This is a genomic window from Telluria sp. ZT3P26, from assembly GCF_059686035.1.
This window is the reverse complement of the sequence record NZ_JCASII010000001.1, coordinates 455,083-570,425: the sequence shown is the minus strand read 5'-3', so window position 1 is coordinate 570,425 and position 115,343 is coordinate 455,083. Positions and strand designations below refer to the sequence as shown.

The 115,343-nt window shown below is 64.5% G+C and carries 88 protein-coding genes and 1 tRNA gene (2 of these 89 only partly in view); 53 read left to right on the top strand and 36 right to left on the bottom strand.

Features of this window, described 5'->3' with window-relative positions:
- The 7 genes from AC56LN_RS02525 to AC56LN_RS02495 all read left to right on the top strand — a co-directional run.
- A protein-coding gene (locus tag AC56LN_RS02525) for a M1 family metallopeptidase (RefSeq protein WP_499569791.1) crosses the window boundary here: on the top strand, positions 1-1,912 show its 3' portion. It extends 464 nt beyond the left edge of the window; only the last 1,912 of its 2,376 coding nucleotides appear in the window; its start codon lies off the left edge, out of view; its stop codon occupies positions 1,910-1,912.
- A 160-nt stretch (positions 1,913-2,072) separates the two neighbouring features.
- A complete protein-coding gene (locus tag AC56LN_RS02520; protein WP_499569790.1) occupies positions 2,073-4,448 on the top strand; it encodes a M1 family metallopeptidase in 2,376 nt (791 codons plus the stop codon).
- Positions 4,449-4,450: 2 nt separating this feature from the next.
- Positions 4,451-4,939 carry a DUF6702 family protein gene (locus AC56LN_RS02515; protein WP_499570769.1) on the top strand — a complete coding sequence of 163 codons (489 nt, stop codon included), beginning with the start codon at positions 4,451-4,453 and terminating at the stop codon, positions 4,937-4,939.
- Positions 4,940-4,959: 20 nt separating this feature from the next.
- Positions 4,960-6,987 carry a TonB-dependent receptor gene (locus AC56LN_RS02510; RefSeq protein WP_499569789.1) on the top strand — a complete coding sequence of 676 codons (2,028 nt, stop codon included), beginning with the start codon at positions 4,960-4,962 and terminating at the stop codon, positions 6,985-6,987.
- A 39-nt stretch (positions 6,988-7,026) separates the two neighbouring features.
- Positions 7,027-7,764 (top strand): 2OG-Fe dioxygenase family protein, encoded by a 738-nt coding sequence (locus tag AC56LN_RS02505; protein WP_499569788.1) that lies wholly within the window; start codon positions 7,027-7,029, stop codon positions 7,762-7,764.
- A gap of 296 nt (positions 7,765-8,060) precedes the next feature.
- The gene (locus AC56LN_RS02500; RefSeq protein WP_499569787.1) at positions 8,061-9,215 is read left to right on the top strand and encodes an efflux RND transporter periplasmic adaptor subunit; all 1,155 of its coding nucleotides are present in this window, start codon (positions 8,061-8,063) and stop codon (positions 9,213-9,215) included.
- Positions 9,212-12,331 (top strand): efflux RND transporter permease subunit, encoded by a 3,120-nt coding sequence (locus AC56LN_RS02495; protein ID WP_499569785.1) that lies wholly within the window; start codon positions 9,212-9,214, stop codon positions 12,329-12,331. The genes AC56LN_RS02500 and AC56LN_RS02495 overlap by 4 nt, the downstream gene beginning before the upstream one ends.
- A gap of 10 nt (positions 12,332-12,341) precedes the next feature.
- On the opposite strand, the gene AC56LN_RS02490 is transcribed toward AC56LN_RS02495, so the two are convergent.
- The 7 genes from AC56LN_RS02490 to AC56LN_RS02460 form a co-directional block, all read right to left on the bottom strand.
- Entirely contained in the window at positions 12,342-12,776 is a 435-nt protein-coding gene (locus AC56LN_RS02490) for a hypothetical protein (protein ID WP_499569784.1), read from the bottom strand.
- Positions 12,773-13,504, bottom strand: a complete 732-nt coding sequence (locus AC56LN_RS02485) for a phosphatase PAP2 family protein (RefSeq protein WP_499569783.1) — start codon at positions 13,502-13,504, stop codon at positions 12,773-12,775. Before AC56LN_RS02485 ends, AC56LN_RS02490 begins: the two co-directional genes overlap by 4 nt.
- Positions 13,482-15,122 (bottom strand): phosphoethanolamine transferase, encoded by a 1,641-nt coding sequence (locus AC56LN_RS02480; protein ID WP_499569782.1) that lies wholly within the window; start codon positions 15,120-15,122, stop codon positions 13,482-13,484. Before AC56LN_RS02480 ends, AC56LN_RS02485 begins: the two co-directional genes overlap by 23 nt.
- A gap of 86 nt (positions 15,123-15,208) precedes the next feature.
- The gene (locus AC56LN_RS02475; RefSeq protein WP_499569780.1) at positions 15,209-16,450 is read right to left on the bottom strand and encodes a sensor histidine kinase; all 1,242 of its coding nucleotides are present in this window, start codon (positions 16,448-16,450) and stop codon (positions 15,209-15,211) included.
- Positions 16,437-17,126 (bottom strand): response regulator transcription factor, encoded by a 690-nt coding sequence (locus tag AC56LN_RS02470; protein WP_499569778.1) that lies wholly within the window; start codon positions 17,124-17,126, stop codon positions 16,437-16,439. The genes AC56LN_RS02475 and AC56LN_RS02470 overlap by 14 nt, the downstream gene beginning before the upstream one ends.
- Positions 17,127-17,159: 33 nt before the next feature.
- The gene (locus tag AC56LN_RS02465; RefSeq protein WP_499569777.1) at positions 17,160-19,166 is read right to left on the bottom strand and encodes an LTA synthase family protein; all 2,007 of its coding nucleotides are present in this window, start codon (positions 19,164-19,166) and stop codon (positions 17,160-17,162) included.
- 245 nt (positions 19,167-19,411) lie between these two features.
- Entirely contained in the window at positions 19,412-20,083 is a 672-nt protein-coding gene (locus tag AC56LN_RS02460) for an ElaB/YgaM/YqjD family protein (protein WP_499569776.1), read from the bottom strand.
- A gap of 379 nt (positions 20,084-20,462) precedes the next feature.
- Here AC56LN_RS02460 and AC56LN_RS02455 point away from each other — a divergent pair, with 379 nt between their 5' ends.
- Positions 20,463-21,359, top strand: coding sequence for a cupin-like domain-containing protein (locus AC56LN_RS02455; RefSeq protein ID WP_499569774.1), 897 nt, complete (start codon positions 20,463-20,465; stop codon positions 21,357-21,359).
- On the opposite strand, the gene AC56LN_RS02450 is transcribed toward AC56LN_RS02455, so the two are convergent.
- On the bottom strand, positions 21,356-23,281 hold the full coding sequence (locus AC56LN_RS02450; protein WP_499569773.1) for a metallophosphoesterase family protein: 1,926 nt from the start codon (positions 23,279-23,281) through the stop codon (positions 21,356-21,358). The genes AC56LN_RS02455 and AC56LN_RS02450 overlap by 4 nt on opposite strands.
- 291 nt (positions 23,282-23,572) lie before the next feature.
- Here AC56LN_RS02450 and AC56LN_RS02445 point away from each other — a divergent pair, with 291 nt between their 5' ends.
- The 3 genes from AC56LN_RS02445 to AC56LN_RS02435 all read left to right on the top strand — a co-directional run bounded on the left by AC56LN_RS02445 (position 23,573) and on the right by AC56LN_RS02435 (position 27,074).
- The gene (locus AC56LN_RS02445) at positions 23,573-24,754 is read left to right on the top strand and encodes a DUF2325 domain-containing protein (protein WP_499569772.1); all 1,182 of its coding nucleotides are present in this window, start codon (positions 23,573-23,575) and stop codon (positions 24,752-24,754) included.
- A gap of 570 nt (positions 24,755-25,324) precedes the next feature.
- Positions 25,325-26,290, top strand: a complete 966-nt coding sequence (locus AC56LN_RS02440) for an OmpA family protein (protein ID WP_499569770.1) — start codon at positions 25,325-25,327, stop codon at positions 26,288-26,290.
- Positions 26,244-27,074, top strand: coding sequence for a hypothetical protein (locus AC56LN_RS02435; RefSeq protein ID WP_499569769.1), 831 nt, complete (start codon positions 26,244-26,246; stop codon positions 27,072-27,074). The genes AC56LN_RS02440 and AC56LN_RS02435 overlap by 47 nt, the downstream gene beginning before the upstream one ends.
- Before the next feature lie 256 nt (positions 27,075-27,330).
- On the opposite strand, the gene AC56LN_RS02430 is transcribed toward AC56LN_RS02435, so the two are convergent.
- The 3 genes from AC56LN_RS02430 to pepN form a co-directional block, all read right to left on the bottom strand.
- Positions 27,331-27,406: transfer RNA gene (locus AC56LN_RS02430), tRNA-Thr, on the bottom strand.
- Between the two features lie 149 nt (positions 27,407-27,555).
- A complete protein-coding gene (locus AC56LN_RS02425; protein WP_332533143.1) occupies positions 27,556-28,557 on the bottom strand; it encodes a class 1 fructose-bisphosphatase in 1,002 nt (333 codons plus the stop codon).
- A gap of 27 nt (positions 28,558-28,584) precedes the next feature.
- Positions 28,585-31,242, bottom strand: a complete 2,658-nt coding sequence (gene pepN, locus AC56LN_RS02420; protein WP_499569768.1) for an aminopeptidase N — start codon at positions 31,240-31,242, stop codon at positions 28,585-28,587.
- A 188-nt stretch (positions 31,243-31,430) separates the two neighbouring features.
- On the opposite strand from pepN, the gene AC56LN_RS02415 reads away from it, so the two are divergent.
- Positions 31,431-32,084, top strand: a complete 654-nt coding sequence (locus AC56LN_RS02415; RefSeq protein WP_499569767.1) for a DUF4136 domain-containing protein — start codon at positions 31,431-31,433, stop codon at positions 32,082-32,084.
- Positions 32,085-32,211: 127 nt separating this feature from the next.
- Here AC56LN_RS02415 and AC56LN_RS02410 read toward each other — a convergent pair whose 3' ends face one another.
- A complete protein-coding gene (locus AC56LN_RS02410; RefSeq protein ID WP_499569766.1) occupies positions 32,212-32,364 on the bottom strand; it encodes a hypothetical protein in 153 nt (50 codons plus the stop codon).
- Entirely contained in the window at positions 32,361-33,338 is a 978-nt protein-coding gene (locus AC56LN_RS02405; RefSeq protein WP_499569764.1) for a quinone oxidoreductase family protein, read from the bottom strand. Before AC56LN_RS02405 ends, AC56LN_RS02410 begins: the two co-directional genes overlap by 4 nt.
- A gap of 187 nt (positions 33,339-33,525) precedes the next feature.
- Between AC56LN_RS02405 and AC56LN_RS02400 the strand changes: the two genes are divergently transcribed.
- From AC56LN_RS02400 to AC56LN_RS02340, 13 genes are all read left to right on the top strand, one after another.
- On the top strand, positions 33,526-34,251 hold the full coding sequence (locus AC56LN_RS02400) for a YebC/PmpR family DNA-binding transcriptional regulator (protein WP_332533148.1): 726 nt from the start codon (positions 33,526-33,528) through the stop codon (positions 34,249-34,251).
- 13 nt (positions 34,252-34,264) lie between these two features.
- Positions 34,265-35,530 carry a phosphoribosylamine--glycine ligase gene (gene purD / locus AC56LN_RS02395; RefSeq protein ID WP_332533149.1) on the top strand — a complete coding sequence of 422 codons (1,266 nt, stop codon included), beginning with the start codon at positions 34,265-34,267 and terminating at the stop codon, positions 35,528-35,530.
- 210 nt (positions 35,531-35,740) lie between these two features.
- A complete protein-coding gene (gene hemF, locus AC56LN_RS02390; RefSeq protein ID WP_499569763.1) occupies positions 35,741-36,652 on the top strand; it encodes an oxygen-dependent coproporphyrinogen oxidase in 912 nt (303 codons plus the stop codon).
- On the top strand, positions 36,649-37,314 hold the full coding sequence (locus tag AC56LN_RS02385) for a nicotinate-nucleotide adenylyltransferase (protein WP_499569762.1): 666 nt from the start codon (positions 36,649-36,651) through the stop codon (positions 37,312-37,314). The genes hemF and AC56LN_RS02385 overlap by 4 nt, the downstream gene beginning before the upstream one ends.
- Positions 37,314-38,042 (top strand): ribosome silencing factor, encoded by a 729-nt coding sequence (rsfS, locus tag AC56LN_RS02380; RefSeq protein ID WP_332533152.1) that lies wholly within the window; start codon positions 37,314-37,316, stop codon positions 38,040-38,042. Before AC56LN_RS02385 ends, rsfS begins: the two co-directional genes overlap by 1 nt.
- A 6-nt stretch (positions 38,043-38,048) precedes the next feature.
- Positions 38,049-38,519: a 23S rRNA (pseudouridine(1915)-N(3))-methyltransferase RlmH gene (gene rlmH, locus AC56LN_RS02375; RefSeq protein ID WP_183556438.1), complete on the top strand. Its 471-nt coding sequence runs from the start codon at positions 38,049-38,051 to the stop codon at positions 38,517-38,519.
- Positions 38,520-38,577: 58 nt separating this feature from the next.
- Positions 38,578-39,195, top strand: a complete 618-nt coding sequence (locus AC56LN_RS02370; protein WP_499569761.1) for a Maf family protein — start codon at positions 38,578-38,580, stop codon at positions 39,193-39,195.
- Between the two features lie 78 nt (positions 39,196-39,273).
- On the top strand, positions 39,274-40,737 hold the full coding sequence (gene rng, locus AC56LN_RS02365; RefSeq protein ID WP_332533154.1) for a ribonuclease G: 1,464 nt from the start codon (positions 39,274-39,276) through the stop codon (positions 40,735-40,737).
- Positions 40,738-40,739: 2 nt separating this feature from the next.
- On the top strand, positions 40,740-41,354 hold the full coding sequence (locus AC56LN_RS02360; protein WP_499569760.1) for an HD domain-containing protein: 615 nt from the start codon (positions 40,740-40,742) through the stop codon (positions 41,352-41,354).
- Between the two features lie 274 nt (positions 41,355-41,628).
- A complete protein-coding gene (locus AC56LN_RS02355) occupies positions 41,629-42,528 on the top strand; it encodes a sensor histidine kinase (protein ID WP_499569759.1) in 900 nt (299 codons plus the stop codon).
- A gap of 229 nt (positions 42,529-42,757) precedes the next feature.
- Positions 42,758-45,169, top strand: a complete 2,412-nt coding sequence (locus tag AC56LN_RS02350) for a catalase (protein ID WP_499569758.1) — start codon at positions 42,758-42,760, stop codon at positions 45,167-45,169.
- A 231-nt stretch (positions 45,170-45,400) separates the two neighbouring features.
- Positions 45,401-46,474 carry an acyltransferase family protein gene (locus tag AC56LN_RS02345; RefSeq protein WP_499569757.1) on the top strand — a complete coding sequence of 358 codons (1,074 nt, stop codon included), beginning with the start codon at positions 45,401-45,403 and terminating at the stop codon, positions 46,472-46,474.
- Between the two features lie 107 nt (positions 46,475-46,581).
- Positions 46,582-47,535, top strand: coding sequence for a zinc ribbon domain-containing protein (locus tag AC56LN_RS02340; protein WP_499569756.1), 954 nt, complete (start codon positions 46,582-46,584; stop codon positions 47,533-47,535).
- 12 nt (positions 47,536-47,547) lie between these two features.
- On the opposite strand, the gene AC56LN_RS02335 is transcribed toward AC56LN_RS02340, so the two are convergent.
- Positions 47,548-47,784, bottom strand: a complete 237-nt coding sequence (locus AC56LN_RS02335) for a hypothetical protein (protein ID WP_332533160.1) — start codon at positions 47,782-47,784, stop codon at positions 47,548-47,550.
- A gap of 195 nt (positions 47,785-47,979) precedes the next feature.
- Here AC56LN_RS02335 and AC56LN_RS02330 point away from each other — a divergent pair, with 195 nt between their 5' ends.
- Positions 47,980-50,232: a family 1 glycosylhydrolase gene (locus tag AC56LN_RS02330; RefSeq protein WP_499569755.1), complete on the top strand. Its 2,253-nt coding sequence runs from the start codon at positions 47,980-47,982 to the stop codon at positions 50,230-50,232.
- Positions 50,233-50,420: 188 nt separating this feature from the next.
- Here AC56LN_RS02330 and msbA read toward each other — a convergent pair whose 3' ends face one another.
- Both msbA and AC56LN_RS02320 read right to left on the bottom strand, forming a co-directional pair.
- Positions 50,421-52,154, bottom strand: a complete 1,734-nt coding sequence (gene msbA, locus AC56LN_RS02325; protein WP_499569754.1) for a lipid A export permease/ATP-binding protein MsbA — start codon at positions 52,152-52,154, stop codon at positions 50,421-50,423.
- On the bottom strand, positions 52,144-53,469 hold the full coding sequence (locus AC56LN_RS02320) for an O-antigen ligase family protein (protein WP_499569753.1): 1,326 nt from the start codon (positions 53,467-53,469) through the stop codon (positions 52,144-52,146). The genes msbA and AC56LN_RS02320 overlap by 11 nt, the downstream gene beginning before the upstream one ends.
- Before the next feature lie 53 nt (positions 53,470-53,522).
- On the opposite strand from AC56LN_RS02320, the gene AC56LN_RS02315 reads away from it, so the two are divergent.
- Positions 53,523-54,368, top strand: a complete 846-nt coding sequence (locus tag AC56LN_RS02315; protein WP_499569752.1) for a glycosyltransferase family 2 protein — start codon at positions 53,523-53,525, stop codon at positions 54,366-54,368.
- Between the two features lie 10 nt (positions 54,369-54,378).
- Here AC56LN_RS02315 and AC56LN_RS02310 read toward each other — a convergent pair whose 3' ends face one another.
- Positions 54,379-55,983, bottom strand: coding sequence for an alkaline phosphatase D family protein (locus tag AC56LN_RS02310; RefSeq protein WP_499569751.1), 1,605 nt, complete (start codon positions 55,981-55,983; stop codon positions 54,379-54,381).
- A 346-nt stretch (positions 55,984-56,329) separates the two neighbouring features.
- Here AC56LN_RS02310 and AC56LN_RS02305 point away from each other — a divergent pair, with 346 nt between their 5' ends.
- Positions 56,330-57,664: an NHL repeat-containing protein gene (locus AC56LN_RS02305; RefSeq protein ID WP_499569750.1), complete on the top strand. Its 1,335-nt coding sequence runs from the start codon at positions 56,330-56,332 to the stop codon at positions 57,662-57,664.
- A 15-nt stretch (positions 57,665-57,679) separates the two neighbouring features.
- Here AC56LN_RS02305 and AC56LN_RS02300 read toward each other — a convergent pair whose 3' ends face one another.
- From AC56LN_RS02300 to AC56LN_RS02290, 3 genes are all read right to left on the bottom strand, one after another.
- Positions 57,680-58,735, bottom strand: a complete 1,056-nt coding sequence (locus AC56LN_RS02300; protein WP_499569749.1) for a glycosyltransferase family 9 protein — start codon at positions 58,733-58,735, stop codon at positions 57,680-57,682.
- Entirely contained in the window at positions 58,725-62,219 is a 3,495-nt protein-coding gene (gene dnaE, locus AC56LN_RS02295) for a DNA polymerase III subunit alpha (RefSeq protein WP_499569748.1), read from the bottom strand. The genes AC56LN_RS02300 and dnaE overlap by 11 nt, the downstream gene beginning before the upstream one ends.
- Positions 62,220-62,442: 223 nt before the next feature.
- Positions 62,443-63,126 (bottom strand): PEP-CTERM sorting domain-containing protein, encoded by a 684-nt coding sequence (locus tag AC56LN_RS02290; RefSeq protein ID WP_499569747.1) that lies wholly within the window; start codon positions 63,124-63,126, stop codon positions 62,443-62,445.
- A 230-nt stretch (positions 63,127-63,356) separates the two neighbouring features.
- Here AC56LN_RS02290 and AC56LN_RS02285 point away from each other — a divergent pair, with 230 nt between their 5' ends.
- Positions 63,357-64,253, top strand: coding sequence for a sulfurtransferase (locus tag AC56LN_RS02285; protein ID WP_499569746.1), 897 nt, complete (start codon positions 63,357-63,359; stop codon positions 64,251-64,253).
- On the opposite strand, the gene AC56LN_RS02280 is transcribed toward AC56LN_RS02285, so the two are convergent.
- Together AC56LN_RS02280 and AC56LN_RS02275 are read right to left on the bottom strand one after the other, a co-directional pair.
- On the bottom strand, positions 64,254-64,844 hold the full coding sequence (locus tag AC56LN_RS02280; protein WP_499569745.1) for a DUF4214 domain-containing protein: 591 nt from the start codon (positions 64,842-64,844) through the stop codon (positions 64,254-64,256).
- 78 nt (positions 64,845-64,922) lie between these two features.
- Positions 64,923-66,035, bottom strand: coding sequence for an acyltransferase family protein (locus tag AC56LN_RS02275; protein WP_499569744.1), 1,113 nt, complete (start codon positions 66,033-66,035; stop codon positions 64,923-64,925).
- A gap of 236 nt (positions 66,036-66,271) precedes the next feature.
- Here AC56LN_RS02275 and AC56LN_RS02270 point away from each other — a divergent pair, with 236 nt between their 5' ends.
- The 5 genes from AC56LN_RS02270 to AC56LN_RS02250 are packed head-to-tail and all read left to right on the top strand — an operon-like array spanning position 66,272 to position 71,830.
- Entirely contained in the window at positions 66,272-67,912 is a 1,641-nt protein-coding gene (locus AC56LN_RS02270) for a hypothetical protein (protein ID WP_499569743.1), read from the top strand.
- Positions 67,909-68,724, top strand: coding sequence for a glycosyltransferase family 2 protein (locus AC56LN_RS02265; protein ID WP_499569742.1), 816 nt, complete (start codon positions 67,909-67,911; stop codon positions 68,722-68,724). The genes AC56LN_RS02270 and AC56LN_RS02265 overlap by 4 nt, the downstream gene beginning before the upstream one ends.
- The gene (locus tag AC56LN_RS02260) at positions 68,721-69,593 is read left to right on the top strand and encodes a lysylphosphatidylglycerol synthase domain-containing protein (protein ID WP_499569740.1); all 873 of its coding nucleotides are present in this window, start codon (positions 68,721-68,723) and stop codon (positions 69,591-69,593) included. The genes AC56LN_RS02265 and AC56LN_RS02260 overlap by 4 nt, the downstream gene beginning before the upstream one ends.
- A gap of 1 nt (position 69,594) precedes the next feature.
- A complete protein-coding gene (locus AC56LN_RS02255) occupies positions 69,595-71,067 on the top strand; it encodes a hypothetical protein (protein ID WP_499569738.1) in 1,473 nt (490 codons plus the stop codon).
- Positions 71,051-71,830, top strand: coding sequence for a glycosyltransferase family 2 protein (locus tag AC56LN_RS02250; RefSeq protein ID WP_499569737.1), 780 nt, complete (start codon positions 71,051-71,053; stop codon positions 71,828-71,830). Before AC56LN_RS02255 ends, AC56LN_RS02250 begins: the two co-directional genes overlap by 17 nt.
- Positions 71,831-71,891: 61 nt before the next feature.
- On the opposite strand, the gene AC56LN_RS02245 is transcribed toward AC56LN_RS02250, so the two are convergent.
- From AC56LN_RS02245 to AC56LN_RS02225, 5 genes are all read right to left on the bottom strand, one after another.
- Positions 71,892-73,241 carry a TolC family outer membrane protein gene (locus tag AC56LN_RS02245; protein WP_499569736.1) on the bottom strand — a complete coding sequence of 450 codons (1,350 nt, stop codon included), beginning with the start codon at positions 73,239-73,241 and terminating at the stop codon, positions 71,892-71,894.
- A 3-nt stretch (positions 73,242-73,244) separates the two neighbouring features.
- Positions 73,245-74,597, bottom strand: coding sequence for an HlyD family type I secretion periplasmic adaptor subunit (locus AC56LN_RS02240; protein WP_499569735.1), 1,353 nt, complete (start codon positions 74,595-74,597; stop codon positions 73,245-73,247).
- A 3-nt stretch (positions 74,598-74,600) separates the two neighbouring features.
- Positions 74,601-76,388: a type I secretion system permease/ATPase gene (locus tag AC56LN_RS02235; protein WP_499569734.1), complete on the bottom strand. Its 1,788-nt coding sequence runs from the start codon at positions 76,386-76,388 to the stop codon at positions 74,601-74,603.
- A 232-nt stretch (positions 76,389-76,620) separates the two neighbouring features.
- Positions 76,621-78,579, bottom strand: a complete 1,959-nt coding sequence (locus AC56LN_RS02230; protein ID WP_499569733.1) for a DUF4214 domain-containing protein — start codon at positions 78,577-78,579, stop codon at positions 76,621-76,623.
- A 382-nt stretch (positions 78,580-78,961) separates the two neighbouring features.
- The gene (locus AC56LN_RS02225) at positions 78,962-80,335 is read right to left on the bottom strand and encodes a FecR family protein (RefSeq protein ID WP_499569731.1); all 1,374 of its coding nucleotides are present in this window, start codon (positions 80,333-80,335) and stop codon (positions 78,962-78,964) included.
- A gap of 195 nt (positions 80,336-80,530) precedes the next feature.
- Here AC56LN_RS02225 and AC56LN_RS02220 point away from each other — a divergent pair, with 195 nt between their 5' ends.
- From AC56LN_RS02220 to AC56LN_RS02160, 13 genes are all read left to right on the top strand, one after another.
- Complete coding sequence (locus tag AC56LN_RS02220) at positions 80,531-82,456, top strand: CHASE2 domain-containing protein (RefSeq protein WP_499569730.1); 1,926 nt, start codon at positions 80,531-80,533, stop codon at positions 82,454-82,456.
- Positions 82,453-83,703: a tetratricopeptide repeat protein gene (locus tag AC56LN_RS02215; RefSeq protein WP_499569729.1), complete on the top strand. Its 1,251-nt coding sequence runs from the start codon at positions 82,453-82,455 to the stop codon at positions 83,701-83,703. Before AC56LN_RS02220 ends, AC56LN_RS02215 begins: the two co-directional genes overlap by 4 nt.
- Before the next feature lie 136 nt (positions 83,704-83,839).
- The gene (locus AC56LN_RS02210; protein WP_499569728.1) at positions 83,840-84,106 is read left to right on the top strand and encodes a VanZ family protein; all 267 of its coding nucleotides are present in this window, start codon (positions 83,840-83,842) and stop codon (positions 84,104-84,106) included.
- Positions 84,107-84,139: 33 nt separating this feature from the next.
- Complete coding sequence (locus tag AC56LN_RS02205; protein ID WP_499569727.1) at positions 84,140-84,889, top strand: Crp/Fnr family transcriptional regulator; 750 nt, start codon at positions 84,140-84,142, stop codon at positions 84,887-84,889.
- A gap of 180 nt (positions 84,890-85,069) precedes the next feature.
- Positions 85,070-85,870: an ABC transporter permease gene (locus tag AC56LN_RS02200; protein ID WP_499569726.1), complete on the top strand. Its 801-nt coding sequence runs from the start codon at positions 85,070-85,072 to the stop codon at positions 85,868-85,870.
- Positions 85,870-87,093: an ABC transporter ATP-binding protein gene (locus AC56LN_RS02195; RefSeq protein ID WP_499569725.1), complete on the top strand. Its 1,224-nt coding sequence runs from the start codon at positions 85,870-85,872 to the stop codon at positions 87,091-87,093. Before AC56LN_RS02200 ends, AC56LN_RS02195 begins: the two co-directional genes overlap by 1 nt.
- Positions 87,090-88,421, top strand: coding sequence for an FkbM family methyltransferase (locus tag AC56LN_RS02190; protein WP_499569723.1), 1,332 nt, complete (start codon positions 87,090-87,092; stop codon positions 88,419-88,421). Before AC56LN_RS02195 ends, AC56LN_RS02190 begins: the two co-directional genes overlap by 4 nt.
- Before the next feature lie 3 nt (positions 88,422-88,424).
- A complete protein-coding gene (locus tag AC56LN_RS02185) occupies positions 88,425-91,340 on the top strand; it encodes a glycosyltransferase (RefSeq protein WP_499569722.1) in 2,916 nt (971 codons plus the stop codon).
- On the top strand, positions 91,333-92,769 hold the full coding sequence (locus AC56LN_RS02180; RefSeq protein WP_499569720.1) for a UbiA family prenyltransferase: 1,437 nt from the start codon (positions 91,333-91,335) through the stop codon (positions 92,767-92,769). The genes AC56LN_RS02185 and AC56LN_RS02180 overlap by 8 nt, the downstream gene beginning before the upstream one ends.
- Before the next feature lie 6 nt (positions 92,770-92,775).
- On the top strand, positions 92,776-94,719 hold the full coding sequence (locus tag AC56LN_RS02175) for a glycosyltransferase family protein (protein ID WP_499569719.1): 1,944 nt from the start codon (positions 92,776-92,778) through the stop codon (positions 94,717-94,719).
- Between the two features lie 8 nt (positions 94,720-94,727).
- Entirely contained in the window at positions 94,728-95,750 is a 1,023-nt protein-coding gene (locus AC56LN_RS02170) for a glycosyltransferase family 2 protein (RefSeq protein WP_499569718.1), read from the top strand.
- Between the two features lie 5 nt (positions 95,751-95,755).
- Entirely contained in the window at positions 95,756-96,145 is a 390-nt protein-coding gene (locus tag AC56LN_RS02165; RefSeq protein WP_499569717.1) for a GtrA family protein, read from the top strand.
- The gene (locus AC56LN_RS02160) at positions 96,142-98,226 is read left to right on the top strand and encodes a DUF7024 domain-containing protein (protein ID WP_499569716.1); all 2,085 of its coding nucleotides are present in this window, start codon (positions 96,142-96,144) and stop codon (positions 98,224-98,226) included. Before AC56LN_RS02165 ends, AC56LN_RS02160 begins: the two co-directional genes overlap by 4 nt.
- 52 nt (positions 98,227-98,278) lie before the next feature.
- Here AC56LN_RS02160 and AC56LN_RS02155 read toward each other — a convergent pair whose 3' ends face one another.
- The gene (locus AC56LN_RS02155; RefSeq protein WP_499569715.1) at positions 98,279-100,297 is read right to left on the bottom strand and encodes an acyltransferase family protein; all 2,019 of its coding nucleotides are present in this window, start codon (positions 100,295-100,297) and stop codon (positions 98,279-98,281) included.
- A gap of 216 nt (positions 100,298-100,513) precedes the next feature.
- On the opposite strand from AC56LN_RS02155, the gene AC56LN_RS02150 reads away from it, so the two are divergent.
- Complete coding sequence (locus AC56LN_RS02150; RefSeq protein WP_499569714.1) at positions 100,514-102,214, top strand: response regulator; 1,701 nt, start codon at positions 100,514-100,516, stop codon at positions 102,212-102,214.
- Between the two features lie 129 nt (positions 102,215-102,343).
- Here the strand turns inward: AC56LN_RS02150 and AC56LN_RS02145 are convergent, their stop codons facing one another.
- From AC56LN_RS02145 to AC56LN_RS02130, 4 genes are all read right to left on the bottom strand, one after another.
- Positions 102,344-103,924: a DEAD/DEAH box helicase gene (locus AC56LN_RS02145; RefSeq protein WP_499569713.1), complete on the bottom strand. Its 1,581-nt coding sequence runs from the start codon at positions 103,922-103,924 to the stop codon at positions 102,344-102,346.
- Between the two features lie 280 nt (positions 103,925-104,204).
- Positions 104,205-104,954, bottom strand: coding sequence for a hypothetical protein (locus tag AC56LN_RS02140; RefSeq protein WP_499569712.1), 750 nt, complete (start codon positions 104,952-104,954; stop codon positions 104,205-104,207).
- 23 nt (positions 104,955-104,977) lie between these two features.
- A complete protein-coding gene (locus tag AC56LN_RS02135; RefSeq protein ID WP_499569711.1) occupies positions 104,978-105,598 on the bottom strand; it encodes an LON peptidase substrate-binding domain-containing protein in 621 nt (206 codons plus the stop codon).
- Positions 105,599-105,673: 75 nt separating this feature from the next.
- Complete coding sequence (locus tag AC56LN_RS02130) at positions 105,674-106,117, bottom strand: hypothetical protein (protein ID WP_499569710.1); 444 nt, start codon at positions 106,115-106,117, stop codon at positions 105,674-105,676.
- Positions 106,118-106,318: 201 nt separating this feature from the next.
- Between AC56LN_RS02130 and AC56LN_RS02125 the strand changes: the two genes are divergently transcribed.
- Positions 106,319-108,616, top strand: a complete 2,298-nt coding sequence (locus AC56LN_RS02125) for a CHASE domain-containing protein (protein WP_499569709.1) — start codon at positions 106,319-106,321, stop codon at positions 108,614-108,616.
- A gap of 16 nt (positions 108,617-108,632) precedes the next feature.
- Here the strand turns inward: AC56LN_RS02125 and AC56LN_RS02120 are convergent, their stop codons facing one another.
- Positions 108,633-110,525, bottom strand: coding sequence for a bifunctional diguanylate cyclase/phosphodiesterase (locus AC56LN_RS02120; protein WP_499569707.1), 1,893 nt, complete (start codon positions 110,523-110,525; stop codon positions 108,633-108,635).
- A gap of 266 nt (positions 110,526-110,791) precedes the next feature.
- Here AC56LN_RS02120 and AC56LN_RS02115 point away from each other — a divergent pair, with 266 nt between their 5' ends.
- The 3 genes from AC56LN_RS02115 to AC56LN_RS02105 are packed head-to-tail and all read left to right on the top strand — an operon-like array spanning position 110,792 to position 112,774.
- Positions 110,792-111,244, top strand: a complete 453-nt coding sequence (locus AC56LN_RS02115) for a YbaN family protein (protein ID WP_499569705.1) — start codon at positions 110,792-110,794, stop codon at positions 111,242-111,244.
- Positions 111,245-111,303: 59 nt separating this feature from the next.
- Positions 111,304-111,762: an Rrf2 family transcriptional regulator gene (locus tag AC56LN_RS02110; RefSeq protein ID WP_482900070.1), complete on the top strand. Its 459-nt coding sequence runs from the start codon at positions 111,304-111,306 to the stop codon at positions 111,760-111,762.
- Entirely contained in the window at positions 111,749-112,774 is a 1,026-nt protein-coding gene (locus AC56LN_RS02105) for an NAD(P)/FAD-dependent oxidoreductase (protein ID WP_499569703.1), read from the top strand. Before AC56LN_RS02110 ends, AC56LN_RS02105 begins: the two co-directional genes overlap by 14 nt.
- Before the next feature lie 9 nt (positions 112,775-112,783).
- Here AC56LN_RS02105 and AC56LN_RS02100 read toward each other — a convergent pair whose 3' ends face one another.
- Positions 112,784-113,236, bottom strand: a complete 453-nt coding sequence (locus AC56LN_RS02100; protein ID WP_499569701.1) for a hypothetical protein — start codon at positions 113,234-113,236, stop codon at positions 112,784-112,786.
- Positions 113,237-113,461: 225 nt separating this feature from the next.
- On the opposite strand from AC56LN_RS02100, the gene AC56LN_RS02095 reads away from it, so the two are divergent.
- The gene (locus AC56LN_RS02095; RefSeq protein WP_499569700.1) at positions 113,462-114,436 is read left to right on the top strand and encodes a ribonuclease Z; all 975 of its coding nucleotides are present in this window, start codon (positions 113,462-113,464) and stop codon (positions 114,434-114,436) included.
- Here the strand turns inward: AC56LN_RS02095 and AC56LN_RS02090 are convergent, their stop codons facing one another.
- Positions 114,437-115,039, bottom strand: a complete 603-nt coding sequence (locus tag AC56LN_RS02090) for a hypothetical protein (protein ID WP_499569699.1) — start codon at positions 115,037-115,039, stop codon at positions 114,437-114,439.
- Positions 115,040-115,082: 43 nt separating this feature from the next.
- A protein-coding gene (locus tag AC56LN_RS02085; protein WP_499569697.1) for a cohesin domain-containing protein crosses the window boundary here: on the bottom strand, positions 115,083-115,343 show its final stretch. It continues 327 nt past the right edge of the window; 261 of the gene's 588 nt are visible here — the last part of the coding sequence; the start codon falls outside the window, past its right edge — the gene reads right to left on this strand; the stop codon is at positions 115,083-115,085.

The window sequence follows — 115,343 nt, the reverse complement described above, 5'->3', positions numbered from 1 at the left end:
CCCACTGCCGTACACCATCAACAAGACGATGATGCGGATCGACCTGCCGCAACCGCTCAAGCCTGGCGCGAAGGTGACGTTCGGGATCGACTGGCGCTACAACATCAATGAGCAGAAGGTGCTCGGCGGGCGCGCCGGCTACGAGAAATTCGACGACAAGAACGACCTGTTCGAAATCGCCCAGTGGTTCCCGCGCATGGCGGCCTACTACGACGTGTATGGCTGGCAGCACAAGCAGTTCCTGGGTTCGGGCGAATTCACGCTGGAATTCGGCGACTACGACGTGCGCATCACGGTGCCGGGCGACCACATCGTCGCTTCGACGGGCGAGCTGCAGAATCCGGGCGAAGTCCTGAGCGCTGCCCAGCGCGATCGCCTGCAGCAGGCGAAGACGGCGAAAAAGCCGGTCATCATCGTGACCCAGGCCGAAGCCGAAGCGGCCGAGAAGGTCCGCAGCACGGGGACCAAAACCTGGCACTTCAAGGCGAAGAACGTGCGCGACTTCGCGTTCGCGTCGAGCCGCAAGTTCATCTGGGACGCGCAGGCGATCAAGAGCGGCAAGCAGGACGTGCTGGCGATGTCGTACTACCCAAAGGAAGGCAATCCGCTGTGGGAGAAATACTCGACCCAGGCGATCATCCACACCATCGAGCAGTACAACAAGTACTCGTTCGACTACCCGTACCCGACCGCGATCTCGGTCAACGGTCCGGTGGGCGGCATGGAATACCCGATGATTTCGTTTAACGGTCCGCGTCCGAGCAAGGACAAGAAGACCGGCGAACTGACGTACTCGCAGCGCACCAAGTATGGCCTGATCGGCGTGATCATCCACGAAGTGGGCCACAACTACTTCCCGATGATCGTCAATTCGGACGAGCGCCAGTGGACCTGGATGGATGAAGGCCTGAACTCGTTCGTGCAGTTCCTGGCGCAGGAAGCCTGGGAAGCCAACTGGCCGGGCGGCCGCGGCGACCCGCGCGCCATCACCACCTATATGAAGAGCACCAACCAGGTGCCGATCATGACCAACTCGGAATCGGTCCTGCAGTTCGGTAGCAACGCGTATGCCAAGCCGGCGACCGCGCTGAACGTGCTGCGCGAAACGGTGCTGGGCCGCGAACTGTTCGATTTCGCGTTCAAGGAATACGCCGAACGCTGGAAGTTCAAGCGCCCGACCCCGGCCGACTTCTTCCGCACGATGGAAGACGCCTCGGGCACGGACCTCGACTGGTTCTGGCGCGGCTGGTTCTACACCACCGATGCGGTGGACGTGAGCGTCGACGGCATCACCGAGTACACGGTGTCGTCCAAGGATCCGGAAGTCGAGAAAGCCATGGCGCGCGCACGCCGCGCCGCCGAGCCGGTGTCGATCACGGACCAGCGCAACAAGGGCATGCCACGCCGCGTCGATGCACACCCGGAACTGAAGGACTTCTACAACGAGAACGACGAGTTCACCGTCACCAACAAGGACCGCAACAAGTTCGCGGAAACGACGGCCGACCTGGAAGACTGGGAAAAGGCGCTGCTCAAGGAAGGCAAGCACCTGACGCTGGTCGACTTCTCGAACGTGGGCGGCCTGGTGACGCCACTGATCGTGGAACTGACGCTGAAGAACGGCCAGAAAACCATCGAGCGCATCCCGGCCGAAGTATGGCGTTATTCGCCAACGAAGATCACGAAGCTGTTCGTCACCGATGAACCGATCGTCGGTCTGACGCAGGACCCGAACTGGGAAACGGCCGACGTCGATGTCAGCAACAACAGCTGGCCACGCAAGGCGACGCCGTCGCGTCTCGAACTGTTCAAGACCGAACGCGATCCGAACAACCTGATGCGCGACTTCAACTCGAAGCTCAAGACGAAGGATGCAAAAGATGCGGAAGACGCAGCAACGCCTGCGCAGTGACGTCCATGCGTCATTAAGTTAGCACCAGACCCGTCGTTCCCGCGGAGGCGGGAACCTAAGTTGTTAGCGTCGTCGACACGCTGGCAAACTTGGGTTCCCGCCTCCGCGGGAACGACGTTTTTACGCTGTCGCAGAAAATATATTGTCAGGCTCCACGACCATGAACATCCCTCACCTGCACGCGGCCTTCGCGACCCTCACCCTCGGCGTTGCGATGACCGCCAGCGCGGCCGGCCCGGCCTTCGACGACAAGTTCCGCCAGCTGGACGAGCTGCTGCCGACGCCGGGCGTCACGCGCAACGCGGCCGGCGCGCCGGGCCACGCCTACTGGCAGCAGCGCGCCGACTATAAGCTGCGCGTCACGCTCGATGAAGCCAGGCGCGCGATCAGCGGCGCCGGCACGGTCACGTACCACAACAACTCGCCCGACACGCTGTCGTACCTGTGGGTACAGCTGGACCAGAACATGTTCCGCAGCGACTCGGACAATCGCAAGATCACGACGCTGCCATCGCGCAGCGCGTGGCAGGCCAGGGGCAACGACGGCGTGAAGTTCGACGCGCTGCGCTTCACGCTGGAGGCAGGCAAGTTCGCCGGCGGCATCGACATCCAGAGCGTGACCGGCAGCGACGGCCGCGCGCTGGCGCACACGATCAACAAGACGATGATGCGGATCGACCTGCCGCAGCCATTGAAACCCGGTGCAAAGGTGTCGTTCAACGTGGCCTGGCGCTTCAACATCCCCGAGATGAACGTACTGGGTCGTCGCATGGGCTTCGAGCGCTTCAAGGACGGCAACGACATCTACGAAATCGCGCAGTGGTTCCCGCGCATGGCCGCCTACTACGACGCAGCCGGCTGGCAGAACGCGCAATACCTGGGCGACGGCGAATTCACGTTGGAATTTGGCGACTACGACGTGGCGATCACGGTGCCAGGCGACCATATCGTGGCCGCCACGGGCGAGCTGCAGAACGCGGGCGAGGTGCTCACGAGCACCCAGCGCGAGCGCCTGCAGCAGGCGAAAACCGCCGGCAAGCCGGTGATGATCGTGTCGCAGGCCGAAGCGCAGGCAACCGAAAAGGGCCGCGCCACCAGCAACCGCACCTGGCGCTTCAACGCAAAGAACGTGCGCGACTTCGCGTTCGCGTCTAGCCGCAAGTTCATCTGGGATGCGCAGGGCATCAAGAGTGGCAAGCAGGACGTGATGGCGATGTCGTACTACCCGGCCGAAGCGAACCCGCTGTGGGAAAAATACTCGACGCCGGCCGTGATCCACACGATCGAGCAGTACAACAAGTACTCGTTCGACTACCCGTATCCGGTGGCGATCTCGGTCAATGGTCCGGTGGGCGGCATGGAATACCCGATGCTGTCGTTTAACGGCCGCCGGCCCGTCAAGGACGCCAAGACGGGTGCGCTGACGTACTCGCAGGCCGCCAAGTATGGCCTGATCAGCGTGATCATCCACGAGGTGGGCCACAATTACTTCCCGATGATCGTCAATTCGGACGAGCGCCAGTGGACCTGGATGGACGAGGGGATGAACAGCTTCCTGCAGTTCCTGGCCGAACAGGCGTGGGAAGAGAACTATCCGGCGCGCCGCGGCGAGCCGCGCGACATCGTCAGTTACATGCGCAGCACGAACCAGGCGCCGATCATGACGAATGCCGAGTCGACGCTGCAGCGCGGCGCGAACGCGTATGCCAAGCCGGCCACGGCCTTCAATATCCTACGCGAGACCGTGCTGGGCCGCGAGCTGTTCGACTTCGCGTTCAAGGAATACGCCGAGCGCTGGAAGTTCAAGCGCCCCACTCCGGCCGACTTCTTCCGCACGATGGAAGACGCGTCGGGCACGGACCTCGACTGGTTCTGGCGCGGCTGGTTCTACACGACCGACGCGGTGGACATCAGCGTCGATGGCATCAGCGAGTACACGGTGTCGTCCAAGGACCCGGAAGTCGAAAAAGCCTGGCAGCGCGCGCGCCGCGCGGCCGAGCCGGTGTCGGTGACCGACCAGCGCAACCAGGGTATGCCGCGCCGCGTCGATGCGCACCCGGAACTGAAGGACTTCTACAACGAACACGACGAGTTCACCGTCACCAACAAGGACCGCAACAAGTTTGCGGAAACGACGGCCGAGCTGGAAGACTGGGAAAAGGCGCTGCTCAAGGAAGGCAAGCACCTGACGCTGGTCGACTTTTCCAATCGCGGTGGCCTCGTGATGCCGCTGATCGTCGAGCTGACCTTCAAGAGCGGCCAGAAGACCATCGAACGTATTCCGGCCGAAGTGTGGCGCTATTCGCCCAAAAAGATCACGAAGCTGTTCGTCACCGATGAACCGATCGTCGGCCTGACGCAGGACCCGTACTGGGAAACGGCCGACATCGATGTCAGCAACAATAGCTGGCCACGCAAGGCGACGCCGTCGCGCCTGGAGTTGTTCAAGACCGAGCGCGATCCGAACAACCTGATGCGCGACGCGGCCACGCCATTAAAATCGGCACCAACCGCGGCACCGAAGGCGGCCCAATGAACGTGCGCGGATTGAAGTCCCTGCTCCTGGCGCTGCTGCTGTGCGCCAGCGCTGCCGCCAGCGCGCACCGCTTCCATTTCGGCATGACCGACATCTCGTACAACGCGCGCACCGAGAGCACGGAAATCGTCCACACCTACACGGCGCACGATATCGACGCGCTGCTGCTCAATCTGTACGGGCGCCAGTTCGACCTGAGCGACGCAGAAGACCAGGCGGTGCTGCGCACCTACGTCGAGCGCCACTTCTGGCTCGCCGACAAGAACGGCAAGAAGCTCCCCGTGACCTGGGTCGGCATGACGGCCGATGCGCAAAGCGTCGTGATCTACCAGGAGCTGGCCGCCACGCCGCTGTCGGCAATGGCCGTCATCCACCAGGGCGTCCTGGTCGACTTCATGGCCGAACAGGTCAACACCGTGAACCTCAACGAAGGCGGCGCCGTGCGTTCGCTGACCTTCCTGCGCCAGGTGCTTGAACAGCCTGCGCGCTGACTCCTATTTTGAATTTGCCCATGCTGCTTCGTCCCATCGCCTGCGCGCTCGCCGCGCTGTTCGCCTCATCGACTGTCCAAGCCGATGATTTCCAGCTCCAGCGCGTACTGGTCGAAGGCGCCCGCGCCAGCCAGCTCGGCATCGCCGATTCCGCCGGCGCCGGCAGCGCCGGTGCGAAGGACCTGGCCGGGCGCATTGCGTACCGGCCGGGCGAACTGCTCGAAGTCACGCCCGGCCTGATCGCCAGCCAGCACAGTGGCGAAGGCAAGGCCAACCAGTTTTACCTGCGCGGCTTCAATCTCGACCACGGCACCGACCTGGCCACCTGGGTCGACGGCATGCCCGTCAACCAGCGCAGCCACGCGCACGGCCAGGGCTGGACCGACCTGAATTTCCTGATCCCCGAACTGGTGGGCCGGCTCGATTACCGCAAGGGCCCGTATTCGGCGCGCGAAGGCGATTTCTCGTCGGCCGGCGTGGCCTCGCTCAGTTATGCGAATCGCCTGGTGAAAAGCATCGCATCCGCAACGGTGGGCCAGGACGGCTACGCCCGCACGATGCTGGCCGGTTCGGCCGAAGTTGCCGGCGGCAGCCTGCTGTACGCACTGGAGCTGATGAAGAACGACGGCCCATGGACGCGCCCCGACGGCTACCGCAAGGTCAACGCCGTGCTGCGCTACAGCCAGGGCTACGCCAACAATGGCTGGAACGTCACCGCAATGAGCTACAGCGGCCACTGGAATTCGACCGACCAGATTCCACTGCGGGCCATCGAGGATGGCCGCATCGGGCGCTTTGACCTGATTGACGACAGCGATGGCGGCAAAGCGCGCCGCCAGAGCATCTCGGGCATCTGGCGCAGCACGGACACCGATTCGGCCTCGAAAGTGAGCGCCTACGTGATCCGAAACGAGCTCGAACTGTTCTCGAACTTCACGTACTTTCTGAACGATCCGGTCAACGGCGACCAGTTCGCGCAGCCGGACCGGCGCGTGACGACGGGCCTGGACGCCACCCACACGTGGCACATGCACCGCAGCGACACGCTGTCGTCCGACCTGACGGTGGGTGCGCAGCTCCAGAATGACAATATCTACAACGGCCTGTACGACACCCGCAAGCGCGCACGCATCGCCACCACACGCGAAGACCACATCGTCGAGACGAGCGGCGCGGTCTTCGTCGAGAATGCCACGCGCTGGAGCGATGCGCTGCGCACGGTCGTCGGTGTGCGCGCGAATAACTACCGCTTCCGCGTCGATGGCGACCGGCTTGAAAACGCCGGCAAGGCGCGCGACACGCTGGTCACGCCGACGCTGAACATCGCCTATGGCCCGTGGGCCTCGACCGAGCTGTATGCCAACTACGGCCACGGCTTTCACAGCAACGACGCGCGCGGCACGGTTGCCACGGTCGATCCGAAAACCCTTGATGCGGTCGAGCGCACGCCAGGCCTGGTGCGTTCGCGCGGTGTGGAGTTCGGCCTGCGCACCGAGGCGATTCCGAAGATGCAGATGTCGCTGGCCGTGTACCGCCTCGACTTCGATTCCGAGCTGACCTATATCGGCGACGCCGGCAACACCGAGGCGGGCGATCCGAGCCGCCGCTACGGCATCGAGTTTTCCAATTACTACCGGCCCTACAAATGGCTGTCGGTCGACGTCGACGCAGCCTGGGCGCGCGCCCGCTCGCTGGGCAACCGGATACCGGGCGCCATCGAAGGCGTCGCGCAACTGGGCGTGACGGTCGACCGCAGCGGCCCGTGGTCCGGTTCCCTGCGCCTGCGCTGGTTCGGTCCGCGCCCGCTCATCGAGGACGACAGCGTGCGTTCGAAGGCGAGCGTGACGCTCAACGGGCGCGTGGGCTACCAGCTGGCGAAGGACCTGCAGCTGGAGCTCGAAGCGTTCAACCTGACGAACCGGCGCGCCTCGGCGATCGACTACTTCTACGAGTCGCAACTGGCGGGCGAAACGGCGCCCGTGGCGGACGTGCATTTCCACCCGATCGAACCGCGCTCGCTGCGCCTGACCCTGGTCAAGACCTGGTGAGGTCTGGCCCGGCGCGGGTGAAAGTGCTAGGCTAGCGGGATGACCACTCCGCCCCTGCCCTATCTCGATCCGTCGCACCTGACGGCCGCACTGCGCGACACCGGCTACGCCCTGCTGCGCCCTGACGACGTTGCTCTGCTGGCCGGCTGCAGCCTGCCGGAACTCGCCACGCTCGTACCGAGCTGGGACCGGCTCGAACTCGACGATTACCTGAAGGATGGCGGGCGCTATCGGCGCCGGCGCCACTCGTGCTTCATCGACGACGGCGCCAGCCTCGTGCAGACGCCGCACCGCGCGCACTGGCAGCCGGTCGAGTACAACGCCCTGCACGGCGGCATGCACCGCCTGTTCGCGCCGATGGAAACAGCCACGGTCGCCAACCCGGCCTGGGAACGCCTGCTGCACGCACTCGGCGCAGTCTGTTCGGCGGTGACGCCGGTGCAACCGTGGTTCGTCGAAGCGCACCAGTTCAGGATCGACACGGCGGACGGCATCGGCCGCCCGACCCCCGAAGGCGCACACCGCGACGGCGTGAACTTCGTGGCCGTGATCATGATCGGCCGCCACGGCATCAAGGGCGGCGAGACGCGCGTGTTCGATGCCGACGGCCCCGCCGGCCAGCGCTTCACGATGACCGAACCCTGGACGCTGTTGCTGCTGGACGACGCGGCCGTGATCCACGAATCGACGCCGATCCAGCCGCTGGGCGAGCATGGCTACCGCGATACGCTGGTACTGACCTGGCGCGCCGGGTCATTCCAGGGCGAAAACGCTTAAATAAAGCAAAAAAAACGCCCGCAGAACCTGTTGGTTGGCGGGCGGCAAATCCAATTTTCGGAGAAAAGTGGAGGAGACAGTTCCAATATAATCCTTTTTATTGTGCAGTGCAATACGGTAGATCTACTGTTGTAAATTTGCAGAATACCCTGCCAACAGGCTCATTTTTTCGCACCGCACTATTTGTAACGACACCCGTGCAGCCCTGCCGGGCGCGTCACATTTGCTACACTCAGCTGCTTGCCGGAGCGCCGGACCGCCGGATTGCTGGACCAGGCCGCGATCACCCAGACACCATGAAAACCATTCGACATCCACGTGCCCTTGCCATCGCCCTCGGGGCCGCGTCGCTGTGCGCCGTCGTTGCGCTGGCACCGATCAACCGCGCCGACGCCAAGGAAGAAAAAGCTGCGCCGCGCCCTGCCCTGAGCGTCACCACCACCCGCCCCGCCACCGCCAGCCTGCCGATCAGCCTGACCGCCAACGGCAGCATCGCCGCGTGGCAGGATGCCGTCATCGGCAGCGAATCGAACGGGCTGCGCCTGAACGAAGTGCGCGTCAATGTCGGCGATGTGGTCAAGAAGGGCCAGGTGCTGGCCGTGTTCGCGGATGAAACCGTGCGCGCCGATATCGCGGGTGCGCGCGCCGCGCTGCTCGAAGCGAAGGCCAATGCCCAGGAAGCCAAGGCGAATGCCGACCGTGCCCGCGCCCTGGAAAGCTCCGGGGCTCTGAGCGCCCAGCAGGTCACGCAATACGTGACGGGCGAGCAGACTGGCGCCGCGCGCGTCCAGTCCGCCCAGGCCACGCTGACGCAGCAGCAGCTGCGCCTGAAGTACACGCAGGTGACGGCGCCCGACAGCGGCGTGATCTCGGCGCGCAGCGCCACCGTCGGCGCCGTCGTCGGCGTGGGCACCGAACTGTTTCGCATGATCCGTCAGGGCCGCCTCGAATGGCGCGCCGAAGTGACGGCGCAGGACCTCGGGCGCATCAAGGCGGGTACGCGCGCCACCGTGCGTGGCGCCAGCGGGCTTGAAGTCACGGGCAAGGTGCGCGTCGTGGCGCCGTCGGTCGATCCGCAGACCCGCCTTGCGCTGGTCTATGTCGACCTGCCGCCGGCGCTGTCGGGCGATATGCCACTCAAGGCCGGCATGTTCGCCAGCGGCCGTTTTGAACTGGGCACGTCGAATGCGCTGACCGTGCCGCAGCAGTCGATCGCCGTGCGCGACGGCTTCAGTTATGTGTACCGCCTGAATGCGGACAGCCGCGTGAGCCAGCTGAAAGTCACCACCGGTCGTCGCCTGGGAGACCGGGTCGAGATTGTCGGCGGCCTGGCGGCCGACGCGCCCATCGTCGTCACCGGCGCCGGGTTCCTGAATGACGGCGACCTGGTACGCAATATTGCTACGCCCGCAACCGCGCCAGCTGCAGCACCGGCAAAGGCTGAGCGATGAATTTCTCCGCCCTGTCGATCCGCAATCCGATCCCGGCGATCATGCTGTTCGTCCTGCTCACCGTGGCAGGACTGATGGCCTTCAATGCCAGCAAGGTGCAGGACTTCCCGGACATCGAACTGCCGATCGTCACCGTCACCGCCGTCCTGGACGGCGCCGCCCCGGCGCAGCTCGAAACGGAAGTTGCGCGCAAGATCGAAGACTCGGTCGCCACGCTGCAGGGCATCAAGAACATCTACACGCGCGTACTCGATGGCGTGGCCACCGTCACGGTCGAATTCATCCTCGAGCGCGATTCGGCCGAAGCCGTCAACGACGTGCGCGACGCCGTCTCGCGCGTGCGCGCCGACATGCCGGCCGAGCTGCGCGAACCGACCGTGACCAAGGCGGCCACCGCAGGGCGCGTCGTCTCGACCTTCACGGTCGCCGCCGCCGAAGGCTCGGGCCTGGACGACCAGGACCTGAGCTGGTTCGTCGACAACGACGTCGCCAAGCGCATGCTGGGCGTGCCGGGCCTCGGTGAAATCCGCCGCGTGGGCGGCGTCACGCGCGAGATGCGCGTGGAGCTCGATGACCAGAAGATGGCGGCGCTGCGCGTCTCGGCGCTGGATATCTCGCGCCAGCTGCGCAATGTGCAACGCGAAGCGCCGGGCGGCCGGGGCGATGTCAGCGGTGTCGAGCAATCGGTGCGCACGCTGGCCACCGTCGGCACCGCGCAGGCACTGGCCGCGATGGAGATCCCGCTGCCGGACGGGCGCCATGTGCGCCTGGACCAGGTGGCGCGCGTGCTCGACACCGTGGAAGAACCCCGCGCGCTGGCCGAACAGGATGGCCGCCGCGTCGTCGCCTTCGAAGTGTTCCGCACGCGCGGGGCCGGCGAGATCGATGTCGCCACCGGCGCCCGCGCCGCGATGGAGCAGCTCAAGAAAGAAAACCCGAAGCTGATCGTCAATGAAGTGATCGACAACTCGGTGTCGGTCGACGAAAACTTCGACGCCTCGATGCACATGCTGTACGAAGGTGCGCTGCTGGCGGTGCTGGTCGTCTGGTGGTTCCTGCGCGACTGGCGTGCGACGCTGATTGCCGCTGCCGCCCTGCCCCTGTCGGTGATTCCGGCCTTCCTGGGCCAGTACCTGTTCGGCTACACCCTCAATATGGTCACGCTGCTGTCGCTGGCCCTCGTGATCGGCGTGCTGGTCGACGATGCGATCGTCGAGATCGAAAACATCTCGCGCCACCTCCACATGGGCAAGTCGCCGATGCAGGCGTCGCTCGAAGCGGCCGACGAAATCGGGATGGCGGTGATCGCTACCACGTTCGCGCTCGTGGCCGTGTTTTTGCCGACCGCCTTTATGGGCGGCATCCCCGGCAAATTCTTCAAGCAGTTCGGCTGGACCGCCGTGCTGGCCATCCTGGCCTCGCTGCTGGTGGCGCGCCTGCTCACACCGATGATGTGCGCGTACCTGCTCAAGGCGCCGAAGAACGCCGGCGTGGCCGGCCACGAGCCGCAAGACAGCGCGATCATGCGGCGCTACCTGGCCGTCATGCAGTGGTGCCTGCGCCGCCGTGGCCTGACGATGCTGGGCGCGGCCGTGTTCTTCGCGGGCTCGCTGGCGCTGGTGCCGCTGCTGCCGACCGGCTTCATGCCGCCGGCCGACCGCTCGCAGACCCAGGTCAGCGTCGAATTGGCGCCGGGCGCCACCTTGGCCCAGACCCGCGCCGTGGCCGAACAGGTACGCCTGGCGCTGATGAAGGTAGAGGGCGTCACAAGCGTCTTCAGCTCCATTGGCGGCGGCTCGAGCGGCGACGCATTCTCGCCCGGCGCCGCGGCCGAAGCGCGGCGCGCGGTGCTGACCGTGAAAACGGTGGACCGGGGTGACCGCGACGTGAAGCTGGGCGTGATCGAAAACACGATCCGCGAACGCGTGGCCGCCATTCCCGGGGCGCGCTTCACGGTCGGCATTCCCGACGCCGGCACCAAGATGCAGCTGGTGCTGCGCAGCGAAGACGCCAATGCCCTTGGCATTGCAGCGCGCCAGGCCGAGCGTGAATTGCGCGGCCTGCCCGGTGTCGGCAACGTCAGTTCGAGCGCCTCGCTGGTGCGTCCCGAAATCATCGTGCGTCCCGACTTTGCGCGCGCGGCCGATCAGGGCGTGACGGCAGCGGCGATCGGCGAGACGGTGCGCGTGGCCACCGCTGGCGACTACGAGCAGTCGCTGGCCAAAATGAACCTGGACGAGCGCCAGGTGCCGATCCGCGTGAAATTGCCGGATACCGTGCGGGCCGACCTGGATGCGATCGGGCGCCTGACCGTGCCCGGCAAGAACGGACCGGTGCTGCTCTCGACCGTGGCCGACATCACGATGGAAAGCGGCCCGGCGCAGATCAACCGCCTGAACCGCACCCGCAACGTCACGCTCGACGTCGAGCTCTCGGGCCGCTCGCTCGGTGAAGTCAATGCCGAGGCGCGCGCGCTGCCCGCCTTCCAGTCGCTGCCGTCCTCCGTGACGATCGCGGAACTGGGCGACGCGCAGGAGATGCAGGCGCTGTTTGCCAGCTTCGGCCTGGCGATGCTGATCGGCGTGCTGTGCATCTACGGCGTGCTGGTGCTGCTGTTCTCGGACTTCATGCAGCCGGTCACGATCCTTGCCGCGCTGCCGCTGTCGATCGGCGGCGCCTTCGTGGCGCTGCTCGTCACCAGCAATGCGCTGTCGATGCCGACGATGATTGGCCTGATCATGCTGATGGGGATCGTGACCAAGAACTCGATCCTGCTGGTCGATTACGCGATCCTGGCGCGCCAGGCGGGCATGAACCGCTTCGACGCGCTGGTCGACGCCTGCCACAAGCGCAGCCGCCCGATCGTGATGACCACGATCGCGATGGGCGCCGGCATGCTGCCGCTGGCGCTGGGCTTTTCGGGTGACCCGAGCTTCCGCTCGCCGATGGCGGTGGCCGTGATCGGTGGCCTGATCACGTCGACGTTACTCAGCCTGCTGGTGGTGCCGGCCGTGTTCACGTACGTGGACGACTTCGAGAATTGGCTCAAGCGCACCGGACGCAAGATGCGGCGCCAGCCGGCGCGGGCCGTCGAGGTCGACAACACGCCGGCCTGAGCGCGACGCTTCAGCGGAGTTCTTCGACGCCGGCAGCCTGCAGCTGCTGCCAGAGCGCGAAGAACTTCGCGCCATCGTTCGCCGGGCAGTGCTGCAACAGCCCGGTCTTGCTTTGCTCGGGCAGCGCGTCGATGATCCGCCCGATCAGCGCCGCATCGTCGTCGCTGACAATCGCCAGCGGATGCGCCCAGCGCGGGCGGCCCGGTTCGCGGCCGAACAGCCAGACCGGCAGCACGCCCACCAGCAGCAGCGGGCACACGACGGGAATCAGGTAAGTCCACCAGGGCGACCAGAGCGCACCGACCAGGCCAGTCAGTCCCAGACTGGCCACGATGGCCGCGCCATACAACTGCGCGCCGCACCGCTCGAGCCAGTCCGGCGGATACGCCCTTGCCAGCCGGTTCACCACGCCCTGCAGACGGACACTGTCGCCGCGCATGCTCATGATGGCGTGGCCTGCAAAGTGGCGATCAGCGCCACGACGATCGTGCATGCGATCCAGATCGACCACAGCGTGTGCGTCATGAAATGCGCGCCGCGCAGCTGCTGCAGGTAGCCGACCGTGGCGCCGGCGCCGATGGCCAGCAGCGCGGCCGCGCGCGCCCGCGATGGCCGCGCCGGCAGCCAGCAGACGGCCAGTGCCACCAGCCACAGGGCGCTCGAAGCATGGCCGGCAGGCAGGCACTGGCCCGGCAGCGTACCGGCCGGGAACGCGCCGAACAGGCGCACGTACGGCTGCTCGCCGCCATAGCGCAGCAGGTCCCACGGGCAGTGCGATGCGCTCAAGTGTTTCAGGGTGCTGGTCACGACCGGCACCAGGACGGCGGACAGCGCGACGATACGCAGCTGCAGGCGGCCAAGGGCGCCCAGCGCGGCGCGGGGCCGCCAGGCATCGACCAGCGTGTAGCCGACGACCCCCACCGCCAGCACCGTCAGGAGCTGTTTCAACATGACATGGTTGAACGTGACCGTCAGCCACGCATCGCGCCAGGGAAAGACGCGGCGCTGCGCATCGAACATGGCATCGGCCAGCACCAGGTCGAGATCCGTATAACGACCGAGCCACAGGATCGCCAGCGCGCTGGCCACCAGGAGAGCGGCCAGGCGTCGCAGGGCGCGCGCCGACAGCAGCGTGGTAGCGCCGCGCACCTCACGCACCCCGCACGCAGGCATGGAACAGGTCCAGGCGCGGGTTGAGCACAGCCGTGTTCACGTCGAGCATCCCGAGCACGGAATGGAACACATTGTCATGCGACAGCGGTTCATTGCGCCGCGCCGCCAGGCAGCGCCGGTCGATGCGGAAACGATCGCTGAAGCTGTCCGACATCCACAGCATCATCGGCACCTCGGTCTGCTCGCGCGGTGCGAACAGGTACGGCGCGCCGTGCAGGTAGACGTTGTTTTCGCCGAGCGACTCGCCATGGTCCGAGAAGTACAGCATGGCCGTATCGGCGTCCTGTGCGGCCGCGATCGCGCGCAAGCCGTCGATGGTCTTGCTCAGGAAGTAATCGGTGTACAGGATCGTGTTGTCGTAGGCGGCCCGGATCGATTCGCGCGAGCACGTGTCGAAGTCATTGCTCGCGCACACCGGACCGAAGCGGCCAAACCCCTGCGGGTAGCGGCTGGCATACGCGGGGCCGTGGCTGCCCTTCTGGTGCAGTACGACGACCAGGTCCTTGCTGCTGTTGGCGAGCAGGCCCGGCAAGCCATCGAGCAGGCGCTCGTCATAGCATTCGTCGCCGCTGCAGTGCACGTTTTTACCATCGGGCCGCGACAGGTCCTCGTACCCGACGCGGTTGCAGACGCCCTTGCAGCCCGAATTGTTATCGCGCCACAGCACGGAAAAGCCCGCATGCGCCAGCACGTCGAGCAGGCCTTCCTGGCCCGCCCCCTTCGACTGGCTGTAATCGTTGCGGCCGAAGGCGGAAAACACGCACGGCACCGACACCGCGGTCGCGGTGCCGCATGAACTGACATGCGAAAAATTGATCAGGCCAGCTTGCCGGGCCAGCAGCGGATTGGTGTCGCGGGCGTAGCCGTCCAGTGAGAAATTCGCCGCCCGCGCCGTTTCGCCCACGACGATCACGGTCAGGGTCTTGCGGTGATGGCCGGCCCAGGCAGCGCCTTTGACGGCATCGCAGCCCAGCGGCGCGACCACGATCTGGGCTGCCCAGCGGCTGCGCAGATACCCATCCACGGCTTGAATCAAATTGGTGGGCGTGAGCAGGAAGCGCAATTCGCGGTGCTCGTGCAGCGTCGGCGCCAGGCTCTTGAACAGCAGCGCCAGCAGGACTAATGCCAGCAGCAGCGAACCGCCGGCATTGCTGCTGCGCCTGAGCAGCCCTTTCACCCCACTGGGAAACTGGATATTGGCGCGCGCGATCCACAGCGATGGCAGCACGCCCAGCAAGCCGATCCTGGCGGCCATCTGCCAGCTGATCAGTTCGGTCGCTTCGCGGGTGTCGGTCTCGAACACATTCTGGATCATCGCCTTGTCGATGACGATCCCGTAGGCTGCGATGAAATAGCCTGCCGCGGACGCCACCAGCACGAGGGCGATCAGCACCGGCTTGGCCAGGTAACGGAAGCTGGCCAGCGTCAGGCAGGCATTGAAGAACAGCACGACGATCAGGAAGGTGCCGGCCAGCATGGGCAGGCTGGCCAGCGACACGCCCCCGGCGGCACGGGCCAGCACGCTCCAGAAGGTGACGTTGCCCAGGCTTGCCAGCAACAGCGCCACGACCAGCACCAGCAGCGACGCATCGATCCGTCTTGCAAACAGTTTGTCCATCTCACGCCCTTGTCAACATTGCAGCAAACAACGCTGCAGTACTTCAAGGATAGAAAGGATGACTGCAAGCCACCGTCAACGCGGCGTTAGGATGGCGTGAACGACACAGGAAAAATGATCGTGAAGCGGCTGCCGCCGCTTGGCCGGTTCTCGTACACCAGCGACGCGCCCAGGTATTCGCAGATGCGCTTGACCAGCGACAGGCCCAGCCCGGTGCCGGCCGACCCGCTCGACGGGATCGGGCGTGCACCCTCGCCCAGCGTCTGCCGCACCGCATCCGGCAAGCCGCGCCCCGTGTCTTCGACCGTGATGCGGCCGGGTTCGATCACGACCGTCACCTCGCCCTGTTCGGTGTACTGGCAAGCGTTGCGAATCAGGTTGGCAATGGCCGACACGCACAGTTCAGCAGGGGCACAAATGCGGAAGGCCGCATCGCCGACACAGCGCAGCGTCACTGGCCGGCCCGTCACCATGGCCTGGTAGCGCTCGGTTTCACGGCGCGCGATCTCGTTGACCGAGACCGGAGAAAACAGGGCGAGCTGGGGTGCGCGCGCCAGCACCAGCAGCACCGTCACGCACTCCGTCGCTTCCTGCGCCGCCCGGTAAATGCGCTGCGCCGGCGCCTGCACCGCCGGGTTCCTGCCATTTTCGACGAGGATCTCGGCTGCGCCCATGATGACGGTCAGCGGCGTGCGCAGCTCGTGGCTGACGTCGCCGGTGAACAGGCGTTCACGGTCGAGGTAGTCACGTAATTCACGCGTGTGCGCGGCCAGCGCGCGCGCCAGCGTCCCCAGTTCGTCGCCCCGTTCTGTGTGCGGCAAGGCAAATGCGCCCTGCCCCACGGCATCGGCCAGTTCGCGCAGCGGCGTCACGATGCGCCGGCCGACAAAACGCCCCAGAAACAGCGCCAGCGTGACGAAGCCGGCGAAAAAGGCGGCGAACATCGAGTACACCAGGATCTCGATCTCTTCGTAATCGCTTTCATGGTCGACCACCACATACGGCCCCCGTTCGTCGGCGCCGGCCAGCACATGCAGGCCGATGCCATCGACCTCGGCCTCGGACACGCCCGCCGGCAACGCGCGCAGCGACAGCGGGATATCGTCGCCCCGGTGAAAGCGCAGGCCCGCCGGCAGGTCGGCCGGCAGCCCGGCAGCGGCCCTGGGGCGCGCCCATTTCTCGACTTCGGCCAGGCGCTCGTCGACCAGATGCACTTCGATGCCTTCGACTACCAGCGCAGCCAGCACGGCAAAGAACAGCGACAGCACCACACCGAACAGGATGAAGGCGCCGACAATCGGCCGGCTGAGCGAACTAGCCGGGCGCATCGGGCATCGCCAGCTTGTAGCCGACACCGGCAATGGTATGGACCATCGGGCTGGCAAACGGCTTGTCGACCGCCTGGCGCAGTGCGTGGATGTGCGTGCGCAGCGCATCGCTCTCGGGCCGGTCTTCGCCCCACACCGCCTGCTCGAGCGCCTCGCGCGAGACGATGCGCGGGGCCGCCGCCATCAGGCTGCGCAGCAGCACGTAGCCGGTCTTGGTGAGCACGATCTTTGCGCCATCGCGCGACGCCTGCTGCTGGTCGGGATCGAACACGAGCGGACCGAAGCGCAGGACGCGGCTGAACGCATGCTGCCCGCCCGCGCGGCGCGCCAGGGCTTTCAGGCGCACGTCGAGTTCGACCAGGGAAAACGGCTTGATCAGGTAGTCGTCGGCGCCGCTGTCGAAGCCCAGCACCTTGTCCTGCAGGCTGTCGCGCGCCGTCAGCATCAGCACCGGCGTCGCGCTGGAGAGCTCGGTGCGCAGCTTCTGGCACAGCTCCAGGCCACTCAAGCCGGGCAGCATGACGTCGAGGACGATGACGTCGTAGTTGTTTTCAGAGGCCAGCGCCAGCCCGCCATAGCCGTTGCGCGCCGAATCGACGGCGTAGCCCTTCGGCTCCAGGAAGCCGTACAGGTTGGCCAGGATGTCCGGGTTGTCTTCGACGATGAGGATGCGCATGCTGGTCATTGTAAGGCGAATCGGTCGCCGTTTTCAGCGCGGGCGATAGCGCTGCTCGCGGTACAGGATCGACGGAAGGATCACGTGCGCCATCGCCTTGTCGACCTGGGCCTGCGTCGGGCTGCCGCTGCCCGGGCTGAAATGCCCGCTGGCCGCATCGTACTGGCCCGCCAGCGGCGATTGCCCGGGCCGCAGCACGGTGGCCGAGGTGCCTTCGAGGTAGGCAAAATAATCGTTGAACTGGATCAGCGCGCGGCCCGGCGTCGTGCTGTCCTTCGCGAGGTCGCGCCCGATCATCGGGTGCGTGCTCGACACGCCCAGCAGCGACAGCAGCGTTGGCGCCAGGTCGATCTGGCTGGCGATCGTCGTGATGTGCTTCGGTTCGATATCCGCGCCCAGGATCAGGCCCGGGATATGAAATTTCTTGATTGGCACGAGGCTGTCGCCGTACACGCGGTTGTCGTGGTCGGCCACGATCAAAAACACCGTGTCTTTCCAGTAGGCCTGCTGCCGGGCTTCGCGGATGAACTTGCCCAGCGCGTAGTCGGCGTACTTGACGGCGTTGTTGACGGTCTGCTTGTCGGGGTCGTGCAGCCCGATCTTACCGTCCGGGAATTCGAACGGCTCATGGTTCGACGACGTGAAGATCAGGCTGAAGAACGGCTTGTTCGCGGCGTGCAGCGTGTTCAGGCGTTCGAGCGACTTGTCGAACAGGTCTTCATCCGACGCGCCCCAGCTGGCGACGAACTTCGGCTTCATGTCGCCGATATCGACGATCTTCTGGAAGCCGTTACCGGTGAAGAAGCTGCGCATATTGTCGAAGTGCGCTTCGCCGCCGTAGACGAATTCAGTGTGGTAGCCCTGGTCGCCCAGGCCGGCTGCCAGCGTGTAGAAATTCTGCTGCGACAACGACAGCTTGACCGTGCTGCGCGCGGGCGTGGGCGCGTAACCGGCCACCACCGCCTCGATGCCGCGCACCGAGCGGGTGCCGGTCGCGTACAGCTGCTCGAACCACCAGCCTTCGCCTTTGAGCTTTTCCAGCTCCGGCGTGACGGCCAGGCCGCCCAGCGACTCGACGAACGTCGCCCCCAGGCTTTCCTGCAGCACGATGACGAGGTTCAGCGGCCTGGTGCGTGCAACGGCCGCGCCCTGGTAGTGCTGCGTCGGCTGCTCGGGATTCGTGAAGCGGTACTCGCGCAGCCACGGCGCCGCCTTCACTTCGGCAAACACCTTCTCGCGCGGGAAGTCGCCATAGATATCGGACGACTTGGCCTCATTGTCCATCGAGCGCATCGCGTCAAGCACCGACCAGGCCGAATTGATGACCAGCGAATTGACCATCGCATCGCCCGTCAGCGCGAACATGGCCGGATTGGCAGGCCGGTGGCCGGTGGTCGAGCGGATCTGCATGAACACGAGCAGGCACAGGACCGGCCACACCAGCAGCATCTTGCGGCTCGGCCACATCGGCGTGCCGGCGGATGCGCCTTTGAGCAGCCGCACCAGCGCTGCGCCCAGCAGCACGGTCAGCGCACAGCCCAGCAGCACCGCAGTGCGGAAACCGTGCCACAGCGTGGAAAAGACTTCGCGGGGATTGTTCAGGTATTCGATGAACAGGCGGTTCGGGCGCACGTCGTACTGCATGATGAACTGCGGCGACGCGACTTCCATGAACAGGATGAAGATCAGGGCCACCGTCGTCCAGCCCAGCGTACAACGTTGCCACAGGCGCGCCGTGCGGCGGTGTGCCAGCAGCGGCGCCAGCAGCAGTGGAATGGCCAGGAAATAGCCCAGCAGGATCAGGTCGGCGCGTACGCCCTGCAGGAAGATCTCTGGCACGACGCCGGTGGCGTGCACGCGCTCCCATTGCCAGGCGACCATTGCCAGCCGAAAGCCCGACAGCAACACCAGCCCGATGACCAGCATCTGCACCAGCGGCGCAAAGGGGCCGGCCATGCGTGTGCTGCGCGCCAGCCAGGAGGATGCAGGAGGCGTCGGGGCACTGGATGACCCATGCAGGTAGAGCTCGTCAGTATTCATGAATCCGTCGGATTTGTCGGGCCTTACCCTGCCCGGCGATAAATCGATCACGCGGACCTTGATCCAACGCGCCTTCTGATGCGATACGGATGCTAGATTGCCTGCTGTCACCGCGACGTTAATCAGACGTTAAGAAAGCGTTAAGATACAGGACGCAAAAAAGCCTGACCAGCAGATGCTGGTCAGGCTTCGGATCGGCGCATCGATGATGCGCCTGGATCAATCCACGGTATTAAACTGTGAAATTAATCGCGGTACGAGTTGTAGTCTTTGCGGTAGTCGTTGCGATAATCGTCACGATAGTCGCTACGGTCGCTCGAGCCACCCAGCAGCTTGGCTAGGATGAAGCCGACGCCGACTGCAGCCAGCAGTGCGCTGCCTGGGTTGTTCTTGACGTATTCCTTGCCCTGGGCCGACAGGTCCGAGTACTTCTCGGTGATCTGGGTCGAACGGTCGCCGAATTTCTCTTGCGCGGTGCTGATCAGGCCAGTGACCTTTTCGACGCCGGCATGTGCCTTCGATGCGATGTTGTCAACGACTGGCTGAGCGGCTTGCGCTGCCTTGTCGATGGCGCCGTGGGCTTTCTCTGGCGTGATCGACGAGATCGCTGCCTTGATGCCACCTGCGGTGTTTGCTGCGGCGTCGCTGATCGACGAAGCGGCCGACGAAGCGGTCGACGAGGTCGATGGCGTCGATGGGGTCGACGACGAACCGGTGGTCGAGCCCGACATGTTGCCGGCGCCGGTGCTGGCGCTGCTGCCGCTGTTGCCCAGACCGCTGTTGCCGGTCACGCTGCTCGTGCCCAGCGAACCGGTGCCGGTGCTCGACGACGACGCGTTTTGCTGGTTGCCCGAACCTGGGTTCGAAGCGTTGGTTGCGTTGATGCCTTTACCCTCGGTAGACTTTTGATTATCCATGATGTAACCCTCATAAAATAGTGATCAACGCGGAGTAGAACGAAATTCGACTAGCACCACATCTTTGATTGAATAAGTCCGATACAACAAGCGGGAACGATCTTTGACTGCGCTACATCAACATCGATTTGAATCGGCGTCTCTGTACATTTTCTTTGCGTCCCATCCCGGTTGGCCACCTTGCGGCGACTTTCCGAGTCGCAGTATCGGATTCACTGCGTCGCGATACAAAAAATACAATGGCGCCCTTCCCCAGACCGTGCGCTGCCTAACAGAACCGTCACATCGGTTCATAAAGCGGTCATTTTGGGTGATTTAGGCGCACTTTGCTGGCAGCTGGCAGTACCATACGCCCCCATTACAGACAGGAACGAAGCACATGGCAGGAGAGAAGGACCCGGGCGCGGCGCGCCTGCCGCCACTGCGACGCACGGACGCGGCGCAGGCGGAACAGGATGCCGCAGCGCGCGCGCAGCGCGATGCGCAGGTGCGCGGCGTCGACTCGATTCCCGGCATGCGCGAGGCAATCAAGGCCGCGGCGCGGTCACTGCCCCCGTTCACCCACGTGCCGTGCCTTGCGCGGCTCGATGCCGCGGCGTTTCGCGCGCATGCGCTGGCCGGCATGCCATTCCTGGTGACGGACGTGGTCGGGCGCTGGCCGATCGTGCAACTGGACATGACCACCTTGCGCGCGCAGTACGGCCACCTGCCCGTGCGCGCGCGCGTGGGCGACTACGTGCACACCGCATTCGCGCCGGACCGGGCGATGCAGGACATGCTGCTGCGTGACTATCTGGATCTGTCCACGCCTGTGGATTCGGGGCTGCCGCCGTATGTGGGCAACCTGGCGCTGCGTGAACTGAACCGGCTATGCCACTGGCCAGCGTATTTCGACAAGATGGGCCCACCCCGCTTCTGGATCGGCCCGGCGCGCACGATCACACCGCTGCACTGCGACTATGATGACAATATTTTCGCCCAGATCCGCGGCGTGAAGCGGATCTTCCTGGCCCCGCCCCACCACGACGCGTATTTGTATACGCGGGAAGCCAATCCGCTGTTGTTCGGCTCACCAGTGGACCCGGAAGCGCTGGACGACGCGCGCTTTCCGCTGGCGCGCCAGGCGGCGCTGGTGGAAGTGATCGTCCGGCCGGGCGACATGCTGTATGTGCCGGCCGGCTGGTACCACCAGGTGCGGGCGCTGGAATTTTCGCTGTCGTCGAACCGCTGGGCGCGCGGGCTGCCGCTGGCGCTGGCGGACCAGCAGCCCCGCTAGGCGGCCTTCTTCGGCCGTTCGGCCACGCGCTCGGCTGCCTTTTCCTCGCCCAGCTTCAAAAACTGCGTGGAAGGCCGGCCATCGGCGTTGTGCTGCACGATGCGCTCGGGCCGGCCCTTCGCATCGAGCCAGACCTGGCCGATGCCGGAACCGTTCCACAGGCGCTCGCCGTGCTTGCGCTGGTCGGGCAGGTGCGGCGTGATCGACATCGCGCGCCGCTTGGTGAACCAGTTCAGCGGCGAGCGCGGCGAATACAGCCAGCGATTGAGGCGGTCGAGCCAGTTGAGCAGGTCTTCGGGGAATTCGTTCTTGAAACCGCTGCTGGTGATCTGCCAGATGTGCGGCGGCCGCGTGTCGTCGCGCACTTCGACGTCATAGGCGAACGAATAATGCACGTCGCCCGACAGGATCACGTAATTGCCCGGCGTGCGCGAGTGGCGGAAGATATTCAGCAGGCTGCGCGCCGCGCCGCGGTGCGCCATCCAGTTTTCGGCGTCGACCGTCAGGGCCTGGCCCATCAGCGTTGCAATCTTCTGCACCACCTCGATCAGCTTCACGCCAAACATCGGCGCCGCCGATACGATCACCGCCGCCGTCTCATCGATAAGCTCATGCTGGAACTCGGTCAGCGACTCCCAGTCCATCAGGCCGGACGGATGGCTCGGGCGGCGCTGGTTGCGCCAGCGCCGCGTGCGGGTATCGAGCACGATCACGGCCGGCTGCGTGCGCAGCATGTAGTCCCACTGCCGGAAGGTCAGCAGCCGCTCGATCAGCGCGCCATGCGGTTCCGGTTCGAGGCGATTCCGGGAATCCGGCCTGGCGGCCATCGCCGCCATGTCGTCCAGCACCTCGCCGAAGACATCGGGCCGGTTGCCCCAGCCCTGGCACAGCATGTAGGCCACCAGCGCATTGCCCATGATGCGGCGCGAGAACGGGTGGCCGTAGGCGGTCTTTTCCCACTTGTACGACAGGTTCCAGTCATCCGTGACGTCGTGGTCATCGAAGATCATCAAGGTCTGCACGTGCGCCATCAGGCGCGCGGCGCGCGGCAATTCGTCGCAGAAGCCGTGAATAATGCCTGCTTCCTCGTGCCAGCGCTCCTGGTGCTTGGGGTCGAGTGCGGGCATCGCGATCTCGCCAATCACCTGCCATGGCACCGGCGACCAGACCAGCAGGTACATCGCCAGCACTTCGCCCAGCGTCATCAGGTGGTTGTCGGCGTTGGCCGTCGTGAAGATCGGTTTTTCGACGCCGCCGAAGAACTTCTCGCGCAGCGCCTCGCTCGACTTATGGGCCGGCAGCAGGCGCTGGCGGCCATAGTAGCCGTCGGGATGGGCGTACAACTCGTCGCTGTCGGCGACGATGGCGCCTTCGACGCATTCGCCGAACAGGCCCAGGCGCTCGATCAGCGCATGGGTCGCGCCCAGCATCGGCCCGGCCACGTCGTCGGCATACACCTGGTCGCCAGCCAGCAGCAGCATCGACGGGCGCTCGCCGGCCTGGTCCACGTGTCCGGCAATCAGATCGTCGCCCCGCGCCAGACCGTCGCGCGACGGGTGATGCGGCTTGCGGCACGAGCCATACAGGATGTTGTCGGAGCGGCTGCGCAGCACCATGTTCGGCATGGTGGCGCCTTCGTGCACCAGATGAGGCGCCCAGGCAGCGATGCCCTGTTCGGCGCCTTCGACATCCGTCAGCAACAGGTCGTAGTCGATCAGCGTGTCCTGCGGCAGTGGCGCGGGCAGCGTGACGTCGATGAAGTGAATGTGCGCATCGCGCCCGATCGGAATGATGCGGCACGAATCCTCCCCCACCACCAGCCGCTGCGCCTCGCCGCCATGCGGTTCCAGCACCAGGGTGAAGGATAACGGCGTGCTGCCGACCAGCCAAAGGACGAGACGGCCAGGTTCGAGGCGGCGCAACAGAGGACCGACGAGGACGGATGGGAGGCCGTTGGGGGTGTGTAGGTGGATCACGCGGACGACGGCTGGCTGTGAAAAAAGTCGGGTCAGTGTAACAGAGCCATCTGGAAATCAAAGTTGCTCATGCACGCGCGCGGGCACGCAGGATCACGTCAGATGCGTTTTCGGAAATAGTCAGGGAGATGTAAATTCTGCTTGCACGACGCGCAGACTGCGATAGAATAAATGAGAATCATTATCATTTGATGGAGGGCACTGTCCTCCTGCCACTTTCTGTGCCAAGGATCTGCCATGTGCGATAAACATGCTTCGACCGTACCCTGCTCCAACGATGGCGCGCTCAGTTCGCGCCGGCGGCGCGTCTGGGAGTTGTCGCATGCGTCGCATTGTCCGCTGGTGGGCGTGGGCCTGCCGCTCAACGGCTTGCGCAAGCTGGTCGAGAAGGTGACCGGTGGCAAGGTGCTGCATGATGATTACGATATTCACGTTGGCACCGTCAGCGAATGCGCATTGCGCACCCCTGTTGCGGATGCCGTGCAGAAGGAACTCGAACGTCGCTATGCGCAGCATGTCCAGCGCTTCCGCGCGGCCAAGACCACCGAGCAGGTCGAGGCGTTGTGGGCGGCGGCCGTTGCGGCGGGCGACGTAGCGGGCGCGTTCTGGGCTGGCCTGTCGCATCCCCGCTGCACGGTGGCACTCGAAGAAAAGATGTGCCGGGATATTCACATGGTCCAGCACCAGGCCGGCGCCTGCGCCCGCGCCGATCTCAACAAGTTCAATGCGATCGTTGCCGACCATACCCGGCTCGAACGCGACGTCGCCCGCCTGCAGGAACGCTGCAACGCACTGGCGCAGGAAAAAGCGCTGGACGCCGAGCGCCACGAGCAGCTCCTGATGACGGCGCGCGCCGCCACCATTGCCCGCGATGGTGATGTCGCCACCCTGCGCGCCGAGCTGGCGCGCCTGCAAGCCAGCGTCCCCGATCTCGATACGCGCGAACGCATGGCCGAACGCATCGCGCAACTGGAAGCGCGCGAGCAGGGTTTGCGCGCGCAGGTTGCCGAGCTGAAGGCGTCACGTGCCACAGCGCCGGATGCCGACGAAGCGCCCGCGCCGGAACCCGTCGCCGTGCCTGTGGCGATGCCGGTACGGCTGCACAACCGCGCCGTGCTGTGCGTGGGCGGGCGTAGCAGCAGCGTGCCGATCTACCGCACGATGATCGAACGCGTCGGCGCCCAGTTTGCGCACCACGACGGCGGCCTCGAAGACAGCAGCAGCCAGCTCGATGCCAGCCTGGCCGCCGCCGACCTGGTGATCTGCCAGACCGGCTGCATCAGCCACAGCGCCTACTGGCGCGTGAAGGACCATTGCAAGCGCCATGGCAAGCGCTGCGTGTTCGTCGACAATCCGAGCGTATCGAGCCTGGCGCGTGGGCTGCAGGAAGCTGCGACCGAAGAGACCCAGCCCGGTTAAAGCGGCAGGCGCTCACTGCCAGCAAGCGGCTCGTCGCCGCCAGGCAACCCATCTGCGTCGTGTTCGTCAAGGTGACGGTGCGAGGCAAAACCGGGGCCAGCGCGTGCGATGACGTCGCGTTGGTCATTGGCCCTTTCGTCGATTTCAGCCACCCGTCACATCGACGACCAAGACATCGAAGTCATTGTCAACCGCAACGCCGCTGCGCCGAACAGCTGTTGACGCACCAGACCAGGCAGCCAATGACGGCTTGACCTCCCGCCCCCCCACCCTGCCGGCGCCCCGGCGACCCGTGCAGCCCCCGAGCCCATGCTGCGCATCAATCCTGCCCAACAGGACAGGCGCGATCGTGACCGTATTGGTATCCTGCACGAAGAGCTCGCCGCCAAAGCGCAACGATGCTGACGCAATGCAGCGCGCGCAGGATGCCAGCAACAGGACTACCGAGTTATCCGCTGCCGATAGCCAGCGACTTCCCGAGGAGTTGTATGACCATCAAAAAAATATGCAGGCACGATTCGGAACTGCGACGCGCCCGCAGTGTGCAATCAGCTTCATGCAGCCATATGGTTGGGCGCAGCGCTGCTGGCGACGGCCCCTGTGCTGGCCGCCGACAAGACGGCCGTCGACCGCAAGGGTGGCGCCGACAGTCCGCTACTGAGCCGGTACAAGGGGTCGATCCTGTACATGTACGGCGACAGCCGCCTGGAGCAGGCGTCGGTCGTGACTGTGCAGAAAGGCAAACCGGTACTGATCCCGGTCGAGGGCAAGATCAGCAACCGCCTGTATCTTGCGCCCGATGACAGCAGTCCGCTTGAGATCTACCGCAACTACCGCCATGCGCTCGAAGCCGCAGGCTTCCAGACCTTGTATGCCTGCGAAACCGCCGCATGCGAACAAGCCAATGTGCAGCAACTGGTAGAGAATTTTCCGCGTAAGGCGCACTGGAACGGCTACGACAATGCCGTTCTTGGCACGTTCAACAGCGCCAATCAGCCGGGTTTTCATTACTACAGTGGCCAGCGCAAAGGACCTTCCGGCGTCACTTACGTGTCGATCGGGATCGTCTCCGGCTTTCCAAATTCGGGAATCATGAGTCGCAAGCGCCAGTTCGTGCAGATCATCGAACCGGCAGCAACCCGGTTGGGCAACGTCGAGGTCGACGCGGCGGCCATCACGACAGGACTCAAGCGCGACGGCAAGATGACCCTGTACGGTATCGAGTTCGACACCAACAAGGCAGTCCTGCGCAGCGATTCGGCCAGTCAGCTGGCCCAGATGGCGAACGTGCTGAAAGCCACGCCGGCCATGAAAGTATTCATTGTTGGCCATACGGACAACCAGGGCGAGTTTGCCGCCAACAGCACGTTGTCACAAAAACGTGCTGAAGCGGTATGTGCAGCGCTGGCCTCCACGTATGGGATCGCCTCGACAAGACTGGTGGCGCGCGGTGTCGCCAATCTGGCACCGGTGTCGACCAACGAAAGTGATGAAGGACGCGCAAAAAACCGGCGCGTCGAAATGGTCGTCCGCTGAGCCACTTGCCTTACTGCCTGGCTCGATACTGATCTTTCAGGAGATTTATTTGTTCACCACGTCCTTTCCCCCTCGCCTGCCGGCCATGATCGCGGCAATCCTGCTGCCATTCGGCGCAGCTGATGTAAGCGCCGCGACGGCGCCCGCCCTGGTCAATTTGCCACCGCCTGGCCTGTACCGGATCGACGCCGATGCCAATGCCATACAAAGCAATGGCGCTGTGCTGAAGCAGAAAAACGACAGCGCCAGTGGCATGGCCAGTATGCGAGTCCAGGCGCCAGGTGGGGCGGCCGTTGTCGGCGCGCTTCCCAGTCCGGGGCGACTGTGCATTGGCGCCACGGGCAGCGGCCTGTTGCCGCCAGCTGACCAGCAATGCACGAGTTCGGCACCAGTGCACGCAGCCGGCAGCACCACGTTCAGTTCGCGCTGCCCGAGCGCCGATACCACCGTTGCCGTCCGCAAGGTCAATGTCACTACCTGGGAAATGAAAACATCGGTCACCGAACGTATGGGGCAACAAGGCCTGCTCGACTTCGATCAACAGCGCAAGACGTTCGAAAACGCGTTGAAAAATTCCACCAGCGCCGATGAGCGTGAGGATGCGCGCTACGCACTCGAAAACTGGGAGGAACACAAGGCCGACATGCGCGCGATTGCTGCTGAACGCGGCGGCGCGGGCGCTGGCGGTGCCGTCATACGTTCGAGCGTCCTGGTGACGCGCCTGACACGCATCGGCGGCCAATGCAGGAGCGTTGGCGCGTCGGCGACGACAGGGGGACGATGAAGAGCATGTGGACCGTCGCCTGCGCGGCCCTGCCACTGACCGCTGCGCCGTATGTCGAAAGGCTATGTATTCTTTAAACAGCAAAAAAGGTCGATGAAATCTGGGCAGCCCGTGAGTTGCGCTCACGCTATAGGCAAATGCACTCGCCCGCCCATCGTGTCGCTCTGGATTCCTGTACCAAGGACTGGAGCATCGCCAACAAGAAAAAAGGGTTACCGGCCGAAGCCTGTAACCCTTTTTTCTGACTAACTAATTTTGGTGCCGCTGACCGGAATCGAACTGGTGACCTTCGCATTACGAATGCGCTGCTCTACCGACTGAGCTACAGCGGCGAAACCTGTGCTTCGCCTTCCATCATGCCCGACAAACAAGCCGTCGCTCACGAAAGAGCCGTATTCTAGCAAACAAACCGGCAACCTTGCTAGTGTGTATCGCGTCACTTTCGCAAGATTTCCGGTTTGCCTAATTTATCAGCACGTCTTCACGCAGCGTGATAGCCCGTAACGACATCCACTTCTTCCTTCGAACCCAGGAACACCGGCACGCGCTGGTGCAGCTTGGTCGGCTGGATATCGAGGATGCGGCCCTTGCCGTCGGTGGCCGCGCCGCCAGCCTGCTCGACGATCATCGCCATCGGATTGGCTTCATACATCAGGCGCAGCTTGCCTGGCATGCTGGTGTCGCGCAGGTCGGCCGGGTACATGAAGACGCCGCCGCGGGTCAGGATGCGGTGCACGTCGGCCACCATCGAGGCGACCCAGCGCATATTGAAGTCCTTGCCGCGCGGGCCGGTGGAACCCGCCAGCAGCTCGTCAACGTAACGCTGGACTGGCGGATGCCAGTGGCGCTGGTTCGACATATTGATCGCGAATTCCTTGGTTGCTGCCGGAATCTGCATGTCGCTCTGGGTCAGCACCCACGAACCCTGCTCGCGGTCGAGCGTGAAGCAGTGCACGCCGTTGCCGGTCGTGAGCACCAGCATTGTCTGCGGGCCGTACACGGCGTAACCGGCGGCCACCTGGGTGCTGCCGGCCTGCAGGAAGTCCTGCTCGGTCGGGTCCTGCATGCCTTCCGGGGCTTTCAGCACCGAGAAGATCGTGCCGATCGACACGTTGACGTCGATGTTCGACGAGCCATCCAGCGGATCGAACAGCAGCAGGAACTCGCCCTTCGGATAGCGGCTCGGGATCTGGCGGATGGTTTCCATTTCTTCGGACGCCATCGCGGCCAGGTGGCCGCCCCACTCGTTGGCTTCGAGCAGGATCTCGTTGGAGATCACGTCGAGCTTTTTCTGCACTTCGCCCTGGATGTTTTCGGTGTCGGCACTGCCGAGCACTTCGCCCAGCGCGCCCTTGCTCACCGAATAGCTGATGCGCTTGCAGGCGCGAGCCACGACTTCGATCAGCAGGCGCAACTCCGCATTGATGCTCTGGTGCTGGCGTTGCTCTTCCACCAGGTACTGCGTCAGACTTACGCGTTTCATGGGTTCCTCAGGTTGTGTTGAATGTGTTTAGTTGGCCAGCGCCTTGCCGACAATCTCGCGCACGTCGTTCGACAGCTTGACCTGCCCCGCCACCTTCTGCAAGGCTTCGCGCATCTGCCACTGCAGCGACGGCGCATAACGGCGCCAGCGGTCCATCGCGCGCGCCAGGCGGCTGGCCACTTGCGGGTTGAGGGCGTCGAGTGCGATGACCTGCTCGGCCCAGAAGGCGTAGCCGCTGCCGTCCGGCGCGTGGAACTGTACCGGATTGTTCACGCAGAACATCGCCACCAGGCTGCGCGCGCGGTTCGGGTTGCGCAGCGTGAAGGCCGGGTGTGTCATCAGCGCGCGCACGGCCGCCAGGTCGGTGGTCGGGCTTGACGCCTGCATCGCGAACCACTTGTCCACGACCAGCGCCTCGTTCTGGAATTCGTCATAGAACACGGCCAGCGCGTCGGCCGCCTGCGGCACGCGCGCGGCGACCAGGGCGGAGAGCGCCGCGGCGCGGTCGGTCATGTTGTCCGCTTCATCGAACTGGCGCTGCGCCAGCGCGACGCTGGCGTCGTCCGGCGCCGCGTTCAGGTAAGCCAGCGCCAGGTTCTTCAGCGCGCGCTTGCCGGCCGAGGCGGCGTCCGGGCTGTAGGGGCCGGGCGTGGCGTTGGCGTTGTACTGGGCCATGAGCTCGCTGCGCAGGCGCGCACCGAGGTCGGCGCGCACGAACTGGCGCGCGATGTGCACGGCCAGCGGGTCAACGCAGTCGAGCTGCTCGGCGACCATCGATTCGGATGGCAGCGTCAGGCACTGCTCGCGGAAGGCCGGATCGAGCGTATCGTCGACCAGGATCTTGCGCAGCGCCTCGATGAAGGTCTCGTCCAGGTTCAGGCTGGCGGCGGCATCGTCCTTCGCGCCGGCTTCACCGGTCAGCTTGAGCAGACGCTCCATGGCCAGGCGCTGGCCCGCTTCCCAGCGGTTGACCGGGTCGCTGTCGTGGCTGAACAGGTGCAGCAGGTCGGCATCGGTATAGCCGCCCTGCAGGATGACCGGCGCCGAAAAGTCGCGCAGCACCGAGGCCACCGGCTGCCCGGTCACGCCCGTGAAGACGAAGGTCTGCTCGGCTTCGGTCAGCTCGAGCACGGCGGTCGTGCCGCGCTGCTGGCCATCGACGACGAGCTGCATGTCGACGCCGGCAGCATCGAGCAGGCCAACGGCCACCGGGATATGGAACGGCAGTTTCTCGGACTGGCCGGGCGTGGCCGGGCACGACTGGAACAGTGTGAGCGTGTAGGTCTGCGCGGCTTCATCCCAGCGGCCTTCGAAGCGCAGCACCGGCGTGCCGGCCTGGCTGTACCAGCGCTCGAACTGGGCCAGTTCGCGGTCGTTGGCGTCGGCCATCGCGCGGCGGAAGTCGTCGCATTCGACGGCTTGCTCGTCATGGCGCGCGAAGTACAGGTCCATGCCCTTGCGGAAACCGTCGACACCAAACAGCGTCTGGTACATGCGCACGACTTCGGCGCCCTTTTCGTACACGGTCACGGTATAGAAATTGTTGATCTCGACAAACGAGTCGGGCCGCACCGGGTGCGCCATCGGGCCGGCGTCTTCCGGGAACTGCGCCTGGCGCAGCGTGCGCACCTGGTCGATGCGGGTGACGGCGCGCCCGGTGGCGGTGCCGATCATGTCAGCCGTGAATTCCTGGTCGCGGAATACCGTCAGGCCTTCTTTCAGCGACAGCTGGAACCAGTCACGGCACGTCACGCGGTTGCCGGTCCAGTTGTGGAAGTATTCGTGCGCGACCACGGCCTCGATGCCCTGGAAGTCGATGTCGGTGGCCACGCGCGGGTTGGCCAGCACGAACTTGGTGTTGAAGATGTTCAGGCCCTTGTTTTCCATCGCGCCCATGTTGAAGTCGCTGGTGGCGACGATCATGAAGCGGTCCAGGTCGAGTTCGAGCCCGTATTTTTCTTCGTCCCAGCGGATGCTGTGCTTGAGCGACTGCATTGCATAGTCGGTCTTGTCCAGGTTGCCGTCCTCGACCCACACCTGCAGCAGCGCGTCGCGGCCATCGGCCAGGCGGAAGGTTTCTTCCTGGCAGACCAGCTGCGCGGCGACCAGGGCGAACAGGTACGACGGCTTCTTGAACGGGTCTTCCCACAGTGCATAGTGGCGGCCATCGTCCAGGTCGCCTTCTTCGAGCAGGTTGCCGTTGGACAGCAGCACCGGGTAGCGGGCTTTATCGGCGCGCAGCATCACGGTGAACTTGGCCATCACGTCCGGGCGATCCGGGAAGAACGTGATGCGACGGAAGCCTTCGGCCTCGCATTGCGTGAAGAAGTTGCCGTTCGACACATACAAACCGCTCAGCGTCGTGTTCTTGTCGGGCGCGCACAGCGTTTCGATCTCGAGCACCACGTCGTCCGGTGCCGAGCGGATCGTCAGCAGGTTGTTGGCCAACGTGTAGTCGCGCTTGCCCAGCAGCTTGCCATTCAGGCGCAGCGCGACCAGCTCGATGTCTTCGCCGTGCAGCTCGATGCCGCGCGTGGTCGCGGCCGGGTTGCGCCGCAGCGTGAGGCGGCTGGCCACGACGGTACGCGCCGGGTCGAGGTCAAAGCCCATCTCGACGGTATCCACCAGATAGCTGGGCGGGGTATAGTCCTTGCGGAAAATGGTCTGGGGCGTATCGGTGCGCATGGTGGGCTCGGGCTGACACAGTGGATGAGGGGCTTATTTTACCAACAAGCTTTTGGATCGCCGCCGACGAATTGCCATGTATCGCTTTGTAGGCACGGTAACGGGGTGTAAAAGTGGCTCCCCTGAATCTGAACAAAGGGTAATCTTGAAGATCGGGGAAAAACCGACAAGACAAACGGGAGATTTGCATGAAACGCTTCATCACGATCGCTCTGGGTACCGCATTTGCGTTGCTGCTGGGCGGCTGCGCGACGAGCATCCGCAGCGATGTCACGACGTTCCACCAATGGCCGGCGCAGATTGCCGACAAGAGCTATGTGTTTGAAGTGCCGTCGCCGCAGGACGATACCCTCGAGTGGCGCAGTTACCAGGACCTGGTACGTGGCCAGCTGGCACGCCAGGGCTTCCGCGATGCCAACGGCGCCACCCCGGCGCTGACCGTGGCGATGCGCTTCACCACCACTGAGGTGCCGGTGCGCGTGGTCGAACCGCTGATGACGCCGTACTTCTATCCGAGCGCGCGCTTCGGCTACGGCGCTTATCGCAGCGGATTCAACCGCCGCTACTGGGGCGGCTGGTACAGCCCGTTCTACGATCCGTTCTGGGGCCCGTACCCGTCGTACCAGACGTCGATCGAGAACCAGTACCGGCGCGAGCTGCAGGTGGCGATCAAGTCGTCGCGCGACGGCAAGCGCCTGTTCGAAGTGACCGTGCACAACATGAGCCGCACTATGTCGACACCGGAAGTCATGCCGGCGCTGGTGCAAAGCGCGTTCGAGGGCTTCCCTGGCCAGTCGGGCATGGCGCGCCGGGTGGTGGTGACCAAGGAACCGGGCCGCTGAGCACCACCAACGGCGCATACCCCCCCCACGTCATTCCCGCGCAGGCGGGAACCCAAGTACTGTTCGCGTTGTCTTGACGCGGGCACCCTTGGATTCCCGCCTCCGCGGGAATGACGTTGTTGGGCCGTCAGCTGAAATACGCCTCCGACCCGAACGTGATGGCCACGACCAGCAGCAACGCCAGCACCAGCACCATCAGCAGCCGCCCGAACTTCGGCGAACCATCGTTTGCCGGCCGCGACGGCGGTGTGAACGGCGACTCGTCCCGGGTATCCCTCATGGCAGCAGCACCGTCGAGCCGGTGGTGCGGCGCGATTCCAGCGCGCGGTGCGCCTCGGCGGCCTGCGCCAGCGGGAAGGTCTGGTTGACGTTAATGGTCACCTTGCCGCTCGTGACCATCTCGAACAGCTCGGCCGACATCGCCTCGGCGTCCTGCTGGTTGGTCATGTAGTCGAACAGGGTCGGGCGCGTGATGTACAGCGAACCGCGCCGGGACAATTCGCCGGGCGTGAACGGTTCCACGGCACCGGACGCATTGCCGAAGCTGACCATCAGGCCGCGGCGCTGCAGGCAGTCGAGCGACGCGGCAAACGTGTCCTTGCCCACCGAGTCATACACCACCGGCACGCCGGCCCCGCCCGTAATTTCTTTCACACGCGCCACGATGTCTTCGTCGTTGTAGTTGATGACGTGCGCCGCGCCATGCGCCAGCGCCAGTTCGCCTTTCTCTTTCGAGCCGACGGTGCCGATCAGCTGCACGCCAATGGCGCGCGCCCACTGGCAGGCGATCAGGCCCACGCCACCGGCTGCGGCGTGGAACAGGATCGTCTGGCCGGCCTTTAGCGGATAGGTCGATCGAAACAGGTATTGCACGGTCAGGCCCTGCAGCATCATGGCCGCTGCCGTCTCGAACGAAATCGCGTCGGGCAGCTTGACGACGACTGCGGCCGGCAGCACCCGCAGATCGGCGTAGGCGCCGTTGGGCCCGCCGGCGTACGCGACGCGGTCGCCCGGCTGCACATTGGTCACGCCCTCGCCCACCGCCTCGACCACGCCCGCGCCTTCCTTGCCCAGGCCGCCGGGCAGCGGTTGCGGGTACAGGCCGGTGCGAAAGTACACGTCGATGAAGTTTAGGCCGATCGCGTGCTGGCGCAGCAGGATTTCGCCCGGGCCAGGCGCCCCGACGTCAACATCGACATACTCCATCACCTCGGGGCCGCCATTGGCGGCGATGCGGATTGCTTTGGCGTGCATGCGGTTCTCCTTTGTGTGTACCAAGAATACCGTATTCATGCCCGTCGCCGGCGAAAGCGCCGGCGCGCCAGACTGTTGTTTCCATGCCGATTCGCGCCCCTGGCTTGATGGCCCTTGGACGTTTTTGCAAGGGGGCGCTATGCTAGAATGTCGGCCACTCTTGCATACCGTCTAAGGAATTCTCGACATGGCTGGACACAGCAAATGGGCCAATATCAAGCACAAAAAGGCCGCAACTGACGCCAAGCGCGGCAAGATCTGGACGCGCCTGATCAAGGAAATCACCGTCGCCGCGCGCATGGGCGGCAGCGACATCCCGTCCAATCCGCGCCTGCGCCTGGCAGTCGAGAAGGCGGCTGATGCGAATATGCCGAAAGATAACGTCACGCGCGCCATCCAGCGCGGTTCGGGCGAACTCGAAGGCGTCAACTACGAAGAAGTGCGCTACGAAGGCTACGGCATCGGCGGCGCGGCGATCATCGTCGAGTGCCTGACCGACAACCGCGTACGGACCGTCGCCGAAGTGCGCCACGCGTTCAGCAAGAACGGCGGCAATATGGGCACTGAAGGCTCGGTCGCGTTCATGTTCCAGCACACGGGCCAGTTCCTGTTCGCGCCGGGTGTCGACGAAGACAAGCTGATGGAAGCGGCGCTCGAAGCCGGCGCCGACGATGTCGCGGCCGACGACGAAGGCGGCTTCGAAGTGCTGTGCGATCCGCACGCCTTCGCTGCAGTGAAGGAAGCACTCGAAGCGGCCGGCTTCAAGGCCGAAGTGGCCGAAGTCATCATGAAACCCGCGACCGAAACGGTGTTCACGGGTGACGACGCGATCAAGATGCAGAAGCTGCTCGATGCACTGGAAAACCTGGACGACGTCCAGGAAGTGTTCACCAACGCCGTGATCGACGAATAACCTGGTAGGCAATATGAAAATTCTCGTAGTCGGCTCGGGCGGCCGCGAACACGCTCTGGCGTGGAAACTGGCCCAATCGGAACGCGTGCAAACGGTGTTCGTCGCCCCCGGCAACGGTGGCACGGAGCTCGACACGCGCCTGGTGACGGTCGACCTGCACGAGCCGCAGGCGCTGGCCGACTTCGTCGTGGCCGAGCATATCGCGCTGACGCTGGTGGGCCCCGAAGTACCGCTGGCCGCCGGCATCGTCAACCTGTTCCGCTCGCGCGGCCTGAAGATCTTCGGCCCCACCCGCGAAGCAGCCCAGCTCGAGAGCTCGAAGGATTTCGCCAAGTCGTTCATGCAGCGTCACGGCATCCCGACCGCCAAGTACGAAACCTTCTCGGACGCTGCTGCCGCCCACGCCTACATCGACGCCAACGGCGCGCCGATCGTCATCAAGGCCGATGGCCTCGCGGCCGGCAAGGGCGTCGTCGTTGCCATGACGCTGGAAGAAGCGCACGGCGCCGTCGACCACATGCTGGCCGATAACGCCTTTGGCGACGCCGGTGCGCGCATCGTCATCGAAGAATTCCTGGCCGGCGAAGAAGCCAGCTTCATCGTCATGTGCGACGGCAAGAACGTGCTGGCCCTGGCCACGAGCCAGGACCACAAGCGCCTGAAGGACCACGACCAGGGTCCGAACACGGGCGGCATGGGCGCCTACTCGCCGGCGCCGATCGTCACGCCGTCGATGCATGCACGCGTGATGCGCGAAATCATCAACCCGACCATCCAGGGCATGGCGCGTGACGGCATCCCGTTCACGGGCTTCCTGTACGCCGGCCTGATGATCGATGCCGACGGCAATCCGCGCACGCTCGAGTTCAACTGCCGCATGGGCGACCCGGAAACCCAGCCGATCATGGCGCGCCTGAAAAGCGACTTCGCCACCGTGCTCGAACACGCCTGCAACGGCACGCTCGACACGGTCGAACTCGAATGGGACCGCCGCACTGCCGTGGGCGTCGTGATGGCCGCCGCCGGTTATCCAGACAGTCCGCGCAAGGGTGACGTGATCGACGGCATCCCGCCGGAAGTCGCCGAATGCGTCACCTTCCACGCCGGCACGCGCGTCGTGGGCGGCACGCTGCAGGCCAGTGGCGGCCGGGTACTGTGCGTCGTGGGCCTGGGCGACAGCGTCAAGATGGCGCAGAAGCGCGCCTATGAAACGGTCGAGAAGATCCACTTCAATGGCGCGCAGTACCGGCGTGATATCGGCTGGCGCGGGATCAAGTAAGCGGGGGTTGAACTTGGGTTCCCGCCTTCGCGGGAACGACGGACTGACAGCCGCCTTGAATATCACGTCAGCATGTTTGCACGTCGTTCCCGCGCAGGCGGGAACCCAAGTCACACCGAACAGCCTCAGGCACCAACCGCCTTACAACGAACCACCACGTGCACAGGTGTACAATCTGCGCTCTTTTCATTTCCCGACCGCGATCGTTCCATGCCATCCCTTCATAGCGCAGCCATCAAGGCCTGGTTGCTCGACCTCCAGGCGCGTATCGTCCACGACCTCGAACAGGTCGATGGCAAGCCGTTCCTGCGCGATGCATGGGAACGGCCCGAAGGCGGCGGCGGCATTTCGCGCCTGATCGAAGAAGGCAATGTGTTCGAGCGCGGCGGCGTGAACTTTTCGCACGTGATGGGCGCCGCCCTGCCCCCGTCGGCCAGCGCCGTGCGCCCGGAGCTGGCGGGCCGCGCCTGGGAAGCGATGGGCGTGTCGCTGGTGCTGCATCCCCGTAATCCGTATGCGCCGACGGTGCACATGAACGTGCGGTTTTTCGAAGCGACCGCGCCCGGTGAAGAGCCGGTCTGGTGGTTCGGCGGCGGCATGGACCTCACGCCGTATTACGGCGACGAGGCCGATGCGCGCCACTTCCATCAGACCTGCCACGATGCACTGGCGCCGTTTGGCCCGACGCTGCACCCGCGCTTCAAGACTTGGTGCGACGAGTATTTTTATCTGAAACACCGCAAGGAAGCGCGCGGCGTGGGCGGCATCTTTTTCGATGACCTGAACGAACTGGGTTTCGAGCAGTCGTGCGCGCTGATGCAAAGCGTCGGCAACAGCTTCACCACCGCCTACCTGCCGATCCTGGCGCGCCACAAGGACCGCCCGTACGGCGAGCGCGAGCGCGATTTCCAGGCTTACCGGCGCGGCCGCTATGTCGAGTTCAACCTGGTGTGGGACCGCGGCACGCTGTTCGGCCTGCAGTCGGGTGGCCGCACCGAGGCGATCCTGATGTCGATGCCGCCGATCGTGAAATGGCGCTACGACTGGCAGCCCGAGCCGGGCAGCCCGGAAGCGCGCCTGGCGACCGACTTCCTGCCGCACCGGGACTGGCTCGCGCCGTGACGGCCTGCATCGCCGTGCTGGGCGGCAGCTTCGATCCGGTGCACCGCGGCCACGTCGCGCTGGGCCAGCTGTTTTGCGGCTTGCTGCAGGCCGACCAGCTGCGCATCCTGCCTGCCGGCCGCCCGTGGCAAAAGAACGGCATGGAAGCCGGCGACGCGCATCGCATCGCGATGCTCGAACTGGCGTTCGGGCCACTGAACAACGACAAGCTGCAGGTCGTGTTCGACCTGCAGGAAATCGAACGCACGACGCCGACCTATACGGTGGAGACCTTGCGCGCGCTGCGCCGGGAACTCGGCCCGCAGGTCTCGATCGTATTCCTGATGGGCGCCGACCAGCTGCGCAATCTGGATACCTGGAATGAATGGCGCGAACTGTTCGCGCTGGCCAACCTGGGTGTGGCCACGCGCCCGGGGTACGACCTGGCACAAGAAACATTGCCACCACCGGTGGCACAAGAATTGTCGACGCGCCTTGCGACGCCCGACACCGTGCGCGCAAGCAGCCACGGAAAAGTTTGCCTCGCACCGACGCTGGACGTCGACATTTCGTCAAGCCGCATTCGTGCGGCCTTGCACGCGGGCCACGAAGCGGACGCAAACACGCTCGCAATGGCGCAAGTGCTAGACTATATTCAACAACATAACCTGTACAAAAACTAATGGATCTCAAGAAACTGCAAACCCTCGTCGTTGACGCCCTGGAAGATGTCAAGGGCCAGGACATCGTCATGTTCGACACGACGCACCTGACCAGCCTGTTCGACCGCATCGCCGTCGTCTCGGGCACCTCGAACCGCCAGACCAAGTCGCTGGCCGCATCGGTGCGCGACAAGGTCAAGGCTGCCGGCGGCGACGTCATCGGCATGGAAGGCGAGGACACCGGTGAATGGGTGCTGGTCGACCTGGGCGACATCATCGTCCACATCATGCAGCCGGCCATTCGCCAGTACTACCGCCTCGAAGAAATCTGGGGCGAGAAGCCGGTCAAGCTGGGTGCTGCCAAGCGCAAGTCGACCGCCGAAGGCGCTGAAGCCGACGAAGCCAAGCCGAAGTCGAAGCACCTTGCCGCCAATCAGGACAAGGTCGAGGCCAAGCCGGTCAACGAACGCAAGCCTGCCGCCAAGCGCGCTGCCACCGTCGCCAAGACCATCGCTGCCGAAGGTCCTGCCGCCGCCAAGAAGCCGGCTGCCAAGAAGGCCGCTGCCAAGGCTGTCCCAAGCGGCAAGACCGTGAAGGTCGGCCCGAGCAAGACCGAGACCGCCGCTGTCGAAGCAACCAAGGCCAAGCCACCAAAGCGCGCCGTGAAAGCTGCCGCGCCGAAAGAAGCGCCAGCAGTCGAAGCGCCGGCCAAGAAAGTGATCCGTCGTATCAAGAAGGATGCTGAGTAAGCGTCCATGCAATTGATCATTGCCGCGGTCGGTCACAAGATGCCGGCCTGGATCGAGTCGGGTTTCACCGAGTACACGAAGCGCATGCCACCCGAGCTGCGCATCGTGCTCAAGGAAATCAAGCCGGTCGAACGGTCCGGCAGCAAGACCGCTGCCACGGCGATGGCGCTCGAACGCGAGCGCATCGAAGCGGTCCTGCCCAAGGGCGTGCGCATCATCGCGCTCGACGAGCGCGGCCGCGACCTGACCAGCGTCGGCCTGTCACAGCAGCTGGAAACCTGGCAACGTGACGGGCGCGACACGGCCTTCCTGATCGGTGGCGCGGACGGCCTCGATCCCGAGCTCAAGGCGCGAGCCGAGGGCTTGATCCGCATTTCCAGCATGACGCTGCCGCACGGTATGGTGCGGGTCATGCTGGCCGAGCAGCTGTATCGTGCCTGGTCGATCACCCAGAACCATCCTTACCACCGGGTCTGAATTTTGCTTCTGCAGTAATTCTTTACCTGCCTGACTGCTTGCCTGATCGTCCGAATCGATGAGAAATAACCAGAACAAGATCTACCTCGCTTCGAAAAGCCCCCGCCGGCGCGAGTTGCTGCGCCAGATCGGCGTCGACTTCGAACTGATGTTGCTGCGCAGTGATCCGGGCCGCGTGGTGGACGTCAGCGAAGACGTGCTCTCGGACGAAGACGTGCACCACTATGTGGCGCGCGTTGCCAGGGAAAAGGGCGCGTTTGCCTTCAACCTGCTGCTGCAGCGGCGCCAGCCGCTGCGTCCCGTGCTGACGGCCGACACCACCGTCACGATCGATGGCGAGATTCTCGGCAAGCCCGCGGATAACCGAGAAGCGGTCGCCATGCTCGAGCGCCTCTCGGGTCGTACGCACCAGGTGCTGACCTCCGTCGCCGTGCACGCCGAGCGCGTGGCCGAGCAAATCACGCAAGTGTCGAACGTGCGCTTTGCCAAACTCACGCCGGAACAGATCCGCGCCTACTGCGCCACGCCCGAACCGTATGACAAGGCGGGCGGCTATGGCATCCAGGGGCCGGCGGCACTGTTCATCGAGCACATCGAAGGCAGCCACTCGGGCATCATGGGCCTGCCCCTGTTCGAGACCGCCAGTTTGCTGCGCAAGGCGGGCCTGACGGTCTGAATTGATCGCCTTGCCGCCCCGGCGATGCCCCGTGAGCGTGTATCATGATCACCCTGAACAATACGTGCGGCAGGGTCCATGAACGAAGATATTCTCATCAACATCACGCCGCAGGAAACACGCGTCGCGCTGGTCTTGCAAGGCGCGGTGCAGGAACTGCACATCGAGCGCACGCTCACGCGTGGGTTGGCGGGAAATGTCTATCTGGGCAAGGTTGTGCGCGTGCTGCCAGGCATGCAGTCGGCCTTCATTGACATCGGCCTGGAACGCGCCGCATTCCTGCATGTGGCCGACATCTGGGAAGCACGCAGCCACGACGGCGCCAACCTCCCTCCGACCGCGATTGAAAAGCTGCTGTTCGACGGCCAGGTGCTGACCGTCCAGGTCATCAAGGACCCGATCGGCACCAAGGGCGCGCGCCTGTCGACCCAGATTTCCATCGCCGGCCGCATGCTGGTGTACCTGCCGCAAGACCAGCACATCGGCATCTCGCAAAAAATCGAAAAGGAAAGCGAGCGCGAACGCCTGCGCACGCGCCTGCAAGGCATGTTGCCGCCGGACGAAAAAGGCGGGTACATCGTGCGCACGATGGCCGAAGAAGCACCGGACGACGACCTGGCCGCCGACGTCGACTACCTGCGCAAGACCTGGGGCGCCATCGTCCAGGGCGCCCGCACGCGGCCGCCGACCACCCTGCTCTATCAAGACCTGTCGCTGGCCCAGCGCGTGCTGCGCGACTTCGTCCACGACGAAACCGCCACCATCCAGGTCGATTCGCGCGAGAATTACCTGAAACTGGTCGAATTCGCGCAGGTCTACACGCCGAGCGTGCTGTCGCGCATGGCGCACTACACGGGCGAGCGGCCGCTGTTCGACCTGTACGGCGTCGAAGAAGAAATCCTGCGCGCGCTCGGGCGCCGCGTCGACCTGAAGTCCGGCGGCTACCTGATCGTCGACCAGACCGAGGCGATGACGACCATCGACGTCAACACGGGCGGCTACGTGGGCGGACGCAATTTTGCCGACACGATCTTCAAAACGAATCTGGAATCGGCGCACGCCATCGCGCGCCAGCTGCGCCTGCGCAACCTGGGCGGCATCATCATCCTCGACTTCATCGACATGGAGAACAACGAGCACCGCAACCAGGTGCTTGCCGAGCTGAAAAAAACCCTGGCACGCGATCGCACCAAGGTCTCCGTGAGTAATTTCTCGGCGCTGGGCCTGGTGGAAATGACGAGGAAGCGCACGCGCGAATCGCTGGCCCACATCCTGTGCGAACCGTGCCCGGCCTGCTCCGGCAAGGGCCAGGTGAAAACCAGCCGGACGATCTGCTATGAAATCCTGCGCGAACTGCTGCGCGAAGCCAAGCAGTTCAATCCGCGCGAGTTCCGCATCGTCGCCTCGCAGGAAGTCATCGATCTGTTCCTGGAAGAAGAATCGCAGCACCTGGCCATGCTGGGGGACTTCATCGGCAAGCGCATTTCGCTGCAGGTCGAGAAGGGGTATCACCAGGAACAGTACGATGTGATTTTGATGTAACCATGGACTTGCTGCCCGCGCGCTGGCTCGCAACCTGGGCAGCCCTGAACCTGGCCCCGCCCGCAGGCTTGTGCGAGCAATTGCTGCGCGCGTGGGACGAACCCCAGCGCCATTACCACACCCAGCAACACCTCACCGAATGCCTGACGCTGTTCGACACGCTGCGGATGCATGCCGAACAGCCTGCCGACATCGAGCTGGCCCTGTGGTTCCACGACGCCGTCTACGATGTACAAGCCCACGATAACGAAGCACGCTCGGCGCACTGGGCCACCGAAGCATTGGCGGCCGGTGGCGTCGATGCGGCCCGCTGCCAGCGCGTGCATGACCTGATCATGGCCACCTGCCACACCGCCCTGCCCGCCTCGCCGGACCAGGCTTTGCTGGTCGATATCGACCTGGCCATCCTGGGCGCGCCCGCCGCCCGCTTTGCCGACTACACGCGGCAGATCGGCGCCGATTACGTCTGGGTGCCGCCGCAGGTGTACGCCGTCAAGCGCCGCGCCGTGCTGCAAGGCTTTCTCGACCGCGAACAGATTTACACGACGCCAGCCGTCGCGCAACGCCTGGAGCAGCAGGCGCGCGACAACCTGGCAAAGGCCATCTCATTGCTCTGAACAACGATCCATCAACCGGCAGCAAGCTTGATCCAGATCGATTTCAGCCTGCTTGACGAACACGCCTGCAAACCTATCGAGCGCCAGTCCATCCAAGCTGCATGGTGCGCCGTTCCTGCCGCCCGCGATTACGGCTCGCACCCTCCATGCGCGCGTGATTTTGCGTGCGTTCCCATCGGTTTCGCTTGACTTGCGTCAGCAAAATACTTAGCGTCTCACAATAGGTAGCAGGAAAAATCCTCCTTTTTTCGCGCGTGAACCTTCGCTGATTGCCATGGCAACCCGACTCCGCAATCGTCACAGCAAAGCACCTGACCAACCAGGCGATCCGCTGGCGCCATCGCGCTATGCCGATGTGGTTGCCGACGACGGCCTCGAAGCGTCCATGCGGCACCTGACCGAGGGGCACATGCTCATCAACCAGGCGCTGGTCGAAAAGATCATCGCCTGCCAGCATTCCGAAGCCTCGCTACGCGCATCCGAGCAGCAACTGCATTCGTTGCTGGCGCACCAACGCGCCAGCACTGAGGCCGAGCGCAAGCGGATCTCGCGCGAGATCCACGATTGCCTTGGCCAGAACCTGCTGGCCCTGCGGCTCGACATCGTCACACTGCACCAGCAAACGGACGACCGCCATGGCCGCCTGCACGACTGGGTGCGCGCGGCGCTGGGCAATATTGACGAGACGCTGCGCACGGTCAAGCACCTGCTGGGCGAGCTACGGCCTGCCGGCCTTGAGCTGGGCGTCGTGGCCACGCTGGAGATCGAGGCGCGCAAGTTCACGCGTGCAAGCGGCATTGCGTGCGACGTCCAGGCGGACAGGCATCTCGACGATCTGCAGATCGATGAGGACATCCTGCTGAGCCTCTACCGCGTGCTGCGAGAGTCGCTCGACAATGTGTGCCGTCATTCGCTGGCCAGCTGCGTTCAGCTGCACCTGGTCAGCACGGACGGCATGCTCGAACTCAGCATCAGCGACGACGGCGTCGGATTTACTCCTCAGGCGCTACGCAAACCGGGCAGCTTTGGCCTGGCGACGCAGCAGGAGCAAGTTGCCGCGCAGGGCGGCACGCTGGTCATCGACAGTGCCCGTACACAAGGCGCACGCCTTGTCGTGCGCCTGCCATTGGTGTCGATGCAGGCGATCTCGAAGGGCATGGATCGGCTGGCATAGTGGCCTGCTGACACGATTTGTTGCGGTGCCGCACCGAGCGCAAACGCATCAATGCCGCACGAATAGTTTCTTTATTTTGAAGCAAGCCACTGATTGAAAATCCTGATCGGTATCATAGGAATAATTAAATACTGATCTTCCTGTGTGTGTGTGAACTCACAGTGGACGGGCGACGGGCTGGGCTATGTTATCGGGAGTTTAATTATCCCTACAACAGACGAGGAACAGCATGCCAACATCCAAGCACCCCAGCTCCTTCGACGGCGCCGGTTCGGTCCTGAGCACGGTAGCCGGTCCATCCGATGCCAAGCCGCCACAGAGCCTTGGCGTCAGCAACCCGATCGCGGATCGTTTGCTCGATAAAATCCCTGCTGAGCAAGAACTGGCTGCAGCACGTCCATTCAATGCGAACAAGGCCAGCGAGTACGGCGATGCATCGCGTACGCCGGCAGTCGGCGAAACCTTCAAGCCATCGACCCATGCAGCCACCGGCAGCACGACGACCGAAATCATCGCCAATGACAAGGTCGGCGACGGCAATCCGCCAAAAGGCGAAAACGCCACCGTCGATCCGCTCGACCGCGTGCGCGTCGACCCGGCCGACCGTCACCTGACGACCAACCAGGGCGTGCCGGTCTCGGACAACCAGCATTCGCTGAAGGCCGGCCTGCGTGGTCCGACCCTGCTCGAAGACTTCGTGCTGCGCGAAAAGATCAGCCATTTCGACCATGAGCGCATTCCTGAGCGCGTCGTGCACGCACGCGGTTCGGCTGCCCACGGTTATTTCGAGTCCTACGACAACTTCAGCGCACTGACCCGCGCTGTCCCGTTTGCCAAGAAGGGCAAGCGCACGCCAGTGTTCCTGCGATTCTCGACCGTGGCCGGCGAGCGTGGTTCGACCGACACCGCACGTGACGTGCGCGGCTTCGCCGTCAAGTTCTACACCGAAGAAGGCAACTGGGATCTGGTGGGCAATAACATGCCCGTGTTCTTCATCCAGGACGCGATGAAGTTCCCTGACCTGGTGCACGCCGCCAAGCCGGAACCGCATCACGCGATGCCGCAGGCAGCCACCGCCCACGACACGTTCTGGGACTTCGCCTCGCTGTCGCCTGAAATCGCGCACATGCTGATGTGGGCAATGTCCGACCGCGCCATTCCGCGCAGCTACCGCACGATGCAGGGCTTCGGCGTGCACACGTTCCGCCTGATCAATGCACAGGGCGAAGCGCGCTTCGTGAAATTCCACTGGACGCCAATGCAGGGTACGCACTCGCTGGTATGGGACGAAGCCGTGCGCATCTCGGGCGCCGATTCCGATTTCCACCGCCGCGACCTGTGGGAAGCCATCGAAGCCGGCAACTTCCCTGAATGGGAACTGGGTCTGCAGATCTTTACCGAAGAACAGGCTGCCAGCTTCTCCTTCGACGTACTCGATCCGACCAAGCTCATTCCGGAAGAGCTGGTGCCACTGACGCCAGTGGGCAAGATGGTCCTGGACCGCAATCCGGACAACTTCTTTGCCGAAACCGAGCAGGTCGCGTTCTGCACCTCGCACGTCGTGCCGGGCATCGATTTCTCGAATGATCCGCTGCTGCAAGGTCGTAACTTCTCGTACCAGGATACCCAGCTGACCCGTCTGGGCGGCCCGAACTTCCACGAGATCCCGATCAACTCGCCGATCGTCCAGATCCAGAACAACCAGCGCGACGGTTTCCATCGCCAGGCCATCAACCGTGGCCGCGTGAACTACGAACCCAATTCGCTGGGCGGTGGTGTGCCATACCAGGCTGGTCCTGCAGGCTTTACCAGCTTCCCGGAAACGATTGCAGCGGACAAAGTGCGCGGCAATCCGGAACTGTTTGCCGATCACTACTCGCAGGCACGCCTGTTCTGGCAGAGCCAGAGCACGCCCGAGCAGAACCACATCGTCAATGCATTCCGTTTCGAGCTGACCCGCGTGCAGACGCCGGCTGTGCGCGAGCGTGTGCTGGCGCTGCTGGCCAACGTCGATGACGTGCTGGTGTCCCGCGTAGCAGAAGGCCTGGGCATGGATGTGCCGGCACCGCTGCCACTGGCCACCAATGCGCCGATTCCGACCTATCCGCCATCGCCAGGGCTGTCGCTGATGAGCCGTCCGGGCGTCACCGGCATCAAGGGCCGCCGTGTCGCGGTGCTGATCGCCTCGGGTGTCGACGACAAGGCAGTCAAGAGCCAGTACGGCAGCCTGCTCAAGGATGGCGCCGTGCCACGCATGGTCGGCAATATGCTGGGCAAGGTGAAAGCGCAGGACGGTGACCCGATCGACGTCGAGATCTCGGTCGAAGCCGGCCCGTCGGTGATGTATGACGCAGTGATCGTGCCGGACGGCGCGCAAGCCGTAGCGACCCTGGCCAAGAACGCCCAGGTGCTGGAATTCCTGCGCGAGCAATATCGTCACGGCAAGCCGATCCTCGTGTTCGGCGCCGGTTCGGACCTGCTGACCAAGGCCATGATCCCGACCGCGCTGCCGGACGGTTCGGACGATCCGGGCCTGATCATGGGTGACGCTGCCAACGGCGATGCCGCCCTGGCCGCGTTCAAGAAGGCCCTCGCCGGCTTCCGCGTGTTTGCCCGCGAAACCGATCCACCGTCGGTGTAAGTCGATCAGGCTCATCTGCCCTCACGACAGGGGCAGAGAGGCCTGATGACATCGCAGCAAGATAAAAGACACCATTCGGTGTCTTTTTTTTATTAACTTTTCATACATGTTCTGTTTACTGGAACAAATAATTCGCGTAACCTATTGGTTGCTATTTTGCTACCAAGTGGTATGTACACGCCGTGCGCTGCCTTTGGATGACCCACCCGATACCTATCCGAAAGGCTCACGATGACCCTTGGCCATGCAACCGGTGACCGCATCGCATTTTTGCGAATTGTTATGATTTTCGGTGTCATTGTGTTGCACACGCCAGCTTATGTGCCCATGTCGGCCATTGGCGATGGCTGGTTCGACATGATCAAGGCCTTTTTCCAGCTTGCCGTGTTCCGCGCCAGCGTGCCGGTGCTGACCGTGATTTCGGGCTACTTGCTGTTCAAGTCCTGCATCGACCAGGAACCAGTACGTTGCCTGACCAAAAAGGCGCGCACAATCCTGATTCCCTTCCTGTGCTTCAACCTGCCGCTGGCACCCGTGGCGCTGGGCGCAGAAATGTTTGGCGGCATGCAGTTGTCGGCCAACCTGTGGCCGTTCGATGCGGCAGGCTGGCTGAATGCGGCGTTTGGCCTGACGGGCTCGCCCATCAATTACCCGCTGAATTTCCTGCGCGACCTCATCGTGCTGATCCTGCTGGCGCCGCTGTTCGGCTGGTTGATGCGCAAGGCCGCCTGGGCCGGGCTGGTGCTCGTGTCGGTGGTGTTCATGGGTGACTTTGACGGGCATCTGCTGCAACGCAATCTGATGGCCATCCAGTTCTACGTTGGCGGCATGGCGGCAGTGCGGGGGTGGAATTTGCGCTACCTCGATCGCCACGCCGGCATCCTGTTTGCCGCCTTCGTGCTGGCCTGTCTTGCCACCCTGCATTTCCGGATGGAGGACACGACCTGGCTGCGCCTGGCGTCGCCATTCCTGCTCTGGCCGGCAACTGCCTGGGCGGCCAGCACGCGCTTTGGCATGTGGCTCGCAGGCATGAGCAAATACAGTTTTTTCCTGTTCCTCGGCCATGCACCGATTCTGATGCTGACCTGGATCCTGTATGGCCACTATGGCAGCACCATTCCCTATCCCGTCTACTGGGTGCTGGCGCCGATCGTCGTGAGCGCAATCTTGCTGGCGTTATATCAGTTGGCCATCGCAACCATCCCGCGCGTCTTCAAGGCCATGATCGGTGCCAGCAGCAAACCGGCAGCAGCACGGGACCAGCGCCGGGGGAGCCTGTCACAGCCAGCCGCCCTAAAGATCTGATCCGTGGAATTGGGTGACTTTCCTGCAGTGCAACGATCGCTATAATCGTCCTGCAGCATCGGCCTGGCGCCGCGATGCGCCCCTCTCCCAATTTCAGGAAAGCTCTCATGTTCTGTTCTCACTGCGGCGCCCCGATGGCGCCGGATGCTACTGCATGCGCCGTCTGCGGCAAGGCGGCAGCGATCGCTGCAACGTCATCCGTCAATCTCGACAAACCAGCGCCGTACAGCGCCGATGATGGTGGCATTCCCGACGGTGTGAAGGGCTGGAGCTGGGGCGCATTCTTGCTGAACTGGATCTGGGCCATCGGCAACCGCTCGTGGATCGGTCTGCTGGCAGTGATTCCGTACGTGGGCTGGATCATGGCGTTCTGGCTCGGGTTCAAGGGCCGCGAGATGGCCTGGAAAAACAAGCAGTGGGACAGCCTGGAACACTTCAACCGTGTCCAGCGCAGGTGGTCGCAATGGGCCATCGGCATCATGGTCGTCGCAATCATCGTCGGCATCCTCGCGGCCATCGGCGGCCCCGCGTATCAGGACTACACGACACGCGAGCTCGAAGTACAGCGCGCTGCCGACCAGGCCGCGGATGCCGCGCCGCTCGCCGGCGGAAGTCGCCTCGACAGCAATGCCGACAACCTGCCGACCTCGCTGCGCACGGTGGCGGGCCTGCTGGAACGCAAGACCGGCGCCGAAGGCACCGGCGCGCTGCTGCTCGATGGCCAGGCCCTGTTCACGGGCGAAGATGCACGCTGGCAGTTCCCACTGCGCAGCTTCACGCTGTCGGGCGGCAAGGAAGCGATCCTGATCGCCAGCAGCGGCGGGCGCGGCAACAGTTGCGAGACGCTGTTCTACTTCCTGCTCGCCGATGCGGCCGGCGTCACGCCCACGCCGCTGTTCGGCACCTGCGCCGCGCAAGGCAGCATCGCGCAGCGTGGCGATGCCATCACCATCACGCTGCCGGACCTGAACCGCGCGTCGACGATCGTGCTGGAGAACGGCGTCGTGCGCGCCGACGGCCAGGTCGTGAGCCTGACCGGCCTGAACGATCCATCCCGCTAGCGGATCGAAGCGCTAACTGCGCCGCTTCTTCCAGCTGTAATCGGCACCGGTAACGTCCACGCCGGGATGGCCCACCACGTCCGGATGCTCCGAACACATGGTGATGAAGCGGATGCCTTCGCCATCGCGCTGGCGCTTGCGCAGCGCTTCCATGAACCCCATCGCCGGGACCATCTCGGTCGTGTCGAAGCCCTGCGCCTGCGGGTGGGTGGCAGCGCCATCCACGATTGTCCAGTACACCATGTACATTGATTTCTCCTGCATTGTGAGTCAGCACCTTGTCGCCTGAAATAGTTCCCATCGGCAGAACAGGCACGCTACCCAAAAAAACCCCGCCAGAAAGTAGGACTGGTCCGAAAACCGGTCGCTATGTGAACTACTTAACATAGTGAGGACCGCGCGACCGTTAGTCTGTTGTCATGTTCACTATGCAGGTACGCTTTCATGACTCTTCGCACCGATTCCCAGCCCGACCTCGCCCTGTGGGGCGGGCTCGAATGCACGGTTAACCGCGTTCGCGACGACTACTTCAGCCAGATGGACCGCAACGGCCACGCTGGCCGCCTGCAAGATATTGAACGCTTCGCATCGCTTGGCATCCAGGCGATCCGCTATCCGGTGCTGTGGGAGCGCACGGCGCCCGACGGCATTGACAAGGCCGACTGGTCATGGGCCGACGAACGGCTGCCGGCCCTGCGCGACCTGGGAGTCAACCCGATCGTCGGCCTGATCCACCACGGCAGCGGGCCCCGTCACACGAGCCTCGTCGATCCCGCCTTCCCCGACCAGCTGGCCGAATACGCCGGCGCCGTGGCCGCACGCTATCCGTGGGTCGAGCACTACACGCCCGTCAACGAGATCTGCACCACGGCGCGCTTCTCGGGCCTGGCCGGGGTCTGGTACCCGCATGGCGGCGATGAAGCCACGTTCATCCGCGCCCTGCTGATCCAGTGCCGCGCGACGGTGCTGTCGATGCGCGCGATCCGCGCCGTCAACCCGGCCGCCAAACTGGTCCAGACCGACGATCTGTCCAAGACCTACGGCACGCCGGAGATGCAGGACATCGCGAACTACTTCAACGAGCGCCGCTGGCTGGCCTGGGACCTGCTGTGCGGGATGGTCGATACCAATCACAAGCTATGGGACTACCTGCTCGACTCGGGCGCCACGGCCGATGAATTGCGCTGGTTCCGCGAGAACCCGTGCCCGCCCGACGTGATCGGCGTGAACTACTACGTCACGAGCGAGCGCTGGCTCGACCATCGCCCCGAACGTTATCCCGAGAGCCATCGCCACGTGTACCGGGGCGTGGCCCACGCCGACATCGAAGCGCCGCGCGCACTGGCCACGCCCACGCCCGGCATTGCCCCGCTGCTGATGGAAACCTGGGAGCGCTACGGCATCCCGATCGCGATCACCGAAGCGCACATCGACGCCAACCGCGAAGACCAGCTGCGCTGGCTCGTCGAAATCTGGAACGCCGCGCTCAAGGCGCGCCAGCAGGGCGCCGACATCCGCGCCGTCACGGTCTGGGCGCTGCTCGGTTCGTTCGACTGGAACAGCCTGGTGACCGCCTGCCATGGCTACTACGAGCCGGGCCCGTTCGACGTGCGCTCGCCCACGCCCCGTCCCACCGCACTGGCAACGCTGATGCGCGAACTGGCCAGCAAGCGCGCGCTGTCCAATCCCGTGTTGCAGGGCGAAGGCTGGTGGCGCCGGCCGGGCCGCTTCTGGTGCAAACCCGTGGCCACCCGCACCGCGGTGGCCGACATTGCCGTGCGCAGCCAGTTCAAGTCGGCGCCCGTGCAACCGATCCTGATCACCGGTGCGACCGGCACGCTGGGCGCGGCCTTCAAGCGCATCTGCGAAGCGCGCAACCTGGCCTGCCACGCGCTCACGCGGCAAGAGATGGACATCACCGATCCGGCCTCGGTCGACGCGGCGATCGTGCGTTTCAAGCCGTGGGCGATCATCAATGCGGGGGGCTTCGTGCGCGTCGACGAGGCCGAGACCGACAGCGAGCGCTGCATGCGCGAAAACACGCTGGGCCCGACCGTGCTGGCGCTGGCGTGCATGCGCCACGCGCTGCGCTTCATGACGTTCTCGAGCGACCTGGTGTTCGACGGCGCCAAGGGTGCGCCGTATGTCGAATCCGATGCGACCAATCCGCTGGGCGTCTACGGGCGCAGCAAGGTCGACGCCGAAACCCGCGTGCTCGATGCCGATCCGCAGGCACTCGTGATCCGCACCAGCGCGTTCTTCGGGCCATGGGACCGGCACAACTTCGTGACCCAGGCGCTGGGCGCGCTGGCCAATGGCGAGCCGTTCCAGGCTGCGGGCGACATGATCGTCTCGCCGACCTATGTGCCGGACCTGGTGAAGGTGGCGCTCGACCTGATGATCGACCGCGAGCGCGGCATCTGGCACCTGACCAATGGCGACGCGGTGAGCTGGGCCGAGCTGGCGCGGCGCGCCTGTGCGGCGGCGGGCATGTCAGCGGATGGCTTGCAGGAGATCGCGGGCACTGCGGTGGATTATCCGGCGCAGCGCCCGGCGTTCAGTGCGCTGGGCAGCGAACGCGCGCTGCTGCTGCCATCGCTGGACGATGCGCTGCAGCGGTATGCGCATGCGGTGCAGGAAGCTGCCGGCGGCGCGGGGATCCGGCAGGTGGGGGAAGCGGCGCATTACGCGCGCTGAGGATGTCGGCTTGATGCCGCTGCCAACCATCACCGCGTGGACGGCGTAGGGTGGACGGGTCTCCCGTCCACGCGGCGATCGTTACCGGTGCCGCTTTCGTGCCGGATGATCTGGCTGCCAACCATCACCGCGTGGACGGCGTAGCCGTCCACCCTACGGGGAACTCGCCGCACGGACGGCGTAGCAGGCTAGATTGCCTGTTTCTTCTCGGCCGTGAACTGCAGATAGTACAGATTCGCGTACATGCCCTTCATGGCCAGCAGTTCTTCGTGCGTGCCCTGCTCCACGATGCGCCCTGCTTCCATGACCACAATGCGGTCGGCGCGCTCGATCGTCGACAGGCGGTGCGCGATCACGATCGTCGTGCGTCCTGCCATCAGCGTGTCGAGCGCCGACTGCACCGCGCGTTCGCTTTCGTTGTCCAGCGCCGACGTGGCTTCATCCAGGATCAACAGCGGCGCATCCTTGTAGATCGCGCGCGCGATCGCCACGCGCTGGCGCTGGCCGCCCGACAGGCGCGAGCCATTTTCGCCGATGCGCGTGTCGATGCCCTCCGGCAGGCGCGCCACGACGTCCGTCAGGTGCGCCGCGCGGATCGCGCCGGCCAGGCGCTCGTGGTCGATGTGCTCGGCCCCATAAGCGATGTTGGCCGCGAGCGTGTCGTCGAACAGCACGACGTTCTGGCTCACCATCGCCAGCTGGCTGCGCAGCGATGCCAGCTTGATGTCGGTGTACGGAACGCCGTCGAGCAGCACGCGCCCGCCTTGCGGATCATAGAAGCGCGTGACCAGGTTCACGAAGGTCGACTTGCCGCCGCCCGAGACCCCCACCAGCGCCACGGTCTGCCCCGGCAACACCTCGAGCGAGACATTGTCGAGCGCCGGACCAGCCGCATTCGGGTACTGGAACGCGACCTGCTCGAACACCAGATGGCCGTTGGCGCGGCCCAGTTCACGGCTGCCGGTATCGACTTCCGGCTCGGCGTCGATGATGCCGAACACCGTCTCGGCGGCCGACATCCCGCGCTGCATCGGGCCATTCACTTCGGCCAGCGATTTCAGCGGCGTGAGCAGCATCAGCATCATCGTGACGAACTGCGTGAATTCGCCGACCGTCATGTCGGCCTGCATCGCCAGCACGACCACCAGCGACAGCGCCAGCGAGGTCGCGATCTGGGTCACCGGCGTGGTGGCGGCAAACGCCACCGTCATGCGCTGCGAAAAACCGCGCAGCGCGACGCTGCGCTGATGGAAGCGGCGGCGCTCGTAGGCTTCGCCGGCGAACACGCGGATCACCTGGTGGCCGCGCGCGGCTTCCTCGACCACGCCGGTCATCTCGGCGGTGACGCGCTGGCTTTCGCGGTTCAGGTTGCGCAGGCGCTTGGTGGTCGTGCGCACGATGACGGCGGTCAGCGGGATCACGACGATGGCGATCAGCGTGAGCTGCCAGTTCAGGTACAGCAGGCTGCCGAGCAGGCCGATCACGACCAGCACGTCGCGCACGCAGGCGACGAACACCGACTGGATCATGTCGACGACCTGGCGCACGTCGTTGACGACCGTGTTGATGATCTTGCCGGTGCTCTCGTCCTGGTAGCGCGCGACCGGCAGGCGCAGCACGCGCTCGAAGGCCATGGCGCGCATGTCGTTGAGCACGCGCGAGAGCACCCAGTTGTTGAAGTAGGCGGTGCCGAAGGTACCGATCCCGCGCAGCACGAAGATCGACACCAGCACGGCGGGAATCAGCCACAGGCTGAACGAGACGCGTTCTTCGAAGCCGCGATCGAACAGCAGCTGCATCGCCTTGGCCAGCAGCGGCTGCGTCGCGGCGGTGATCGCCATCGACAGCAGCGCCAGCGCGGCGCGCGATCTGTACGGTTTGACGAGCGCCAGCAGGCGCCGCACGATGACCTTAGTTTCCACGTTGTTCTACCTTCTTTTCAAGCTGCATTTCACGCGTTGCGGGCTGCGCCTGGCGCGTCTTCGCGACCAGGCACAGTCCCATCAGCAGGAACACCATCAGCGCATAAAACATGCTGCCCTTGAGCGACCAGAAAATCACCTCGGTCAGGCCGAAGCTGAAATAGCACAGCACCACCAGCATGCCCGCCAGCGCGGGCGCGAACTGCGGCAGGCCGGTGCCGCGCACATGCAGCCGGGCCTGGTCGGCGCGGCCGAGCTGGCGCGCGAAGAACACGAACGGCGCGACGAGGATGCCGGCCCAGGCCAGCAAGCCGAAGATGCCGCCGGTCGCCAGTGCCTGCAACCCATCGTTGTGCAGGTGTTCGAGCGACAGGATCGCCGGATCGAGCTTGCCCTGCTCGACCATGTGGCGCATTTCGCTGCGCAGCGTGTTGCGGTCCAGGCCGAACAGCGGGCGCTCTTCGATCAGGATCGCGGCGCCCTTCCACAATTCGAGCCGGGTGCCGACATTGGTAAAGACGTTGCCGCCATCGACCCAGGTCTGGACATCTTCCACGCCCTGCAGCGCGCGCTCCTGCATGCCGGTGGCCGGCACGAAGAACGCGGCGGCGATCAGCGCGAAGCTGCCGGCCAGCAGCAGGCGCAGCTTGCGGCTGTGCAGCAGCTGGGCGTAACTGAGAAACAGCACGGCGGCCAGCGCCAGCGCAATCCAGCTGCCGCGGGTGCCCGTGAGCAGGCAGGCGGTGAGGCCGGCCAGCGCGCCCAGGCCCGCCAGCGCCGCCTTGCCGGCGTGGTGGCGATAATCGATGACCGCCGCCAGCGCCAGCAGGCCCAGGCACAACGCCAGGTCACCGAACGTGATCGCATTGAGAAAACCGCCCGGGCGTTCGATGCCCATGACGAGGCGCTGCCAGGCCACGAACGGCAGCGCCGCGATCGCACCTGCCACCACGCCCCACCACAGCATCGCGGCGCGCGGCCGGGCCAGCACGACCAGCGCCATGGCGCTCATGGCAAGCAGCAGGCGCGATGGTTTGTCGAGCGAATCGAGGTGCGCTTCGGGCCGCACCACCACGGCCGCCACGGCCAGCGCGAACTGGAACACGAAGGCCGCAAGCACCCAGCGGATCTCTTTCCAGTACGGCGTAACCGCAGCCCAGGCCTTGCGCGGCACGAACAGGGCGGTGAGCAGGAACAGGAGGCTGGAGAAACCGATGCCGGACGGCGTTGTCAGACTAAGCAGGGGAAACAGGAACATCTGGAAGCCGATCCACAACTGCAGCGGCTCCCGGGGCATCATCGACGTATTGTTCATTCTTGTTCTTGTGGGCTATTCTTGCGACCTAGAGCGCATTTGTATCGGACACCATGCAGCAAGCACAGACAATGTCGGTCGTGATCACCACGTACAACCGGCCCGACGCCCTGGCGGCGGTGTTGGCAGCCTGTTTTTTACAGGACGACAAGAATTTTGAAATCATTATCGCTGATGACGGCTCGACTGCCAACACGCGGGACTGCGTCGCGCGGCTGGCGGCAGGCGCCCCGGTGCCCGTCAAGCACGTATGGCAACCGGACGACGGCTTTCGCGCCGCCATGGCCCGCAACCGCGGCACGCTGGCGGCAACGGGCGACTATATCATCTTCCTGGACGGCGACTGCGTGCCGCAGCGCGACTTCATCGCCCGCCACCGCGCATTGGCCCAGCCCGGCTTCCTGGTGTCGGGCAGCCGCATCCTGCTCAGCCAGGCGCTGACCGAACGCGCGCTGCAGGACGGCATCGACGTGGCCGGCCTGGGCGTAATGGCGCGCCTGCGCCTGCGCCTGGCCGGCGACATGAACAAGGTGCTGCAAACGATGCTGCGCTGGCCCGACATCGGCCGCGTACGCCGCAAGTTCAGCTGGCGCCGCATCAAGAGCTGCAATCTGGGGGTCTGGAAGGCCGACCTGATGGCGGTCAATGGCTTCGACGAGAGCTTTACCGGCTGGGGCCACGAAGATTCGGATCTCGTGGTGCGCCTGTTTCATGCCGGCGTCATGCGCAAGGACGGCGCCCTGGCAACCGAGGTGCTGCACCTGTGGCACGCCGAGGCCGAGCGCGACCAGGCGTCGAGCAACCGGCGCATCGTGCTCGAGCGCGCCGCGAATGGCACCACGCAGGCCAGCGTCGGCCTGCGTGAACATGCTGTCCCGCCAGCTGACCTGGTCGGCTGACGGCCAGGCCCTATACGCCGGCCGCCGGCAACGTCTGCGCAAACTGCGAGACGCCGTCCAGATTGAACAGCTCGACCTTCATCGCCTTGCTGCGCGGGTCGATATTGACTTCACCAAAGAACTGGTAGCCGGCAAACGGCGACGAATTCTGGATCAGCGGGCTTTTCGAGAAGACCGCCGTGGGGCCGAAGGTCTTGTCGAGCACACCCGGACCGAATGCGCCGGCATTCATCGGGCCGGCCACGAATTCCCAGAACGGCGAAAAATTCGTGAACCGCGCCTGGGCCGGATCGTAATAGTGGGCCGCGCAGTAATGCACATCGGTGGTAATCCAGACCACATTCGGGATGGCCTTGATGCTGCTGAGCAGGTGGGCCATTTCGAGTTCGCGCCCGAGCGGCACCCCATCGTTGCCGTTGGCAATGGCTTCCCAGACGTCTTCACCCCGGGCGTTCTTGCCATCGCCGACGTTCAGGCCAATGGGCATGTCGGCAGAAATGACTTTCCAGGTGGCGGTCGAGGCCTTCAGGCCGGCGATCAGCCATTCCACCTGGGCACTGCCCAGGAACGCCGAACTGGCGTCTTCCCCGGTTTGCAGATTGGCGCTGTTCGGACCACGGTAGCTGCGCATGTCCAGGACGAAGACGTCGAGCAGCGGGCCGTGCGAAATGGTGCGGTAAATGCGCTGCGGCTCGCTTTGCTTGTAATAGCGCATCGGTGCATATTCGAGAAAGGCGCGCCGGCCGCGCGTGGTGAGCGTGGCGATGTTTTTCTCGGTATAGCGTGCGTCGCCCGATAAATCCTTGGCCGCGCTGTAGTTGTTCGTGACTTCGTGATCGTCCCATTGCCAGATCTGCGGCACTTGGGCGGCGAATTTGCGAAAGTTCGCATCCAGCATATTGTAGGCATGGCGGCCGCGGTATTCCTTCAGTGTTTCGGCGACCTTGCTGACTTCTTCGGTGACGACATTGCGCCAGACCTGGCCATTTTCCGCCGTCACCTGGGGCAGGATCGGCCCATCGGCATAGATCGTGTCGCCGTTGTGGATGAAAAAGTCCGGATCGCGCAACCGCATCGCTTCATAGATTTTCATGCCGCCGAAATCGGTATTGATGCCCCAGCCCTGGCCGCACTGGTCGCCGCTCCAGTGAAACCGCACGGCGCGCGTGCCATCCGCCGCCGGTGTGGTCCTGAACTGGCCCGAGACGGTTTCGCTTTCGATCTTTGCATTATTGGGATCGACATAGCGCACGCGTACGAAGACCGTCTGGCCGACCGGCAAACCGCCCAGATCGACACGGGTCGTGAAATCGGTTGCGTCGGTGGCCGTGGGCCCGACAATGCGGCTGGCGTTGTTGAAACGCTCGCTGGTATCGTATTCGACGATCATCTGCGCCGTGCGGTCGCTGCGGCTCCAGATGATTGCCCGTTGATCGGTGATGTCACCGAACTGTATCCCCGACGGCATCTTCGGCCGTTCGTTGTCACTGACGCCGATGGCGGCATGGCTGCTGCCGCCGCAGCCCCCCAGCAGCAAGGCGCCGCCCAATGCCGAACTGCCTGCCAATGCCCCGCCCTGGGCCAGGAAAGTGCGACGTGATTGCGATGAAGTCATGCCTGCTCCGATCATGTAAGAGCAGACAAGCTTATTTTTTCAATATGACGTGGGCATGAATCGTCAGGCGGATCGCATCAAACCTTGTAGTCCAGCGCCGGGACAAGACCATCGATTTTGTCGAAGAAGGCTTCGACCTCGCGATCCGGCCGGGCATGCCGCAGGATTCACGTCTGGTTGCCTTGAAGCTCGAAGACGCGTCGCTGGGCGTCTTTGCGACGCCCGCCTACCTGGCCAGAAAAGGGCTGCCGCGCACGAACAGCAGAACAGGTGCAAGTTTTCGTGTATTTTGCGCTTTGCCTTACGTGTAAGCTGCATGCTATCGCCACAGAACGAAGGTATTGCCATGCTCAATGCACGCCATCTTGCGATGTTCTCGGTAGTATTCCTGACTGCGTGTGGTGGTGGCAAGGACGACACCGCGCCTGCATCATCGCCGCCGCCTCCGCCGACGATCGCGCTGGCCTCTTCGGCCGCGTCGATGATACTCAATGGCTCGGCGGTCGAGATCACGCCAGCGCTGACGGGTGTCACGGGGCCGGTCACCTGGTCAGTGATGCCCAGGGCCGGTATTGGCGATACCTTGTACACGGATCCAAACAAGCTGATCGCCGCCTACGCGGCCTCTCTTGATCTGACAACGGACAAGGTGACGATCACGGCCAGCGCAGGCGGCATCTCGAATTCGATTCAGTTGAACCTGAAGCCATCGCCAGTGCCCGTGCCCTGGGTCACCCTGCCGGTCACGTGGACGGTTCTCATCGCCGATCCGCCCCAGCTCAGGGGAGCGCGGCCTGTCGACTCGGCTGCCGATCCATCCGGCAATCTGTACATCGCTTATTCATCCCCCGTGTCGGACATCAAGAAGGTGACGACGGACGGCACCATCACGACCTATGCAACCGTGGCCGAACCGATATCGCTGGCGTTCGGGCCGGACCGGGCGCTGTACGTCGTGGACCGACTTGGCACCGCCGCGTACGCAATCCGGCGGATTGCGGGCGACGGTACGGTGACCACGTTGACGCAGACCGCGCCCTATGATGCGGCGACCGGAACAATCGATGGCGCCTCCGGCGTCGCCACCGCTTACACGTTGAAGCTCGCGGTGGCGCCAGACGGCACCATCTACGCAACCGACGGGTCGAGAGTTCGCAAGATCGCGCCAGACGGTGCGTTTTCGACGTTTGCTGGCGGCGGTTGCGAGGCTGTCAGTCCGCCGGGATCGACCTGCGCCGGCCGCAGCAATCCAGTCGACGGCCCTGGAACGCAGGCACGATTCATGGGACCGGCTCAGATTGTCACCGACAAGGCCGGAAACCTGTACGTCAGCGATGTATTGCTGATCCGGAAGATTACCCCTGCAGGCGCGGTCACGACGCTTGCCGGTCGAACAAACCGGAACTTTGATTTTCTCGACGATATCGATGGCTCGGGCACCGCTGCCTTCTTCGGCAGCAACGGCCCGATGGATATCGATACCGCAGGCAACCTCTACAAGCTCGGCTCCAGAGGGCAGCTGAGGAAGATCACGCCCACCGGCGTTGCCAGCACGGTGGCAGCCAGTCTGGGCTTTACCGGAGCGCAACCTCAAAACGGCCTCGTCTCGCTCCATGCCGGTACGCCCGGGGTTGTGACACTGATGTCCTACGCTCAGTTAAGCAGGATCCAGGTCGACTGAGGTCCAAATGAAACCCTAGGCAGCCCCGCGTCGCGCTCCCGCCCCACCCCAGGCCCGCACGCGTGCGGCCACGTCCTGCGGCGTAATCGCCTCCATGCACGAGCACGTCGCTGAGTCCTTGCAACCAGCGCACTGCTGGCGGGCAACCGCCACTTCGGCCAGCGCGCCCAGCGGCGCCCAGCGGCCCGGATCCATCGGCTTGATCGGCGGGAACAACCCCAGCGTCGGCCGCCCCAGCGCTGCCGACAGGTGCATCGGGCCGGTGCTGCACGCCACCAGGCCGTCGCAGGCTCCGATCAGCGCCAGCAGCTCATCGAGGTCGAGCCGGCCGCACAGATTGTCCACGTTCGGCAGCGCCAGCAAGGCCGGTGCCTGCGCGGCCAGCAGCACGCCCTCGGCGGCGCTGCCGGTGACGAACAGGCGCATGTCCGGGTCGCTCCCGAGATCGCGCGCCAGCGCCGTGAAGTGGGTCAGTGGCCATTCGCGGGCGCTGCCATTCGATTTGGGATGCAGGATGATGTGGCGCCGCCCCGGCGCCAGCAAGGCGTCGACGGCGGCGCGCCGCGGTGCATCCAGCCCGTACAGATGCGGGATCTCGGCCAGCGTCGGCACATGGTCGATGCCCAGGGGGCGCAGCAGCAGGAAATTCAGCTGGGCCTCGTGCAGGTCGGACTTCGCGCGGCTGAAACGGGCCAGGCGGTTGCAGGTGAACCAGTGATACACGCGGTGGCTCGTGCCCACCCGGTTCGGCACGCGTGCTGCCTGCGCCGCGCGCGCCAGGCGCCGGTCGGGAAAGGCAAAGATCACGGTGTCGTAGTCGCCGTCAGCAAACAGGCGCGTCAGGTCGTCCGCGGATTCGAGCGTGATCACGCGATCGAGATGGCGGCTGTGGCGCATGGCCGGGGCCACGTAGGCACGGCACAGCAGGTCGATCCGCGCCTGCGGAAAGCGCTGCTTCAGGTAGCCGGCCAGCGGCAGCGTCAGGACGACGTCGCCGATATTGTCGGTGCGGCAGATCAGGATGCGGCCGAAGGCCGATCTGCCGTCGCCCGCATGCGCGCTAGTACTCAACGGCGACGTCCTTCGCGCCCAGCGACAGCTCCAGCGCCGCCTTGAGCGCATCGGATGGCGCCACGCGCCAGTCGTCGCCCAGTTGCACGGTGAACGGAATATCCTGCGTCTGCAGCCGCAGGCTCACCGGCATCCCGTCATGCACCCGGTGCGGCTGCAGGATCTCGGCCAGGCGCGCTGCGCTGACCGATTTGTCCAGGTCCATCTCGAGCTTGTGCCCGTACTGGATGCGCGCCGTGGCCAGGTCGTACACCTTCTCGGCCGTGATGCGCAGGCCGCCATTGAAGCGGTCCTCCGACACCTTGCCCACGACGAGCAGGAATTCGTCTTCCTTGAAGGCGTTCTTGTTGGCCTCGAACACCTCGCTGTAGACCGTCACTTCATGCACGGCGGTCTTGTCGTCCAGCGCCACGATCAGGATCTTGCCGCGCTGCGTCATCTGCGTGCGGATGCCCGAGATCACGCCGCACATCATGCGCGGATCGCGCGACGGCTCCAGGTCTTTCATGCGCGTCTTGGCAAAGCGCCGCACCTCTTGCGCATACGAGTCGAACATATGGCCCGACAGGTAGTAGCCCAGCGCGATCTTTTCTTCGGACAGCTTCTGGCGGTCGGTCCACGGCAGGGCCTTCACGTACTCGGGCGGCGCGACCAGGTCGGCATCGTCGCCACCGAACAGGCTGACCTGGTTGATGGCCGCCGCAGCCTGGCCGGCCGCTTCCATCGCGAACGAGACCGACGCCAGCAGCACCGAGCGGTCGACGCCGAAGGCATCCATCGCGCCGGCGCGGATCAGCGATTCGATCGTGCGGCGGTTGATCTGCTTGCGGTCGACCCGGTTGCAGAAGTCGAACAGGTCCTTGAACTTGCCGCCCGCCGTGCGCGCGGCGATGATCGCCTCGATCGCGCCCTGCCCCGCGCCCTTCACGCCGCCCAGGCCGTAGCGGATATTGGTGACCTGCTTGCCTGTTTTCGAGCGCGCCTCGCCCTCCGGCGTGAAGCGGAACTGCGATTCGTTGACGTCCGGCGGCAGGATGGTGAGCTTGCAGACTTCTTTTGCATCCTCGACCAGGATCTTGATCTTCTCGGTGTCTTCCATCGCCAGCGACATATTGGCTGCCATGAACGCGGCGGTGTGGTGCACCTTCAGGTACGCCGTGTGGTACGACAGCAGCGCGTAGGCGGCGGCGTGCGACTTGTTGAAGCCGTAGCCCGCGAACTTTTCCATCAGGTCGAAGATTTCGTCGGCCTTGGCCGTGGTGAGGCCGTCCTTGGCTGCACCGGCGCGGAAGATCTCGCGGTGCTCGGCCATTTCTTCGGCCTTCTTCTTGCCCATCGCGCGGCGCAGCATGTCGGCGCCGCCCAGCGAATAGCCGCCGACGATCTGCGCCATCTGCATCACCTGCTCCTGGTAGACCATGATGCCGTAGGTCTCGGACAGGATCGACTCGGTGCGCGGATCGGGATAATCGAATTTTTCGCCGTGCTTGCGCTTGCAGAAGTCGGGGATCAGGTCCATCGGGCCCGGGCGGTACAGCGCGACCAGCGCGATGATGTCCTCGAAGCGGTCGGGCCGCGCATCCTTGAGCATGCCCTGCATGCCGCGCGACTCCAGCTGGAAGATCGCGACGGTCTTGGCGTCGGACAGCAGCTTGTACGATGCGCGGTCGTCCAGCGCCAGCTTGGCCAGATCGAATTCGCTCTCGGCCGGGTCGAGCTGCTTGATGTACTTGACGGCGCGGTCGAGGATCGTCAGCGTGGTCAGACCCAGAAAGTCGAACTTGACCAGGCCCACGGCCTCCACGTCGTCCTTGTCATACTGCGAGACCACGCCGGTATCGCCGCCCTGCGTGTAGAGCGGACAGAAGTCGGTGAGTTTACCCGGCGCGATCAGCACGCCACCGGCGTGCATGCCGATATTACGCGTGATGCCTTCGACCTTCTGCGCCAGTTCGAGCAGCGTCTTGACCTCTTCTTCGTTCTCGAGGCGCTCCTTGAGCATCGGTTCTTCTTCGATCGCCTCGGCAATCGACACCTGCTTGCCCGGCTTGAACGGAATCAGCTTGGAGATGCCGTCGCAGAAGTTGTAGCCGAAATCGAGCACGCGGCCGACGTCACGGATCGCGCCCTTGGCCGCCATCGTGCCGAAGGTGGCTATCTGCGAGACCGCATCGCGCCCGTACAGGTCTTTCACGTGCTGGATGACGAGTTCGCGCTTTTCCTGGCAAAAGTCGATGTCGAAGTCGGGCATCGAGACGCGTTCAGGGTTCAGGAAACGCTCGAACAGCAGGTTGTACTTGAGCGGATCCAGGTCGGTAATCTTGAGCGCATACGCCACCAGCGAACCGGCACCCGAACCGCGGCCCGGGCCAATCGGCACATCGTTGTTCTTGCCCCACTGGATGAACTCGGCCACGATCAGGAAGTAGCCGGGGAACTTCATGTTGATGATCGTTTGATTTTCGAAGTCCAGACGCGCTTCGTAGCGCGGGCGCTCGCGTTCGCGCTCCGCCTCGTTCGGGTACAGCTGCAGCAGGCGGTCTTCCAGGCCTTTTTTGGTCTCGGCGATCAGGAATTCGTCGATCGTCATGCCCGGCGTCGGGAAGTTCGGCAGCTGCGGCTTGCCCAGCGTGAGCGTGACGTTGCAGCGCTTGGCGATTTCAACGGAGTTGGCCAGCGCCCCCGGCAAATCCCTGAACAGTTCGGCCATTTCGGCCTGCGACTTGAAGCACATGTTCTCGTTGAAGCGGCGCACGCGCTTGGCGTTGGCCAGCATCTCGCCCTCGGCGATGCAGACGCGCGCTTCGTGGGCGATGTATTCGTCCTTGTCGAGGAACTGCACCGGGTGCGTCGCCACGACCGGCAGCCCGAGGCGCCCGGCCAGCGCGACCGAATGGCGCACCTGCTGCTCTTGATTGAGCTGGCCGGCGCGCTGGATCTCGATATAGAAGTGGCCCGGGAACACGCGTGCCCAGCGCGCGGCATTGGCTTCGGCGCGGGCGATGTCGCCGTTCTCGATGGCCTGGCCGATGTCGCCAAAGTGCGCGCCCGACAGCACGATCAGGCCATTGGCCTGCGACTGCTCGGGATGGAGCGTGGACGTGGACGTGGCCAGCGCTTCGAGCCATTCGGCGCGCAGTTCGGCGCGGCCCTTGTGCTGGTTGGTGAGCCAGGCACGCGCCAGCAGGTCGCACAGCTGCAGGTAGCCGGTGTGGTTCTTGGCCAGGATCAGCAGGCGGTGCGGCTTGTCGCGGTTGTCGTCGTTGGTGATCCAGGCATCGACTCCGACGATCGGCTTGACGCCCTTGCCGCGCGCCTCTTTGTAGAAGCGCACCAGGCAAAACGTGTTGGCCAGGTCAGTCACGGCCAGGGCCGGCTGCCCATCCTTGACCGCCGCCTTGACCAGCTCGTCAATACGGACCAGGCCGTCGACGATGGAGTATTCGGAGTGGATGCGCAGATGGGTAAAAGTCGGGGAAGTCATCCCTGCATTTTACCGCGCCCGGACCAGTCGCATGGCGCGGACCGACGCAAATGGCGTTACAGAAATATCTCCCGGCGCAGGTTGTCCCGCGCGCGCGGTGCTGCACTGCCAGCCGATTCCGTTCTGTGGTTAACGTGAAAAAACGTCGTTCCCACTCGCGCAGGAAACGACGTTTTCAAGCTACCACCGGCGAGCAGGCCAAAGCCTGCGCGCGCTTGCGTGATCAGCCGCGCTTGTTGCGACGGGTGAATGCCAGGCCGGCCAGTGCCAGACCCATCAGAGCGATGCTGCCTGGCTCAGGCACTTCAGCCTCGAGGCCGGTGACGTTCAGGCCGTTCACGTTCATGGTCAGGCCCTTGTCCAGACCCAGGGTACGAATACCGATCGTGTCGAACGACGTCAGGTTCGAGTTACCGGTTGCCATCAGGTCGGCGCCGGTCAGCGACGACTTTTCGGTAGCCGTTGGATTGAGCCACATGTCGAAGCGGTTGTAGGTCGTCGAGCCGGCGGCCTTGTACAGGTTGGCGAAGATGTTGTAGGTGGTGCCTGCGATCAGGTTGCTGTTGGCCATGAACGGGCCGCTCACGCCGCCCAGGCGGGCGAACAGGTCGTTGGTGCAGGTGCCGTCACCGCAGTTTGCCTTGAAGCCGACGTTCGGGCCTGAATAGGCTTCGGACAGGTTGTTCGAGTTACCGAACCACAGGGCCAAAAAGTCGTTGTTGTCGACCGTAGCGCCGGTGTAGGTGAAGCTGAAGTCGATCAACACGCTACCGCTCTGGGCTGCCGGCATCACGTTGGTGTAGGCATTGTTGCTGTCCGAGTTGAAGGTCAGCGAAGCAGGAATGGTAGCGGCCGAAGCGGCACCGGCGGTCAGCGAAAGGGCCAGCAGAGCGATATTACGGATCATTGTTGTTTTCCTAGTAGATCAAAGTTTGAACAGTACTGCCCCCTATAAGCAAACTTGATGCCAGCTCATTACCTACCATACAAATCAATGACTTATTTGATATTCATCAATGCTCTGATGCAATGGTGTAAATCTATTCGACAAGCATACGGCCCTTCCCTGATGGTTGGCGCCGCCGACTGACTTATAATGTCGGCCTGTCCCGTTCACGTTTGCTTCTCCTTACCGCCATGTCTTCCGCTCAACAGTACGTCAACATCGCCGCCTACAAATTTGTCACGCTCGACGATCTGGAAACCCTGCGCCCCCAATACCAGGCGCTGTGCAACGAGCTTGCCCTGAAGGGCACCGTGCTGCTCACGCCGGAAGGCATCAATATGTTCTTGTCGGGCACCCGTGAGCACATCGACACGTATCTGGACTGGGTACGCAGCGATGCCCGCCTGGCCGACCTGACGTGGAAGGAAAGCCTGTCGACCGAACAGTCGCACAAGCGCATGCTGGTCAAGATCAAGAAAGAAATCATCACGATGCGCATGCCACTGATCAAGCCCGAGCTGGGCCGCGCGCCTGCGGTCGATCCGGTCACGCTCAAGCGCTGGCTCGACCAGGGGCACGATGACGACGGCGTCGAGGTCGTGATGATGGAAACGCGCAATGCGTTCGAAGTCGACGTCGGCACGTTCGAGAATACGCTCGACTACCGCATCGACAAGTTCACCGAATTTCCCGAAGTCGCGGCGCAACACCGCGATGAGCTGGCCGGCAAGACGGTCGTGACCTTCTGCACCGGCGGAATCCGCTGCGAAAAAGCGGCGATCCACATGAAGGAAATCGGCTACGAGCGCGTGTACCAGCTCGAGGGCGGCATCCTGAAGTATTTTGAAGACGTCGGCGGCGCGCACTACACGGGCGACTGCTTCGTGTTCGACTACCGCACCGCGCTCAATCCGAAGCTCGAGCCGACCGAAACCGTGCAGTGCTTCGCGTGCCGCGCGATCGTCACGCCGCGCCAGCAACTCGCGCCGAGCTATGTGTATGGCGTGTCGTGCCCGCATTGCATCGACAGCGCCGGCGTCAGCCAGGCAGCCGCCGGCCAGAACGCAGCCGGCGAGGCCGCGGCCTGATCAGGCCAGCGGCGCTACCCCGACCAGTTCCACATGGTCGGTCGCGGCGCCTTCGGCGCCCACGATGCGCGCGATCCACGCGTCGACCACGACCGGGTCCACCGCGGCTTGCGCGCTGTCGGCATCCTTGATGGTGGCAAGAAATTCCATGGCCAGTGCAAAGGCCGCATCGCGCCCATAGGCCACCACTTCGTTCGGCGCATCCAGGCGCTGTGTGAAGACCGTGGCGGCCGCCACCTTGCCGTTGAAGGCGACGCCATCGGTGCCGAGCGCCGCCCGTGAAATTTCCCTGACCACGTTATCGATGGAGATGACGCCTCGCTCCATCAGGTCGGCCCAGTAAGCGACGCCGCCCGCCTCGGCCACGCGACCGAACAGGTGGTCGTAGACCTTGCTGACCACGCTGCGGCTGTCCATGTGACTGTAATTGTCGCGGTACTCGCGCGACGCGGCGAAAGACTGCGAGATAACGGCCAGTGACACCACGTTGCTGTTCAGTGTAGTCAGCCAGTAGTCGATCCCGCCCGGATCGGCCGGGCGGCCGAAATAGGCAACGTAGAGTTGCTGGACGTCGCGTGCACTGGCTGCCATGCCCGGTCTCCTCGAGAGGTAATAAAATGATATTACGCCAATCGAGGTAGTGGCGACATGAAATCCACTGCGGCGAAACTAGACCTTGGGCGCCGCCACGGGCTCATGGCGTGGCGCCCCATAATTGCGGCGCAGCCGCAGGAACGGTTCTTCCACGATGTAGTAGCACAGCGTGGCCAGCGCCCAGGTGAGCGCGTAGACAACGGCGACCATGATCCCGGCATCGAGCCAGCCAATGCCCGTGGGCTGCACCAGGCCAACCCGCTGCGCCAGCAGGTGCAGCAATCCCATGTGCAGCAGATAGAACGAGAAACTGATCTTGCCGCCGTGGTTCAGGACGTTCTCGAGCAGCGCCGGCAGGCGATGCCTGAAGGACACCCAGCCAACGATCAACACGGACCAGCCGGCACTCTCGAGCATCGACCAGCCGATCCAGAACTGCGCGCGCGGCGCGTCCAGGAAACTGGCGGTGGTGTGCATCAGCCGGGTGTTCCAGAGCACCACCGCGACGCCGGCCACGACCACCATCCATGCCCGGCGCTGCAGCGCGGCGGCGTGCCGGGCGTGGAACATCGCGGCCATCATCCCGATCAGGAACTGGTCAAAGCGACCGACGAAGGTGCTGAAGTACATCAGGGTGCTGTTGATGTTGACGGTGAACGCTGCCGCCTTGAAGAACAGCAGCAGCACCAGCCAGCCGGCCAGGTAGCGCATGCCGCGCTCCATGGCAAAGCGGGCCAGGAACGGGAACACCAGGTAGAACATGAACTCGAGCGAAATCGTCCACGCCGCGCCCGTGATGACGGTCTGCGAGGTCGGCGCCATGCCCAGGTTGGACGCGAACACATACAGCAGGTCTTGCGGCTGGAACTTGTCGCGCGAAATCGACGTGGCGACCAGGAAAATCAGCAGGTACAGCGGCACGATGCGCAGGACGCGATTGCGCACGAAATCGGCGTACACGATCTGGCGCTGGTGCAGCGCGATCTGCATGAACAGGAACCCGGACAGGCTGAAGAACAGCCCGACCCCGGTATGGCCCTCGATGATCAGCGAGGCCCAGGGATTGACGAGGCCGTGCCCGCCCAGGCCACGGTATTCGAGATGAAAATGGAACAGAAAGACAAGGGCTGCGGCCAGCCAGCGCAACTGGTCGATGCGCGGGTTGTACTGAATATTCAGCGATTGCATGCCATGCCTCTTTATCAAAGACAATATTGTAGCGGTTGTGCTCTTGGGATAGTTTGGTTTTGTAGTCACCCCATCGGGCTGGACTTATAATGTTGCTCTGTGTCTCTTTGCTATCCAACAATGCCTGCCACTGTAACGCAGCATTCTCACAGGTCATCGGCGCGCCTGAATGCGTGAACAGTCTCGACACTAACCGGCATGACGCTTTCAGTCGCGTGCGATAACCTCTACCTCTCATGTCCCGACTTGAAACATGGCTTGCATGGAGCCTGCTAGCCGTAGCCATTTCACTGCTGCATCTGCGCATCGTGCTGCAAAGCGATATCCTTTTCTATGACGAGCTGCTGAATGATTTGATCGTCCATGGCGGTGCGTGGAGCAACTGGAAATTCAGTGCGGCGCCGGGATTTTTTCCCGACCTAGCGCTATATGCCGTGGGATTTTTTGTTTTCCCGGATGCGCCTTCCCGCATTCTGTTCGTCTCAGCCATGCAAGCGGTCGCACTGGCACTGTTGTCCATCGCTTTGGTACGGCGCCTGACCCAGCACGGATTACGCCGCAACGATACGCAGGTCGTGCTGGCCGTCGCATTCGCCACATTGGCGTCGGCGCAGTCGGGCATGTGGCTCTACTTTCAGACGACCAACAACCATTTTGGCGCAGTCCTTTTTGGCCTGCTTGGAACGATGCTGGCACTGCGCCTCGCGCGTCAGTCGTCGTGGCCGCATGCGCTCGCATTGCTGGTCGTAGTCGGCGCGGCGAGCGTGTCATCCAGGCTCTTCGTTCTCACCTTCACCCTGCCCTGCCTGGCCGTGGCCGGAATGGCGCTGTTGCTGACACGACGCTCTGAACGAAGCGACTGGCGCCAGCAGCGCACTGCGACACTGGCGCGTCTGGTCGCCGTCCTCGCGGGCGGCCAGGCATTGGCCATGCTCCTCGAGCATCTGCTGATCCATCACATTCCGGTTGAAGCCAGGCCCCCGCTGTCGGTCGAGTCGATATCGGCCTCGCTGACCTTCTTGACCAAGGCGACGGTCGCCGCCTTTGACCACGACAATGTCGCGACGCTGCTCCTTGCGCTGATGCTGTCGGGGTGCCTGCTATATCTGCTGTATCTGCTGCTGAGCCGAAAAATCCGTCACGATCATGCCGCCGCCGCTCACGCGCCGATCCGGACCAATGCCGTTGAACGCGATATCCAGGCCGTCGGCGCCCTGCTCTGCGTTTCCCTGCCGCTCACCATTGCCGGCGCCGTGCTCTCCGGCGCGATCGTCGACAATGCAGGTTACCGCTATCTGGCATTTCCTCTCGTGCTTGCGGTACTGCTGGCTCTCGTTCATGCCAACCGACGCGCGTGCCGCCCCCGGTGGGCGCACCGGGCGTGGGCAGTTTGCGCCGCGCTCGTTGCTGGCAACGCGGCCTGGCTTGGGTATCAGGCGCCACAGCGTAGCGACCCGTCCACTGCCGTCGCGCAGTGCGTCGCCGCAGCCGGCGCAGAAGGTTTCCCGCTGCAAGCCGGCATTGCCGATTACTGGAATGCGCGTGCAGTGAGCTATCAACTGCCTGACCGCAACCCGATCATCGCCACGCTGCGCGATGTGAGCCCGTTGTTCTGGGTTTCGACGCACGGACCATTGTCAAATCCGGACCGCTATCCTGGATACCATTATAATTTTGCAATATTGCGGCGTCCCGGCGGTGGTGATCAATTCGATTACACCCCGGAGACGATCGGGCGCCTGCTGCCCCAGCCGGCCCATATCCGGAGGTGCCCGGATGGCGTTACCCAACTGTGGCTATATAACGATGCAGGATTGCACACGGTAGTGCAGGCAGCAATCACCACGTTCCTGCAACAAAGAAAACCTACTCCATGAGCTTTTCCGGCACCGACCGAATTCTTGTTTTCATCCCGGCTTACCGCTGCGCGTCCCAGATCACGCGCGTCATCGACCAGTTCGACGCAGAGGTCCAGCGCCGTATCGATACCGTCATGGTGGTCGACAACCGCTCACCTGACGACACGCTTGAAGCGGCGATCTCACAGGCGCGTTCGCGCATCACCGGTTGCCAGTTCATCGGATGGCGCAACGACGATAACTATGGCCTGGGCGGCTCGCACAAAGCCGCTTTCCGCTATGCGATCGAACACGGCTACACCCACCTCGTCGTCCTGCACGGCGACGACCAGGCCGATATCCGCGACCTGCTGCCCCTGCTCGACAGCGGCGCCCATCGCGACCATGATTGCCTGCTTGGCGCCCGTTTCATGCCTGGCAGCCGGCTGGTCGGCTACTCGCTGACGCGCTCCTGGGGCAACCGCGTGTTCAATCTGTTGTTTTCGCTGGGCGTGCGCGGCCGGGTGCGCGACCTCGGCTCGGGATTGAATATGTATCGCCTGAACGCGTTCGAACAGTTCTATTACCTGACCTTCCCGGACGACCTCACGTTCAACTACATGATGTTGTTGAGCAGCTACGATCGCCGCCACCGAATCCGGTATTTCCCGATCAGCTGGCGTGAGGAAGACCAACGTTCGAATGTGCGGATGGTGTCGCAGTCTTTCAGGGTCCTTGGACTGCTGGCGTCGTTCATGATCGACCGTACGCGCTTCCTGGCCCGGGATGTACGCGAACGGGCGCGGGCAGCGTACCCTGGAACAATCGTGCACCGGCACGGCGCCGAATGAGCGCATCCCTGCGCGTCTACCTGTGCCTGCTCGCTTCCCTGACACTGGGCTGGCTGGTGCTGCAGCTGCGCACCGCTGGCGCCGGCTGGCCTGAACCGGATCTGTTACTGGCCGGCGCAATCGCCTTGTACGTGGGATCGCACGGCGTACGCATGCTGCGACTGGGTCTGCTGACACTCGATCAGCGCGACAAGGCGCTTGCGCTGGTTTGTGCGCATGCGCTGACCGTGTTTCCCAGCGCGCTGATCCCGTTCAAGATCGGCGAGATACTACGGCTGGCCGCGTTCCGTCACGTGTTCAGGCAATGGGGCAAGGCGCTCGCGGTCTGGCTGGCCGAGCGTTTCGGCGACGTTCTCGTACTCGCCGCCTGCATCCTGGCGCTGTATCTGCTCGATGTACGCCTGCCGGAATCGATGCGCTGGGTGTTGCTTCTGTTCGTCCTGACCAGCGTGTTCGGCCTGCTCGGCCTGTTCGCGGTGGCCACCACCTTCGTCTACCTGAACCGGCACCTCGTGCTGGCCAGTCATAGCACACGCGGCCTGCGCCTCCTCAGGGCAAGCCACGCCGTGCGCCATCTCGAACTGAACATCCAGCGTTCGGTGGAAGGACGGATGAGCGGCCTGCTGCTGCTGTCGATCCTGACCTGGGCCCTGGAGATTGCCGCTTTTGCGCTGTTCGCCCATCGTTTCGCCGACAATGCGCCCGATGCCGGCGCGATGTTCGCGTCGGGACTGCTGGCGAGCCTGCCGGGTGGCGCGGCCGGTTCAGGCGCCTTCGGCATGATTCAAACATTCGCCCTGGCCGCCCTGACGCTGGCGTTTCTGGCGGCCCTGTTACTGGCACTGCGCCTGCGTATCGAAAGACCCTGACATGCGTCATCCATCCCAGAATATTGTTCTCGTCCTGGACGATCGGGAGAGCACCAGCGATGAAGTACGCAGCCTGGTAGGCCACCGGCGCTACGGCAGCATCATCCTCAAACGCCAGGCGCTAAGCGACCGGTTCAAGGCAGCACTGCCTGCCTGGTGCGCGACGCGCCTGTTCCACCTGCGCAATGCAGACGACCTGCCAGCACTGCGCGCAAGCCTGGAAAGCAGCGGCCATGACACCGTGCTCTGCGTGGTCGCCGGGCGCGCCGGCTTCAGTGATCCGGAACGGCTGCGCCAGCTGTGCGAACGTATTCCGTATGCCGAGGAAGACTTCACCGATCGCCTGTACAAGCCGCTGCTGGTATTCATGCGCGACCCGCATCGCCTGGTGGAACAGTGGGCTGCGTTCTGCGCTGCGCCGCTGCACCAGTGGGGGCAAGCGTGGCAGAGCAGCCAGCGCCTGCAATCGTTGCAGCCCCTCGATCTGGCAAACATCCGCGACTTTTTGACGTTCATGCATGGCGCGACACCGGCACGCCACTTCAATGCGCTGTCGGCCGATGCCCATTATTTCACCAAGAGTTCCGCGGACCGCGACAAGATGCGTGCCGAGTACACCTTCTATCAGCTGGTGCCGGAGTCGATGCAGTCGTGGCTGGTGCAGCCGTTTGATTTCCGCGAAGACCGCAGTGGCGCATCGTATCGCATGCTGCGCTATTACCTCGCGGATGCGGCCTTGCAGTGGGTTCACGGCGCCTTCGACGCGGAAAGCTTCGAAGCATTCATCGAGCGACTGCTGTTTGTCCTGAACGAACGCCCGCGCCGGCCCTGCACGAAGGCTGCATCGGGAGCCGCCGCACGCACGCTGTTCGTGGACAAGCTCGCTGCACGTTGCGCGCAATTCCTGGATTCAGCCGAAGGCAAGCGCATCAACATTCTGGCGGCCAGTGCGTCGCCAGAGCTCGACCTGGAGCGCCAGCTTGCGCGTTTTCGTGGGCTGTACGAACGTCATGCACGCGGTTTCGAGAGCGATTACATGGCAGTGGGACACGGCGATCCGTGTTTCTCGAACATTCTTTATGACCAGCAGCGTTATCTGCTGAAGCTGATCGACCCGAAGGGCGCAACGACCGAGGCCGATTTGTGGACGCACCCGCTGTATGACATATGCAAGGTGTCGCACAGCGTGCTGGGCGACTACGATTTCATCAACAGCGGGCTGTACCGGGTAGGTTTTACGGACAGCAACGATCTGCTGCTGCACTTGGAACACACCAACCATCCCGCGCTCAAGCAGCAGTTCCTGCGCCAGCTGCGCAAACTCGGTATCGATCCCGGAGTAGTACGCCTCGGCGAAGCGTCCCTGTTCCTGTCGATGCTGCCGCTGCACAGCGATCATCCCAACAAGGTCATGGCCTTCATGCTGCGCGCCAGACAGATTCTCGACGAGGTTGAACATGACAAAGCAAGCTGACTCAGGTACCACGATCGTGATCACCATGGCAGGTCGCGGCTCGCGCTTTCGCGAGGTGGGTTATACCGTGCCCAAATACGAGATCGTTGTGCACGGGCACAGCCTGTTTTATTGGTCGATGCTGTCGCTGAAAAACTTCATCGGGCCGAGAACCCGGGTGGTATTTGTCAGCCTGGCGGAGAATGCGTCTGTCCCCTACATCCGCGAACAGTGCGCTACGCTGGGCATCGACGACCTGCGCATTATTGAACTCGAGGCGCTGACCGATGGCCAGGCGACGAGCGCCCTGGCGTCGCGTTCGTTGTGGCTGGACGACGACAGCCCGCTACTGATCTACAACATCGATACCTTCGTGCAGCCATTTGCCTGGACGCCACAGCATATTCGCGACGGATCGGACGGGTGGATACCGTGCTTCCAGGTCGCGGGCGACCATTGGAGCTTCGTCAAGATCAACGGGGATGGCTGGGCGACCGACGTGGCCGAGAAGGAGCGCATTTCCAACTATGCGTCGGTCGGGCTGTACTGGTTTGCGCGCGCTGGCGATTTTGTACGCGCCTATGATGCATTCTTCGCCGAGCCGGCCAACCTGGTGCGTGGCGAACGCTATGTTGCGCCACTGTATCGACAGCTGCTGGCCAACGGCGCGCGGGTCTCGATTGCCGACCTGAATCCCGCTGACGTCCACGCACTCGGCACGCCAGCGGAAGTGACGGCATTCAGGGCGGCGCCCGCGCCGCCAGCCGCCGCTGACAGCCATTGAAACTCTGCGAGCGGTGGCGCTCAGGCGCCATCGATGCCTGACGCACCCCTGGCGCGCCTGGTCACTGGAAAAACGCCGCGATCTCTCGCACCGCTTCCGGCGCCATCGTGCCGGACGCTGCGCGCAGACGCATCAGCCCCACAAGGTAGGAATAGCGCGCCTGGGCCAGATCGCGCCGGGTCGTGACCAATTGAGACTGGGCGTTAAGCAGGTCGAGATTGATGCGGACCCCGCCCTTGATGCTTTGCTCGGTGGCCTTGACCAGTTCCTGGCCAGACTCTGCCGCCTTGGCAAGGGCATCGATCTTGCGGCCACTGCTCTGCACCAGGTCGTAGGCCTTGCGTAATTCGACCATGATCTCGTTGGTACGCGCGTCGAGCTCTGCCTGCGAGCGGCCATAGCTGGCTGCCGCCTGACGCGTCTGGGCGCTGATCGCGCCGCCCGAATAGATCGGAATATTGACCTGGATGCCGAGCGTCCGGTTGGTGGTTTCCTGGCCCAGCACGTTGATCGTCTCGCTCAGATTCTTGCTGTACGACGCAACAAAATCGACGCGTGGCAGGTGCCCCGCCTTGTTACGGCCGATCTCCAGGCGCGTGTTTTCCACGGCCAGCCGCAGGGCCGCCAGCGTATTGTTCTGACGCAGCGCCAGTTTCTGCCAGTCTTCATACGTCGCAACGTCGAGCGTCACCGGACGGAAGTTCGCGCCGATCTGCTTGAGCGTGCCCGGATCCATGCCGATCACACCGGCCAGTGTGTTGCGAACCGAGGTCACATTATCCTGCGCCTCGACCAGGCTGGCTTCGGCCACGTCGAGCCTGGCCTGGGTTTCCAGCATGTCGGTGCGGGTGCCCTCGCCTTTCTCGAACAGGAACTGGTTCACCTTTTGTTGCTCGGCATTCATATCGCGCTGGGCGATCGCCAATGCCAGCTGGTCTTCGGCGAACAGTGCATCCATGTAGGCGCTGACCGCGCGCACCGATACCTCGTCGATGCCAGCCTCATAGGCCTGCTCCGCTTGTGCACTCTGCACCTTGCCCTGCCGATAGCGCTGCACCGCGTCCATATTGAACAGTGGCTGACGCAACTGCACGACCGACGAGCGCCCCAGATATTGCGGGTGATCGAGCTGAAGCCGGCCGTTCTGGGTGTATTGGCGATCCACCCGGTTCTTGTTGACGGTATGGCTGGCCGAAATATTCGGCAGCAACTGGGAGCGACCGAGAATCTGGTTTTCCTTGCCGCTCTCGTTTTCGAAATAGCGCATACGGAAGACCGGGTCGTTCTTGAGAGCGGCCTGGTAGGCTTCTTCAAGTGTGATGGCCGAGGCGCTGCCAGCGGTGCCAAAACCGGTGGTCAGCAACGCAGCAGCGATCAGACCGCGCAGGCGGGCCTTATTGGTCAATGCCATGGCTTATTCCTCGCTCAAAGCCGAATGGGCGCGATCGACGATCGGCTTGAGCAGGTAGCTCATCATCGTGCGCTCGCCGGTCTTGACGAACAATTCCACCGGCATGCCCGAACGGATGTCCATCTTGTGCTCGGCGATCATCTTGGCGCCCTTCGGCGTGACCTTCACGTGCACCTTGTAATAAGGGTTGCCGGTGCGTTCATCCAGGCTGCGGTCAGCAGAAATGTGCGTGACTTCGCCATCGATGTGCGGCGTCTTGTTGGTGTTGAACGCGGAGAAGATCAGCTCCACCGGCAAGCCGGGATGCACCTTGTCGACCAGGTTGGTGGCCAGTTGCCCGTCCACGATCAATGGCGCATTGCTCGGCACGATGTCCATCATCTTGAAACCGGGCTGCACCACGCCGCCATTGGTAAACACGGCCAGCCCCACCACCGTGCCATCGACCGGGGCCTTGACCTCGACATTCGACAGCTCGAAGCGCTGGGCCTGCAGGCGCGCGCCCTGGCCGTCGACCTCTTTCTGGAATTCGGATAGCTGACCGCGCACTTCTTTCTGGTAATCCTGAACCCGTTGCGCACGGCGCATGGTCAGTTCGGTGACCTGGCGCTGCGAACGGCCGATGTTGCCGATGTCTTCCGAGATCGCACCGCCCAGCTGGGCATAGGTCCGTTCCAAGTCGAGCAGGCGGTTGCGCGCAACATAGCCATCCTTGGCCAGATCGCGCATGCCGCCCAGCTGTTCCTTCAGGAATTCCACCTGGGCCTTCTTGCTGTCACGTGATTCCTGCAAGCCGGTGATCTGCAGTTTCAGGCCGGCGATGCCGGCGTCCAGACCGGCCAGCTCGCTCTTGAGCGACGCCTGGCGCGACATCAGGAACTGGTTCTGCACACCGATCAGCTCGGCTACACGCGGCTCGGCGCGGCGCTTTTCGATCTCGGCCGGGAACGTGATCGTGCCCGAGCCATCGCGCTCTGCCGTCAGGCGCGCGATATTGGCCATGGCCGACAGGTATTGGGTGTCGGTAATATCCACTGCCGAACGTGCCTGGATGGGGTTCATCCGCACCAGCACCTGGCCCGCCTTGACGACGTCGCCATCGCGCACCAGCAGTTCCTGCACGGTGCCGCCGCTCTGGTGCTGCACCGCCTGGCGGTTTGACTCGGTGGCCACGGTGCCGGACAACGGCACGCCCTTGTCGAGCGGCGCCAGCAGGGCCCACAACAGGAAGCCGCCGACGCCGGCCAGCACGATCAGCCAGCCGATACGCACGAACGCTTTGGCATCGGTATTCACTTCGAGTGGCGTCGCATCGTGCGAAATGACATCCACTGCATTTTTCTTGATCAGATCCATCGATTATTCTCCCGTCCCGGCGTTGGCCGGCGTACCAGACTGCTGCATCTGGGCTTGTGACTGCGCCTGCGCCTGTGCTTGTGCCTGCTGCGCTGCCTGCAACGCCTTGGTGTTGACTTCCTGCAGTGCCGTCAGTACCTGCTGCGTCGGACCGAACATCTGCACCGAGCCGTCGCGCATCAGCAGCAACTTGGTCGTCACACTGATGATGCTGGTACGGTGGGTAATCAGGATGATGGTTTTGCCGCGCTGGCGCAGATCGTTGACCGCCACCACCAGCGCCTGCTCACCCGCATCGTCGAGGTTCGAATTCGGCTCATCCAGCACGATCAGGGCCGGGTCGCCATACATGGCGCGCGCCAGGCCGAGACGCTGCTTCTGGCCGCCCGACAGGCCACCGCCGCCGTCACCCAGCTGGGTGTCGTAGCCTTCCGGGAAATGCAGGATCATGTCGTGCACGCCGGCGCGCTTGGCAGCCTCGACCACTTTTTCGGGATCGACTTCGCCAAACCGGGCAATGTTTTCGCTGACGGTCCCGCCAAAGAGCTCGATATCCTGCGGCAGATAGCCCATGTGCGGGCCGAGTTCAGCCTTGTTCCAGCTGTAGATGTCGGCGCCATCGAGGCGCACCTTGCCCATCATCGCCGGCCAGACGCCCACCAGCAGGCGCGCCAGCGTCGACTTGCCCGACCCGCTGGGGCCGATCACGCCAAGCACATCGCCCGGCAGGATGCCGAACGAGACATTCTTGACGATCGGGTTGCGCATGCCGGGCGGCGATGCAGTCACGCCTTCGAGGGTCAGCATGCCTGTCGGCTTCGGCAAGGCCATGCCAGCTTCGCGCTTTGGATTGGTTTCAAGTAACTTGGTCAGGCGCTCATGTGCGCTGCGCGTGGTGGCCCAGCTCTTCCAGACACCAATCACCTGCTGCACCGGCTGCAGGGTGCGGCCAAGCAGGATCGACGCGGCAATCATCATGCCCGGCGTAATCTTGTGTTCGAGCACGAGCAGCGCGCCCAGGCCCAGCACCAGCGACTGCATCGACGTCTGCACGAACTTGGTGGCGGCGCCGACACTGCCTGCCTTCTGGCTGGCATCGGCCTGCAGATTCAGGAACTTGCCATGCAACTTGAACCAGCGGCTCATCAGGTTGGGCAGCATGCCCATCGATTCGATGACTTCGGCGTTGCGCAGGTTGTTGGTGGCCAGCGTGCTGGCCGAAATAGCCATCGTATTGGCTTCGCCCAGCGGCTTCTTGGTGATGCGCTCGTTCACCACGGCCAGGATCACCAGAATGATCGTGCCGAACAGTGCGAACAGGCCCAGCATCGGATCGAACATGAAAATCACGGCCAGGTAGATCGGGAACCATGGCGCGTCAAAAAACGCGAACAACGCATTTCCGGTGAGGAACTGGCGCAGTGTCGTCAAATCGTTCAGCGCCTGGCCCGCATTCGCGCCCGACTGCTTGAGGTTCTGCTCGAACGACGCGGTGTAGACACGCTTGTTCATCATCATGTCGAAGCGGGCGCCGACGCGCACCAGGATGAACGAGCGGATCACGTCGAGGCCCCCCATGAACAGGTAGGCGCCCAGCATGATCAGGGTCAGCATCAGGAGCGTGATTTCGTTACGGCTTGCCAGGACGCGGTCATAGACTTGCAGCATGTACAGCGATGGCACCAGCATGAGCAGGTTGATGATCGCGCTGAACACCCCCACGGTGATGAAGGTGCCTTTGAACAGCCGCAGGGCACGGCCAATTTCGGTTTTTTCGTCGAGGAGTTTCATGGATGGATGCGTGCGACCTTCGTCAGTAAATAAGACTTCCAGCAGGAAATTACAGTGATCCGTATTATGTACCAGATTCTCGGAAATTTGTGATGCGCGTCACAAATTGTTGTTATTGAAGAAATCAAATGTGGCAGACTTGCCTCAAGTAAAAAAGCCCCGCTTCCTTGCGGAAGCGGGGCTTTTGCGTCAGGCCAGCCCGGTTGCCGGGGCTGGAACTGAAACTGTCTATTTAGACGGTGGTGATGATGCCGTTGTTCAGCTGAACGTCGGTTGCATCGACGCCAACCAGGGTGATGGTGACGACTTCTGGGGTCGTAGCAACCGACGAACCGAAGACCGACTTCTCCAGGACGATGTGCGCGCCATCGGTGCCGTTGAAGATGAACGCTTCCAGCACGCCGTTGTTGCCGCCGGTGATTGCGCCGGTGGTAGCGTTCATGGTTGCGGTGGTGTTCAGGGTGTAGCCGGTGCCGATGAACAGCGCATCGTTGCCCACCAGGCCGAACAGGTTGATCGAAGCATTGACCTTGCCAGCGACATAGATATCCGAAGCAGCAGTTGCGATCAGGCCGGCGGTAGCGTCTTGTGGAGCGACCAGACCTGCGTCAACGAATGCCTTCTTGGCTGCGTCGATCGAAGCATCGAAGCCTGCCAGTTGAGCTTGTGCACCTTCAGCCTTGGTCAGGGCAGTGGTTGCCTTGGTCAGTGCTTCGATAGCCTTGTTGGCATTGCTGGCAGCCGTGGTTGCCGTGCCCAGCGCGTCAACGCGGGCGTTCTGGCCGATTACGGCATTGTAGTCAGCGATTTTGGTGTCGAATGCAGTTTTAGCAGCCGTATCCGTACCTGCGTCCAGAATGGCTTTCTGGGTAGCGATCTGTGCCTGGGTTGGCAGCGCACCAGCAGCAACGGTGCCAGCTGGCAGCAGTGCCTTGATGGCTTCCAGTGCGTTGACTTCAGCCGTGCCCATGTCCAGGTAGTTGACGCTGGCTTGTGCCGAGCTCACAGCCTTGACCGAGTTGGCGACGCTGACGTCAGCAGCCAGCTTGGCGTTGATCGAAGCGATCAGCGCGGTCACGCCTGGGTTGGTGGCTTCGGTGACGTTGGTGCCTGCAACGACAGCGGTTTTTGCGGTGTTTTGCACGATAACGGTGCCCACGACGCCGGTGACCGGATCGATGGTGATGGCAGTACCGCCGTTCAGAACTTCGTACGAACCTTCTTTCGCAGCGACGTCGGCAGCTGCAGTCAGCAGAACCTTGTCAGCAGCGGTCTTGGCCGTGGTAGCAGCGGTCAGGCTGGCGACAGCAGCGCTCAGACCAGCGACTTTAGCGATTTCAGCGTTAGCCGAAGTGATGCTGTTCTGTGCGGTAGTCAGTGCGGTGTTGTTGGCAGCGACTTTGTCTGCGACCAGAGCAGCGCGGACGTTGGCCGTGGCAGCGGTGTCGAAACCAGCAACATTGCCTTTGGTCGAATCTGCCACGTCAGCGATTGCGGTGGTGACGTCGCCAGTCTTGACTTTGGCTTCGGTACCAGCAGCCACGACGCCATCGGTCTTGCCATCGGCAGCGTCCAGGAAGGCGGTCTTAGCCGACGTTGCGGTTTGCAGGTTAGCCAGGCCAGCGGTCAGGGTGAACGGGGTACCGGCAGCGACGACGCCCGACACGGTGGTGTTCAGGTTTGCTGGGGTGATTGCGGTCGTCAGCGTAGCATCGGTGGTGATGCTGGTGATGAAGGCTTTGGCCAGGTTCAGGGCAGCGGTGCCAGTGTAGCCAGCTTGCTCAGCAGGCAGGTCCAGGGCGGTGGTGAAAGCAGTTGCGCCAGCAACTTTGTTTTCGACGATTTCTTTGTCGGTGGTTTGCGCGCCGTTGGCGACGTCAGCGACGATGGTGTTGACCTTGATCGAGCCGGCGTTCAGCAGGCCAACCCAGTAGTCACGACCAGCGGTGTCGGCAGCGCGGCCGAACAGGTTCATGTAGATCTTGTCGACGATCTGGGTGTTGCTCATGCCAGCGAAGGCAGCGGTGTACTCGGTCGACAGAGCGAAGTTTGCCGACACTTCGGTCGTGGAGCCCTTGCTGTTTGCAACGACGTTGGTCCAGAAGTCCAGGCCAGCGACATCAGCAGGACGGCCGAAGTAAGCGACGTACAGTTGTTGAACTGCTGCGACGTGGGTGGTGACGATTGCCATGTGTAACTCCAATTAGAAAGATCGATCAATCAAATGTTGATTCAAGCATTGCAAGAGTGGGTGCACCCTTGAAGACCAACGGATCGCATCATGACAGAATCGGGCACGCTCGATGTGTGATGGGCGTCACATTTTGAACAAACTAACGGGAAAAATCGACGCAAAATCGATAAATCGCCGCGCAAATCGATCCCTTGCAAACATTCTTAACAACTATCTTGAAAAGCGATAAAGAAAACACCACATCTTCGGCGCAGTTTTGCGGTTACATTCAGAAACAAAATCGAACGCCATTTAACCGGCGTGCATAATCCGCATTCAGCACGGATATAAAAAAACCCCGGCGAACCGGGGTTTTCAATTAGTCATTATTAAATAAGCATCAGCGCCAAGTAGCAGCACCGTTGACAGTGCGCTGGCCATCCAGCCGTCCATCGAAAATCGTCGCTGCACCCGATGAGGGACCACGCTCATTGCTCAGTACGCCCTGCAGATTGAGATAGCCCTGGCGCCCGCCTGCCGCGCCGCTCAGGCGCCCGTCGGCAGACACCACGCCATCACCACGCATATTGACGACATCGGATGCAGTAATGACATCCATGCTGGTGGCAAAGCTGCGTTTGCCGAAATCGATATTCATTGTGCCATTAGACAATTGCGCCGGTGCAGTAGTGGTATAACCGCCACCGTACTCCGTCAGCACATAGGCTTCGCTATTACGCAGCGTGAATCCGACGGCGCCGTTATTCGGCGTGACATATTCGGCGCCCGGAGTGCGGAACAGCGCAAAGTAACCGTTGAGTGCGATTCGCTCGCTCGATGCACGGTAACCCGCATAATCGAACGGCGACGACAGCCCGTTGACTGCCTGCCAGCGGCCCCAGACCACACGCTGCTCCGGCAACGCCGGCGGCACGATCACCGGCGGCACGACCACGGGCACCTCAACCACTGGCGGACCGACCACCACCGGCGGGATCAGCGGTGGCGTCGTTTCATCGACCGGCCGCGGTGGTGGCAGGTTCTTGCTGATGGCCACCGTCAGGCCGACGTTCTTCGCGGCCTCGACCGTGATTTTGGAGTCGCCCGCCCCGCTGCTTTTCGCAACCGGCTCGTCCGAACGCGGCGGCGACACCTGATCGGGCGCGCCTGCGCCACCCTCGATCACCTGTGGCGCGGCCTGGCCACGCTTGACCTGCAGCAATTGACCGCGCTGGGCAGCGCTCAGTTCGCGGCTGGCCGCGCCTTCGCATGGCCCGCCGCCATCGGGCCGGCAAGCACCGGCGAAACCGCTGACCACGACACCGCCCGAGAATACCGACACGCGCGACGTGTCGTTGTCGGTCACCACCGTGAAGTCGGTGCCGCGCACGCCGATTGCTGCAACCGGCGTGTTGAACCGGAAGTTCTGGCGCGCGTGCTTGACCGCGTCGCCTGACCGGCTGCGCGCCGTGCCGCTGAGCAGCTCGAACTTGACCCGGGTATTGGCCGGATTCTGCTGGTCGATATGGTAGGCAACGATGCGCGCGCGCGTCTGCGGACGCAGGATGAACAGGCCGTTGTCGGCGGTCTTGACATACAGGTAGCCGTCGGCGCCGGTGCTGAGCATCTGCCCCTCTTCCACCGCGGCGCCCTGGACAGCGGCGCGCTCGCCCGCCTGGGCGACGCCGGCGACGAAGATGATCTTGCCTGCCTCTGCTGCCTGGACCGAATACGATGCGCAGGCGAGCGTTGCGCTGATCAATAGTTTGTGCAAGTTAAACCCCTTTTCCGCCACTGTAGCCTGCCGTCCAGCAACCCAACAGTGACGACCGTCACATTCTATCCCAAAGGCGCTGCCCGAATATCGCCATAACTGTGTTGCATATTTCCAAAAAAACAATGCAATCAAGAAACTCAAACGATATACTTGTGGTCTTCTTCATGTCGGTACACCTGGAACGAGCAGCGCGTGGCGCAACCTGAAACCCAAGCACGACCCCGTGGTCGCTGGATCATCGCCTCGCTGGCCTTCGCGGTGGCCGTCTGGTCGCAATATGCGGCCATGGCGCCGTTGTCTTTTGGCGACACCAGGTGGATGCGGGTCGTTCTCAACCAGGTGTCGTTCCTGCCCAACGAATGGCTGCGCGACAGTTTCCTGCGCCTGCAGGTCAGCCAGAAACCCGACCCGCGCATCCTGGTCGTCGATATCGACGAGGCCGCACTGAGTGAACTGGGGCCCTGGCCCTGGCCACGCGAGCGGCTGGCCGACCTGGTGGAGATCCTGCTCACCCGTTATTCGGCGCGTGGGGTGGCGCTCGACATCCTGCTGCCCTCGCCCACCGGCGCTGCGGGCGACGCGCGCTTGGCCATGCTGGCGGCCCATGGCCCGCTGGTGCCGGCCCAGGCCTTCGACTTCGACTTCGCCGGCAACCGCCCGCAACCGGTACGCGACGGCGAACTTGGCGGCGCCAGCGATGTCTACCAGGATGGCGTGCCTGCCACCGGTTACCTCGGCAATTACGCGGCACTGGCGGCAGCTCCCCATATCGGCGCGATCGGCTTCATTCCCGATCCCGATGGCGCCCTGCGCCGCATTCCACTGGTTACCCGGTTCGGCGGCCAGCATTACCCCACGCTGGCGCTGGCACTGCTCAATTGCTGCAGCGGCCAGCCGCCGCTGGCCGTCGCCGATACCGGCCTGATGCGAATTCCCTATCGCCGCGACTGGAGCGCCTACACCGTGGTCAGCGCCGCCGACATCCTGGGCCAGCGCATTACGCCCGTCAGCGCCAGCAACCGGCTGGTACTGGTCGGCTCATCGTCGCTCGGCATGGGCGACCGGGTTTCCACGCCGCTGGCGGCCAACCGGCCGGGCCTGGGCGTGCAGGCCACGATCCTGTCGGCGCTGCTCGACCGGCAGGCCAACCTCCAGCCTGCCCCCTGGCCCGGCCAATTGATCGCCTGCCTGTTCGCGCTGGTCTCGACGCTCATGTGCACGCTCGCCTTTCCGCGCCTGTCGGCCGCTGCCGGCGTGGCCTTGCTGGGCATGAGTTCGGTGCTGTGGCTGACCCTGGCCTACCTGCTGGCACCGCACGATCCCGATTTTGCACCAGCTGGCCCACTCGCTGCCAACCTGTTCCTGCTGACCGTGGCCGTGCCGTATCAGTGGCACCAGGCCCAGCGCCGCTCGCGTCACCTGCTGCAGACGCTGCGCCAGTATGTCGCGCCGGCCGTGGTCGAACAATTGCTGCGCAGCGAAGAAACCGATCCGCTGCGGCCGCGCCGCTGTGACGTCACCACGCTGGTGGCCGACATGGAGGGCTACACGACGCAGGTCGAGACCCTGCCCGTCGAAGAGGCGGCGAAGCTCACGCGCGACTTCCTCGATTGCCTGACCGGCGAAGTCATCGCCCACCAGGGCACGCTGGATAAATACACCGGCGATGGCATGATGGCCTTCTGGGGCGCGCCCCTGCCGCTGGCGCAGCACGCCGACCTGGCCCTCGATGCGGCGCGCGGGATGACCCGGCGCGTGGCCGCGCTGAGCGCCGAGCGTGTCCGCCAGGGCCATCTGCCGCTGCGCGTACGGATCGGCGTCGAAAGCGGCACCGCGATGGCGGGCGACTTCGGCACGTCATTTCGCAGCATCTATACGGCGGTCGGCGACAGCGTCAATACCGCAGCGCGCCTCGAGCAAGTGGCGCGCGACTTTTCACATGACATCATCATCGGGCCAGGCACGATCGACCGTAGCCAGCGCCACCGCTTCATTGCCCTGGGCGAACGCCTGCTGCGTGGCAAGGAGCGGGCAACCCCATTGTTTACACTCGATATGAACGAATCGGACACCGGCATGACGCCGGTTGGCGACAATGCCGCGCGGGGCAACGCATGAGCGCTGCACGCACGTTTGCCATGCTGCCCCTGCTCCTGCTGCTGGCGCCTGGCCGGGCGCTGGCCCAGACGGATGCGCCGGCGCCCGCCAGCACGCCACAGGAGCAGCTCTACCAGCAAGCCCTGCAATCGCTGAACGAGGGCCGCAAGAACGATGCCTCGAAGCAGATGTCGCGCCTGGTCGAGCTCGTACCGCAGCACGCCGGCGCCTGGCTCGACCTGGCGCTGATCCAGTGCAGCCTGGGCCAGGCCGACGAGGCCGAACGCCTGTTCGCCAATGTCGAGACGCGCTTCGATCCCGCGCGCGAAATCCTCGAACTCATCGCCGAGGCGCGCGACACCGGCTGCGCCGCCTGGACCCCGGTCAGCTCGGGCGCGGTCAGCCTCACGCGCGGCATCGACGACAACGTCAACCAGGGCGCCAGCAATTCTTCCTTCATTGTCGAGGGGCCCGATGGCTCGGTCGAACTGCCCCTGCTGGCCGACTTCCTGCCCAAGCGCGACCAGTACACGCAAGTGAGCGCCGACTACGTGCGCGATATCACTGCCAACGGCACGCTGGGATTTGTCCAGGTCCAGGGCCGGCGCTACGACGGCCTGCACGCCTACGACACGGCTTCGCTGTACGCCGGCATCGAATCGCCCTGGCGCTTCGGGCAGTGGCTGGTACGCACCACCGGCTCGCTGGGCCTGTCGGGCATGGGCTCCCACCTGTACCAGCGCCAGGCCCAGGCGCAGCTGCGGGTGACGCCGCCGCTGCCGCTGCCGCCACGCACCCAGCTGCACCTGATCGGTGCGGCCACCTACACCGACTACGCCACGCTGCCGACCTTCAACTCGGACATGGTCGAATTACGCGCCCTGCTCAGCCACCAGACGGGCTCGTTCAGCACCAACGCCACCTTTGCCCTGCTCAACGACCGCGCACGCGCCGACCGGCCGGGCGGGAATCGCCATGGCCATTACCTGAGCCTGAACCTGCGCAAGCCACTTGGCTGGGATACCGTTGGCGAACTTGCCTACACGCGCCAGCGCTGGGACAGCGCCAACGCGTACTCACCCGAGCTGCTGATCGACCAGGTGCGGGCCCAGCGCACCGAGGTCCTGCGCGCTTCGCTCAGCTACAAGATCGGCCCGCGCCAGAACCTCGTGCTCGAGGCACGCGCCGTGCGCAACCGCGAAAATATTTCCATCTTCCAATACAATAACCGGCAGGTGCAGCTCAGCTGGCAGTGGCTGTATCCCTAGGGAGCGCCGAATTTTTCCGGCTTCCAGGGGGTAGACGTTACAATCGCCCTTTCTGAATTCACAGGTTGTCGGCAGGATGGGGCTCGAAGGTATTTTGTTTGTCTGCGCCGCCACGGGCGTGTGCATCGGTTGTCTGGTGCCAAACCGTTGGCTGCCGCCACTACCTAACGACAAGTTCCTGCATTTTTCGGCGTATGCCTTGCTGACCGTGCTGGCACTGCGCCTGGCCGACGGCGTCGTGGAAAGCGTATGCTGGCTGGTGGCCCTGCTGATCAGCGGCTGGCTGATCGAATGCCTGCAAGCACTGGTGCCGGACCGTCGCTTTTGCTGGCGCGACATGGCGGCCAACGCCGCCGGTATCGCCGCCGCGGCGCTGGTCGTGGCGATCACCGTCCGGTACTGATCCGGCCATGCCTTTTACGAGATGACACGATCGATGAGCTCCACTGCCAAACCCGTGCCAGGCCCCGACGACGCACCCGATGCGGCGCCGGTCCTGCACGAGCAGAAGCTGCAGGTTCACCTGCGCAAAATTCCCCTGTTTGCCGATCTCACCGAGGACGAACTGGCCCAGGTGAAGTCCGAACTGCGCTATCGCCACTTCCCCAAGCGCACCGTGGTGCTGCACAAGGGCGGCAGCGCAGACGCCCTGCTGTTCCTGCTCTCCGGCCAGTTGCAGGTGATCGATGTCACCGAGGACGGCCGCGCCATCGGGCTGCGCATGCTGGCGGCGGGCGACTTCTTCGGCGAAATCGCGCTGATCAATGGCTCGACCCGTTCGGCCTCAGTGGTGGCCACGTCGGAGGTGCTGGTCGCGTTCTTGCCGGCCTCTACCGCGCTGCACCTGTTTTCGCACTCGCCCTCGGTGGCGCGCAAGATGCTCGGCCACCTGGCGCAGAAAATCCAGCGCGACTCCGAATTCCGCGCCCTGCTCAGTATTAACAACACGTCGCGCCGGATCTTCACCTACATCGCCCTGATGCCCCAGATCGAGGGCAAGGACGGCCAGCGCATCGTGGAGAACCTGCCGACCCACCAGGACATCGCCAACATGATCAATACCAGCCGCGAGACCGTTACCCGGGCGCTGCTGACACTGGTCCAGCAGGGCGTGGTGCAAAAAGACACCAACCGGCTGGTGATCCTCGATCCTGCTGCATTACTGCGTCTGTCACAGGGGCTGTGAGCGCTGCCGCCCCTGCGGCGGCAGCCCTTCTGGCGTGTCCGCACGGGTGACACGTCGTTACAATTGAACAATATGTGTGCGGGACCGTGGAGTATAATTCCGCTGTTAACGATTCTGCACGACTATGAAAATCTCCCTGCCGCCTACCTGCCTGGCGCGCTCCGACGCGACCTCCACACGATGATTTCCCCACTGATGCTGCGCGGCCTGTGGGCGTACCGTGGTTTCGTGCTGGGCAGCGTCAAACGCGAATTCCAGTCGAAATACACCAATGCCATGCTCGGCGCCGTCTGGTCGGTGCTCAGCCCGCTGGCCATGATCCTGGTCTACACGGTGATCTTCTCCGAGGTGATGCGCGCCAAGCTGCCCGGCAGCGATTCGAGCGCCGCCTATTCGATCTACCTGTGCGCCGGCATCCTGACCTGGGGCCTGTTCGCCGAGATCGTCGCGCGCGGCCAGGGCATGTTCCTGGAACAGGCCAACCTGCTCAAGAAGATCAGTTTCCCCCGCATCTGCCTGCCGGTGATCGTGGTCCTGAATTCGCTGGTCAATTTCGGCATCATCTTCGGTTTGTTCACGGTTTTCCTGATCGTCTCAGGCAATTTCCCCGGCGTCGTGTACCTGGCCATCGTGCCGCTGCTGGTGCTGCAGGTCCTGCTGGCGATCGGCCTGGCGATGGTCACGGGCGTGCTGAACGTGTTCTTCCGCGACGTCGGCCAGTTCGTCACGATCGCGATGCAGTTCTGGTTCTGGCTCACGCCGATCGTCTACCCGGCCTCGATCCTGCCGCCCAATATCCGTCCGCTGCTCGACTACAACCCGATGGCGCCGATCATCCAGTCCTACCAGGCGATCCTGGTCGAAGGCACGCTGCCGCAGTGGGACCGCCTGCTGCTGCCGGCCGTGCTGGCACTGCTGCTGTGCGTGCTGGGCATGCACCTGTTCCGCAAGCGCTCCGGCGAAATGGTGGATGAACTCTGATGGGCGCGATTACTGTCTCCGGCCTGGGCAAGGCCTACAAAAAATACCCGACCCGCTGGTCGCGCCTGGCCGAATGGATGTTGCCGTTCGCACGCCAGCGCCACAGTCTCAAATGGGTACTGCGCGACATCAGCTTCCAGGTTTCGCCCGGCGAAGCCGTGGGCCTGATCGGCATCAACGGCGCCGGCAAGAGCACGCTGCTCAAGCTGATCACCGGCACCACCCAGCCCACCACCGGCAACGTCTGGATGCAGGGCAGCGTGGCCGCCCTGCTCGAACTGGGCATGGGCTTCCACCCTGATTTCACCGGGCGCCAGAACGCCTACATGGCCGGCCAGCTGCTGGGCATGACGGTCGATGAACTCAATTCGCTGATGCCGCAGATCGAAGCCTTTGCCGACATCGGCGACTACATGGACCAGCCGGTGCGCGTGTATTCGAGTGGCATGCAGATGCGGGTTGCGTTCTCGGTCGCCACCGCGCGCCGGCCCGACATCCTGATCGTCGACGAAGCACTGTCGGTGGGCGACGCCTACTTCCAGCACAAGAGTTTCGACCGCATCCGCCAGTTCCGCAAGGAAGGCACGACATTGCTGCTGGTCTCGCACGACAAGCAGGCGATCCAGTCGGTGTGCGACCGCGCCATCCTGCTCGACGGCGGGCGCCTGGCCAAGGAAGGCCGGCCCGAAGAGATCATGGATTACTACAATGCCCTGATCGCCGAACGTGAAAACGGCACCGTGCGCCTGGCCGAGACGGATGACGGCAAGGTGCAGACCGTGTCGGGCACCGGCGAGGCGGTCGTGGCCGACATCGCGCTGCTCGACGAGGCCGGCGCGCGCGTCGAAGTGGTCGACGTGGGCAGCGCAGTGACGCTCGAGGTGCGGGTCAGGGTCAATGCGCCGATCCCGCGCATGGTGCTGGGCTACATGATCAAGGACCGCCTGGGCCAGCCGATGTTCGGCACCAATACGCATTTGAAGCAGCTGCCGCTGGACGACGTGGCGGCCGGCGAAGAGGTCGTGTACCGCTTCGCATTCCCGATGAATCTGGGTCCGGGCACGTATTCGGTCGCCACCGCGATCGTCAGTACCGACACCCATCTCGTCAACAATTATGAATGGCGCGACCTGGCACTGGTGTTCACCGTGATGAACATGCGCCGTCCCCATTTCGAAGGTTCGGCCTGGCTCGACCCGGTCATCGACATCCAACGCACATGACTTTCGTTTCCTATTCCCAGAACGCCGAGGACGTGCTGTTGTGGCGCGCCCTGGGCCACGTTGCCAACGGCTTCTACATCGACGTCGGCGCCAACGATCCGGTCGAGCATTCGGTCACCAAGGCATTCTACGAACGCGGCTGGCGCGGCATCAGCATCGAGCCGCTGCCCGCATTCCACCACGAGTTCGAGCTCCAGCGCCCGCGCGACATCAACCTCGCGATTGCGGCCGGGGCCACGGATGGCGAACTGACCCTGTACGACGTGCCCGACGTGCGCGGCTGGGCTTCGCCCGACCAGGCGGTGGCCGAGATGCACCGCGCCGACGGCCACAGCATCGCCGAACTGACCGTGCCGGTGCGCACGCTGGCCTCGGTCTGTGCCGAGCATGTGCAGGGCGAGATCCACTTTCTGAAGATCGACGTCGAAGGCTTCGAGGGCGCAGTCCTGGAAGGCATGGACTTCGCGCGCTGGCGCCCGTGGGTGCTGGTGATCGAGGCCACGCTGCCGGGCAGCCGCGAGACCAATCACGCGAGCTGGGAACACATGGTCAGCACGCAGGGCTATCGTTTCGTCTGGTTCGATGGCCTGAACCGCTGGTACGTCGCTGACGAACATCCCGAACTGATGGCGCACTTCGGCATCGGCCCGAACGTGTTCGACGACTACATCTCGCACCACCTCGACAAGGCCTGGGACCAGGTCAAGTCGCTCGACACGCGCCTGAAGGACCTCGACGCGGCCGCCAGCGACGCTGCGCGCCAGGCCGAGGCGCGCCTGGTCGAGATCGACACCGCGCTGCGCGCCGCGCACGCGACCAGTGCGCACGAAGCAGCGCGTGCCGAACGCGCCGAGACCCAGCGCGTGCGGCTGGAAGAAGAAAAGCAGCACGCCGACGAACAGATCGTCCAGCTGCGCGAGCAGCTGGCGCACCTGCACGAAACGGCGCGCCAGATGGGCGACTGGGCACGCGGCCTGGACGAGCGCCTCAAGGCGACCATGGCCAGCACCTCGTGGCGCGTCACCCGGCCGCTGCGCCAGCTCGGTTCGGTCATGCATGCGCTGCGCCGTCCGCACCTGATGCGCAAGCTCGTCAACCGCATCACCGCCAACGAACGCATACGGCGCGCGATCATCCCGGTGCTGCGCCGCCATCCGGCGCTGGGCGAGCGCGTCTCGGCCTCGATCGCCACCATCAAGCTCGATCCGCCGCAACAAGCGCCGGCCGGCATCGAGGTACCCGAAGAACTCAAGGGCTTGCCGCTCTCGGCCCGCGCGGTCCTGGCCGACCTGCAGCGCGCCCGCGGCAACCAGCAGGCAGATAGCTAACCCATGCGCATCGTCATCGATTTCCTGAACGGCCCGGTGTCGCCGGCCACCCTGGCGCTCACGCGCGACCTCGCGCACCTGGCTGCCGGCCACGACGTCTGGCTGGCCGTGCCGGCAAGCGAACCCGGCGCGAACGACCACCTGCGCCTGGCCTTCGACGGCGTGGTGCCACGCGCCCGCCTGCGCCCGTTTGCGCTGCTGCCCGATGCCGGCCTGCGCCCACTGCTGCGCAGCCATGCGCTGGGCAGCCTGATGCCCGACGTCGTGCTGGTCACGGCCGGTGCTGCCCCCGCCACCATCGCGGGCGATGTCCCGGTGGTCACGATGGCAGGCGAGGATGCCGCGCTGCTGCTGGACAAGCTGCAGGCCGCAGCCGCAGCCGGCCGCACCGATGTCGCCCCGCCGGCCACGCGCCCGCGCCTGGCCTACATCTCGCCGCTGCCGCCACAAAAATCCGGCATCGCCGACTACAGCGCCGAACTGGTGCCCGAACTGGCCGCCTGGTATGACATCGACCTGATCGTCGACCAGGACCCGGTGCAGGACGCGCGCCTGGCCGCGTTCCCGCAACGCAGCGTGGCGTGGTTCCGCGCCCATGCGCACGAGTTCCAGCGCGTGCTGTACCACTTCGGCAATTCGCCGGTGCACAGCCACATGTTCGAGTTGCTGCGCGAGGTGCCAGGCATCGTCGTGCTGCACGACTTCTACCTGTCGAACGTGCTCGATTATCTCGAGCACGACCGCGTGCTGCCGCAAGGCTTCCTGCGCGCGCTGTACGAGTCGCACGGTTACACGGGCCTGATCGGGCACCGTCAGGCCGGGCGCAATCGCGCAGTCTGGAAGTACCCGGCCAACCGCGGCGTGCTCAATCACGCGACCGGCATCATCGTGCACTCGGCGTTTCCGCAGCAGCTCGCGGCCGACTGGTACGGCCCCGGTGCCGCCAGCGACTGGCGCAGCGTGCCGCTGTTGCGCGGCAAGCCGGACGGCGCCACCACGCCGGCCGCGCGCGCCGCTGCCCGCGCGCGCCTCGGCCTGCGCGAGACCGACTACGTCGTCTGCACGTTCGGCATGCTGGGCCAGACCAAGCTCAACGACGAACTGCTCGATGCCTTCCTTGCGTCGCCGCTGGCGGCCGATCCCCATTGCCGCCTGGTGTTCGTGGGCCAGAACGATGCGGGGCGCTACGGTGCCGACCTGCAGAAGAAGATCCGTGCCAGCGCCGCCGCCTCGCGCATCACGATCACGGGCTTCACCGACGCCGCCACGTATGCCGACTATGCGGTCGGCTGCGACACCGCCGTGCAGCTGCGCGGCGCTTCGCGCGGCGAGACGTCGGCATCGGTGCTCGACACCATGCTGTATGGCGCCGCCACGATCGTCAACGCGCACGGCTCGACCGCCTCGATCCCGGACGACCTGGTACTGATGCTGCCGGACGCCTTCACGGTGGCCGAACTGGCGGGCGCGCTGGGCCGCCTGTATGGCGATCCGGTCCTGCGCACATCACTGGGCGCACGCGCGCTGGCGTATGTCGAGCGCGATCACGCCCCAGCCCACGCCGGCCGTGTCTGCATGGAAGCGATCGAACACTTCGCACAGCGCGGCGCCCATGCCGGTTACCGCGCGCTGATCGGCGCTGCCGCCGCGCAGTGCCCGCCGGCGCAGTTGCCGGCGCTGGCCGAGGCGATCGCCTTCAACCGTCCCTTGCTGCCGACGCGCCAGTTGCTGGTGGATGTATCGGCCCTGGTGCAGTCCGACCTCAAGACCGGCATCCAGCGCGTGGTGCGCAGTATCCTGCTGTCGCTCGTGGCCACGCCGCCAGCGGGCTTCCGCGTCGAGCCGGTGTTCACCACGGGCGGCAACCGCCCCTACCATTACGCGCACCGCTTCGGCATGGGCATGGTGGGAGAAACCGCGCTGGTCCTGGAAGATTCACCGGTCGACTTCCAGCCGGGCGACGTCTTCTTCGGCCTCGATCTGTTCCTGAGCGGCGTGGCGCAGAACGAGCAGCTGCTGCTGTCGATGCGCGACCGCGGTGTCGAGATTTACTTCTGCATGTACGACCTGCTGCCGATGCTGCGGCCCGAAGTGTTCCCGTTCGGGACCGACCAGGGCTTCGGCGACTTCCTGCGCACCGTGCACAAGGTGTCCGATGGCGTGCTGTGCATTTCGCGCGCCGTCGCCGACGAGCTGGCCACCTGGTTCGAGCAGCAGGGGCTGCAGCGCGAATTGCCGCTGCAGCTGGGCTGGTTCCACCTGGGCGCCGACATCAATGCCAGCGCCCCGAGCGTCGGCCTGCCGCCGGATGCACCGGTGGTACTGAACGCGCTGGCGCAGCGCCCGAGCTTCCTGGTCGTTGGCACGGTCGAGCCGCGCAAGGGCCATGCCCAGACGCTGGCCGCATTCGAACTGCTGTGGGAACGCGGCATCGATGTCAACCTGGTCGTCGTCGGCAAACAGGGCTGGATGGTCGAGACCGTGGCCGAGCGCATGAAAAACCACCCCGAACTGGGCAAGCGCCTGTTCTGGCTGGCCGGCATCTCGGACGAAATGCTGCTCAAACTCTATACCGGCGCGGCCGCCCTGCTCGCGCCATCCGAAGGCGAGGGTTTCGGCCTCCCACTGATCGAGGCGGCCCAGCACGGTATTCCGATCATTGCGCGCAGCCTGCCGGTATTCCGCGAAGTGGCCGGCACGCATGCCCATTATTTCGATGGCCGCGAACCGGCCGACATGGCCGCTGCGATCGAGGCCTGGCTCGCGCTGCACCGCACCGGCCAGGCACCGGCCTCGACCGGCATGCCGTGGCTGACCTGGGACCAGAGCGCGCTCCAGGCCGTGGGTAACCTGATCCGCCACCGCTGGTACCGTACCCTGCCGGGCAACGCACCAATGCCGGGAGCGCACGATGCGTGAACAACCGCCCTCGACCAACGGGGCGCCGCGTCCGCTGGTCATCGACCTGGACGGTACCCTGATCCATTCCGACATGTTGTGGGAATCGATCGTCCTGTTCTTGAAGAAAAATTTCCTGCGCATCTGGCAATTGCCGTTCTGGCTGTTTCTGGGCAAAGCCGGCTTCAAGGAGCGGCTCGCCAATGAGGTCGAGCTGGATCCCGCCGCCCTGCCCTACGACAAGACCGTGCTGGACCTGATCGCGCGCGCGCGCGCCGAAGGCCGGATGGTGGTGCTGGCCACCGGTACGCAGCGCCGTTTCGCCGAGCAGATCGCGGCCCATCTCGGGCTGTTCGACCAGGTGCTGGGCACCGAGAACGGCGTGAACCTGACCTCGCACAACAAGGCGCGCCAGCTGTGCGCGCTGTTTGGCGAGCGTGGCTACGACTACGTCGGCAACTCGCGCGCCGACCTGGCGGTGTGGCTGACCTGCGAGAACGCGGTGTCGGTCACGCGCAAACCGTTCCGCCTGTCAGATGGTCGCGACACGACCCATTCGGGCAGCGTGCGCGGCGGTGCGGCAGGCGCCCTGCTCAAGGCCATGCGCCCGCGCCAGTGGCTCAAGAACATGCTGGTGTTCGTGCCGATGCTGGCCGGCCACCAGCTCGACCTGTGGACACTGCAGGCCTCGCTCGTGGCGTTCCTCGCCTTCTCGCTGTGCGCCTCGAGCGCGTACCTGCTCAACGACGCGCTCGACGCCCAGGATGACCGCGTGCATCCGACCAAGCACAAGCGCCCGATCGCGTCCGGCGCCCTGCCGCTGCCGCTGGCGCTGGCCGCCAGTCCCCTGCTGGCACTGGCTGCGCTCGGTCTCTGCCTCTGGTACAGCCCCCTGCTGCTGATGGTCGTCATGCTGTATTTCGCCAGCACCGTGGCGTATTCCATCTACCTCAAGCGCCTGCTGATGGTCGACATCGTCACGCTGGCCATCCTGTACAGCCTGCGCGTGCTGGGCGGCAGCGCCGCGACCGAAATCGCGCCGTCGTTCTGGCTGCTGTCGTTCTCGTTCTTCATCTTCCTGAGCCTGGCCCTGCTCAAGCGCCATAGCGAGCTGTTCAACCTGCACCGGGACGGCAAGGAAAAGACGCGCGGCCGCGGCTATACCACCGCCGACAAGACGCCGATCGGGATCATGGGCGTGAACACGGCCTTCGTGTCGGTGCTCGTGTTCATGCTGTACTTCAATTCCGCGAACGTTCTCGACCAGTACCGCACGCCCGCATGGCTGGCCGGCATCCTGCCGCTGCTCGTGTTCTGGCTTGGCCGGCTGTGGGTGCTGGCCTTCCGCGGCCAGGTCAATGAAGACCCGGTGCTGTATGTCAGCAAGGACAAGGTCAGCCTGATCGTGATCGTGCTGTGCCTGCTGCTTGCAACGCTCGCCTCCCTTTAATTTGTCATGATCAAGACCGACGCGTTGTCCGCCACCGCCTGGCGCTTTCCCCTGCTGCTGGCCCTGCTGATGCTGATGCTGGTGGCACTCAGGCCAACGGCGTTCCGTGGCGACAGCGTGGAATACACGGTCGGCACCGTGGCCATCGCCACCCACGGCACGCCGGACATCCGTCTCGATGACATCGCCCGCACGCGCGCCTTGCTGGGGGATGCCTACCGCGCGCCGTTCGACGAACTTGAGCGTGGCATGCGCGCCGGCGACGCCAACCTGTACGCCGCATTCACGCGTGGCAAGCACGGCGACGTCTATCCGGTCCACTTCTTTGGCTACTCGCTGCTGGCAGCCGTGCCGTACAAGGTGCTCGACCTGACTGGCGCGCCACCGTTCCAGGCGTTCGTGGCGGTCAACCTGGCCGCCCTGTTCGTGCTGGGACTGGCGCTGCGCCACTTCTTCAGGTCGGAAGCGCGGGCCTGGGCCGGCCTGGCGCTCTTCATGCTGTGCGGCGGCATGCTGTACTGGCGCTGGTCGAGCCCCGAATGCGTCAGCGCCGCCCTGTTGCTGGCCGGCCTGCTGTACTTCACCGCCAATGCGCCGTTGCGCGGGGCCATGCTGGCCGGGCTGGCCAGCTGGCAGAATCCCACCATCCTGTTCTTCTTCGGGTTCGCACCGCTGCTCAAGCTGTGCATGGACTGGCAGCGCGGCGCCGGGCTGGCCGCCAACCTGCGCCTGCTCGCCACCCGGCGCAACATCGCCGCCCTGGCCGCTGGCGTGGCCGTGTTCAGCGTGCCGGTACTGTTCAATTTTTATCAGTACGGCGTGCCGAACATCATCGCGCGCAAATTCTCGGACCCGACACTGGTGGGCGCCGAGCGCCTGCTCTCGTTCTTCTTCGACCTGAACCAGGGCATGGCGATCGGCCTGCCGGGGCTGCTGCTCGCCGTGCTGGTCTGGAGCGCCGTCATGCGCGCCGGCGCGCGCCGCCAGGCACTGATGGTGGCTGCCTGCGCGCTGCTGTTCACGCTGGCCCTGGCCGTGCCGGCGCTGGCCGTGCTGAACTGGAACTCGGACGCGGCGGGCATGATGCGCTACGCATTCTGGGCCTCGATGCCACTGCTGTTCGTGCTGCTGTTCATGCTGCGCGGCCGCGCCTTGCCGGTGACACTGGTCATCGGTGTGGCGCTGGTGCAGGCACTGGCCATGGACCACGCCGCCAGTTACCAGTACACGACCTTCAGCCCGCTGGCGCGCCTGGTGCTGGCCCATGCGCCCGGCCTCTACCATCCGGAGCCGGAAATCTTCGGCGAGCGCAGTGCCCATCATGACAACTACATCCGCCCCGACCAGGTCTACACCTGGCGCGTCGATGGCCAGCCGGTCAAGACGCTGGTGAACGTGGCCAATCCGGGGCTGGACGCTGCCGTCTGCGGCGCCGGCGCCACGCTCGCGCCCGACAACCACTTCACGGACAGCACGCGCGGCTGGCGCTACGTCGACGCGCCGGTGCGCTGCATGGCCGGCACGCTGGTCCAGCGCAGCTTCCAGCACGATGCGTTCATCGATCGCAGGCAGGTCGAACTGGGCGCCGGCTGGAGCACGCCCGAGGCCAACGGCCCGGGCTGGAACGGTGTCTGGTCGGATGGCGCGCGCTCGCGCGTCGTGCTGCACCTGGACACGCTCGCACCACAACAGATTTTGATCAGCGGCGCCTACCTCGAGGCGCAGGGCCGCACCCGCCTGACCGCCAACGGTGTCGACCTGGGCTGGCACCAGTTCGACCGCGAGGGTGCACTCGTGCTGCCACCGGCAGCGGTTGCTGCCGGCACTGACACGCTGACGCTCGAATTCGACCATGAACAGCCGCGCTCGCCAAGCGCATCCGACCCGCGCCAGCTCGCTTTCTTCCTGCGTGAAATCAGCGTGCGCGCCCAGCCTGCAACCCAACCATGAACCACCCAATGACTTCCACCCTGGATGCCGCTGCCAGCAGCCAAGCCGGGCCCACCCGGCCCGCTGCGACGATCGCCGTCGTGATCCCCAGCTACCGCGTCACGCGACATATCCTGGGTGTCATCGCGGGCATCGGCCCCGAGGTCGCCCGCGTGTACGTCGTCGATGACAAGTGCCCCGACGCCAGCGGCGCGTTCGTGCGCGCCAACTGCACCGACCCGCGCGTCACCGTGATCGAGCACGCAGAGAACCAGGGCGTGGGCGGCGCCGTGATGAGCGGCTACCGCGCCGCCATCCTCGATGGCGCCACCGTCATCGTCAAAGTCGATGGCGACGGCCAGATGGACGCCAGCCTGATTCCGGCATTCGTGGCGCCGATCCTGTCGGGCGAAGCCGACTACACCAAGGGCAACCGCTTCTTCAACCTGGAGCAGATCCGTTCGATGCCGCCGATGCGCCTGTTCGGCAATGCGATGCTGTCGCTGCTGACCAAGCTGTCGTCCGGCTACTGGGACCTGTTCGATCCGACCAACGGCTTTACCGCGATCCACGCCGACGCCGCGCGCTTCCTGCCGTTCGACAAGATCAGCCAGCGCTACTTCTTCGAAACCGACATGCTGTTTCGCCTGAACACACTGGGCGCCGTGGTGGTGGATGTGCCGATGGATGCCGTCTATGGCGACGAAGTGAGCAACCTGAAGATCTCGCGCATCGTCACCGAATTCGCTGCCAAGCACGTGCGCAATTTCTTCAAGCGCCTGTTCTACAACTACTACCTGCGCAATATGTCGCTGGCCTCGATCGAGTTGCCGCTGGGCGTGCTGCTGCTGACGTTCGGCACCGTGTTCGGGGTGGCGCACTGGATCGACGGCGCGCAGCACGACGTTGCCGCACCTGCCGGCACCGTGATGCTCGCTGCGCTGCCGGTCATCATGGGCGTACAGCTGATCCTGGCGTTCCTGGCCTACGACATTGCCGCGGTGCCGCGCCGGCCGTTGCACAAGAAAACGCGTTTTCGCGTCCAGCGATGAGGCACATGCTCTCCAGCCTCATCAACCTCGCCATCCGTTCACGCCAGTTCCTGCTGTTCCTGGTGGGGGGCGTGCTTGCGGCGTCGATCGACATCGGCGTCCTGCAACTGCTGCTCTACAACAACGTGCACCTGACCGCCGCGACGACGATCGGCTTCCTGTCGGGCCTGTTCGTGAACTACACCTGGCATAGCCGCGTGACCTTCGACACGGCGGCCTCGCCAACGCGCTTCGGCCGCTACCTGTGTGTCGTCGTCATCAACTATGCGTTCACGCTGGGCCTGGTGACGCTGGCCCAGGCGCTGGTGGATATGCCGCTGGCCGGCAAACTCGTCGCGCTGCCGATCACTGCCATCAACAGCTACCTTCTCGGCAAATACTGGATCTTCAAATGAGTTCCCCGTCCCCACTCCAACCCGCAGCGCCGGACCGCATGCGGGTCATTGCCGTGGCGCTGTTCACGGCAATCGCTGCCTACCTGGTGCTGCGCACCTGGGGCACGCAGCCACAGATCATGGCCGACGAATGGTATTACAGCCGCCTCTCGCGCCTGCAGGACCTGGGCGACTCGATCCTGCCGTCTTACCTGTACCTGTGGCTGGCGCGCGGCAGCAATGCCTGCGGGACCCGCTTCTATGACTGCATCCACCTGGCCAACGTGGCCTTCATGGTGGCCGCGGCGCCATTCCTGTACGCGATCGCGCGCCAGGTCGCGACGCGCGGCGTGGCACTCGGCATCGCGGTGGCCGCGACGCTCGCGCCACTGAACCTGTACACCACCTATTTCATGCCGGAGACCGCGTACTACTTCGGTTTCTGCGTGCTCAGCTGGGTCGCGCTGACGCGCAGCCACTGGCATCCGGTGCGCTGGAGCCTGGCGCTTGGCACGGTGCTCGGCCTGCTCTCGCTGGTGAAGGTCCACGCGCTGTTCCTGGTGCCGCCGCTGGTGCTGTTCATGTTCTACGCGCGCTGGGCCCTGAGCCACAGCGGGCGCTGGATGCTGCCGGCACTGGGCTCGATTGCGCTGACCCTGGGCACGGCCGCCGCGCTCAAGTTCGGCATCGGCTGGCTGCTGGCCGGCCCGAACGGCCTGCAACTGCTGGGCAGCTTCTACCAGTCCAACGCCAATTCCGCCGGCAACCGCACGCTGGCCAACACGCTTGGGCCGGCGCTGGTGAGTGCGTTCGGGCACCTGATGGTGCTGGCGATGCTGATTCCGCTGCCGCTGGCGGTGCTGCTGCATTCGCTGCTGCGCCGCCCGCTGCGCGCGTGCACCGGCAAGCCCGAGCTGCTGCAGGTCTGGGCACTGCTGGTGCTGGGCGCCACGGTCTGCGTGACGTTCCTGTTCACCGCCTCGCTGGTCAACCCGGGCGCGGCACCGGACGAAGGCTGGCGCCTGCACATGCGCTACTACAGCTTTGCACTGCCGCTGTTGTGGCTGATTGCCGGGGCCACGCTGCACCGGCGCGACGCGCCGGCGCGCCCGCTGCTGCGCTGGAGCATTGCGGCCGGCATCGCGATCGTGATGGTGCTGGCGCTGATCAACCTGCCGACCTACGCCTTCAATCCGGTCGACGGTCCCGACATCTTCGAGTTCAAGCCGGATGGCTGGGCAGGCCGCACCCTGATCGCCGTCGGCCTGGCCACGCTGCTGTTCTGGGCACTGAACAAGTCGCTGGCGCCACGCCTGTTCCTGTATGCCGGCCTGCCCATCGCGCTCATGGGCGGCCTGGTGTCGTCACACGACATCACGGCACGCTTCAATCACATCGAGACGGCTGCCGACCGCGCCGGGTACGCCGTGCTGGCCCATGTGCCGGCCGCCGAACGTGGCGCAGTGACGGTGGCTGGCGACGAGCCGGTCGAGATGATCCGTGCCCAGTTCCACATCGACCACAAGGATACCGAGCTGCTGATCGTGCCGAAGGATGCGCCGATCGCCGACGAGGAGCTGCCAGCGCACCAGAAGTGGCTGCTGGTCATGCGCAACCATCCGCTGTCGGCCACCTACAAACCCGTCGTCGCCACCGATGAATTCGCGCTGTACCGCTTGAGCGTGCCGCAAAGCCGCATCGGCCGCATCGATTTCAGCAAGCCCTACGATGGCTTCGTGACGGGGACGGAAGGGCTGTCGACGATCGAGCCGTTCGGCCGCTGGTCCGATGGCAAGCGTGTGGTGCTGCACCTGAACACGGTGCTGCCCCGCACAGTCCGGCTGATGATCCGCGCATCGAGCTATGGTGACAACGCCGGCCTGCCCTTCGTGCTGCGCATCGGCGAGGCCAGCGCGCCGTTCCGGGTGCCGAATCATCCAATGAAGAGCACCATCGTGACGCTCGAGACCGATGGCGCCCAGCGCAGCATCGTGATCGAGGTGCCGCATCCGGTGTCGCCGCAGGAAGCCGACGGTTCAAGCGATACCCGCAAGCTGGGCATCGCACTGGGCGAGATCGTGGTCGCCGAACCAACACCTTGAGTACGCAGGCGGCGCCGCCGGCAACGGCGCGCCGCCACCCGCCTTCACACCATCAATTCGTTGCCGAGCCCCTGGCCTTCTGCTCTTCGGCGAAGCGGGCGCCGACATACAGGTCGCCATCGTAGGTGAGGTGATTGTTGTCGCGGTACAGCAGCTTGTCGTCCAGCCTGGCTTTGCACACCTTGTCATCGCACAGGTATTTCGCGGGCTGGAACGTCGACACCGCAGGAAACTCCCTCAGTACCGAAGCGACGATCTCGTCATGCGCACGTACGGCCTGGTTGAAGTCGGCGGCAGCCATGGCACAGTCGCGATTGGTCGTCGAGCTGGCAACGCCGGCGCGCCGGATGCAGGCGCGCGGATCGAAGTTCAGCGTCGGCACATCGTAGAAGTACGTGACCTCCTTGCCGGCGTCCTGCAATGCCTTGAGCGTGGCACGGAATTTTTCCACCAGCGCCTTCCCTTCCGGGGTATCGACATTGTGTTTCAGGATCGTGGAGATGATGACTTTCTTGATGCTCGGCGTCGTCAGGGCCATTTCCAGCATCTGCGGCGTCGCCTCCTGGTAGGGATTGTTCAGGCCCGGATCGACCCCGAGGTACGGGATGCTGGTGCCCAGGTACAGCAGGTTTTCGCCGTGCTCGTTGTAGTACTTCGTGAGGCCGGCCACGACATGGTAGGCGTGGCTGTCGCCGATCAGCGCGATCGTCGGCGGGCGGTCGACCCGGGCCTGCAGGCAGTATTCGTAGAGCGTGTCGAATCCGTAGCGCTTCTTGCACGCTGCGGCATTGTCCCGATCCTCGACCAGAATCAGCGCTTTCTGGAAATTCGCCGTCTCGACGATCCGTGCCCGCGCCGGCAGTCCGTCATTCTTGTACACCCAGCCACCGACGGCGCCCGTCGCCACCACGCCGAGCGCCAGCGCGATTGCCACTGCCGGATGGCGCGCGCCGCGCCGCCGGATCGGCTGTTCGACCAGCACATACGTCAGCCACGCCAGCAGCGCCGCAGCGGCGACCGCCGCCATCCGGATCTCCCGTGACGGCACGCCCGACTCGACGATCTGCGCGAACGACAGCAGCGGCCAGTGCCACAGGTACAAGGGATAGCTGATCAGGCCGACCCAGACCAGCACACGGTTCGAGAGGATGATGCGATTGACCCAGGCCTTCGGCCCGGCGGCAATCAGGCAGCCGGCACCCAGCGTCGGCAGCAGTGCCCACCAGCCCGGAAACCCTTTGCCGCCGCGCACCAGGGCGCACGCCAGGACGATCAGGACCAGACCGGCGAACGACAGCGCATTGCGGCCACCCGGGCTGTTCGAATCGAACAGCGGCCGGGTTTGCATCCCGCTGCCGTCGGCGGCAGGCCGGCGCATGCCACCGAAAAACACCGAGACTTTCTGCAGCGACAGGCAGGCCAGCATGGCGCCAATCAGCAATTCCCAGGCGCGGCTGGCAATCGAATAGAACGTCGCGCTCGGGAAGTGACGGATCCCGCCGACATTGACCAGGAACGACAGCGCCAGCAGCGTCATCGTCAGCCAGAACAGATTGGTGCGAAAGCGAAACGCCAGGGCCAGCAGGATCGGCCAGAAAATATAGAACTGCTCTTCGATACCGAGCGACCAGAGGTGCAGCAGCGGCTTGGTTTCGGCAGCGGTGTCGAAATAGCCGACCTCGAACCACAGGAACACATTCGACAGGAAGGTCGAGCCGCCGACAATGTGCTTGCCCAGCATCTTGAATTCATCCGGGAACAACGCGATCCAGCCAAAGGCCAGCGTTGCGCTCATCACCAGGATCAGGGCCGGGAAGATGCGCCGCGCGCGGCGCGCATAGAACTGCGCGTAGGTGAATTTTTTGGTTTCGAACTCGGTGATCAGGATCCTGGAAATCAGATAACCGGAAATCACGAAGAAGATGTCCACGCCAATGAAGCCGCCAGGGATCAGAGTCGGAAATGCATGGAACAGGACGACGATGGCCACTGCAATGCCCCGTATGCCGTCAATGTCTGCGCGATATGGCAAATGTTGAGCGGCGACGATTGCATGACGATCATGGTGCATGGGAACTCCGAGGGAAAATACAGGCCAAGAAAATAGCTTTAAGGCAAGATTATCGCATGAGGGGTTTGTTACCGAAAGGTATTTCCCCGCATAGGGTCCAAGGTGTGCGTTTTTGTGCGCTCACGAACGGAATCCCCCGCTGTTGTACCGTTATATTTATTGCCATACTCCGAGATGCGTCTTCAGCATCCCGGCCTCCCACGCTCAAGGAAACGCATGGTACTCGGACCACCCAAGGACGACACGCTCAAGAAAGACCTCGATGTGCAAGGAGGCGGCCAGAGCCGCGGCGTACCGGCCGCCGGCCAGGTCGAGGGCAATGCCGTCAACCCGATGGGCCCGACTGAAGACAATCCGGGCGTCAACCACTGGCAGGCCAGCTATATCGAGCACGGCGGCCTGGACGAACGCGGCAACATCTTCTTTGCCGCCGTGGAAATGACGCGCATGCCGATGCTGATCACCGACCCGCGCCAGCCCGACAATCCGATCGTGTTTTCCAATGGCGCGTTCGAAGACCTGACCGGCTACAAGCAGGAAGACATCCTGGGACGCAACTGCCGCTTCCTGCAGGGGCCCGACACCGACCGCAACACCGTGGCCGAGCTGCGCCAGGCCGTCACTGAAGCGCGCGCGGTGGCGGTCGACCTGCTGAACTACAAGGCCGATGGCACGCCCTTCTGGAACGCGCTGTTCTTCGGCCCCATCTTCGACCAGCAGGGGCAGTTACTGTTTTTCTTCGCCTCGCAGATGGACATCACCGAGCGCCGCACGACGCAGGAATCCCACCTGCAGGCGCAGAAGATGGAAGCGATCGGCCAGCTCTCGGCCGGCATGGCGCACGATTTCAATAACCTGCTGCAGGTCATCAACGGCAACCTGGACGTGGCGCTGCTGGGCACCGAGCGCCAGCACAAGGCGCTCGAGCCGATCCGGCGCGCCCAGCGCGCGACGATGCAGGCGGCCAAGCTCACCCAGCAACTGCTGACCTTTGCACGCAAGCAGCGGCTCGAGCCCAAGCGCCTGAGCCTGAACAGCCTGGTGGTCGAGTTCTCCGACATGCTGGTGCGCACGCTGGGCGACAAGATCGACCTGCAGCTCGACCTCAAGCCCGGCCTGCCGGCCTGCACGATCGACCCGACCTACCTCGAGATGGCGCTGCTCAATGTGGTGCTCAATGCACGCGATGCGATGCCGGGCGGTGGCGCGGTGAAGGTGGGCACGACGGTGCTGTCCGAAGAGCGGCGCCGCAAGCTGGGCCTGCGCGCCGGCGATTACGTCTGCATCTGCGTGCACGACCAGGGCGAAGGCATGACGCCCGACGTGCGGCGGCGCGCGACCGAGCCGTTCTTCACCACCAAGGGCCCGGGCACGGGTCTGGGCCTGGCGATGGTGCATGGTTTCGTGCAGCAGTCGCACGGGCGCCTGGACATCGACAGCGAACCGGGACACGGCACGCAGGTGCGCATGATCTTCCGGGTGGCCGATCAGGTCGAGGATCAAACGGGCGCCGGCGCAACGGCGAAGGGTCCGGGCGCCGATGGCAAGCAGCGCTGCCGCATCCTGGTGGTCGAAGACAATGTCGATGTGCGCGAACTGGCCGAGGCGATGCTGCAGATGGCGGAGTACGACGTGGTGGCCGCACCCAGCGGCGAGCGCGCTCTCGAGATCCTGGATACCGATAACGGGTTCGACCTGCTGTTCACCGATGTGATCATGCCGGGCGGGATGAATGGCCTGGAACTGATCGAGCGCGTGCACGCCCGGCTGCCGGAGATGCCGGTGCTGGTCACGACCGGCTATATGGAACAGTTGCCGGGGTCCGACCTGCGCAGCGACGGTTTGAACGTGCTGGCCAAACCGTACCAGCACCAGGACTTGCTGGACCGGATCAAGGCGGCGTTGAAGCGGGATTGAACGCGTGGACGGGGGGACCCGTCCACCCTACGGCAGCGGTAGGGTGGACGGCTATGCCGTCCACGCGTTCAGATTCATGTGATGTTCGTTGCACGCGTGGACGGGAAACCCGTCCACGCGAACCAATGGTTACTTCGGCCCGCCGCCGAGCAGGAACGCCAGTTTCTGCTTGCCCGCCTTGGCCGGCGTGTTGACCGGATCCGGGTCCTTGCGCGGGCTGCTGGCTGGCTCGTAGGGCTTGAGGAACCACGGGTCGACGCGCTCGCGGCGCGAACCCGGGCCGGCACCGGTGCGCGGCGTGCGTGGTACGCCACGACCGGCTTCGGCGTCACGGCGCGGGCCGCGTTCTGCATCGCGTGGCGCGGCCGCGTCGCGGCTGCCGTCGCGCACGAATTCACGGCTGGCGTCGCGTGGTGGGCGGCCAGCGTCACGGCCCGATTCGCGGCCCGATTCGCGGCTGCCAGCGGCATCGCGCCCGCGGCTGGCCGGCGCGATGAAGCCGTCGAGCGTGCCGCGCGTGATCGTCTGCTTGATCAGCTTTTCGATGTCGAGCAGCAGGCGCTCGTCTTTTTCGGAATACACCGACAGCGCGTCGCCCGAGGCGCCCGCGCGGCCCGTGCGGCCAATCCGGTGCACGTAGTCTTCGGCGTTGTACGGCAGGTCGTAGTTGATCACGGCCGGCAGGTCGGTGATGTCCAGGCCGCGCGCGGCGACGTCGGTTGCCACCAGCACTTCGACGCCACCTTCCTTGAACGCATCCAGGGCCGCCATGCGCTCCTGCTGCGTCTTGTCGCCGTGGATCGCCGACGCCTTGATGCCGCGCTTTTCAAGGTGCGTCGACAGGCGCGAGGCGCCGATCTTGGTGTTCGAGAAAATGATCACCTGCTTGAGGTTGCGCGAGCGGATCAGGTGTTCGACGACGTCGCTCTTCTGGCCTTCTTCGACTTTGTAGACGATCTGCGTGACCTTGTCGGCGGTGGCATTGCTGCGCGCGACTTCGATGGTCAGCGGGTTGTTCAGGAAGGTGTTGGCCAGCTTCTTGATCTCGGGCGAGAACGTGGCCGAGAACATCAGGTTCTGGCGCTGCTTCGGCAACAGGTTGATGATGCGCTGAAGGTCGGGCAGGAAGCCCATGTCGAGCATGCGGTCGGCTTCGTCCATCACCAGCATCTGCACCTGGCCGAGGCTGACGTTCTTCTGCTCGATGTGGTCCAGCAGGCGGCCCGGCGTGGCGATGACGATCTCGACGCCGCGGCGCAGCAGCTCGGTCTGCGGCTTCATGTCCATGCCGCCGAAGACGACGGTGGCGCGCAGCGGCGTGTGCTTGGCGTAGGCCTTGACGTTTTCGGCCACCTGCACCGCCAGTTCGCGGGTCGGCACGAGGATCAGCGCGCGCACCGGGTGGCGCGCCGGCGACATGCTCGGGTTGGCGTGCTGCATCAGCAGCTGGATGATCGGCAGCGAGAAGCCGGCCGTCTTGCCGGTACCGGTCTGGGCGGCGCCCATGACGTCGCGGCCCTGCAGGATGACAGGAATCGCCTCGGCCTGGATCGGCGTCGGGTGCACATAGCCCTGGTCCGTCAGTGCGCGCAGGATTTCCGGCGCCAGGCCGAAATCGGCAAAGCGCACGACCGGGACGGCGTCGGCGGCAACCAGCACATCCACGTCTGGCGTAACAGCGACTTCGGTATTGTTCGGGGTATCAGACATAGTTTTTTCGGGAAATCGTTCGTTCAGCTCTACGATCGGGCAGGTTGACCCATCGCGATCGGCACTACGCGGCGAGAGGGGACAACGGAAACCGGACGCCAGCGCAAGGCGGCGGGACCGGAAGATTGGCCTGCAAGCGGGCCGGAGAAAGCGGACGTAGAGACACTTTTAGCGGGTGACAAGATACCCGAAATCGGCACCCCTGTATATGCCCGCCACTTTTTTAAGCAGTTTACCAGAAGGAACACTGCGGCGCCTGCAGACGGCGGCTGCGCCCTCTTCACCGCGCCCAGCCGCGTTGCCGGGCGGCGCGTTCAGCGGCCGGGTCGAGCGCGCTGCCGGCCATGCGGGCCTCGATGGCGGCGCGCACGGCGGGCGGCGGGATGCTGCCGTCGAGCCAGGCCGCGCCGGCCGTGCCCTGCGACAGGACCGGGATCGTCCAGCGTCCACGGCGCAGGCAGGCCAGGCCGGCCGTCGTATCAACGACGAAGCTGCGGCAATAGCCGCCGTCCTTGGCCACGAACGTGACGCCGATACGCACCCCGCTGTCGGACGGGCCGGGCGTGGCCAGTTGATCATCCAGCGCCGCGACCAGCGCGCCGCGCGCGACCAGCACGCCGTTGTCATGGTCGAGCACGGCCAGGCCGGGGCCCTGCCCCAGGTGATGCCAGCCGACCGCGCCCAGTACGGCGCTGCCCAGCAGGGCTGCCGTGAGCGTCACCCAGTGCAGGCCGACGACGCGGGTTGGCGCGGGGGGCGGGAGTGGCATGGGGCGGCCGGGGCGCAGCGTATTCAGGTGCACCACCTTGGCCCCCTGCGGCACCGGGCGCTGCGCGCTGGCGCTGCCATCGTGGCCATTGGCCGAGACGCCGACACTGCGCCCGCGCCCGTTGCGCAGCTCGGCCCGGTGCTGGGCCACGCGCGCCGCCAGGATGGGATCGGCATGGGTTGCCCGCTCGACCGCCGCACGCGCCGGCTCGGCGAGGTCGCCGTTGATGTACGCAATGAGCAAGTCGTCCGAGAATGTCATGCTGGCTGGACCCCGATGAGCGGCTAGGAAGTGATCAACCCATGTTCGTCAAGGACATCGTGCAGCAGTTCGAGGCGGATCACGGGATTATCTAGCATCAGCATATTGTGCTTTTGCTGGTTGGGCAATGGCAATAGCTCACACCAGCGGTTGGCGACCCAGCCACAGTCGTCCAGCCGGAACGGCGGTTGCACCGGCCAGCGGTGCTGCGGGACTTCGTGCAGCGAGTTGAGCACGCGGTCGAGCGCATCGGCCGCACCCTGCAGCTCGGACGGAATGCGCACGACCTGGTCTTCTTCGGCCAGCTCGGCCTCGGCCACCCACAGACCGTTGACGCGCTGCTCGGCGGTCACGACATTGAAGCGCGCCCCGCCCCGGCACAGCACTTGCAGCAGGCCCGGCGATTCAGCCGTGGTCTCGGTGACCGAGGCAATGGTGCCGGCGGCCACGAAGCGCTCCTGCTGCGCATCGGCCTTGCGCACCTCGTGCCCGCTGGTGAGCAGGACGACCCCGAACGGCGTGCCGTCGACGATGCAACGGCTGATCATGTCGAGATAGCGCACCTCGAACACCTGCAGCGGCAACACCCCGTCCGGAAACAACACCGTACTGAGCGGGAACAGTGGCATGGAAATCGTCGACATGGCTTCATGATGACAGAATCGTCGCCAACGCGGGACACGATTGCGGGCCTGACGGGCACCGCTGTCACCGCCCTGTCAGTCGTCCGGCGAGCGCAGCGGCAGGTAGCGCACCCAGTGACGCAGGCTGCCCAGGCGCCAGACGAGGCGGCCCCAGCCGGGCCCGGGTGCGGCCACCACGCGGACACGCACCACCTTGCCCAGCACCGGCGGGCACACGTAGTCGAACACGCCTTCTTCGCCGAAAGGCAGGCGCACGTCGCGCCCGGGCCCGACCTTGAGCGGGCCGAACACGATCGGCACCCGGTCACTGTTGCGTATAAGCAGCACATCCTGCACACCCCGCGTCAGGCGGATTTCGCCCGGCACGGCCATGCCGCTGACCGTAACGCCGGGCGGGAACGCCAGCAGCAATTGATGACTGCCGCCCTTGATCGGGGCCAGCATGCTCCACAGCGCGGTCAGGCCGAGCCCGGCAAGCAACACCGTCAACGGCCAATGGCGGCGCAGGAATGGCATCATGGCGTTACCTCGTACTTACAAGAGAAGCGATTCGGGCTAGAATGTTTCATAAAATAAATTAACAGCACATGGACCGGGCTGACGTGACTCATTAATCAATTAGCAAAAGTTGCGTGCGCCCTGCGAATGCGAGGGTGCGTATCCTGTCGAGATCCCACTGCTCCCATCCATTGCGCCATCACGGCTGCACCACACAAGGACATGCAGCACACCCCCTCCCGCCCCCCTGCCTCACCGCCGCCGCCTGCCGCCGGCCATGCGCCACTGTTGATGGCGCTGCTGGTGTTCATGATCACGCTGCTGGTGACCTGGGCGGCCTGGTCGAGCGCGCAGCGCAATGCGGAAGCGCAGTTGCGCGAAGCCTTCGATTATCGCACCGGCGCGATGACCTACAACATCAGCCGGCGCATGCTCGTCTATGAGCAGGTGCTGCAGAGTGCACGCGGCTTCCTGCGCGGCTCGGTCGACCTGCCGCGCGCCGTGTTCGGCGAGTATTACCAGAGCCTGGACCTGGTGCAGAATTTCCCCGGCATCGGTGCGCTGGGCATCGCCACGCGGCTGGCGCCGGGCGACGTGGCGGCGCATGAAGCACAGGTGCGCGCCGACGGTTTTCCCGATTACCGCGTCGAGCCGGCGCCGGGCGACCCGGCATCCGGCGCACTGCTCGCGGCGGTCTCGCACATCGAGCCGTTCAATGCGCGCAACCTGCGCGCGTTCGGCTTCGACATGGCCAGCGAGCCGGCGCGCCGCGCGGCCCTGCTGGCGGCGCGCGACAGCGGCCATGCGACCCTGAGCGGCAAGGTGGTGCTGGTGCAGGAAGACGATGGCAGCGCCGAATCGGGCGTGCTGATGTATCTGCCCGTGTATCGCACGGGCCGCCTGATCGACGACGTGGCCCAGCGCCGCGCCGCACTGACTGGCTGGATCTACGCGCCGTTTCGCATGAACGACCTGATGCGCCGGGTGGGCGGCGTCAGCGCCCCCGAACTCGACGTCACGATCCACGACGGCGACACCATCACACCGGCCTCGCTGCTGTACCAGTCCGCCGGGGCGACCGCGCACACGACGCCGCGCTTTTCCACGACCACCAGGATGATGATCGCGGGCCGTGTCTGGACCGTGCAGATGGGCTCCGGCACCGATCTCGAAGCCACGCTCGACACCACCCGGCCACGCATGGTCGCCATCACCGGCATCGTCCTCGGCGCACTGGCCAGCCTGATCGTCTGGCTGCTGGCCAGTTCGCGCCACCGCGCGCTGGAACTGGCGCACGCGATGACGCTCGAACTGCGCGAGTCGCACGACCGCATCGCCGCCGACGGCCGCCGCACCCGCGTGATCCTGGAAACAGCCTACGACGGCTTCGTCGCGCTCGACCGCCAGGGCCGCGTGACCGACTGGAACGCGCAGGCCTCGCAGATCTTCGGCATGGAGGCCGACGACGCCATCGGCCGTCCGGCCGAGGAATTGCTGCCGGCCGAAGGCCATGCGGCCTTCCACAACGCGTTCGACGCCTTCGCCAGGAGTGGCGTGGGTCCGCTGCCGGGCCAGCCGACCGAAACCGAGGTGCTGCACACGAGCGGGCGGCGCGTGCCGGTCGAACTGGCGGTGGCGCTGCTGCCGCCATCGGACGGCGCTGGCGCCACCGTGTTCGTGCGCGACATCACGTCACGGCGCGCCGCCGAAGAACGCGAGCTGCAACGCCAGGCGCGCCTGGTGGAAGCGCACCTGGCGATGCACAGGGCGCAGAAGCTCGAAGCGGTCGGCAAGCTCACCGGCGGGGTGGCGCACGACTTCAACCACATCCTGCACATCATCAGCGCCAACGTCCAGCTGATGCTGCGAGCCGACGGCCCGCCGTCGCGCAAGCGCCTGCACAACGTGCTCGACGCCGTCGAACGCGGCGCGAAGCTGGCTGGCCAGCTGCTCGCGTTCGCGCGGCGCCAGCCGCTGCACCCGAGCGTGGTCAACGTGGCGGAACTGCTCGACCGCAGCGACAGCCTGCTGCAGCGCGCCGCCAGCGACGCCGTCAAGCTCGAGCGCAGCAGCGCGCCCGACCTGTGGCCGACACTGGTCGATCCGAACCAGCTCGAACACGTGCTGCTCAACCTGATCATCAATGCGCGCGATGCGATGGAGGGTGGCGGCCACATCGCACTGCGGCTGGACAACGTGACGATCGACGCGGCAGCCGGCCAGCTTGACACTGAGCTGGCGCCGGGCGACTACGTGATGATCACGGTGGCCGACACCGGCCACGGCATGCCGCCAGAGGTGATGGAGCACGCGTTCGAACCGTTCTTCACTACCAAGCCGGAAGGCAAAGGCACGGGGCTGGGGCTGTCGATGGCGCATGGCTTCGTGCGCCAGAGCGGCGGGCAGATCCGGCTGGCAAGCCAGCCCGATGCCGGCACCACGGTGACCATCTACCTGCCGCGCCATACCGCGCATGTGCTGCCGGCGCTGGTGGCGCCGGACGCGGAGGCGTTGCCGTGACTCCGGCCGGCGGCCGTCAGCCGACCCGGGTGCGGTAGCTGCCCGAGATCCGGTTGCGCCCGTGCGCCTTGGCGTCGTACATCGCCAGGTCGGCGCAGTGCAGCAGCGCTTCGCCATCGTCGCCGCAATCGGGATACATCGCGTAACCGAGGCTGCCGGAGATATTCAATTCGCGCGCGCCGTCCATGAAGGGTTGTTCGAGGCAGGCCAGGATGGCCACGGCCACGCGCTCGGTGTCCTGGGCCTGTGCGCAGCGCGGCAGCAGCACGGCGAATTCGTCGCCGCCCACCCGCGCCAGCGTGTCCGATTCCCGCAGCACCGCGCGCACGCGCTCGGCCACCATCCGCAGCAGGCGATCGCCCACCGCGTGGCCATGCGTGTCATTGACGGGCTTGAACTTGTCGAGGTCAAAATAGATCAGGCCCACCTTGTGGCCATCGCGCGCCGCGACCCGGATCGCCTGGCGCATGCGGTCGTCGAGCAGCACGCGGTTGGGCAGCTGCGTCAGGGCGTCTTCGTGCGCCATGCGCCGCATGCGCTCTTCTTCCTGCTTGCGCGCGTCGATGTTCGAGAACGTGCCGACCATGCGCAGCGGTTCGCCACGCTCGCCCCATTCGGTGACGGTGCCGCGCGCCTCGATCCAGCGCCAGCTGCCGTCGCGCATGCGGATCCGGTGCACCATCGCGTAGTCCGGCGTGACGCCGTCGATATGTTCGCGCAAGGCCATGCGCACGGCCTCGAATTCGTCCGGGTGCACCAGCTCGGCCAGCCCCTTGCTGCCGAACCAGGTCACGGTCGCGTGTTCGCTGTCGAGAATGCGCTGCGCACTGGGCGAGAGCAGCGCCGTGCCGTTCGTGATATCGCAATCCCAGACACCGTCGCCGGCGGCGTTCAGCGCCAGCTTCCAGCGCGCCTCGGCGGCCGCCAGCGCCCTGAGCGCGCGCCGGCGCCGGTCGGCAGCGCCGATCGCCGCCCAGCCCAGCACGCCCAGCACGAGCGAGGCGATCACGCCCACATTGCGCATGACCTCGCTTTGCTGGGTGAAGCGCGCTTCGACGTCATGCACGGCCTGGCCGACCGTGACCACCAGGCCGTAGTCCGGCAGCTTGTGCCAGGCAAAGAACCGGTCGATGCGATCGAGCGAGCTGACCTTGCGGAACATGCCGCTGGTGCCCTGGGCCAGGATATGCGGCGCCTGCGCCATGTTGACGCCAGTAAAGCGCTGGCCGTCCGGGCGCGAGCTGCGCGCGACGATGGTACCGTCCAGGCGCATCAGGCTGACAGCGGCATCCGGGCCCAGATCGATGCTGTCATAAAAACGCAGGAAGTACGATGGGGGAATCGAGGCGGCGATCACGCCCGCCAGGCGTCCGCCGGCATCGCGAATCGGGCGCGTAAACTGGATCGACCACTGCCCGCTGACGGAATCTTTCTCGGGGCGACCGACATACAACCGGTCGCCGTCCTGCGTGCGGTGGACGGCGAACTCGGGCAATGCGCCCTGCGCCAGCCGCTGCGGCTGTGCGTCGTCATTGGAATACAGCAGACGGCCACCGGCATCGGTGATGGTGAAATGGATCGGCATGCGCAGATGGCGGGCGTGCTCGGCCACGCCTTGGGCGAAATCGGCCGGGTCGCGCTGCCACGTACCGCGCAGCTGGACGAGCGACAGGTCGACCAGCCCCACCGTGGCCCTGACCTCTTCGGAAAACGCACGCGACAGGTTCTGCACATTGCTCTTGCCACCGGCTTCGGCCAGCTCGGCAAAGCGCGCCTGCTCGATCGCCACCAGCACCCAGACGGCCAGCAGCATCACCGTGAGATACAGCACCAGCTGGCGCAACACACGGGGTCGGACGTAGCCGCCGAGGATGGCCACCGACGAACGGGGCAATGTGGGAGAAGACATGAAAGACGGCCGGATCGAGCCAGGCAGCAGGCGGACAGCACATGGAATGGATAGCCGGGCGTCAAGACAATTCCTGTTACTGCCAAATAAACGCGCCCGTCGTTGGACTCGACATTATACTGACTTACCCTGCCAAAGTTGCAAACAGGAACTTAAAGTTGCGTGACGACATACGGTTCAACGTCGTTTCAATGGTACAAGTTGCAGAGAATGCACATTGGATAGCCATTTCGACAAGTTCAACCCCGGGGTGCTAGAGTATCGCCATGAAATTTTTCTACAACACCCTCGGCGTGCTGGCTGTGCTGCTGGGCATCCTCGGCATTTTCCTGCCGCTGCTGCCGACCACGCCCTTCCTGCTGCTGGCGTCGGCCTGCTTCGCGCGCGGCTCGGTGCGCCTGCACCGCTGGCTGATCGGGCATCGGGTGTTCGGCAAGTACATTGCCAATTTCGAGGCTGGCCACGGTATCCCGCTCAAGGGCAAGATCGTGGCGACCGTCATGTTGTGGGGATCGATGGCCTGGTCGTCGCGGCACTTCGACAGCATCGCGATCCTGATCATGATGGGCGTGATCGGCGCCTGCGTCAGCACGTATATGTGGTGGTACCTGCCGACGCTGAAGCTGCCGCGCGAGTCCGTCGTACCCGCCGCACCCGCCACCCCTGCCGCCCCTGCCGCCGCTGCCGACCACATCGTTTCCCGCACCGAGCTGCCGTAAATTCCTGTTTTCTCAGCGCGTTGCCCTCTGCTGCCCGTTTTTGTACTATCATTAGTTACATGAAACGCGACAGCAAACTCTCTTCCGTCCTCCACGTGCTGCTGCACCTGGCCCATAGCGACCGCCCGATGACCTCGGAGCAGATGGCCGGCATGCTCGGCACCAACCCGGTTCTCGTACGGCGCATCTTGGCCGGCCTGCGCGAACGCGGCTACATCAGTTCCGAGCGCGGCCACGGCGGTGGCTGGACCGTCACGTGCGACCTCGCCCGGGTCACGCTGCGCGATGTCTACGATGCGGTCGGCGCCCCCACCGTGTTCGCGATGGGCAACCGCAACGAGCACAGCGAGTGCCTGGTCGAGCGCGTGGTGAATGCCTCACTTGAAAGCGCCTTCGCCGACGCCGAGGCGCTGCTGGTCGAGCGCCTCGGCCAGGTGAGCCTGGCCGACCTGTCGCGCGACTTCAACGGCCGTTACGACAACCACCTTCACACGAGGCCCGTACATGAACACGACTGAACCGACACCGGCACCGGCAGCGCCGGAGCCCTACGACGCCATCATCATCGGCGGCAGCTACGCCGGCCTGTCGGCCGCGCTGCAACTGGCGCGCGCACGGCGCCGCATCCTGGTGGTCGACGCCGGCCAGCGCCGCAACCGCTTCGCCGTCAATTCGCACGGCTTCCTGACGCGCGATGGCCAGCCGGCTGCCGACATCGCCGCCGAGGGCCGCGCCAACGTCGCGGCGTATCCCAACGTCCACTGGCACGACGGCACGGCCACGGCCGCACGCCGCGCCGGCAGCAGCAGCGGCGGCAGCAGCACCGACGGCACCGACGATGACGGGTTCATCGTCGAGCTCGATGGCGCCGGCACCGTGCGCGGCGCACGCCTCGTGCTGGCCACCGGCGTGCGCGACGACCTGCCGCAGATCGAGGGCCTGGCCGAGCGCTGGGGCAAGAGCGTGTTTCATTGCCCATACTGCCACGGCTACGAACTGAACGAAGGCCGCATCGGCGTGCTGGCCAGTGGCCCGCTGTCGGTGCACCAGGCGCAGATGCTGCCGCACTGGGGCCAGGTGACGTTCTTCACCAACGGCGTGTGCCCACTGGACGACGCGCAACGCGCCGATCTGCAGGCGCGCGGCGTGCAGATCGACGACACGCCGGTGCGCCGGCTGGTGAATGTCGCCACCGTCGTGCTGGAAGACGGACGCCAGGACATCATGACCGGGCTGTTCACCTATGGGCGCGTGCACATGACCAGCCCGATCGCGGAACAACTGGGTTGTGCATTCGAGCAGGGACCGCTGGGGCCATTCATCCGCACGGACGAAGGCCGCCAGACCACGGTGCCCGCGGTGTTTGCCGCAGGCGACGCGATGCGCGCCGCCAGTTCGGTGGCGCTCTCGGTGGCCGATGGCGCCATGGCGGGCATCGGCGCGCATCGCTCGCTGCTGTTTGGCGTGACACCATTCGCGGCGCCCATGATGGCCAGCGCAGCATGGCCAGCACCTGCAGACGCCCGTTAATGCGCGGCATCAGCAGACGTCGACATAGCGACCGCGCCGGTCAGCGGGATAACTGACGACGATCCGCTCGACCTGCTCGTCGGTCTCATACCGCAGCCGCACCAGGCCATCGCGCGATTCGAAGCGGTCGGGCGCGACGGCCACCAGCGGGATCTGGTGCCAGCGACCGAAATCGGCCACGACCCGTTGGCGATCAGTGGCCAGTTCGAGCTTTTGCCCGTTCGACAGGCGATAGGCGCCATCGATGGCGCCGAGCACGTCGGCGCTCGGCGTGACGGGGGTTGGTGGCGGGCCGATGCGGGTGCAGCTGATGGCGGCAATCGGCACCTGCTGCCGGGCCATGATGGCATCGGACGGTGGCGGTTGCGGGCCCGGCTGGGCTTGTGCAGCGGCGACGGACGTTGCAGCAAGCAGCGTGACAACCACTGCTGCGCACAGCGCGTGCCAGAATTGATGACGCATGGTGACCTCCTGAATGAAAAGGCGGGCATGGCCGCCCGGATGGCGGCACTCCCGCCAGGTCTGACACCAGCGCGCCAGGCAAGTGCGCCGCGATTTGACTGCACGGCGACCGTATTGATCAATCTCAAACCATGTGCAGTTAGTTGCACATGACGCGCTTGTGCCCGCGCGCCCGAGCCGGCCGGCTTTCCGGATAATCGACACATCACTTCACGAGAACTGTTTATGGAAATCATTGTCTTGGGGACGTCGGCCGGCACGCCGACCCGGCAACGCAATATGTCCGGCCTGGCGCTGCGCCTGCGCGGCGCCAGGCAATGGGTGCTGATCGACTGCGCCGAAGGCACGCAGCACCGCATCCTGCGCACGCCGCTATCGGTGATGAGCCTGCGCGCCGTGTTCATCACCCATTTGCACGGTGACCATTGCTACGGCCTGCCCGGCCTGCTCGCCAGCGCCGCGATGGCGGGCCGCAGCGACGCCCTGACCATCGTCGGCCCGCCACCGCTGCGCGGGATGATCGAGGCGATCATGGTGCCCAGCCAGCTCAGTCTCCCTTACCCGCTCGTCTGGCTGACGCCGAACGACCTGACTGGCGACCTGGCTGGCGCGCCGCTCATGCCGGAACTCGCGGTGGATGCAACGGCGTTGTCACACGGCCTTCCGTGCTGGGCCTATGGATTCACCGAGGCGGCGATCGAGCGCGGGCTGGATACGGAGAAATTGCGGGCGGATGCAATACCGGCGTCGCCGTTGTGGGGCGACATCCAGAAAGGGCGCGATGTGACGCTGCCCGACGGCCGCGCGATTGCGGCCAGCGACTACCTGCTGCCGGCCCGCCGCGCGCGGCGTATCGTTGTCGCCGGGGATAATGATCGGCCTGAATTACTGGCCACTGCGGCGCAGGGCGCGGACGTGCTGGTGCACGAAGCCACCTACACCGAAGACGTACTGCAGAAGATCGGACCGGGCCCGCAGCACAGTTCGGCAATGCGGGTGGCGCGCTTTGCCGAACAGGCCGGCGTGCGCAATCTGGTGCTGACGCATTTCAGTCCGCGCTATCAGGACCACGGCGCGCTGCCGGTGTCGCTGCTCGGGGACGAGGCACGCGCACACTACAACGGCAATCTGACCCTGGCGCGCGACCTCGATCATTACGTACTCGACCGCAGCGGCGCGTTGCAGCCGGCAGTTGCCTGATTACGCCGGTTCGCCGAACTCGGCTTTTGCCGCCTTGACGCGCCCGAGCGACGTTTCCGGATCGAGACCGGCCATGATCAGGTTGATGATCTCTTGCTTGTCTTCTTTTCCGACCCACGCGCATTCCTTGCGGTGCGAGCAGAAATAGGCGTACCAGGAAACATCTGCCGGCCGTTCCTTGCGGGGTTTCAGGCGCGCCGGCACAGCGGCGCGCGCCTTGCTCGCGTAGTCGGCAAGCGGGGCGTCGATTGCGGACCAGTCGAAGGCGGCGACGGCCTGTCTGTCGGCTTCCCAGTCGCCCTGGTACCGCGCAGGCGGGCGCATCGTGACTGGATTCACGGCGAGACAGGCCAGGTTCGGGTAGCCATGGGCCGCGCAGAATGCTTCGACGAACTGCAGCTTGGCGCCGATGCCGACCGGGACTGCGCGGTCCAGGACCAGATCCTTGGGGTACATGATCCGCGCCACCCTGAGCACATCCTTGTACGTGACGGGCGCGCCCTTGACGGCGCCTGCGTGCTGCCGCAGTGCCTCCACCAGGCGCACGCCAATGTCGATATCGTTGTGGGTACGCAGTACGTCTGCAGCGGGTTGAGTGACCATGCGAGTCTTGTCGGAAAAATCTGGCCGTGGGCCCAATCCGTCATTATGCATGCACCCGGCCAGCACCGGCCGGATGCCGGCGGCGCAGCACGAGCAGCGCGCCGCCGGCCAGCATCAGAGCCCAGCTCGCCGGTTCCGGCACGGCCGTCACGGCCAGCTGGCCGATGGTGGCAGGAATGTCATTCAGCGCCGCGTCGAGCAGCACCAGGTTCCCCAGCTCCAAGACACTGCTGCCGACCGCCAGACTGGTGAAGTGCAGCGTCGCCAGGATGCCGTCGCCATCGACGCCCGCCGTCGGACCGAG

Bases quoted from the DNA above. Each gene is read 5' to 3' on its own strand.
- AC56LN_RS02520 (WP_499569790.1), top strand. From the start codon at position 2,073: ATGAACATCCCTCACCTGCACGCGGCCTTCGCGACCCTCACCCTCGGC.
- AC56LN_RS02510 (WP_499569789.1), top strand. From the start codon at position 4,960: ATGCTGCTTCGTCCCATCGCCTGCGCGCTCGCCGCGCTGTTCGCCTCA.
- AC56LN_RS02505 (WP_499569788.1), top strand. From the start codon at position 7,027: ATGACCACTCCGCCCCTGCCCTATCTCGATCCGTCGCACCTGACGGCC.
- AC56LN_RS02500 (WP_499569787.1), top strand. From the start codon at position 8,061: ATGAAAACCATTCGACATCCACGTGCCCTTGCCATCGCCCTCGGGGCC.
- AC56LN_RS02495 (WP_499569785.1), top strand. From the start codon at position 9,212: ATGAATTTCTCCGCCCTGTCGATCCGCAATCCGATCCCGGCGATCATG.
- AC56LN_RS02490 (WP_499569784.1), bottom strand. From the start codon at position 12,776: ATGAGCATGCGCGGCGACAGTGTCCGTCTGCAGGGCGTGGTGAACCGG.
- AC56LN_RS02485 (WP_499569783.1), bottom strand. From the start codon at position 13,504: ATGCCTGCGTGCGGGGTGCGTGAGGTGCGCGGCGCTACCACGCTGCTG.
- AC56LN_RS02480 (WP_499569782.1), bottom strand. From the start codon at position 15,122: ATGGACAAACTGTTTGCAAGACGGATCGATGCGTCGCTGCTGGTGCTG.
- AC56LN_RS02475 (WP_499569780.1), bottom strand. From the start codon at position 16,450: ATGCGCCCGGCTAGTTCGCTCAGCCGGCCGATTGTCGGCGCCTTCATC.
- AC56LN_RS02470 (WP_499569778.1), bottom strand. From the start codon at position 17,126: ATGCGCATCCTCATCGTCGAAGACAACCCGGACATCCTGGCCAACCTG.
- AC56LN_RS02465 (WP_499569777.1), bottom strand. From the start codon at position 19,166: ATGAATACTGACGAGCTCTACCTGCATGGGTCATCCAGTGCCCCGACG.
- AC56LN_RS02460 (WP_499569776.1), bottom strand. From the start codon at position 20,083: ATGGATAATCAAAAGTCTACCGAGGGTAAAGGCATCAACGCAACCAAC.
- AC56LN_RS02455 (WP_499569774.1), top strand. From the start codon at position 20,463: ATGGCAGGAGAGAAGGACCCGGGCGCGGCGCGCCTGCCGCCACTGCGA.
- AC56LN_RS02445 (WP_499569772.1), top strand. From the start codon at position 23,573: ATGTGCGATAAACATGCTTCGACCGTACCCTGCTCCAACGATGGCGCG.
- AC56LN_RS02435 (WP_499569769.1), top strand. From the start codon at position 26,244: ATGAAGGACGCGCAAAAAACCGGCGCGTCGAAATGGTCGTCCGCTGAG.
- AC56LN_RS02425 (WP_332533143.1), bottom strand. From the start codon at position 28,557: ATGAAACGCGTAAGTCTGACGCAGTACCTGGTGGAAGAGCAACGCCAG.
- pepN (WP_499569768.1), bottom strand. From the start codon at position 31,242: ATGCGCACCGATACGCCCCAGACCATTTTCCGCAAGGACTATACCCCG.
- AC56LN_RS02415 (WP_499569767.1), top strand. From the start codon at position 31,431: ATGAAACGCTTCATCACGATCGCTCTGGGTACCGCATTTGCGTTGCTG.
- AC56LN_RS02410 (WP_499569766.1), bottom strand. From the start codon at position 32,364: ATGAGGGATACCCGGGACGAGTCGCCGTTCACACCGCCGTCGCGGCCG.
- AC56LN_RS02405 (WP_499569764.1), bottom strand. From the start codon at position 33,338: ATGCACGCCAAAGCAATCCGCATCGCCGCCAATGGCGGCCCCGAGGTG.
- AC56LN_RS02400 (WP_332533148.1), top strand. From the start codon at position 33,526: ATGGCTGGACACAGCAAATGGGCCAATATCAAGCACAAAAAGGCCGCA.
- purD (WP_332533149.1), top strand. From the start codon at position 34,265: ATGAAAATTCTCGTAGTCGGCTCGGGCGGCCGCGAACACGCTCTGGCG.
- hemF (WP_499569763.1), top strand. From the start codon at position 35,741: ATGCCATCCCTTCATAGCGCAGCCATCAAGGCCTGGTTGCTCGACCTC.
- rsfS (WP_332533152.1), top strand. From the start codon at position 37,314: ATGGATCTCAAGAAACTGCAAACCCTCGTCGTTGACGCCCTGGAAGAT.
- rlmH (WP_183556438.1), top strand. From the start codon at position 38,049: ATGCAATTGATCATTGCCGCGGTCGGTCACAAGATGCCGGCCTGGATC.
- AC56LN_RS02370 (WP_499569761.1), top strand. From the start codon at position 38,578: ATGAGAAATAACCAGAACAAGATCTACCTCGCTTCGAAAAGCCCCCGC.
- rng (WP_332533154.1), top strand. From the start codon at position 39,274: ATGAACGAAGATATTCTCATCAACATCACGCCGCAGGAAACACGCGTC.
- AC56LN_RS02360 (WP_499569760.1), top strand. From the start codon at position 40,740: ATGGACTTGCTGCCCGCGCGCTGGCTCGCAACCTGGGCAGCCCTGAAC.
- AC56LN_RS02355 (WP_499569759.1), top strand. From the start codon at position 41,629: ATGGCAACCCGACTCCGCAATCGTCACAGCAAAGCACCTGACCAACCA.
- AC56LN_RS02350 (WP_499569758.1), top strand. From the start codon at position 42,758: ATGCCAACATCCAAGCACCCCAGCTCCTTCGACGGCGCCGGTTCGGTC.
- AC56LN_RS02345 (WP_499569757.1), top strand. From the start codon at position 45,401: ATGACCCTTGGCCATGCAACCGGTGACCGCATCGCATTTTTGCGAATT.
- AC56LN_RS02340 (WP_499569756.1), top strand. From the start codon at position 46,582: ATGTTCTGTTCTCACTGCGGCGCCCCGATGGCGCCGGATGCTACTGCA.
- AC56LN_RS02335 (WP_332533160.1), bottom strand. From the start codon at position 47,784: ATGTACATGGTGTACTGGACAATCGTGGATGGCGCTGCCACCCACCCG.
- AC56LN_RS02330 (WP_499569755.1), top strand. From the start codon at position 47,980: ATGACTCTTCGCACCGATTCCCAGCCCGACCTCGCCCTGTGGGGCGGG.
- AC56LN_RS02320 (WP_499569753.1), bottom strand. From the start codon at position 53,469: ATGAACAATACGTCGATGATGCCCCGGGAGCCGCTGCAGTTGTGGATC.
- AC56LN_RS02315 (WP_499569752.1), top strand. From the start codon at position 53,523: ATGCAGCAAGCACAGACAATGTCGGTCGTGATCACCACGTACAACCGG.
- AC56LN_RS02310 (WP_499569751.1), bottom strand. From the start codon at position 55,983: ATGACTTCATCGCAATCACGTCGCACTTTCCTGGCCCAGGGCGGGGCA.
- AC56LN_RS02305 (WP_499569750.1), top strand. From the start codon at position 56,330: ATGCTCAATGCACGCCATCTTGCGATGTTCTCGGTAGTATTCCTGACT.
- dnaE (WP_499569748.1), bottom strand. From the start codon at position 62,219: ATGACTTCCCCGACTTTTACCCATCTGCGCATCCACTCCGAATACTCC.
- AC56LN_RS02290 (WP_499569747.1), bottom strand. From the start codon at position 63,126: ATGATCCGTAATATCGCTCTGCTGGCCCTTTCGCTGACCGCCGGTGCC.
- AC56LN_RS02285 (WP_499569746.1), top strand. From the start codon at position 63,357: ATGTCTTCCGCTCAACAGTACGTCAACATCGCCGCCTACAAATTTGTC.
- AC56LN_RS02280 (WP_499569745.1), bottom strand. From the start codon at position 64,844: ATGGCAGCCAGTGCACGCGACGTCCAGCAACTCTACGTTGCCTATTTC.
- AC56LN_RS02275 (WP_499569744.1), bottom strand. From the start codon at position 66,035: ATGCAATCGCTGAATATTCAGTACAACCCGCGCATCGACCAGTTGCGC.
- AC56LN_RS02270 (WP_499569743.1), top strand. From the start codon at position 66,272: ATGTCCCGACTTGAAACATGGCTTGCATGGAGCCTGCTAGCCGTAGCC.
- AC56LN_RS02265 (WP_499569742.1), top strand. From the start codon at position 67,909: ATGAGCTTTTCCGGCACCGACCGAATTCTTGTTTTCATCCCGGCTTAC.
- AC56LN_RS02260 (WP_499569740.1), top strand. From the start codon at position 68,721: ATGAGCGCATCCCTGCGCGTCTACCTGTGCCTGCTCGCTTCCCTGACA.
- AC56LN_RS02255 (WP_499569738.1), top strand. From the start codon at position 69,595: ATGCGTCATCCATCCCAGAATATTGTTCTCGTCCTGGACGATCGGGAG.
- AC56LN_RS02250 (WP_499569737.1), top strand. From the start codon at position 71,051: ATGACAAAGCAAGCTGACTCAGGTACCACGATCGTGATCACCATGGCA.
- AC56LN_RS02245 (WP_499569736.1), bottom strand. From the start codon at position 73,241: ATGGCATTGACCAATAAGGCCCGCCTGCGCGGTCTGATCGCTGCTGCG.
- AC56LN_RS02240 (WP_499569735.1), bottom strand. From the start codon at position 74,597: ATGGATCTGATCAAGAAAAATGCAGTGGATGTCATTTCGCACGATGCG.
- AC56LN_RS02235 (WP_499569734.1), bottom strand. From the start codon at position 76,388: ATGAAACTCCTCGACGAAAAAACCGAAATTGGCCGTGCCCTGCGGCTG.
- AC56LN_RS02230 (WP_499569733.1), bottom strand. From the start codon at position 78,579: ATGGCAATCGTCACCACCCACGTCGCAGCAGTTCAACAACTGTACGTC.
- AC56LN_RS02215 (WP_499569729.1), top strand. From the start codon at position 82,453: ATGAGCGCTGCACGCACGTTTGCCATGCTGCCCCTGCTCCTGCTGCTG.
- AC56LN_RS02205 (WP_499569727.1), top strand. From the start codon at position 84,140: ATGAGCTCCACTGCCAAACCCGTGCCAGGCCCCGACGACGCACCCGAT.
- AC56LN_RS02200 (WP_499569726.1), top strand. From the start codon at position 85,070: ATGATTTCCCCACTGATGCTGCGCGGCCTGTGGGCGTACCGTGGTTTC.
- AC56LN_RS02195 (WP_499569725.1), top strand. From the start codon at position 85,870: ATGGGCGCGATTACTGTCTCCGGCCTGGGCAAGGCCTACAAAAAATAC.
- AC56LN_RS02190 (WP_499569723.1), top strand. From the start codon at position 87,090: ATGACTTTCGTTTCCTATTCCCAGAACGCCGAGGACGTGCTGTTGTGG.
- AC56LN_RS02185 (WP_499569722.1), top strand. From the start codon at position 88,425: ATGCGCATCGTCATCGATTTCCTGAACGGCCCGGTGTCGCCGGCCACC.
- AC56LN_RS02180 (WP_499569720.1), top strand. From the start codon at position 91,333: ATGCGTGAACAACCGCCCTCGACCAACGGGGCGCCGCGTCCGCTGGTC.
- AC56LN_RS02175 (WP_499569719.1), top strand. From the start codon at position 92,776: ATGATCAAGACCGACGCGTTGTCCGCCACCGCCTGGCGCTTTCCCCTG.
- AC56LN_RS02170 (WP_499569718.1), top strand. From the start codon at position 94,728: ATGACTTCCACCCTGGATGCCGCTGCCAGCAGCCAAGCCGGGCCCACC.
- AC56LN_RS02165 (WP_499569717.1), top strand. From the start codon at position 95,756: ATGCTCTCCAGCCTCATCAACCTCGCCATCCGTTCACGCCAGTTCCTG.
- AC56LN_RS02160 (WP_499569716.1), top strand. From the start codon at position 96,142: ATGAGTTCCCCGTCCCCACTCCAACCCGCAGCGCCGGACCGCATGCGG.
- AC56LN_RS02155 (WP_499569715.1), bottom strand. From the start codon at position 100,297: ATGCACCATGATCGTCATGCAATCGTCGCCGCTCAACATTTGCCATAT.
- AC56LN_RS02150 (WP_499569714.1), top strand. From the start codon at position 100,514: ATGGTACTCGGACCACCCAAGGACGACACGCTCAAGAAAGACCTCGAT.
- AC56LN_RS02145 (WP_499569713.1), bottom strand. From the start codon at position 103,924: ATGTCTGATACCCCGAACAATACCGAAGTCGCTGTTACGCCAGACGTG.
- AC56LN_RS02140 (WP_499569712.1), bottom strand. From the start codon at position 104,954: ATGACATTCTCGGACGACTTGCTCATTGCGTACATCAACGGCGACCTC.
- AC56LN_RS02135 (WP_499569711.1), bottom strand. From the start codon at position 105,598: ATGTCGACGATTTCCATGCCACTGTTCCCGCTCAGTACGGTGTTGTTT.
- AC56LN_RS02130 (WP_499569710.1), bottom strand. From the start codon at position 106,117: ATGATGCCATTCCTGCGCCGCCATTGGCCGTTGACGGTGTTGCTTGCC.
- AC56LN_RS02125 (WP_499569709.1), top strand. From the start codon at position 106,319: ATGCAGCACACCCCCTCCCGCCCCCCTGCCTCACCGCCGCCGCCTGCC.
- AC56LN_RS02120 (WP_499569707.1), bottom strand. From the start codon at position 110,525: ATGTCTTCTCCCACATTGCCCCGTTCGTCGGTGGCCATCCTCGGCGGC.
- AC56LN_RS02115 (WP_499569705.1), top strand. From the start codon at position 110,792: ATGAAATTTTTCTACAACACCCTCGGCGTGCTGGCTGTGCTGCTGGGC.
- AC56LN_RS02110 (WP_482900070.1), top strand. From the start codon at position 111,304: ATGAAACGCGACAGCAAACTCTCTTCCGTCCTCCACGTGCTGCTGCAC.
- AC56LN_RS02105 (WP_499569703.1), top strand. From the start codon at position 111,749: ATGAACACGACTGAACCGACACCGGCACCGGCAGCGCCGGAGCCCTAC.
- AC56LN_RS02100 (WP_499569701.1), bottom strand. From the start codon at position 113,236: ATGCGTCATCAATTCTGGCACGCGCTGTGCGCAGCAGTGGTTGTCACG.
- AC56LN_RS02095 (WP_499569700.1), top strand. From the start codon at position 113,462: ATGGAAATCATTGTCTTGGGGACGTCGGCCGGCACGCCGACCCGGCAA.
- AC56LN_RS02090 (WP_499569699.1), bottom strand. From the start codon at position 115,039: ATGGTCACTCAACCCGCTGCAGACGTACTGCGTACCCACAACGATATC.